A 115343-nucleotide genomic window follows, 5' to 3' on the forward strand; every position below is an offset into this window, starting at 1 on the left:
TCTCCAAACTAGGATGGATAGCACCTATATGACCGATCACTCGATCATTTCTCAATATTTCAGCACATTGCCCTGGATGAAGAGCAGAATGCGTCGCTACTCTAAAGCTAAATTCTGATGCGGAAACTGTCAAGCCGATAATTGCTTCTAAATCGCCTTTAAGGTCGAAAAAATCAACAGTTTTCGATTCCATAGCCCAATGTTCGTCATTTTGGAGGCCAGTTATGACGCAACCGAGCATAGCTTGCTGTCTTACACCTGATTCTGCATTAATATCAGGAACAAAGCGCAGGCCAGTTTCAAAAAGTCTCACACGACCCTGTTGACGACTTTGGTTGTAGCCAACCGCAGTCAATAATCCTGTGAACATCGACAAACGCATGGCCGACATTTCGCTAGAAATCGGGTTCGGTAATACCATGGCTTGCTCACCTGGATGAACCAGATTTTGCAGCTTAGGATCGACGAAACTGTAAGTCACGGCTTCTTGGAAACCTCGGGCCACTAACAGCGAACGTACGCGCTTGAGGCTTAAGTCGGTTTCTTTATGGTCTGACATCCGCAGTGACGCCACAGGCGCAATATTTGGAATGTTGTTGTAACCGTAGATACGGGCGACTTCTTCGATTAAGTCTTCTTCAATCGCCATATCGAAGCGGTAAGTGGCGGTGGTGACCTGCCAGCTACCCTCACCTACAACGACGCCAAAACCTAAACGTTCGAGGATTTCAACCACGTCGCTATCGGGAACATGGTGGCCCAGAGTTTTATCTAACTTACTGCGACGCAATAGAATTTGCGCAGGCTTTGGTAAATCAGCGTCAGACTTGGCTTCAACCACAGGGCCCGCTTCACCGCCGCAAATATCCAACACTAAGCGAGTCGCACGGTCCATAACCTTATGCTGCATCTCAGGGTCAACACCACGCTCGAAACGGTGTGATGAATCAGTATGCAGACCTAAACGGCGTGATTTACCCATAATCGCTAACGGTGCGAAGAAGGCACATTCCAGCAGAATGTCTTGCGTGGTGTCACTCACACCCGAATATTCGCCACCAAATACGCCAGCAAGCGCTAATGGGCGAGCATCGTCGGCAATCACTAAAGTGTCGCTTGGAATGGTCACTTCGCTGCCATCGAGCAGAGTGATTTTCTCTTCGCCATTGCCTAAACGCACTTGGATATCGCCAGTTAATTTAGCTAAATCGAAGGCGTGCATCGGTTGACCAAATTCAACTAACACAAAGTTAGTGATATCCACGATGGAATCGATTGAGCGGATACCGCTACGACGCAATTTTTCCTGCATCCACAGAGGTGTTGCCGCTTTCACGTTCACATTCTTCACCACACGGCCTAAGTAGCGTGGGCAAGCTGCGGTTTCTTTGACGTTAATAGCCACTTTGGCATCAGTGGTTGGCGTCACGGCTTGCCACTGTGGCTCGGTTACCGCTTGACGGTTTAACACGCCAACTTCACGGGCCAAACCTACCATACCTAAGCAATCGGCACGGTTAGCAGTTAAATCGACTTCAATCACGGCATCATCAAGCTGGAGATACTCACGTAAATCCGTGCCTAATGGGGCATCTAATGGCAGTTCAATGATGCCATCACTGTCGATGTCGATGCCAAGCTCGCTGTACGAACACAGCATGCCTTCAGAGGGCATACCACGCAGCTTAGCCTTCTTAATTTTAAAATCGCCTGGCAGTACCGCGCCAACCATTGCTACGGCAACCTTTAAGCCTTGGCGGCAGTTTGGTGCGCCACAAACGATATCGATAAGCTCACCACTGCCGACACTGACTTTGGTCACGCGCAGTTTGTCTGCATCAGGGTGCTGGCCACACTCGACCACTTCACCAATCAAGACACCATTAAACTCGGCAGCCACGGCATCAACGCCATCAACTTCGAGTCCAGCCATAGTGATCTGGTGGGATAATGCTTCACGGCTAACGGCAGGATTGACCCACTCACGAAGCCAAGATTCGCTAAATTTCATGCTATACAGCTCCGTTATTTAAATTGCTTCAGGAAACGCAGGTCGTTTTCGAAAAACGAACGTAGATCGTTTACGCCGTAACGCAGCATTGTTAAACGCTCAACGCCCATACCAAAAGCAAAACCAGAGTATTTTTCTGGATCAATGCCCACGCTACGGAGCACATTTGGGTGCACCATACCGCAGCCTAACACTTCTAACCATTTGCCATTTTTACCCATCACGTCCACTTCAGCAGAAGGCTCAGTAAAGGGGAAATAAGAAGGACGGAAACGCACCTGCAAATCTTCCTCGAAGAAGTTACGCAGGAAGTCATGCAACACGCCTTTCAATTCGGCAAAGTTAACGTGCTCATCTACCAGCAAACCTTCCACTTGATGGAACATTGGTGTGTGAGTTTGGTCGTAGTCGTTACGATACACACGGCCCGGAGAAATAATTCGCAATGGCGGCTTTTCAGTTTCCATCGTACGGATCTGCACGCCCGAGGTTTGGGTTCGCAGCATCAGCTTAGGATTAAAGTAAAACGTATCGTGATCCGCACGCGCTGGGTGGTGCTCAGAGATATTCAAGGCGTCGAAGTTATGGAAGTCATCTTCGATTTCTGGCCCCTGCTTTACCGAAAACCCTAATTCCCCAAAAAAGGTTTCGATACGCTCAATAGTGCGCGTCACTGGGTGCAAACCACCGATTTCGATAGTGCGTCCAGGTAACGTCACATCAATCTTTTCGGCAATTAATTTGGCTTCCAGCTCAGCACTTTTCAGGCCGTCGATGCGCTCAGTTAATTTCTGCTGAATGGCCTGTTTCGCATCATTGACCGCCTGACCAAAAGCGGGTTTTTCTTCAGGACTTAAACTACCCATCATTTTCATCATGTCGGTGATCTTACCTTTCTTACCCAGGTAATCGACACGGATATCATCCAGTGCTTTTAGATCACTGGCCTGGTCAATAATGACTAAGGCTTGTGCTACGATCTCAGTTAACTGCTGCATTTTCTCTTCCACTGCATAGTCGCGCTTGATAAACAAGTGCTATGGGCGCCAAACTTTCAGGCTATTTCGGTGCTCAGGTTATCGGGCGTTAATGCCAGACGCATTGCTAGCCATAACGAAATAAAAGGATAGAAATTCTACGCGAGCGGGCGGCATATTACTAGGGTCTATTCGGGGTTTTTATCATGCAAATTCATGTGTTACCCCCAAAAATCACCTGTAGCTGGACACTTAAAAAAGTAATTGATGCATTTTTCAGCAATCACAGCTTCATATATTCCCCACTAGCGACGCATGTAACTAAACTGTAAACTTATGTTTGTACCTTGCCAAAATTGCAGCAAAAGAAACAAAAGTGCCGCAATTGGACAACAATAATACAAGCAACTGCTTACTAAACAAAAAAGCATAAAGTCTATGGCAAACCGACCGATATCCCTTTGGTCACAGCCCAATTTATCGAGGCGCTAATGAAAGAAGTAAAATTTCGTTGGATAGATCAATATCTTATCCACATGACCTTAAAAACAAAATTTGCAATACTCGCCCTAGTCCCCATGTTTATGATTGTGGGATTAGCGGTATTTTTAAATACTCAGTTTCGGGATACCCTGCTCGAAAGCCATTTGCATGGCATCCAAGACACCTCAGAGAAAATCAATCAACTTGCGGCGCATGTTTCTAGCAAGCTACCCGAGCAAGAAAGGCAAAATTTACCTAATCTGTTGAGCCAAGGCATCGAGAATGTTCAGATTGTCACGCTTTCTGAAGCCGATAGCCGCGCACAAACCCTTGCACGCAGTGGGGGCGGTATTGATACCAGCAGTTCACCTAATCGGGCGGTTAGCTCGGTTAATGATCAAAATATGCTGACCATCATTCCCGTCGACGATCGTCAACTGAACGCCCTTTTAGCCGATGACAATCTCTTAGTCTACAGCCTAATGGCAGTGCTGTTATTCGTGCTCTTCCTGTTTAGCTACTACATCTCCACCTTTGTGGGCGGTGCGCTCTACACCACAGTGATGGCACTTAAACGCGCAGCCTCGGGAGATTTGACTGGCCGATTAAACTTCTTCGAAGTGAAAGATGAATTCAGCATCTTAGCCATTAGCATCGACACTCTAGTCGAGCGTCAACACAACTTGGTGAAGCAAATTGCTGAATCCACCAGTAAAATCCGCGAAGTGGTTTCATCTTTTAGAAGCACGGCACAGCAAGGACAAGCCCTTGCGGTCAATCAACGTCAGCACCTCGATTCCTTAGCCACGGCGATGGAAGAAATGACCGCTGCGGTTAAAGAAGTGGCGCGCAACGCCGAGCAATCCTCCGCCGAAACCCAAGAGGCGAATCAGCAGGTCAATGCGGGCTCTAAGGATATTGAAACCACGGTAAGCGCAATTGATGTACTGTCGGATGAGATTTCTGCCGCCTCAGATGCGGTCAATATCCTCAACGAAAACGCCAGTAAAATCGATGAAGTGGTGTCGACCATTAATGCCATTTCGCAACAAACTAACCTACTCGCGTTAAACGCCGCGATTGAAGCGGCGCGCGCCGGCGAACAAGGCCGTGGCTTTGCGGTGGTGGCCGATGAGGTGAGAACCCTTGCCGGCCGCACCCAGGCGGCAACGGTTGAAATTAAGTCGATGATCGAATCGCTGCAACAGGGTACCCGCAATTTGACTCAAGTGATGTCGCGCACCGTAAGCCAAGCGAGTGAGGGCAAACAACATGTGCTGCAAACGGGTAAAGATCTCGAATCCATTGCCCACCACAGCAGCCGCGTGTTCGAAATGAGTGTGTTGATTGCCACGTCTGCGGAAGAACAATCGGCCGTGGCTAACGAAATCGCCACCAATCTGATGGAAATTCGCAACCAATCCCACGATGTCGAGCAATCGGCGAACCAATCTGTGTCGGGTTGTGATGAATTACAAGCCACCGCAGGCCAACTTGATCAACTGATGGTTGGGCTAAAAGTCTAATTCTTAAAAAGTCTCAGTCTAGCTGAAGTGGAAGGGATAGTTTTTATCCCTTCTTAATCATAAGTTGTGCACGTTTAATGTCGTCATAATGCTCAAATTGAGGATTGATCCTCGGGCCAAGATAAATCACCACTTCCCTGGCGCCAGCACCCAAAGCAAGTTCACGCAAAACCCTATCTTCAATATCAGTTAAACCACCTTCGGTCTTTTCCAATTGATGCAATATTACTCTAGGTGCCGCTCTAAATCCTGAGGAGTGAAGTTGAGAAATGCCGTATTGAAGCAGTTTTTCAGCCAGAGCAAAACTTGCGACAAACATTCGAGGGTGTGAAAACGGATTAACAATGCGAATTCCCTCACAGTCCAATGTGTTAGCATCATGGCCGATAGCTTTGATCATCGTTTTGTTGTGCTCAGTAACAAGTGCGAGCAAGGGTTCATACTCGATACTGGCCTTATCGCCAAAAGCCTTTATCATAATCTTAGCTTCACTTAACTCAATTAATAAGTCTTTAGAAATTAACCCCTTTAGCCAAGTAAACACATCTATTCTCCCGAAAAAGATATTTCCAGATAAAGCTTGTCTGCCCCAACGATTATTTTTCTATCAAGGTATTTGCCTTAAAAAGGCTAGCGCTTGCTCTAAATCGCGGGTACGCGCCATCGGCGGTAGCGAGTTTAAAAATGCCTGCCCATAGGGACGATTCACAATCCGATTATCACAGAGAATCAATACGCCGCTGTCCTTTTCGTCACGGATCAAACGTCCAACCCCTTGTTTGAGCGCAATAATCGCCTGAGGTAATGATACTTGGGTAAAAGGATCGCCGCCCTGACGGCTGATATTGTCGGCGCGGGCACGGTAAAGCGGCTCATCGGGGGACACAAAGGGCAGCTTATCGATAATCACGCAACTTAATAACTTGCCGCGCACGTCCACCCCTTCCCAAAAACTGCTCGTCCCTAGCAATACCGCATTCCCCAGTTGGCGAAACTTGGTCAGCAGGCTCTGCTTGCCCGCCTGCCCTTGCACCAAGAGTGGATATTGAGTTCGTGTGCGCAATGCCAGCGCGGTTTGCTCGAGCATTTTATGGCTAGTAAACAGAATAAAGGTTCGCCCCTGCGCCGCCTCAATCGCTTTGACACATACATCGACTAACTGCTTAAGCGCTTGCTGTTGATTCGCCACATTTCCCAGTTGCCTCGGCACACAAAATAACGCCTGACGCGGATAATCGAAGGGACTGTCTAAAATATGCGCCTTAGCATCGCTTATCCCAAGCTCCTGTGCAAAATGCCCTAGGCTGCGGTTCACTTGCAAGGTCGCCGAGGTAAAAATCCAGCTAGTATTGGCGACAAATAGCTGCTGGCACTCGCGGGCAATATTGATGGGTGACATTCGCAGCATGACAAAGCGGCTACCAAACTCAACGCTGTACGCCGCCTGCGGGTTATCACAATTGAAAAATTGATTCAGTTTATGATTAAGCTCAGTCAGCTTTACCGCAATATCATCCAATAATTCACTGCGCCCCACGTGTACAAGTAACAGCTTTTGCAGTGCGGTTAATTCAGCCAATAAATCCCAAGAGGCTAAGGCGATGGATTTATTACTAAGCTGCATCCGCCAGTCCGACTCGCCGCTCGAAAATAACGCATTATGCCAATCACTTAACTTGGTTAAACAGCGCTGACAAAATTGAGCAATCTGCCCCGTATCGCTGAGCTCGGTTTGATAAATCTGCAATAACTTTTGCAGATAATCATCGATGGTGCGACTCGACGATTGCTGCCCAAAGTAACTGACGCAGATGTCTGGCAACAAATGCGCCTCATCGAAGATCACGACATCGGGATCGGGCAACAGCTCGGCAAAGCCCGTATCCTTTAACACGCTGTCAGCAAAGAATAAGTGATGATTCACCACGATGATTTTTGCGTCCATGGCGCGGCTGCGGGCCTTACGGGTAAAACAGGCATCATAAAATTCGCAGCGCTGCCCAAGACAGGTCTCTTTGGTACTGACCACTAAGGGAAGCGCGGGAGAGTTTTCAGCAACTGAGGTTAAGCCACCGATATCGCCATCTTTACTCATACCCGCCCATTGATTGATTTTGAGTAAATCATCCAATAAGCGCGCCTCAATATGGCTGGCCTCCTGCATCTGCCTATGGAGTCGATGCTGGCATAAATAGTTATTGCGGCCTTTTAATAAGGCAAGCTTGGGCGCAATCCCAAGCATAGATGTCAATGCGGGTAAATCCTTTAGAAACAATTGCTCCTGCAAGTTTTTACTGCCCGTGCTCACGATTACTTGCTTGCCACTTAAGATCGCCGGAATTAGATACGCGAAGGTTTTACCGACCCCAGTTCCCGCTTCAATCAGTGCATTGCCCTTACTCGCAATCGCTTCACTGATGATTTGTGCCATTTCAACCTGACTCTGACGCGCACTAAACCCTTGAATATGCTTGGCAAGTACCCCATCGCTGGCAAAAGCGCGCAGCACTTCACTCGCCAATCGGCTCATTGGACGTTGAGCGTCGCTCGACTGCAGATTGGATTGCTGAAGTTTGGCTTGCCGCATCGCTGGGCGTCGGGAATGATTCAAGGGCGTGCGAGGTCCTTTAATAGGGTTAACATAATACGGTTCTAAGATGGCGGACTGTGGCTTAAGTCGTAAACAATTATTAAGGAGCCTGACTCCGTAAGGCCGCAGTGTAATTAAGCCCGCCTAATAATACCAATAGTTTCAGTCCTGCGCCGAATTCAACATGAACATAGTTCTATGCGAGAATATTGCGAAGTTTGGCGGCCAGTCGAAACCCCGCTTAAAAAATTGGTGCTCCTTGCCACGGAGGAACGTTTATAACGCGACAGGATGATTCGATGAAATACCTTTCTGTTTTTTTACTATTGTTGGCTTTTAACCCCGCCTCATGGGCAGGTTGTGATGAAGTGACTTCGCAATGCCTCGTTATTAATGGGCAGGAAGAACGCTCGGAATCCTGTGATATCGCGATTTGCTCCAATATGAGCGAATACCTAGTTGATGTCTCGCTCGAAAATGGAGGAACCATTTTTATGAAACAGGATAATCAATCGCAGCTGATTCGTGTTAATGGCAACCCAGGTATCTTCATAAGGCCGTCACCCGAAAAGAATGACCAAACCTGTTATGCTATGGCAGATAAAAGCATAACTTACTGCTTGCCTGATGCAGTGCTGTAATCAATATTGATAACCGTATATTTTAGACAGCAAAACGGACTGCAGATAGCTCACTATCAAGGTAAGCGTGGAGCATAGGGGTTAACCATGCAAACGACATTATCTTTGTCACAATATGTGAAAAAGCGAAATGGTGTGCCACTGGGTGCCAATCACTCGATGAGAAATATGCTATCCCGCGCCCTTGGCGCTAAGTCATTCCCCATTTTTTGGCATTATTGGAATCCGATTTGGGGTTATTATTTATCACGTAATGTCATGCGTCCAACCAGTCAGTTTCTGCCCATGTGGCTCGCCGTACTCGTCACCTTTTTGGTCAGCGGTGCGCTACATGATCTCGCCGTCGCTCTGGTTAAATGGCAAGCCATGTTCTTTTTTACCCCCTGGTTTGGCATCATGGGAATTATCGTGATTGCCTCAAATAAATATGGCCTTTCCTACGGCGCATTACCTTGGATTATGCGGGCCTTGATTAATTTACTGTTTATTTTCTCATCATTTGCGTTAACCGAATTCATGCTGGGTCTATTGAATCCTTAACCCTAATTAACTCGTCCAAATGATGTAAATGATCCTCGCTCAAAAGGATATTTCATGCGATTAACATTAACCTTGGAAACCCTATTATCTCAACTTGGTTCTTTTTCGTGGCACTTGGATGTGTATAAAGCACTAGATCAACCATTAAGTCCTACAATGTCGGTGTTAATCATTGACGATGAACTTGAAGAAGAGCGCGACCAACAGGATGAGCCTCTCTTTCCACAAACCCAAGGCTATCAATACGTTTTGAGCATTGCCGATTTACAAAGTATCAAGGCTAACTTAGTGCAACAGCGACCAAATGCCAGCTTGTATGACTTAATTCATGCTGTCAGTTATTACTATCAAAACGATGCTTATATAAATGTAGAGTGTTAACCGCTTTAGTTGAGATTTTTTAAGATATATTAAACCCAATTGTTAAAAGATAAAAAAGAATCAGATATGGATAAAAAAGCAAAAAGGATTTTATTCTCCACCTATTGGAAGAATGGTTGGATTGACGCCAAAAATAGAAGTCTCTCCGAGTCCGACTTTAACTACGCCAAATCGAAAGGATTAATGTTTGATCCTTTAACTATCTCCCACGATGAATGCATCCTTGCCATCACAGCGCTAGTTAAAGGCATATCGCAAGCACAAGTAACAAAAGGATTTTTAAGCAGTCTAACCTCTCGGCGATTGGATTGGCGCTCATCCCTTGCATCCTATGCGATCGCCCAAAAAATTCCATCACACCACTATACACCCGTCATTTCAGGCACTTCCTACACGGATGGCAAACCAACGGCACACTCCTATACCTGTGGCATTTGCCGAGACAGTCAATATGGCATCCGAGGAAGTGAATCCTATAACGAGATGGATATTAACGTATTCAATTTCGAGCGCATTAAATGGGGCGGCGTGCGCCATGGGGATATTTTGTATACCTATTTTGATTTAAGCCAATTTATCAATGCAGATATTCCAGAGCCGACGACAGATGATATTACCTGTTTTAGGGAGATATTAACGATTATCGAAACATCTGAGCCGAGCGATTATCCCAGCGCATTGGAGAAAAGATTAGCGAGTGTAATAAAATCGAGTAAAGCTGAGCGACAAATATTGATTGAAATATTAGCCAGTCTGGGAATATTAAAACCCCGTTGTTTCGATAGACAACGTCAAGGCAAAAATGACTGGGTATTTGCCGAATATTGGCGTGGTGAAGATAAATATTGCCAACAGATAGTTGAACATCTGTTTGGAGAATATTTAGCACAATAAAAAGGATGTCACAGCGCTAATTCGGTATTAGCGCTGTGACTGACACTCATCCGCAATCGCCAGTCTAGAGGATGCTGCTAGATAAAATCTGCCATCCTTGCCGCTATTCTAGCTGCCGAACGGTTCTAAACGTAGAGTCAGCTTTCTGCCCATTCCTAGCAAACCTCAAGTAGTCCCCTCTTGCAATCGGTTGATTTACCTTCAGCGACCATCAAGATGAAACATTTTCATAAAGCGCATAAATATTCTTATTTAGTTAAATTAGCTGTTGCAAACGGCACAGAAAGCGGTTAGCTTAAAAAAACGTTCGATGGATAAGTATCCATCAGCACCGAATTCAACAGAATACAGAGTATAGAGAGTCATATGAGCCCATTACTGAACGCTATCCACCATCATCACCACCATATGCGGTAGCCTTCGGACGCTCACTGCCGGAGGACTGTATCCTTCTGGCGGACTGATTCAAAGATGATCACTAACCCCTGGAAGGAATTCCGGGGGTTTTTGCTTTTAGGCTTTTTAACTTACAGCTTAACCCGTGTTTAGTATGTAATTTCAATATGTTAGCTAGATAAACGCCAGCCAAACATAGAAACCAGTTAAACCATGCGACAAAAGAATATCATTTTGAATTTGTTAACTTTGAGCGAGACAAGACTATGACTGAATCAAACCGTTTACGCATCGCCATCCAAAAATCTGGCCGTTTATCCACCGACTCACAGCAATTACTCAAGAGCTGCGGCGTTAAGTTTTCCATTAATGAACAACGTCTTATCGCGCACGCAGACAACATGCCTATCGATTTACTCAGAGTGCGTGACGATGATATTCCAGGGCTAGTGATGGATGGCGTGGTCGATTTAGGCATTATTGGTGAGAACGTGCTCGAAGAAGAGCAGATTGAGCGTCAAACCTTAAATAAACCCGCCGAGTTTGTGAAATTACGCCAACTGGATTTCGGTGCCTGTCGCCTGTCGTTAGCTGTGCCAACCGAATTTAGCTATGCCGATGCCTCATCCTTGGAAGGCTTGCGAATTGCCACCTCCTACCCCAACCTATTGCGCCGTTTTATGCAACAAAAAGGCATAAGTTATCGCGACTGTATGTTAAAAGGCTCGGTTGAAGTCGCGCCGCGTGCCGGGCTTGCCGATGGCATTTGTGACTTAGTCTCCACCGGCGCCACCCTTGAGGCCAACGGTTTATACGAGACCGAAGTCATCTACCGATCTATGGCCTGTGTTATTCAATCGACCCAAACTCAAACGCCGAGCAAACAAGCCTTAATCGACAGAATTTTATCCCGCGTAAACGGCGTGATCCGCGCCCGTGAAAGTAAATATATTTTGCTGCACGCCCCCACTGAAACCTTAGATCAAATTGTCGCCCTGCTGCCCGGCGCCGAAAACCCGACTGTGCTGCCATTAAACGACGATACTAATCGAGTGGCCATCCACGCCGTCAGTACTGAAGATTTATTCTGGGACACCATGGAGCAGCTCACCGCGCTAGGTGCCAGCTCTATCCTCGTAATGCCAATTGAAAAAATGATGGGGTGATCTATGGATATTTTGACTTGGGCAGCATTATCCACCGATGAACAAAAAGCCGCGCTCCAACGCTCACCTTTAATTGGTGACAGCGGCTTAGAACAAAGTGTTCGGGCGATTGTTGATGCCGTGGCTAGCCGTGGCGATGCGGCGCTGAAAGAGTTTAATCAAAAGTTTGATGGCTTTAATAGTGCCAATATCGACAGCCTGCGTTTAAGTGAAAGCGAGATTAGCGCCGCCAGCGCACGAGTCTCGGCAGAACTTAAAGCCGCCATTGCCCAAGCGATGGCCAATATTGATGTGTTCCACAGCGCGCAGCAATTTCGCCCCATAGAGATTGAAACCCAAGCGGGTGTTCGCTGCGAGCTTCGTAGCGAACCGATTGAAAAAGTGGGTTTATATATTCCCGGCGGCAGCGCGCCCCTCATTTCGACCGTGATGATGTTGGCCCTGCCAGCAAAAATTGCCGGCTGCGAAAAACGCGTATTGGTGAGTCCGCCGCCGATTAACGATGCGATTGTGTATGCGGCAAACGCCTGTGGGATCACCGAAATTTATCAAGTGGGCGGTGCGCAAGCCATTGCCGCACTCGCTTTTGGTACTGAAACGATTCCTAGCGTCGATAAGATTTTTGGCCCAGGCAACCGTTATGTCACCGAGGCCAAACGCTTAGTATCCCAAGATGGTCGCTGCACTGTGTCTATCGATATGCCAGCGGGACCCTCCGAGGTGTTGGTGATAGCAGATAGCGATGCCAATAGCGCATTTATTGCTGCGGATTTACTCTCGCAAGCGGAGCATGGCCCAGATTCGCAGGTCATTTTAGTCACGGATTCTGAGCCACTAGCACAAGCAGTCAATCAAGCGCTCGAGTCACAACTGGCCGCCCTGCCGCGCCAAGAGATTGCCGCGACCGCCCTAAAAGGCAGCCGAACCATTTTGGTAAAAGATATGCGAGAAGCGGCGCTCGTGTCGAATCGCTATGGGCCCGAACACTTAATTATTCAAACCCGTTTCCCACGGGACGTACTAAAGCATATTCGCGCCGCAGGCTCAGTGTTTTTAGGGGCCTATACACCTGAATCGGTTGGGGATTATGCCAGTGGGACTAACCATGTATTGCCAACTTACGGTTATAGCCGCGCGGTATCTAGCCTCTCCTTGGCAGACTTTAGCCGCCGCTTTACGGTGCAAGAACTCAGTGCCAAGGGCCTACTCGGACTCGGGCAAGCGGTAATGACCCTTGCCAGCAATGAATTACTCGATGCCCATAAAAATGCGGTCGCGATACGCTTAGCCAGTCTTAAGGACTGATGGAAATAAGTAACGCAATCAACAGTACGCTTAATTAAAGCCGTAGCCAGACTTAGGATGAATAGGATGAGCCAAGTGCCAACTAGCCAAGCACCAACGAGCAATGTGCCTGTGACAAATATTCCGAGCGCCAATTGCGCCAGCAATACTCTCGATAACAATACTCTCGAAAACATAAACATCGAGCCAACAACCCTTGCCGCACGTCTTGCTCGGCCCGAACTGCTCGAGTTAACGCCTTACCAAAGTGCTCGCAGGCTGGGTGGTCGTGGGGATATTTGGATCAACGCTAACGAATCGCCCTTCAATAATGTGGCCGTTGCCGAACTCGATTTATCTAAGTTAAATCGTTACCCCGAGTGCCAACCGCCCGCGTTAATCAATGCCTACAGCCAATATAGCGGTGTTGCTGAGAGTAAAATTGTCGCCAGTCGCGGCGCCGATGAGGCCATCGAACTGCTGATCCGTGCCTTTTGTGTTCCAGGCATCGACTCAATTGCGACCTTTGGGCCCACTTACGGCATGTACGCCATTAGCGCGCAAACCTTTAATGTGGGCGTTAAGGCATTAAGCTTAACGGCGGAGTACTGTCTCCCAAGTGACTTTGCGACGGCCGCGCGCGGCGCTAAGTTAGTGTTTATCTGTAATCCCAATAACCCAACTGGCACAGTGATTGACAAGGCGCGCATAGAGCAAGCCATACAAGCCCTACCCGACGCCATTGTTGTTGTCGATGAGGCTTATATCGAGTTTTGCCCCGAATATAGCGTCGCCGATTTACTCGAGTCTTACCCAAACCTCGTGGTGCTACGCACCCTTTCAAAGGCCTTTGCCTTAGCGGGCGCGCGCTGCGGCTTTTTGCTCGCCAATGAAGAGATTATCGAAATCATCATGCGGGTGATTGCGCCCTATCCCGTGCCACTGCCCGTGAGTGAAGTGGCCGTGCAAGCGCTATCCGCTGCTGGGATTGCGCGGATGAAAACCCAAGTCAAAGAACTCAATGCTCAGGGCGAGCGACTCGCGGCGGCGCTGAATTTGTACTGCGAACAATGGGGCGGCGCCGTGCTAACACCCAATGGTAACTATGTGCTCGCCGAATTTGACGACGTGGCAAAAGTGGCAAAGCTGCTTATCGACAATGGCATTGTCGCGCGGGCCTATAAGGACCCAAGGCTGGCTAAAGCCATTCGTTTTAGCTTTAGCTCTCAGGCTGACACAGACCGCTTAGTGTCGCTCTTTGAATCGCAAAAGCTGTGAGCATTTAGCGCAAGTATCAACGCAGCATTGGCCTAATAGACTGATTTTATAAAGATAACAAACTGAATTGAAAGGTAGCAGCATGAACCCAGTATTTACCCCAAATGTCGCCCAGAAAATACTTTTTATCGACCGAGATGGCACCTTGATTGAAGAGCCCATCACCGACAAACAGGTCGATAGCCTCGCCAAACTGGTATTCGAGCCCCAAGTGATCCCCGCCTTACTGCGCCTGCAAAAAGCTGGGTTTAGGTTGGTGATGGTCAGCAATCAAGATGGACTCGGTACCCCTTCCTTCCCGCAGGAAGATTTCGATGCGCCGCACAATATGATGATGCAAATCCTGTCTAGCCAAGGGGTTAAGTTTGAAGATGTACTCATCTGCCCGCACTTTAACGATGAAAACTGCAGCTGCCGCAAACCTAAACTTGGGCTGGTAAAAGACTTTTTGACCCAAGGCACCATCGATTTTACTCAGTCTGCCGTGATTGGTGACAGACACACAGATGTGGAACTGGGCAATGCCATGGGGATTAAAAGCTTTCAATATCAGCGTGGCAGCCTAGGCTGGGACACGATTGCCGATGCCTTACTCAACAAGGGCCGCACCGCGACTGTGGTACGCACCACCAAGGAAACCGATATTCGCGTGACTGTCGATCTCGACAATGCCAGCAAAGGCGCCATCAACACAGGCATTGGTTTCTTCGACCATATGCTGGATCAAATCGCCACCCACGGAAACTTCAAAATGGAGGTGAATGTCGATGGCGATCTCGAGATAGACGATCACCACAGCGTTGAAGACACGGCATTGGCGATTGGGGACGCACTGCGCCAAGCACTTGGCGATAAACGCGGTATTGCCCGTTTTGGTTTTAGTTTGCCTATGGATGAGGCCAAGGGCGAATGCTTACTCGATCTCTCCGGCAGGCCTTTTATCAAATTCGCCGCCCAATTTGAACGGGAAAAAGTCGGTGAAATGGCCACCGAAATGGTGCCGCACTTTTTCCGATCTTTTGCCGATGGCCTACGCTGCACCCTGCATGTAGCCGCCGAGGGAGACAACGATCACCACAAGGTCGAAGCGCTATTTAAAGTACTGGGCCGCGCGCTGCGTCAGGCAGTCAAAGTTGAAGGTGATGTGTTGCCATCGAGTAAAGGCGTGCTCTAACACCGTGATAAATCTGAGTTAGGTGCTTAATGACCTGATGCAGATTGATTAGCGAATAATACAAAGCCTGATGATTTTAACGAGGGGCAGTTTCGGGATGCGGCGACAAACCGCTTCCCCACTGACCCATCAATAGGAAAACCCAATGTCAGCAAACATAGATGAATTTGATGTTGTCATCATAGACACAGGTTGCGCCAACTTAAGCTCGGTCCGTTTCGCCTTTGAGCGCCTCGGCGCTAAGGTGTTAGTCACCGATGACAAAGCCAGCATTAAAGCCGCTAAACGTGTGGTACTGCCAGGTGTCGGCAGCGCTGGCGCCGCGATGGCTTCATTATCTGAAAAAGCCTTAGTCGAATTAATTCAAGGGTTAACTCAACCCGTGCTGGGTGTCTGTTTAGGGATGCAAATGCTCACGCTGCTCTCTAAAGAACGCGGCGGCCAAGCGCTGGATTGCCAATGCTTAGGCATTATTCCAACTGAGATCGACGAGCTAGACCGTCAAATACTTAAGGCCGAAGATTTACCTCTGCCGCACATGGGCTGGAACCAACTGACCTTTAGCAATCCGTCCCAGGTTCACCCGCTGTTTGCCGGTGTTCCAGCTGGCAGTTACGTGTATTTTGTGCACAGCTACCGCGCACCATTAAGCGACTACACCTTGGCGCAATGCCGTTATGGTGAGGACTTTAGCGCCGCCATAGGTAAAGACAACTTTATGGGCGTGCAATTTCACCCCGAGAAGAGCGCCGCAGTGGGCGCACAAATCCTAGGTAACTTTTTAAAAATGCAGTAAATGCAATCGCTTATTAGCTTTTGACTGAGCTAATTTTGGCTAAGCCAGCTTTTTTCAGCCACAACATGCAGCAATAAAGCGCGGCAGCAAATGCGCCAAAAGAATTAAGGACAACAGATGATCATTCCAGCAATTGATTTAATTGATGGCAAGGTAGTTAGGCTCTACCAAGGGGATTATGGGCAGCAGACCACCTTCGATTTAAGCCCGCTGGCCCAGTTGCAATCCTACCAAGACCAAGGGGCAAACTGGTTGCATATCGTGGATTTAACCGGCGCGAAAGATCCTACAAAACGCCAAACGGCTTTGATTGCTAAGCTGACTGCGGGGCTTAACGCCAATATTCAAGTGGGCGGCGGGATCCGCACTGAAGAACAAGTCGCCGAGTTATTATCCCTTGGGGTTAAACGCGTGGTGATAGGCTCGCTCGCCGTCAAAGAGCCCGAGTTAGTCAAGGGCTGGTTTAACAAGTTTGGCAGCGAGGCTATTTGCCTCGCACTGGATGTCAATATCAATCAGAGCGGCGAGAAAATCGTTGCGGTTTCTGGCTGGCAAAGCGGTGGCGGTAAGAGTCTAGAATCTATCGTTGAAGACTTTAGCCAAGTTGGGCTTAAACATGCGCTGGTGACTGACATCAGTCGCGATGGCACCCTCACAGGCGCCAATACCGAACTCTATCAAGAGCTATCCAGCCGCTATCCCGACATCGCTTGGCAAGCCTCGGGCGGCATTGCCACCCTTGAAGATGTTGCCGCCGTCAGAGACAGTGGCGCCGCGGGCATCATTATCGGTAAAGCTTTACTAATCAATCAGTTTAATGTGGCGGAGGCAATCCAATGCTGGCCAAACGAATAGTCCCCTGTTTAGATGTGAAAGATGGCTGCGTGGTTAAGGGCGTACAGTTTCGCAACCATGAAATTGTTGGCGACATAGTGCCACTCGCGGCGCGTTACGCCGCAGAGGGCGCCGACGAACTGGTGTTTTACGATATCACTGCCAGTGCCCACGACCGAGTGGTCGATAAGTCTTGGGTGAGCCGAGTGGCGGAGCAAATCGATATCCCCTTCTGCGTTGCCGGCGGCATTAGAACCATCGGCCAAGCCCGCGAGTTACTGGCCTTTGGCGCGGATAAGATTTCGGTCAACTCACCCGCTCTCAGCGATCCGAGTTTAATTTCACGCCTGCAGGATGAATTTGGCCGCCAATGCATAGTGATCGGCATAGACTCTTTTTATGATGCGGCAAGCGACAGTTATAAGGTAAAGCAATTTACCGGCGATGAAGCCGCCACCAAAGAAACCGCCTGGTACACTCAGGATTGGGTCGAAGAAGTACAAAAACGCGGCTGCGGCGAAATCGTGCTCAACGTGATGAACCAAGATGGCGTGCGTGGTGGCTATGATATCAAACAGTTAAGCCTCGTACGCCAGCTGTGCGACGTGCCCTTAATCGCCTCGGGCGGCGCTGGCACTATGGCGCATTTTCGCGATGTGTTTATCGAGGCTAAGGTGGATGCAGCGCTGGCGGCCAGCGTGTTCCATAAAGCCATTATCAATATCGGCGAGTTAAAACAGTATTTAGCGGCCGAAGGCATCGCCATTCGCCAGTAACTCAACATCAGTAGCGATTGATAGAAATAATAAGGTATGCAGATATGACAACTGGAACCACTTCAAGCTGTTGCCAAGGCCCTGCAAGCGCAGAACTGGTTAATAGCCTCGACTGGGAAAAACAACAGGGGCTTATCCCAGCGGTTATCCAAAATCACCTATCGGGCAAAGTGTTAATGCTTGGATTTATGGATAAAGCCGCGCTGCAGCACACACTGGCAACCGGTGATGTGACGTTTTTTAGCCGCTCTAAGCAACGTTTATGGACCAAGGGCGAAACCTCGGGCCATACCCTAAAATTGGTTGCCATCGATAAAGACTGCGATAACGACAGCCTGCTGGTGCAGGTGTTGCCAAATGGCCCAACCTGCCATAAAGGCACCGAAAGCTGCTGGCTCGATGGCAATGCGCACCCGTTTTTAAACAATCTAGCCGAGCTTATCGCCTCGCGTAAGGGGCAAAACCCTGAGTCGAGCTACACCGCCTCTTTATTTGCCCGAGGCACCAAACGCATCGCCCAAAAAGTCGGTGAAGAAGGATTAGAAACCGCCTTGGCCGCAGCGACTCACGATAAAGAGGAGCTGATTAACGAGGCATCGGATCTGGTGTATCACTTGTTAGTCTTGCTTGAGGATCAATCACTAAGCTTAAGTGATATTAACGCCAACTTGCTTGCCCGCCATCAAAAAGCGCAGCAAAAGTAGTCCGCTTTCAAACCTCGAAGCACCACTCTGCCGCATTCCTTTTGGTCTGCGGCAGAGTACTCTTGATTTTGCATTCAGTTACGGCCTATTCACTTGCCGTAACCAACAAAAGTTCAGCCTCCATAATCCACCTTGCTACTCTTAACCTCTGCTAAAAACGGCACGACGTCACACAAATTGTACACTTGGCCCCTGACAAAAAATCTGCAAAATACTGTTGTAATGGTTGACAAGTACACCTTAACTGCCTATCGTAGCCTGCGTCCTCGAACCCGCACGAGGCATTGACGCAACTTATTAACATTTAAGACAAATTTAAAAACAGGCGAATTGCCTTCGTTATGTGATGTGACCAAGCCATTAGATGTGTTCAAGTCACTCGATGTTATTAAGTGCCGAATTAACCCCAAGCAAAGGCGAGTTTTATGCGTATTACCACAGCTTATTATCCCTATCTGTAGCCGCAATGGCATAGATAGGCACACTCGCCTGACCTTCCATTGTGGCCATATCCCCAACGATCCGCAGATTGCGCCACGATCACAATACAGGTACACCACGTACCCTTTAGTTCCCAGTATCACGCGCCACTCTGCACAGCTCCTCAATAAAGCACTCAACTGAGACAGTTGAGCCATTAATAAAGACGTTTGAGCGTAAAGTTATGACACAAAATAAATTTTTCGGCAGTTTGCTACTGATTGCAGGCACCACCATTGGCGCGGGTATGCTCGCACTCCCTATCGCCTCGGCAGGACTCGGTTTTGGTGTATCGAGCATCATTATGTTGCTCCTCTGGGCGCTGATGGCCTACACCGCCCTGCTGATGGTTGAAATCCATCAATTTGCCCCGAGCGATGCGAGCCTGAACCAATTAGCCCGCACGCTTTTGGGCGCTAAGGGCCAAGTGATTGCCAGTGTTGCCCTGATGTTTTTACTCTACGCCCTGTGCGCCGCCTATATCGCGGGTGGCGGCGAGCAAGTCAATCAAAAGCTCAATGCATGGTTAGGGTTAGATCTGCCACCGCAGGCGGGCGCCATCTTCTTTACCCTGTTAGTCGGCACCATAGTCGGTTTAGGCACCCATTGTGTCGATTTGATCAATCGCGTGCTCTTTAGTTTGAAAATCATTGCGTTAATCCTAATGCTGGCCCTATTACTGCCGCAGGTCGAAGGCACACATTTACTCGAGTTGCCACTAGAGCAAGGGCTTATCGTGTCAGCCATTCCAGTGATTTTTACCTCCTTTGGTTTTCATGGCTCGATTCCGTCCGTGGTGCGCTACTTAGGCGTTGAGGTAAAAAGCCTGCGTAAAATCATGCTGCTCGGCTCGGCGTTACCGCTACTGATTTACCTGCTGTGGCAACTGGGCAGCCAAGGCGTGCTCAGCCAAAGCCAACTGATGACGAATCAGAGTCTTTCAGGCTTTATCAATCAATTAGCCAGTGTACTGCATAGCCAATACTTAAGTTCTGCCATCAGTGTATTTGCCGATCTGGCGCTGGCCACCTCCTTTTTAGGGGTCAGCCTCGGTCTGTTTGACTTTATGGCGGCTAACTTAAGGCAACAGGATAATGCCGCGGGTCGCAGTGTTACCGCCGCCATAACCTTCGTGCCTCCTCTGGGGTTTGCCCTCTTTTACCCGCAGGGATTTATTACCGCCCTCGGTTATGCGGCAATCGCCCTCGTGATCCTCGCGATTTTTTTACCCGTGGCCATGGTGTGGGTACAAAGACAAACGCGCGATAAAGCGAACTTGCCACAGGGTTACCGCGTCGCAGGGGGGAAGCTCGGTTTACTGTTAGCGATGCTCTGCGGAGTGGCCGTGATTGGCGCTCAGCTCTTGGGATAAGCTGTACGGATAAACAATCGGGATAAACGCTATTTTGGCTAAAGCCATATAAGTGCATGTAAAATCAAGATGAATAATGACAGGCACTCAGTCTTGCTTCGCGCAAGATTGCCAAGTTCTTTATTAGTCAGCCAGCGGCTTGAGTGTTAAACTGCCGCTAATCCCGCTTGCCGCTCAGCATCGGCAGCCCCAAATCGCCTCACGCTCCCACGGGGAACAATAGCAAGGCGCTGATGATAAGGATGACATTCGAACCCCATGGTTAACACGCCGACATCGCCAGAACAGGAGACTGCCGAGCACGCGCATCAGGCGATGCCTCAAGAAGCGACGGCGGCCGCAGCGCCAGATTCGGCGCACCGCCGCGGTTCTACACTCAAAAAGCGCTTAAAACAAAGCCTGATTGCCACCACTGGGGCGGGCCTGTTAGCTGGCGCGGCGCTAACCATTTGGATAGTCAACAGTCAAACCGAAGCCCTGATCCTTCGCGTCGCGAATTATGCCTTAAGCGGCATGGACGGTGAGCTTAGCGATATTCGTTTAGGCCCCATGGGTTTAGAACATTGGCACATTCACTCTGCGAGCCTGCGTGTACATGACTCGCATTTAGTGATCAATAACCTGGATATTCAGCTTGAACTCAACTGGCCCAAAAGCCTTGAAGAACTGAAGCAACTTGTCCAAGTTGAGAGTTTAACTCAAAAAATCAAGCGCATTAGCACGGGCGAGATAGACGTTGAACTCGGCGCATCGCTGCTGGAGCGAAGCCCCACCATCGCCGATGAACAAACGCCAGCGTTGGCGTTAAATATCAAATCCTTACCTTTAATTGATATAGGTAAAACCACACTCAGATTAGCGCCGCAGGCAGAGCTTCCGGCCTATCAGCTGGTGATGGATAAACTCAGCCTCAATCATCAAGCTGAATTAACCACAGCCTTTAGCAGCACTGAGGGTGAGCCATTAGCCCAGCTTGCCGCGACGCTTGGCAACGAACAATGGCGCTTGAAGAGCGAACTGAATATCGCGCCGCTACTGGAAAACCTGCATCAAATTGGTCTGCGCCAAACCCAAGGGAGCATCCTCAACCAATTAACCCAGTGGGATCAACAGTGGCAACAACTTGGGATAGGATTAAGTGGGCAACTCAGTTCTGAGAGCACGATGACACTCGCCAGCGGCGAAATCACAAGCCGACACCGCATTCAGCAGCCCAGCATCAACTTAAGCCATTTTGCCGACTTAACGCTCGCGCCCCAGCCAGCTTTGGGGTTTGAGCTTAGTGGATCACTTGCTTCACTTAATCTCACCCTCGAGCCCTTTGGTCTTGCGCTCACCCCCAATGCGGCACAGCACGCGCAGCTATTCGCCGCACTTAATCAGTCACTGCAATTGAGCGATGAAAACTCTCAAGCGCTCCTTACCCTGCTGTCGGGGCTTAAAAGCACCGAGGCGCCCGTGGGCCTTGCCTTTTCGATGACAACGCCACTGCATTATACGCTGACATCTCAAGCGAGCAGCCATGACCCCATAGCGCTGCCCACATTCGAGTTAAGCACCTTAGGCAGTAAGCTTGATACACGCATTCACTTACAAGATATCCAGTTAACGCCCACGCCAGATGCTTGGAAGGTCGCGAGCCGCTGGCAACTGGCGCTTACGCAAACGACCCCGCTGTCGCTGCGGGAACTCTGGCATGCAGCACCACAGGATTTCAGTTGGAACGCGGGAATACTTCAAACGGCGGGACATGTCAGCGTTGCTCAGTCGGCTCAAGGGCTGAATTGGCAAGTGAGCACAGCGCCAGTGACGAGTGACTCGAATGTCTCAAGCGATACCTTACAATTTGCACTTGAAGATCTACAGCTACAGCAAACTGCGCAAGCCGCAGAGCATCAAACTAAACAGACGCAGTTAAGCCTTGGTAATATTCAGCTCAACGCTAAGGCTCCCATGACCGCGAGTGCTACCCCGTTAGCGACTCAGGATACGACTGGCGCGCAATCAACCGAGTTTGCCTTCAATCTACCGCCGCTCTCTCTCGCCCTGTCGCAGCTGCGCGTGAGCCAAGCGGTAGAGAATCTTGCGGGCACCGCCGCGAGCGCAATGCAGAGCAGTCGCAACGATATTAGCCTCAAGACGTTCTCCCTTGAGACATCAAAGGCGATGACCCTCGATTACTCCTCGTTGCAATCCATTGAAAATGCTATTCAATCGAGTCAGTTGAGTAATCAAGTGAACTGGCAAGCGCAGCAACTCTTGATTGAAAAGCAGCTCAGCGCCAAAGGCCGCACACGTAAACAGACTGTGCTTAAACTGGATAATTTGGCACTCGCGCAGACGTTAAACTGGCAAAACCAACGTCTTCACGGCCATGAACAGTGGCAAGTCGGCACAGTTGAGCTGCAAAGCGACCATCAATTACAGTTCGCCGCGCCTCACAAATCACTGCTGTTAACCGGCCAATGGGTTGTCGATACCAGCATGACAGAAGCACTATCTTTGCTTAATCAAACCCAGCCCTTGCCCGCTGAGTTAAATGTGACTGGCCATAACCAATTACAAGCACAATTTAAGCTGACACATGAGCCAGAGCAGACCCAATTTGCCATGCAAATTACCCAGTCGATGACAGAGCTGGAAGGTTTTTATCAAGACACGACCTTTGAAGGCGGGAAATTACAGGCCCAATGCGAGTTCACTTGGGGGCAATCCTATAAGGCGCCGCAAGCACCAGGCTATTTCAGCAGTTTAAGCCGACTAAACTGCCCGAATACCGTGATGACTTTTAATTTGTTCGATCCCGGCTTTCCCTTGACCGATATCGAAGTGGAGGCCGATATTGCCCTCACCAAGGATGCCGAAAAGCTTCCCGACAATTGGCTGCAACAACTCACGGGCTTGAGTGATACCGACGTGTCGATGACTGCTAAGGGCAAAGTATTGAGCGGCCAGTTCTTACTGCCTGATTTTAATTTAAAATTACAGGACAAATCCCACGCCTATCTATTATTGCAGGGCATGAGCCTTGAGGAAGTGCTGCGCATTCAGCCGCAAATTGGTATCTATGCCGATGGTATTTTCGATGGTGTATTACCCGTGGATTTGGTCGATGGCAAAGTCTCGATCAGCGGTGGCCAGTTGGCGGCCCGTGCGCCCGGTGGCCTTATTGCGATTTCGGGCAATCCGGCGGTCGATCAAATGCGTCAATCACAACCTTATCTCGACTTTGTATTTTCGGCACTAGAACATTTAGAATACAGCCAGTTATCCAGTAGTTTCGATATGGATCAAACCGGTGATGCCAAGCTCTTAGTGGAAGTCAAAGGCCGCAGCCAAGGGATTGAACGCCCCATCCACTTGAATTACTCTCATGAAGAGAACATGCTGCAATTATTCAGGAGTCTTCAGATTGGTAACGATCTGCAGGACAGAATCGAAAAATCCGTGAAGTAACAAGGAAACCTCAGTGAAGATCATTCAATTACAGCAAGTGAGTTTAGGTGCATTGCTGCTACTGGCGGCATTGCAAGGCTGTGCGCCAACGGTAAAGATTGAGCCGCCTGATAAACCGATTGTGATTAATCTCAATGTGAAAATTGAACACGAGATAAAAATCAAAGTGGATAAGGAGCTAGATCAGCTTCTATCAGATGATAAGTTGTTCTAATCACTAAGAATTGAGGAATATACAATGAAATCAATGCCACTCAAAACCCTGCTACAAAAGCCAACATTACTCCTGTTGCTCGGCCTGAGTTTATTCAGCTTAAATGCCTTTGCAATGTCACTACAGGAAGCCAAATCCCAAGGTTACTTAGGTGAGCAGCTCAATGGCTATCTGGGTCTAGTGCAAAATAATAGCGAGGCCAAAGCCGTGATGGACGATGTGAATAACAAACGCCGCGCCCATTACGAAACCATCGCTAAAAAGAACAATATCTCCGCCGCCGATGTCGCTAAACTTGCCGGCGAAAAAGCCATCGCCGCCACAGATAAAGGCAACTATGTGCAAAACGCCCAAGGAAAATGGGTTAAAAAGTAGAGAGTTAGCACTGACAAAAACGCCTGCAATTGCAGGCGTTTTTGTCTCTATCATTGATCACGGAATGAAAAACGTACCTGTTTTATGCTGAGGCTGTACGCCCATATCACATCCGTTGCAGCATTAAGCATTGTTAGCTATCAGAACAGCCAGCGAGCACAATCTTTGATGCCTGAAATAAGGTTTGCTCAATCCAATCCCGAAAGAATGAAATACGTGAGTAATGCTCAATCACGCCATACTTGCCCTCTTCCCAATTCGTTGACTCGGCATTTTGCCATGAGCTGACACCGATAAGACAAACTGAATCGGCCGATGCGAGATACGCGGGGCCGCCCGAATCTCCTGGGCCACTAATCCCCTCCAATGGTAAGGCATTCGCGTCACGGTCAAATGCAAATTGCAGCCATTGCTCCTGCACACCGACCACGGCGTTGTGTGCCGCGCGTAATTGTTTGTCGGCCCCCGCAACGCCCACCAGCCCATTTCCATAATCGCCACGTCCGACGAAGGTTGCGATTTTGCCCGTTTCGGTTGAGGCATGATTCAATTTAGCGAGTGTTGCATCCTCAATGGGAGAAGCCAATTGAACCAAGGCAATATCGTAGGGAAAGTGCCTTTCTTTCCAAAGGGGATGTTTTATCACGTCTTTAATCGGGTAAAAATGCGTTTTAAATTGCACCTTATTGCCGACCATTAGCTCATTAGCCACGTGCGCCGCCGTCACAATCCATTGCTTATCGATAAGGCTGCCAGTACCAAGCACGATTTCATCGCCTTTATAAAATCCTAAAAAGCTGACCGTCGAATTATCGCTTTGCGCCGCCGCTTGATATTTCGCGTCATCCACATCATGCCTGATAATCATGGCATTGGCGGTACTCGTTATCGCCAGTAACAGTACGAACATCCATTTCATATTGAACTCCTATCCTTGCGTATATTTATTCGCCAATATTGCGTGATGAGAATATCGAGAATGAATCATCATTAATGTCGAGAACTTAACAGCTTTTTATCATTTGAGATATAGCCGCTGCATTCACATCATTCAGCCGTGATTGATCAACATGACATGTTGAATGACATCGCAATTTATCCGTAGAAAACAAAAGCGCAGCGAACTTGTGTTCACCGCGCTTTTTAATATTTACCCCTAGGCTTTAACTCTAAGGTTTAATGCTGAAAGGGGTTAACGATTTGCAGCCTTATTTAAAATACAAGCTATGGAATTTAAGGTGCTCTTCAATAAAACTCGCAATAAAGTAATAGCTATGGTCGTACCCCGCCTGCATACGTAAATCTAACGGGTAGCCTTTTGCTTTGGCGATATCACTGAGCGTTTGTGGCATCAGTTGCGCCTCTAAAAAGCTGTCGGCATCACCTTGGTCGACTAATACAGGCACTTCGTTAATCGCCAGTTTTAGCAACTCACAGGCATCGTATTGGCGCCAGTGCTCGCGATTTTCCCCTAAATACTCGGTAAAGGCTTTAATCCCCCAAGGTGCATTGCTTGGATTACTGATAGGACTAAAGGCCGAGATTGAACTGTATCTGTGAGGATTGGTTAACCCTATCACTAACGCGCCGTGCCCGCCCATGGAGTGGCCAGAAATAGCGCGCTGCCCGGTTACGGGGAAATTCGCTTCAATCAGCGCTGGCAGCTCATGCACTATATAGTCGTACATTTTATAGTGGCGATTCCAAGGCGCTCTGGTCGCGTTTAAATAAAACCCCGCGCCAAGACCTAAGTCATAGGCTTTATCCGGCGCATCGGCAACATCATCGCCACGGGGACTCGTATCGGGGGCGACGATAGCCATTCCCAACTGAGCCGCAATACGCTGCGCGCCCGCCTTCTGCATAAAGTTTTCGTCGGTACAGGTGAGACCCGATAGCCAATACAACACTGGCACAGGTTTGTTGGCCGCCTCGGGTGGCAGGTAAATCGCAAAGCGCATCTCGCAATTCAGCGCCTGAGATTGATGGCGATACTGTTTGTGCCAACCACCAAAACTCTTGTTACAGCTGATATTTTCTATGGTCATTTCAATCCCTTTCCTGTTCACTTTCAGCGTTTAGCTTGCCGTTCAAGACTCTATCACAAGCTTAAAACGCATAAGCAGCAGATAAGCCGTTAGCGGTTATCTGCTGCTGTGATGGCAAACTGAGCGCTTATTTATCGAAATGGATCACGCTACGAATGCTCTTGCCTTCATGCATCAAGTCGAAGGCTTCGTTAACTTGCTCAAGTCCCATAGTGTGGGTGATAAAGTCATCGAGCTTAAACTCACCTGCTAGGTATTGTTCAACGATTTTAGGTAATTGCGAGCGTCCTTTCACGCCACCGAAGGCAGAACCGCGCCATACTCGGCCCGTCACCAGTTGGAACGGACGGGTGGAGATCTCCTGCCCTGCGCCTGCAACACCAATGATCACTGACTCGCCCCAGCCCTTGTGACAACACTCGAGCGCGCTGCGCATCACATTGACATTGCCGATACATTCGAAGGAGTAATCCACGCCGCCATCGGTCATCTCGACAATCACCTCTTGAATAGGTTTGTCGAAATGTTTCGGATTAATACAATCGGTTGCACCTAATTTACGGGCAAGTTCGAATTTAGATTCGTTAATATCGATGGCAATAATCCGGCTAGCTTTAGCCATGGTCGCACCAATAATGGCCGAAAGACCGATACCACCTAGGCCGAAAATCGCCACGGTCGCGCCTTCTTCCACCTTAGCAGTGTTCATTACGGCGCCCATACCTGTTGTCACACCACAACCTAGCAGACAGATCTCTTCTAATGGCGCAGTTTTATTAACCTTAGCCAATGAAATTTCAGGCAATACAGTGTATTCAGAGAAGGTAGAACAGCCCATGTAATGGAAAATGGGTTGGCCATCTTTATAGAAACGCGTGGTGCCATCTGGCATCAAACCTTTGCCTTGGGTAGCGCGGATCTTCTGGCACAGGTTTGTTTTACCCGATAAACAGAATTTACATTCGCCACACTCAGGCGTGTAGAGAGGGATCACATGGTCGCCCACCTGCACGCTGGTCACGCCTTCGCCCACTTGCTCAACAATACCACCGCCCTCATGGCCGAGGATCGCTGGGAATACGCCTTCTGGATCGTCACCACTTAAGGTAAACGCATCGGTATGGCACACCCCAGTCGCCACGATGCGAACTAATACTTCGCCGGCTTTAGGTAACATCACATCGACTTCTTCAATCTTGAGCGGCTGTCCCGGCCCCCAGGCCACGGCGGCCTTTGACTTGATAAACTGTGGTTTTTCGTTCGACATGCTTGTCTTTCCTTCTTTTAATCAATGGGCTTATCGATTTACGGCTTATCCTAGCCCTACTCGCTTGTAAGCATAGATTGAGGCGGATGGATAAGCTTAAAAATAGTGTGCGGTAATGCAGTCACTAGATTGTATTTATTTCCTGAGGATTGATAATCTAGCATTTTGGCAATTCATTTTTACTGAGAAGCAACAATGTACCTTTGGGATGGCATATCAGAATTTGTAGCAGTGGCCGAGGCCGAGAACTTTACCTTGGCTGCACAGCGCCTCAATGTGTCCACCGCCCACGTGAGTCGGCAAATCGGCGCGCTGGAAAATCGCCTCGGCACTAAGCTGTTTTACCGTACGACTCGCAAGGTATCGCTTACCGAAGAAGGCACGATTTATTATCGTCATTGCCGCCAATTGCAAACAGGCCTCGAGGAGGCCGAGCGGGCAATTACCGATCTAAAAGGCTCACCCCAAGGATTGGTAAAACTCACCGCGCCCGTGGCCTACGGCGAAAAATTTATCATGCCGTTACTCAATGATTTTATGGTGCAATATCCCAGCGTGGAATTTAATGTCGACTTGACCAACAGAACCTTAGATTTGATTGAAGGCGGTTACGATTTAGCCATTCGCCTTGGCAAACTCGCCGACTCCAGTCTGATGGCTAAACCCTTGAGTAGCCGCACCCATTATGTGGCCGCCTCGCCCAGTTACGTTGAAAAATACGGTGAGCCCCATACGCTTTCGGAGTTAAATCAACATAATTGCCTGATCGGGAATCACAATTACTGGCGCTTTATTGAAAATGGCCGTGAGCGCAATATTAAGGTACGTGGCAACCTTATCTGCAACAGCGGCTACGCCCTGCGAGATGCAGCATTAAAGGGCATAGGAATAGTGCAACTCCCTGATTATTATATTGAAGAAGATATACATGCAGGCCGACTCATCTCCTTCCTCGACGCGCACCGCGAAGCTAAAGAAGGCATTTGGGCGCTCTATCCGCAGAATCGTCACCTGAGCGCCAAAGTAAGGGTATTAGTGGATTATCTGGCGGAGAAACTGGCGATGGAGAATGCGTAGTAACGAGTCCATCGCGGCGACCCAGAGTAAAAATCACCCAATATTGCGACCAATAACGCGCTTGAGCTTGACGGATTACTCGCTATTTAGCGCCAGTTTTCCCTCAAGGTGTAATACAGCATCCCAAGCGCAAGGGCCTGATTACCAAACCATTCATTCAATGGGATCCGGATATGACGCATGGCAGCGAAGAGATCGAACTCTCGCATTTGACCATCGATCGCCTGCCCCATAATCTCGGCCATGATATGGGAAGTCGCCACGCCATGGCCCGAATATCCCTGACAATAGAAGATATTCGGCGCTATCTTGCCCAGCTGGGGAATACGGTTAATCACTATCCCCGCCATGCCAGCCCAGGCAAATTCAATGTCAACGCCTTTTAACTGGGGGAAAGTGCGTTCAATCGCCGGACGCAGCTCGGCGGCAACGTTTTTAGGATCGCGGCCGCTGTAATTGGTGCCGCCCCCAAACATCAAACGGTTATCGGCGGTTAAGCGGTAATAATCCAGCACGAAACGGCAATCATACACGGCTAAATCCTGCGGATTGAGTTGCTTAGCCAGCTCTGGCGGTAATTGAGCCGTCGCACAATTACCAAGTGAGGCAGGAAATAACATGCCACGCAGCTGAGGCCGGCCCAATTTGTGATAGGCATTACCGGCGATAAGCACACTGTTTGCCTTCACCCTGCCCTTTGGCGTGACCACAGTAGCAAGCTCTCCTTGCTGAATATCCAGCACCTGCGAATGTTCAAAAATCTTAGCGCCCAATGAAGCCGCCGCTCGCGCCTCACCAAGACATAAATTCACCGAATGCAGATGCATATTCCGCTGATTGACCAGCCCACCGTGGTACAAGGGCGAAGCTAAATAGGCGGGCATCTCCTGCGCTGGCACTAAGGTCATCAATTCCCCCATGCCACGGCGATTAGCTTCATCAAACATTTGCTGTAACTCGACCATATGTGCGGGGCGATACGCCGTTTGGATATGGCCAAATTTTAAGTCACAATCAATCCCATACTTCGCCACTCTGTTTTTGATAATATCGTGGCCGCGCCAACGAAGGTTCCACACATAATCTTCGGCCTCCTGACCAAGCTGACGCCGCAATTGTTTTGTCATGGCGGCATCGCCGGACAAACTCCCCGTCACTTGGCCGCCATTTCGCCCTGTCGCGCCCCAAGCAATCTTATTGGCCTCAAGTAGCACCACTTGGTAACCCTTTTCAGACAATTCCACCGCCGTTGCCACACCGGTAAATCCACCGCCGATAATGGCCACATCGACCCGAATTTCGCCTTCAAGTTCAGGATAATCAGACTCTTGCTTGATGGTGGCATTGTAATAAGACGCGCAGCGTTTAGCAGACATAGGGATCCTTTGAACAGATTCAAGCTGTTTTTGTTTTATATTTTTTACATTTGTTCAGAATTTTTGAGTATATCTAAGCTAATATCGTGGTCAACAGAAGATTGTAGAGCCGAATAAAACTCAACCCGTGCGGCCATCCCAAATCGTGCTTATCAATAGAATTTACCGCCGCATTGGCTTAAGCTACAAGCCATTACGACCGCGATGGCAGGCTAACACCGCGTTTTTGCAAGGCAAGCACTTTGCCAGCCCCCGAAAGGATAAATTTAGGACATACCATGTTTCAGGATCCTCAAACACCGCCTAGCTTACAGCCCTTTTCTCAAGCCTGTGAAAATAACAAAGCGCCAATACTCGCCGTGCTACAAACCGCCTTTGCCAGCGCCAAACAGGTGCTGGAAATTGGCAGCGGCACAGGACAACATGCAGTTTATTTTGCAGAAAATCTGCCCCAGCTTTTCTGGCAAACCAGCGATCAAACCGATTATCTTGAGGGCATTAGCGCAAGATGTCGCCAACAAGGGCATCAAAAAGGTATCAACAACCTCGGCTTGCCCTTCGCACTCGATGTCACCCAACCTTGGCCCATTAATGACACCCGCATCGACGCCGTCTTCAGCGCCAATACCTTGCATATTATGAGTCAAACCATGGTTGAAGCCTTTTTTGCTGGTTTGAGCCAATATTTGCCACAACTCAATACCCTCTGTATTTACGGCCCTTTTAACTACCAAGGCCAGTTTACCAGCGACAGTAATCGTCAATTCGATCAGTATTTAAAACAAAGAGATAGTGAGAGTGGTATTCGGGACATAGAATGGATTATTCAGCTCGCCCAAGCGCAAGCCATCACATTGGTTGCTGATACCGCCATGCCCGCCAATAATCGGCTGCTGCATTTTTCAAAACAGGAAAAATAATATTGCCGTGGTGTTATGTAACGTAATGCCAGAACCTTGAAAGACTTCATCGCCAGCATAACTCAGCAGATGCGAACCTATAATTCGCATCACTTAGAATGGAAAACTGATTTACATAAAGTTAAGTTTCGAGAATGTCAAAGTTTGGTGTGTTATTAAACCTGAAAATACTATTAGGCCGAATCACCATTCTTTTAATTGTTGAAGTGACTTTATTCGATCTCGCTGAAAAAGCATCGCTTCAAATACATCACCGAATTGATCTGTATTAACACCTAAGCCTGGCAGCGCAAAACTTGCCTGCGTAAAAAATACATTTTTGTTTTCGCTCCAAGCAATCTCCCACCAATCAAGAATCCTATCCTTAGATTGCTGCATTCTCAATTTTGTCGGAAGACGATCACTTTTATTAGCATTAATGGAGTGCTTAGTCGGAAGTAGATTCCAAAGATCGTTATTAGGCCATCGCGCAAATGGAAACGCATGGTCAATCGCAAATTCACTATGATCCAACAGATCACCACTCCAACAACAGTTCAGATCCGCAACTTGTTGCAGTTCTTGTACTCTGTCTCTGATCTGCTGCGTATTACGCTGAGCATCTTCCCACTTCAGCGCAGCATAAAAATCGACCTGACTATAAGCATGCTGTTTATTAAGTTCATACCCAGCCATAACTGAACACCACTCGTTGATCAGTGCTGGTTCAATCCAAATACTGTACTGGGTTAACGAATCCCAAATTCGTTTGGGTACTTTAAAAATACCAAATGACTTCAGATAATTAAAATCTATTGATAGATAGCTTTTCGGGGATCTATTCGGCAGTATTTCAACTTCAAATACAGCCTTATCAGTACCTGGCAAGGTAATATATTTTGCCGGCATATTTTTGATAGTGGAGCTAATATCTTTTAGTGTGTGATGCACCGCATCTATTAATGAAGTCTCGACAAACGCAGCACCTAAATAAAAATCGTTGTTAGCAAAGCTAGCCAAACTCCCCCAGCCATTCGGTTTTATAAATCCAAGCCCTTTATTGACATTGCTGCTTTGCTGCATCGGTTTAGGGCCATCCACTAGCGGTTTATATAACTTGAGCCAGTATAACGCCACGAGTCCTAATGGTAGTAAAACAGAGTCTTCATGTTGTTCGATGACAGCTCCAGCATGCCCTTCAGCAATTCGTAATAATGCCCTCAGTAAAGCCAACTTATAGGTGGATGACTTACTATCATTTACCACGATATTTCTGATCAGTGGAAATGCGCCAGTGCCGTCATCAGGTAAGGTACATATAACTGTTTCCCAAACAACTTCGGATCTTCCAAGCTGATCAGCTTGAGATGCTCTACCTATCTCAAATTGTAAGCCGAATTGGCTTGCTAATTCAGCCACTTCTGACGAACTCACATCAAACATCAGCCTGTCATCAGGACTAACTCCATGTCGTAACGAGATCACCATCTTCCCATTAGGTTTGAGCAATGAACTCAATTTACGAAAAGCACGTTGGCGGTGAGATGGCGGGATATGCATCCAAACCGCACTTAATAAAATAAGATCGAATTTGGTGTGTAATGCAAAGACAGAGGAAAGCTCAGGCAAAGAGTCATTGAGCCAAAAAACGTCTAAATCCATAGAGCGCTGTTTTGCTATTTCTAATAGTGCTTTGGCAGGTTCAACGGCTACAACACTGTAACCACGTTGCGCGAGATAACGAGCATCACGTCCAGAACCAGCTCCAACATCGAGTATCATTCCCTCTTTAGGAAGATATCCAAGCCATTCCTTATGAACAGCTTCGAAAGACAAGCTGTCGTATTGAGATGCAAACTGTTCAGCACTTTTTGAGTAAAACTCTATTGTCTTATTGTTCACAGCATTTGAAAATCCACTGAGCGAATACACCCTATGCTAACTCAATTTAAATCAATGAATCAATTAGTTAACAATATTCTTGAATTCGTTCAGCGTCACACTGTTGGCTGTTTTGTTAAAACGAACCACATGAATGGCTAGCATGCCAACTTGAGTGTGAAACATCACGATGCTCAAGAAGCACTATGGCAAGTGGATACCGAAAGACTCGCAACGCATAGCAAGTCGCATACCTGAAATGATGGGTTTAATGCGGGCATAAACGGACAGGGAAACGCAGATTTTGCCCAGAAACAACAAAGGGAACCAGTAAGATACTGATTCCCTTTGCTTAAATGTGGCGGTGAGAGAGGGAGTCGAACCCTCGATACGTTTCCGTATACACACTTTCCAGGCGTGCTCCTTCGGCCACTCGGACATCTCACCAGATTGTTGTGATTCGTTTTACGTGTTAATCAGCCACGCCGCACAACGTTATAAGCTTTACTCGTAAGCTTTCGTCGTTAACGGAGCGGTACTGTACGCAAAAGCCTGTGGGTGGTCAAGTAAAAAAGAGTTGATTTCAGGCGGTTGCGCAATTGCTAAACAAACCACCTGATAAATTGAGATTTATGTCCGACTTTCGCCGTTAATTGACGTTGAACTTATTCACTTCCTTGGACATTAACGCCGCATCGTAGGTCAGTGCCTTGGTCAATTCCCGTAATTCATCCGAAATCCTCTGGGTATTGAGATAAATTTCACTGATCTTCAATGCATTGCGATTCACATCCTCAGACACGGCAGACTGCTCATGGGTTGCCGTGGCAATTTGCTCATTCATGCGGTCGATAATATCCACTTGCTCGACGATGCGTTTAAGCTCAATCCCCGCCTGCTCGGCTTCGTGCACGCTGTTATTGGCCTGTGCGAGTCCGCGTTCCATGGCTTTAACGGCAATGCTGGCGCCCGATTTCAGTCTATCCGTCATGTTCTTAATATCCGAGGTCGAGGTTTGTGAGCGCTGGGCGAGACTTCTCACTTCATCGGCCACGACGGCAAAGCCCCGTCCCATCTCGCCAGCCCTTGCGGCTTCAATCGCCGCATTAAGTGCGAGTAGATTCGTTTGTTCTGCAATGCCGCTTATCACATCGAGTACCACCACAATACCGTGGATTTCACGGTCGAGTTCATTAATGGCTTTAGAGGCGCCATCAATATCATCGGCTAGTGCCTTAATCGCGGCGCTGGTACGACCCACTTCGATATTACCCGCTTTCGCCTCATGGTTCGCCGCGGTGGAGGCTTCCGATACATTAACGGCGTTACTGGCGATTTCTGCCACTGTCGCACTCATCTCTGTCATTGCCGAGGCCACTTGTTCGGCTTCACTGTGCCCTGCCATCACATCTTGCTCCATTGCGTGGGTGCACACATCCATTTGCTCTACCGCTTGCTGTAACTTACTGGCACTGGCTCGGACTTGCAGGATCACACTCTCGAAATCATTCATCATGTCGTTGAATGCAATGGCTAATTCCCCAAATTCATCCGAGCTGTTTTGGGTTAAACGCACGCTGAGATCATAATGTTTTCGAGCCTTTGTCACCGTCGAATACACATGGTGCACACTGTCGTGTAGATAACGGATAACCGACAGACTCAGCAGCAGCACTAACACTAACACCACGGTTAATGTCACGAGCACGAAGAACATATGCTCGTTGGCTGTATAGAGTCGGTCTGTGGTGGTCTTAACCAGATCGGTAGAAACCTCTTGTTCAAAATCCCGTAAACGGTCGATACGCGCCGTGGATTTCGCAAACCAATCCTCTGGGTTTTGTTGCTGAATTTTTTGATTATCTTGGTCGATTGCTATTTGTCTCAGCGCCTCAACTTCTTTAACTTCGTTACCATTTTGCAGCTGACGAATACCCTCGACTAGATTGGGCGTGGCAAGCGCCAAGAAACGCTCCAGATAAGTATTTTGCTCTGAGACTAAGGTAATAAACTTGGCATACACCTTAGGTTTGAAGCCTGTTTGACCGAAGGTTGAACTTAAGACCGCACGCTCAATCCCCGCCCGTTCCTTCATTTGTAGATAGGCACTGAATGCCGCGGCCTTAATTGCAATTTCTTGGTTGGCGCCCGCCTTTGCCGTTTCATCGACGATGGCCAATAACTGTTTATTGAGATCGGTGTAATAGGCCACTTCATCGGCCACACTGATGGATAAGCTGTCGATTTGCGAACGGATCCCAGAAAGGCGACCAAGCTGCGTGTTGATCTCCCGTAGTTTAGGCGCAAACACTTCGGGTAACGCATTGTTTGAAATGAAATCTTGGAATTGTTTTAACTGGCTATCCGTCAGTTGTCTTTGACTTGGGATTTTGCCTGCAAAGGCTTTACCCGCTGAGCCAATAAAGCCTGCGCTCATGCCACGCTCTTTTTGTAGCTCATGCACCAGATTACTGTTGGTGACCGCCAATTCACTCAATTGGACGATAAGCTTAAGCTCTTGGCGATACTCATATTTTTCAATGAGAAACAAAGCACCATATAAAAAACATGCAAATAAGGGCGGCAATACAACCATGAGTAATTTTTGTTTCAAGCTGAGGTTGCCAATCCATTGCCATTTCATAGTGATTTCCTTATTAAAGCGAGGTTAAGAGATAAGACAAAATAGGTATAGCATAGGATTTACGCGAGAACGACCATTTTTACCTAATTTAGCTATTACTAAACACCTAAAAAACAGATGCTTGCATAAGCTTTTTCCGGCGATAACATTTTCTACGGTTAACACACTACGCAAAAAATTGAGATTAAAAAGTCGCAGCTAAAAATGCGCCACCAAAACAAGGGAGGGCATACTCCTCCCCCGATAAGGTCAATTAGCTAAAGAGTTGTGGGAACAGCCCTTTAATACCTGCGGCAATCACCTCAATCCCGATCGACAGCATTAATAGCCCCATCAAACGGGTAATAACGTTAATGCCTGTTTTACCAAGAATTTTGTAAATGATTGACGCCATTCTGAACAGGGCAAAACTCACCAAGCCAAAAATGATCACTGTGATAAACATCGCCACAAAATTGGAGAAGGAATTATGCTCTGCGGCAAACACGATGACCGAGCTAATCGCACCGGGGCCTGCCATTAACGGCAAGGCTAACGGCACCACCGCCACGGACTCCATCGCCGAAGATTCGCGGTCTTCCTCTTGGTTGCGTTTTACTTCACCCAATTTACCCTGCAGCATCGACATCGCAATAATCGCGATCAAGGTGCCGCCTGCAATCCTAAAGGCCGAGAGTGAAATGCTGAACATATTCAAAATATGTTGTCCCGCCACTATGGTCACTAGCAGGATCACCACCACCGCAAAGTTAGCCACTTTACCCGTATGGTTACGCTCGGCTTCGGTTTGATGACTGGTTAAGCTCACAAACACTGGCAACAAACCAATGGGGTTGATAATGGCAACGAGGCCAAGAAAAAATTTAACGTAAAGTGTTAACTCCAAGTTGCTATCCTTATTGAGCGTGTCACGCCAATTTCATCAAACTAACCGTAAGGGCAAGTATAGTAGCTTAACCGCAGATGACTGAAAAATGAGATTTTTGAGGTTAAATCACAAGTTTGAGTAATAACTGCTGGCAATCCTCGGCGGATTTTAAGCCAAAGAGGGTAAAACAGATCATAGTTACTGTATTTTTATTACATAAAAGCGCCAAACTGATTGGACGATCACACTTTCACTGCGGCTTTAGGTGTAATTTTTTACCATAAAGAAGATTTAGCGAATCGCGTATTCCCTAAATCTTTTTAGGAGTCTTAATCATGACAGTAACTAATGCTCAAGAACTGGATCTCATGGTCGAGCGCGTCGCCAAAGCACAAGGCGAATATGCCAGTTTTAGCCAAGCACAAGTCGATGCGATTTTCCGCGCCGCCGCACTGGCCGCCGCCGATGCGCGCATATCGCTTGCGAAAATGGCCGCCGCCGAAACCCGAATGGGAGTGATAGAAGACAAAGTGATTAAAAACCACTTTGCCTCCGAGTACATTTACAACAAGTACAAAGATGAAAAGACCTGCGGAATTTTATCCGAGGACCCCACCTTCGGTACTATTACTATCGCCGAGCCCGTGGGCATTATCTGTGGGATTGTCCCCACCACCAATCCCACCTCTACCGCCATCTTCAAAGCATTAATCAGTCTTAAAACCCGCAATGCGATTATTTTCTCCCCTCACCCAAGGGCGAAAGTCTCGACCACCACAGCGGCGAAATTGGTGCTAGATGCTGCTATTGCCGCCGGTGCGCCCAAGGACATTATCGGTTGGATTGATGAGCCCAGTGTGGCACTTTCCAATCAATTGATGACCCATGCTAAAGTGAACCTTATCCTCGCCACAGGTGGCCCTGGCATGGTGAAAGCCGCGTACTCCTCCGGCAAACCCGCGATTGGTGTGGGCGCCGGTAACACACCGATTGTTATTGATGAAACCGCCGACATAAAACGTGCGGTCAGTTCGATTCTGATGTCTAAAACCTTCGATAACGGCGTTGTCTGTGCCTCAGAGCAAGCGGTGATCGTGGTCGATAGCATCTACGAACAAGTCAAAGAGCGCTTCGCGACCCATGGCGGTTACCTCTTAAATGCCGCGCAAACCGCAGCAATGCAACAAGTCATCCTTAAAAATGGCGGCTTAAATGCCGATATCGTCGGCCAAAGCGCCGCAACCATAGCGCAAATGGCGGGCATTGATGTCCCCCATACTACTAAGGTATTAATTGGAGAAGTCACCGATATCACAGAGGCCGAAGCCTTTGCCCACGAAAAACTCTCCCCATTACTTGGCATGTACCGCGCCGCCGATTTCAATGACGCCGTCGATAAAGCAGAAGCCTTAGTTGCCTTAGGCGGTATTGGCCATACATCAGGCTTATATACCGACCAAGACACTCAAACCGAGCGGGTGAAAACCTTTGGTTTTCGAATGAAAACCGCACGAATTCTAATCAACACTCCAGCATCACAAGGCGGCATTGGCGATCTGTATAACTTTAAACTCGCTCCCTCGCTCACCTTAGGCTGCGGCTCTTGGGGCGGAAACTCGATTTCGGAAAACGTCGGCCCAAGTCATTTAATCAATAAAAAAACCGTCGCTAAGAGGGCTGAAAACATGCTGTGGCACAAGCTTCCTTCGTCTATCTACTTTCGCCGCGGCAGTTTACCTATTGCGCTTGAAGAATTGAGCGAAAAAAAACGCGCCCTCGTAGTGACAGACAGATTCCTGTTTAACCAAGGTTATTGCGACGAAACCTTAAAGATTTTAAAAGCACAGGGCCTTGAAACCGAAGTCTTTTACGAGGTGGAAGCCGATCCCACACTGGCCACAGTACGCCAAGGTGCCAAAGTCGCCAATAGCTTTAAGCCCGATGTGATTATTGCCTTAGGCGGTGGCTCGCCCATGGATGCGGCCAAGATTATTTGGGTGATGTACGAGCATCCCGATGTCGACTTTGCCGATTTAGCGCTGCGTTTTATGGATATCCGTAAACGTATCTATAAATTCCCTAAAATGGGCGTCAAAGCCACTATGGTGGCAATCCCCACCACATCAGGCACAGGCTCTGAGGTCACACCTTTTGCCGTAGTAACCGATGAACAAACCGGTAAAAAATACCCCATCGCCGACTATCAACTCACCCCAAACATGGCGATTGTTGACCCGAATCTGGTGATGGATATGCCGAAATCCTTAACCGCTTTCGGTGGAATCGATGCGATCACCCACGCGCTCGAAGCCTATGTCAGCGTGATGGCCAATGAGTACAGCGATGGTCAAGCCCTGCAAGCACTCGATCTACTGTGCAAATATTTACCCGATGCTTATCAGCTTGGCGCCGCATCCCCCATCGCCCGTGAAAAAGTGCACAATGGTGCGACCATAGCCGGTATCGCCTTTGCCAACGCCTTCCTTGGGATCTGTCACTCCATGGCCCATAAATTGGGCGCCGAGTTTCACTTAGCCCATGGACTCGCCAATGCGCTACTCATCAGTAACGTGATCCGCTTTAATGCGACCGACTTACCCACTAAGCAAGCCGCATTCAGCCAATACGACAGACCAAAAGCCCTGTGTCGTTACGCGGCGATTGCCGATCATTTAGCCTTAGGTGGAAGTTCAGATGCGGAAAAAGTCGAGAAATTGCTGGAAAAAATCGAGCAACTCAAGAAGACGCTGGGCATTCCAGCATCTATCCAAGAAGCGGGAGTTAACGAAGCCGACTTCCTCGCCAAACTAGACGAGCTCGCCGAGGATGCCTTCGATGACCAATGTACTGGCGCCAACCCTCGCTATCCTTTGATCAGTGAGTTAAAACAACTACTGCTCGACAGCTACTATGGCCGCCCCTTCACCGAGCAATAGCGCATTAAATAGCCACTGAAATTGACTGGGCTTTGTTTCCTTAGCGATATAGGTAAACAAAGCCCATTATTCACTAAAGTATCGACAAAGAAATTTGAAGATATATTCAACTGGTCGACTTATCTTAAGTTTTACCAATCGAATGAATCACCTGCCCCCAAGCTAATTGCCTATCCTTAAGCCCAATAGTTTATTAACAGCATTTCTAAGATAAATAGAGAGTGAACCTAGAGCGCTTATGGCTATATTTACCCCTATCTCTTGCGTTCAAAACGTCGGGACGACAAGTATTACTAAAGCCTACGATTTGGATTAACGAGGAAGTATAACGCTGTTGATATTCTAAATTGACCTTTCAGTAAATCATGTCGATTTATAGGGTAAATGAATAGTGTCAGATAAGCGGAAAACCGTGCGGAAATAATGAAAAAGACCAAGCTATGTTGCCAATAGCTCGAAATAAATAATGACGGCCAAGACTTGGCTAGACCGTCATTTAGGCTGCGACAACATGGCGCTGTACCCTTAATGGGTGCAAGCGATTGTGCATCACCTTAATGGTTTCAAATTGCGTCATGGTTTTAGCGCCTGATAACACACATTCTGGCGATAATAACATCACCAACGCGGATTGTAGGGTGTTTTCGATGACTAAGACTAATGCACGTTGTTTTTGGCATTTAAGCTCAAAGACTTTGCCTACATCGCTAAATACGCACACATCGCTGCAATCAAAAAACCATGATTTTGGCATTTGCGGTGTCAGCATAAAATGCGCGGCTGTCGCATTTAGGGCGATTTGCACTATGGCAGCATCGGTAAGGGATAAGGTTTTCGGCAACTTGTCGAGCAAGCTCATATAGAATTTGGCGTGCGCAATATTAAATTCCATGCTTGATAAGGCATCAGGAATTAATGATTTTGCTTTATAAGCCGTCAGAAATTCTATCTCGGAACCTAACGAAACGCCTAATACACCGTACGAATCGTTATATTTCCAGTGCCAATCCTTTTGTGGCAATAATAACATAACGTTTACCTACTATTTGAACACTGGCACATCATAGTAGATATTTTATTCAATATCAAAATAAAAATATAAAAATACAGATTAGTTAACAATTACTTAGTAGATCTATTTAAGGATCTTAACTGCGATCTATTGATCGTTTTAGATCGCAGTTAAGATAAATGATCGTAATTTAGATCCCTATTGAGATCTAAAGATCATTATTTTAAGCGGTAAGCTTCAACAATTTCTTTAATTAACTTTGGACCTTGGTAAATAAAACCTGAGTAAATCTGTACCATAGTCGCGCCCGCATCAAATTTAGCTAACGCATCTTCAGCACTGTTAATTCCACCCACACCAATGATCGGGATCTGACCATTTAAACAGGTGGCTAATTGTTTGATCACTTTAGTTGAAAGCTCAGTCAATGGTTTACCACTTAATCCACCACTTTCATTGGCATTCGCAAGGCCGCTAACACCGTCACGGGTTAACGTTGTGTTAGTCGCAATCGCGCCATCAAACTTGTTTTTAATCAAGGATTGAGCAATATTTTCGATTTCTTCCGTGGTTAAATCAGGCGCAATTTTAAGGGCTATTGGCACATATTTTTTATGTTTCTCGGCCAACTCAAGTTGCTTAGTTTTTAATGCGCTTAATAATTCGTCTAATAGATCGCCATATTGCAGCGATCGTAATCCGGGTGTATTCGGTGATGAAATATTCACCGCAATATAGGCTGCATAGGGATAGACTTTGTCCATGCAGATCAAATAATCGTCTTTACCCTGCTCTACTGGGGTGTCTTTATTTTTACCAATATTGACCCCAACCATGATATCGGTTTTCTTTGCGATCAAATTTTTGACCAGATTATCGACACCTTTGTTATTAAAGCCCATCCGATTGATGATCGCCTTTGCGGGTTTTAATCTAAATAAACGGGGTAAATCATTACCGGGTTGTGGTCTTGGGGTCACTGTACCCACTTCCACATGACCAAATCCCATCGCATGAAAGGCATCTATCGATTCGCCATCTTTATCCATACCTGCGGCAAGACCGACAGGGTTTGGAAAAGTCAGTCCCATAAAGCTGACGGGCGCTGGCGCAATATTCTGGGCATAAAACGCATTCAATGGACTATTACCTGTCATTTTCAGGCTGCCAATGGCTAAATTATGCGCTCGCTCAGGATCCATCTGAAACATGACTTTCTGTGCGATTTTATAAAACATGTACTTTCCTCGACCTAAAAAAAGCCCCGGCGATCGCCAGGGCTTCTGATTGTTATAAAAGTTTACTTTTGGCCTTCACAATGAAGGATCAGAAGGTTCAGTTCACGAAGGGCGACAGAGAACTTAGCAAACTCATGACTTTGCGATGTTTTGAAGTCAGCTAGCATATGGAACCATCTTTCCAGCAGGGCTTGATTAGTATCAATCCACTGGGAAATAACGCTCTGAGCGTCACAGGTTGCAGTGCACGTTCTTAAGACCACTGACGTCAACGCACGTTGTTGCCAATCTAACTCTTCCCTAAAGGCTGCACGAGCAAGCGCTTGCCAATGGTTGGCCACTGGCTGTGCACTGATCTGTTCAAGGAACCAGTGTAGCTCAACACGAGCACCGAGTTTGAAATAAGTCTCAGCAACAAGTGCCACAGTCTTCTCTTCTGCCTGCGCAATTTGCGCGATATCGAGAGTAGAGAAAAGAGTGCTCATATTTGCAACGGTAGTCGCAACATCCTGAGGAACATTCTCTTTCACAAGAGCGTTGATCTCAGCTTGAATACCTGCGGCTTCATCTTCTGCTAAGTAGGCATGAACATTGGCTTTCAGTTGTTCAAACACAGGTTTGAAGAAGGCAACAGTTTGCTCAATGCTCCAGCTACGATTGCGATGACGTAGGAACCAGCGGCATGCACGACGCATATTGCGGCGTAACTGGTGCAACATTTCGCCCTGGACCACAGCAGGTACAATACCGTTTAAGTCAGTGATCGATTTAGTTAGTTCAGCTAAACCAAATACTTCGCGAGCCATAGTGTAGCAAATCGCGGCATCGGCAACTGAGGCTCCAGTCTCATCTTGCATACGTTGAACGAAGTTCAGCCCCATATCATTAACCAATTCGTTGGCCAATGACGTCGCAATAATTTCACCACGTAGTGGATGCGTTACCATTCTGTGGCTGTACAGTTCCTGAAGTTTTTTCGGGAAGTAGGCAATGAGCAACTGACTCAATAGCGTGTCTTCGGTAATTTCAGGTGTTAACAATTGTTCTTTCAGTACCATCTTAGCGTAAGCCACTAGCACTGATAGCTCAGGACGCGTTAATGCACGACCATTGGCTAGACGTTCGGCCAGCTCTTCTTCCGATGGTAAGAATTCCAAGGCGCGGTCTAGCTTGCCTTCTTTTTCCAGATATTGGATAAAGCGAATTTGTTCTTTTAACTGCTCAGCACCACGAACTTGAGTTACCGAAATAGTACGTGTTTGATCTTTACAATCCTGCAGTACGATTTGTCCAACTTCTTCGGTCATCTCTTCCAGTAAACGGTTACGTTGCTTGAGTGTCAGTTCACCCTCAGCGACTAACGCGTTTAATAGGATCTTGATGTTAACTTCGTTGTCAGAACAGTCCACACCACCCACGTTATCCACGAAGTCAGTGTTGATACGGCCGCCGTTCGCAGCATACTCGATACGACCTAATTGGGTACAACCTAAGTTACCACCCTCACCCACGATTTTGGCGCGTAGTTCACGACCATTAACGCGCAGAGCATCGTTCGCGCGGTCGCCCACTTCAGCATTCGTTTCGCGTGATGACTTAACATAAGTACCGATACCACCGTTCCAAATCAGATCCACTGGCATTTTCAGCAGCTCTTTCATCAGTTCAGTTGGTGTCATCGAGGTCTTTTCCGTTTCCAGCATTTGCTTCATTTCAGCAGACAATGGAATTGACTTAGATGAACGTAGGAAGATACCGCCACCTTTAGAGATCAGCTTGCTATTGTAGTCTTCCCAGCTTGAACGTGGCAGCGCGAACAAACGGGCACGCTCTTCATAACTGGCCGCAGCATCTGGATTGGGATCGATAAAGATATGCATATGGTTGAATGCAGCAACAAGTTTTGTGTGCTTAGACAACAACATACCGTTACCGAATACGTCACCCGCCATGTCACCAATACCTAAACAGGTAAAGTCGGTAGTTTGACAATCGATACCCACTTCGCGGAAGTGACGCTTAACCGATTCCCAACCACCTCTGGCCGTGATACCCATTTTCTTATGGTCATAACCGTTACTACCGCCTGAGGCGAAGGCATCACCTAACCAGAAGCCATATTCGAGTGAAATCGCGTTCGCGATATCCGAGAAGGTTGCGGTGCCTTTGTCAGCCGCGACCACTAAATACGGATCGTCTTCATCGTGACGGACTACATCCACTGGGTGAACGATTTCGCCGTTAACGATGTTATCTGTGATATCGAGCAGCGCACGGATAAAGATGCGGTAACATTCTTGACCTTCGGTGAAGAAGGCTTCGCGGCCACCTTCAGTAGGCAGTTGTTTACAAACGAAACCACCTTTCGCACCCACAGGTACGATTACGGTGTTCTTCACTTGTTGTGCTTTTACTAAGCCAAGCACTTCAGTACGGAAGTCTTCACGACGATCAGACCAGCGCAGACCACCACGAGCCACTTTACCGCCGCGTAAATGCACACCTTCAACCCGTGGCGAATAAACGAAAATCTCGAATTTCGGCAGTGGACGCGGCATTTCAGGGATCATTGAAGGCATAAACTTGAAGGAGATATAGCTCTTCGGTTCACCCTTAGCATCTAGTTGATAGAAGTTTGTCCGCAGCGTCGCATTAATCAGATCGAGGTAACGACGGATAATGCGATCATCATCTAAGCTCGATACTTCGTCTAAACGTAGGTTGATCTGCTCCATAAACTTACCCAATGTACGGGTCTTCAGTTTAGGATTGAACTTACGGATAAACATTTTTACCAACAAATCAGCGATTTGTGGATAACGGCCGAAGGTTTCTTCGATGTAGGCTTGGCTGAATGTCGCATCTATTTGACGCATATATTTAGCGTAAGCGCGCAGTACAGAGACTTCACGGCCCGTTAAGCCTGACGCCAGAATGATACGGTTAAAACCGTCATCTTCTAATTTCTTTTGCCACACTTGAGACAGTGCAGTTTGGAATCTGTCTTGGCTGTCAGCGATGTTGTCGGTATTGGCGACTTTAACTGTCATTAAGAAGTCTAAGATCCAGAAGGTAGAACCGTCTGAGGTCGTCACTTCATAAGGGCGCTCGTTGATCACGCGCAGACCAAAGTTTTCGAGCATTGGCAGTACGTCAGAAAGATGGATTGGTTCATCTTTATGGAACAGTTTTAAACGTACTTTATTGTCGTTCAGTGCAGTTTCCTGCGGTTGATAGAACAACATGCCTAACTTGTGTTCGTCATCCAGCGCTTCAAGTTGTTGCATATCCACAACAGCCGAGCTTGGTAATACGTCTTCTTTATAGCTTTGTTCGAAGGCGTTAGCGTAACGCTTCATCAGATGAGTACCGGCTTCTTCACCTAAGGCGTTGTTTAGCGCAGTATTTAACTTATCTTCCCAAGAACGTGCCGCTTCAATTAAATTGTTTTCAATGGCAGCCACATCTACATCCATATTATTGTTATCAACTTTGACAATGTAGTGAGTACGGGCCAGGGTTGACTCGGAGAAATACGTCGTAAACTCTACATCTTCTTTGCTGTTGAAATGCTGAGCCAAAATACGCTGGGTATCTTGGCGAAGTTTAGTGTTGTAACGATCTTTTGAAACGTACACTAAACAGGATAAGAAACGACCGAAACCATCTTTGCGAACAAAGAGTTTCAGTTTGTCTCTGTCTTGCATCTCGAGCACACCGTGCGCCGTGTGTGCTAAATCATCCACATTGGCTTGGATTAGCTCATCGCGCGGCAGATTCTCGAGAATGTTCAGCAGGGCTTTATAGTCGTGAGAACGTGGCGTTAAACCTGAACGGTCTAATACGCGCTGGACTTTTTCGTTCAGCAGCGGGATCTCACGTGGGCTGCGGTTATACACATTTGAGGCGTACAAACCGATGAATCTATCTTCACCGACTACATTGCCTTTTTTGTCGAAGCGTTTGATACCGATATAGTCCACATAGGCAGGACGGTGAACACGGCTCTTGGCGCTGCTCTTGGTCAGGATCAGTAAACTGTCGTCTAAGGCTTCTTTACGGGCACTGTCAGAGAAGCTTGATAATAACAAACCTTGCTCTGGCTGAGTCTTATGGTGCTTATTCATTAAACCCAAACTAGAGGCCATATTTGGCACTAGCTCGACGTCGCCTTCAACGCGTTTTAAATCGTATTGACGGTAACCCAGTAAGGTAAAGTGATGATTATTAAGATAAGTTAAGAAGTTAATCGCTTCTTCTAACTCTTGCTTCTCACCGGGGAATGGACGCTTAGGTAAATCTTTAATGGTCTCACTCAGCTTAGCTGACATCGCGCTCCAGTCGTTGACTGATGCAGCCACATCACCCAGCACAGATTGGATTTCGCGCTCAAGGGCTTTGATATCCACACTGCTGCTTTGACGGTCGATTTCAATCAGGAAAACGGCAACGTGTTCAGTGCTGTCAGGGCTTTGATTCAGGTAAGTGACTTTAGTTACATCCTGGGCTGAACGCTCAATCGCCAGCGGAGTGTGTAACATCATGTGAGCCGTAATACCCATACGATTCAATGCCATACCAACTGAATCTACCAGGAATGGCATGTCAGGTTGGATAACTTCAATGATCGAATGAGTTGATTGCCAGCCGTGTTTTGACTGACTTGGATTGAATACTCTGAGGTGAGTCTCCCCTTTCGGGGTTTTGTTTAGTGCATTCCATAAACTGAGAACCGCACCATACAGGTCGCTGTCGTTACGCGCATTGAGGTCGTCTTTCGACATGTGGGCATAAAGGCAGGTCGCGAACTGTTCAACTTGCTTGGCTTGTGAATTAGGGACTTTAGCGTGAATTAAACTGACTACATTTTCAAGTAGTACTGAAGGCATTGCATCTTTCAAGGCCATGTTGCTGTTTCCTTAAGCGTCTATGGCAGCGCTTTTTTTCATTATTTGGATGCTTCGGCTTAACGATCTCAGAAAATTAGTGTGATCCAGATCGTCGCGCGAAGTTTATTACTAAATCCTCTGTATTTCGAGGAAAATTTTAGTGGTACATCCTCTGTAAATCCAGCCAGAGCGTAAAGATGTGATAACAGGTGAGCAAAAAATCAAAAAAACAGCGTTTATATTCAAAGACAATGGGGAGTCAAAAACTCCCCATTGTTTGTAACTACTTAGCCTGCCGCCAGAATACCGCTGCCAGTGCTGGCAGGATAATTATGGCGCCCAACATATTTACCACAAACATGAAGGTGAGCAGGATCCCCATGTCCATTTGGAACTTAAGCGCCGAGAAAAACCAAGTGCTCACCCCAATCGCCAACGTCAGGCCAGTGAAAATCACCGCACTGCCCCGCTCGACTAACGCTTCATAGTAGGCTTGTTGTACTGGCATCCCATTCGACAACTTAGATGACATGGTCGACAGGATATAAATACCGTAGTCAACACCGATACCCACACCAAGGGCGATAACGGGTAAAGTACTGACTGCTAAGCCAATATTGAGTTGAGTCATCAGCGCCTGCGCCAGCGTCGAGACCACATAGAGCGGGATAATCACCGCGACTGTCGCTTTTAATGACTTAAAGCTGATAAGACAAAGCACAAATACCGCGCCATACACATAAATCATCATAGGTAATTGGGCTTCCGCCACCGCTTCGTTGGTCGCCGCCATTACCCCGACAGGGCCAGACGCTAGCTTAAATTGCAGCTTGTCATTGTCCATTTTGGCCGCGACCGCTTTCACCTTAGCGACAACCGTTTCAATAGTTTCTGCCTTATGATCCTGCATAAATAGATACACAGGCATCACAGAACAATCACCATTTAACAAGCCCGATGTCGTTGGGATCTGACCAATCGCCTGTACTAAACTGGCGGTCGTACGGGGCAGTACTTCCCATCTTGGGTTGCCTTCGTTAAAGCCCGCATTCACTTTTTTCGCCACCGAGGCCAAGCTAACTGTCGATTCAACACCCGGGGTATTACGCACTAACCATTCAAACTCATCAATTTGCGTCAGCATATCGTGGTAAGTACAGGCCTCTGGGCTCGCTTCCACAATTACAGTCATCACGTCGGTGGTGATAGAAAAGTGATCGGTAATAAAGAAGGTGTCCAAGTTGTAGCGTGAATCTTGGTGTAAAGCTGGCGCGCCGCCCTGCAGATCGCCAATTTTCATCTGATTCGCCTGTTGCAGACCGGCAAAATACAAGGCAATTGTCGCCGCAATTACTACCACCGCGTATTTCGGCGTGGCAAATTTGGCAAGGTAGCGCCAAATCGCCTCGGCTCGCACTTCATCCGAGGTCGGCGCGCCCTGAGGTGCGACCTTAAGTTCAGTGAAAGAAATCACTAAAGGCAGAAGGATAAGGTTAGTGAAAATAATCACGCCCACACCGAGGGATGCCGAAATGGCCAGCTCACGTATGATACCGATATCAATGGATAACAATGTGATAAAACCAACCGTATCAGAGAGCAGCGCCACCCCACCAGGCACCAATAAACTGCGAAACGCAGAAGCCGAGGCCGCCTTGGTGGTTTGTCCGTCCATCACGCGGCGTCTGACCGCGTTGATCATCTGCACCCCGTGACTCACCCCGATAGCAAAGACGAGGAATGGCACCAGAATTGACATAGGATCTAAGCCAAAACCGATGACCGTCAGTAAACCCAGCTGCCAGATCACCGCCGTTAAGCTACAGACTAATGGCAATAAGGTCAGGATAAGTGACTTGGAAAATAGATAGACCATCACGGCCGTGATCAAAATGGCAATCACGAAGAACAGCAATACGCCTTTGGCGCCATCGGCCACATCACCCGCCATCTTAGCAAAACCGATAATATGGATTTTCACCTTATCGGTTTCATATTTGCCGCGAAGTTCCTTCTCTAGCTGAGCGGCAAAGGCGATGGTATCTAAGGGCTTACCCGTTTGTGGATCAAAGTCCATCAATTGAGCCGATACCATAGCGGCACTATAATCGTTGGCGATCAAGCGCCCCACAATGCCTGCTTTTTCAATGTTATCGCGAACCGTATTCAAACCCGCTTCGGTGGTCGTGAAATCGGCGGGGATCACAGGGCCGCCCGCAAAACCATCTTCCACGACTTCGGTAAAACGGGTCGAAGGTGAAAATAAGGATTTCACCTGTGAGCGGTCAACACCGGGAATAAAAAACAGCTGATCGTGAACGTTTTTAAGGGTGTCGAAAAAGTTAGGGTTAAAAATATTGCCGCTGGTATCTTCCACCGCCACCATAATACTATTCGCGCCACCAAAATCTTTTTGATGTTTGAGGTAGGTTTGCATATAGCTATGATTAAGCGGAATATTTTTAATGAATGCCGCATCCATTTTTAATTGGCTAGCTTGGTATCCCAAAAAAACCGTCAGCAAAATAAAAATGCTCACCACCCAAGCACGGTTGCGGAATAAAAATGACTCAAATCCGTTGACCAGTTTTTCTAACATCTTATCGGCCCTGTTATTGTTGTTTTATAATTTATGGCTTCAGTGTGAGTAGCCCTTGGCTACCCGATAACCACACATTCCCTTGGTTATCTTTGGCAATCGAAACTAAGTTTTCCCCCTGGCGGCGAGTGACAATACTCGCACTATCATCCTGATTAAGCTGGATAACAACGCCAGCATTCCCCACAAGGTACAAGCTAGTGTCTGAGCTCACCAAGGCGCCATTGATGGATGACTGCACGGGCATTTCAATCTCATCCCATTGGCCAAGGCTCACATCTGCTTTAAACACGTGCCCCCTAAGTCCCATTACGTAGACCGCATCCTGCAATTGAATGGCATTGAACATAGAGCCATCGTAATCAAACCCCGTACGGGTAAAGGTTTGGCCCTTATCGGCCGACACCGCGACAAGCCCAAGCTCTCCGACTAATAACAAACGACCATCATTGAGCACGATCATCCGGTTGAAATGCGGCAGTAACGAGGCGCGCTCGGTCAGATAAGCGGCTTGGTCGCTATTCTTTAACTCAGCCAAATAGGACACGTCTTCTTCGGCCAGCAACTCTTCGTGAAATTCTTCCGCCCAGGTCTTGCCGCCATCATGGGTTCGATAAAACAGTCCGTAAGCGCCAATGGCCATGCCGTCCTGCTCATTGAGAAACAGCACATCGAGGAAGGGTTTTTCAATTTCGCTCGACTGCATTTGTAACGACCATGTCTGGCCGCCATCTTGAGTGTGCAAAATAGTGGCATCGTGCCCCACTGCCCACCCGAGTTTTTCATTTAAAAAGAACACTTTTGTCAGCTGCGCCGAGGTTGGTGTAGGCACTTGTTGCCAGGTGTCATTCAGCACGAGCACATGGCCACGCTCACCCACGGCGACTAAATGCTGCCCAGCATGGGCAATATCTAACACTAAAGAAGATGCCGCTAAGGGCTGAATTTGCGGGAAAGTCTCAGACACCGCAGAAAATGAAGGGGAAGAAAATAAACAACCAATACTGATTGCAGCGGCGCATTGAAGGATGCGAAACGACATACAAACTTCCTTAACTAATGAGGGGCGCTTAGCGCCCCTTTATACCGTGGCTGATTAACGGATACCTTCGCGACGCAGCGCGTCTGGGGTGAAGTTCGCTTCACTCAACTTGGCATCGAAGTTATACATTCCACTCTGGTTGTCTAAGCCCATGGCCAAATAACGACGGGACTGCAGATCGTGGAACACTTCTAAGGTATCCCACTGTGTGGGGACTTCGTAGTAGTTCAAGCCGTGGGCAACCGCCACACGGTAGAGTTCATCACGGTTGTCATACAGATCGGCAATCGATACTTGCCATGAGTCTTCGTCAAGATACATCACACGCGTTTTGTAGATGTGGCGCATACCGTCTTTCAAGGTCGCCTTCACTTCCCATACGCGGTGTTTTTCCCAACGGACAAACTCAGGATTGATATGGCCGGGTTTTAAAATTTGGTCATATTTCAGCTTATCTGAGTGCAATTTGTAGTCGTTGTAAGGAATATAGATTTCCTTCTTGCCCACAAGCTCCCAGTTATAACGCACGGGTGAACCGTTAAACATATCGAAATCGTCTGTGGTGCGCAGACCATCGGATACGGTACCCGGTGTATCAAAGGCAACGTTTGGTGCTTTACGTACGCGGCGCTGACCTGTGTTATAGGTCCATGCTTGGCGTGGCAGCGCCTCTTGGTCCATGGTTTCTTTCACTAACAGCGCAGTACCAGCCAAACGAGCAGGCTGAGTCACCACTTGTTTAAAGTAGAACAGCGTGTTGCTGGCCTTTAACTGATCAAGGGTGATTTCAGGGCGAGAATATTCGAAGCGAATTTCCTCAGCGGTTTCCACTAAGGTGTAGCTGCCATCGGCCGTAGGTGCCGCTTGGCTACGTGAGGTTTCCACATCCACACCCCGAAAGCGCAGGATATGGTTCCAAATAGCTTCTAAGCCATTGGCAGGGATTGGGAATGGAATACCAATCGATGCGCCCGCAATACCATTACCCTGTGCAACTAATTCAGCGCGAGTGGCGTTGGCTTTTGTCGCATCATAGACAAATTGTGGCACTGATGCGCTGCGGCGCGTTTTGTACACATTCATCTTGTAAGTGTCTGGGTAAAGCTCAAACAGTTTCATTTGACCCGGGGTCAAAAAATCCTTGTATTGGGCTTTATTCGCATTGGTAATAGTGAATTCAATTTTATCCTCAGGGAAAGGATCGGGGTGATGCATTCCCTTGGTATATCCAGCAACTGGCTTAGTAATACCACCATCCCAAGCGGGAATAGAGCCATCGGCATTGCCGGCTTTTTCTGCGCCTAATGGCGTTAATTCGTTACCTAATTTAGCGGCCTCGGCTTCAGATACCTTTGCCATCGCTACAGGTGCTACAAGGGCCATCATCACGGCACTTGCCAATATCGACAGTTTCTTCATTGTTATAGTCCTTTAGATCGAATACTTGATATTGAAAGAAATATAATCACGATCTGACATCGCGTTGGTTGTTCCTACACCGCCAAAGAAGTTGTTGTAGGATAAGTCTGCGCCCCAACGGTTTTGGTACTCAAAGTTCAGACCCAAAGCGACTGACTTACGTCCTTCGGTAAAGAGGAACATAGGATCAGGCGTTATACCGTCTACATCGTGTGAGAAAATCAACCGAGGAGACATGTTCACGCCCGCAAACAAGTTGTTAAAGTCCGCTTTAGCCACCAGACGGTATCCCCAAGCAAAATCCGTTGGGAATGGGTTGGTTTCTGGACCATTATGGAGCGCTTGGATGATGCCTGGCATATCGGGATTACCGCCCGAACGTGCGGTACCTGGGCCATTAAGACGCAGTTCATCAAAACCTGGCATATCGTGGATCCATACCCCACCGACTTCAGCCAACATCGTCAGGTTATCCAATCCCAAGGTAGGACCGAATAAGTGAGTAAAGGTGACTTGCGCTTGAGTGGTATCGAGGCGAATAAAACCGTCAACGGTTTCGCCAGGTTGTACGCCATCAATCTGTGAAATGCCGTCGAAATCGGGACGAATGCCCGCGTTGGCTAACTGTTGTGGCATACCCGCAAACAGCAGTTCTACGTCATCGATTTGCAGCGGTTCGTCTTGGCGGTGAGCGATTTCAGCACCGACTGAGGTATCGCCCAATGAGGTGTTAAAGCTGAAGCCATAGAGTTTAATGTCTTCAGGGTAAACAATTTGCGCCTTAGAGAAGCTCTTTAAGCTGAGCAGCAATTCGCGGTTAATATCTCCCGCGTTTTGACCCAGTACCGCAAGATCTGACAACAGAGCGCCTGTGCTAAAGTCGGCAGCAGTACCGCTGATCAGCGGACGACGGCTGTGGTAGTTCATAAAGTAGAAACCAAACTCGGTATCGCCTAACTCAGGGGCGTAATAACCTAGCTTGATACCATATTGGCCACCGTTGCTTGGTGCTTGCTCATCTTGCACTAACGTCACTTTAGTTGGATAAGCCAGTGCCATCGCTACCAATTGCTGTGTAGGAATAGTTTGACCACTGGCGATCATCCCAGCCAGTTTCTGATATTCCTGCGTTAAGAAATCTAAATTGATGTCTGGGTTAGCGTTAAAGCCTAACTGCGCGTTCTGGTTATAACCACCGTAACCAGCGAAATCGTTAGTCGCAAAAATCGAACCAGGGGTTGGGATCCAAACGGGTTCCCAATCATATTGATAGAATCCTTCTACCGATAGGTTTTCGGTGATCCCCAATGAGGCCCACACCATACCCTGAGGACGGAAGGCTTCTTTGAGTTCCGCGCCTGGCGCGTTCAGGATGTTCAAATCGACCGGGTTGATTTCACCAATACCGTGGGCGATCAGCGTACTTTCACCCCAAGAAACCACTTGGTTACCGACACGGATAGAAAGCGGGTTAGCACCATCGTTTAAATCAAAATTCGCGTAGACGAAGGCATCCAGCAGACGGATGTCCTTACATTGCACTTCAGACGCTTTACTGTCGCGGCAAGGATCGTATTCTTTCCCGGTTAACGGGTCATTGTAGTCGTAGTTACCATCGTTTAGCTTACGATCGTAGAAATACATGCCACGAACGAATAGACCATAGTTCTCATATTTAAGGGATAACTCGTGTAATCCTTTAACGATTTCGGATGTAGTATCACCTTGAGAATAAAGTAAATTACTCAAATCGTTGTTGCTAGAATAAGAACCTGGTTGTGCCCAAATCTCAGCAGATGTGTATTTGGTATTGCCAAATGCAGTGTAGTTTGACCAATCAAACTGTGGCTGGTTTACCTTACCAATTTGTCCATCCCAATCGCGCTCCCCTACACGCCAACTGGCACCAGCAGTCCAAGTCGAGTCAAAAGTCCCTTGTATCTCCCCCCAATCGAACGCAACCGCATTAACATTCGACACCATCAATAAACTCAATGCCGACGCCACCCCCAAAGCAAGCGCCGACTTGTTAAAACTTTTTTTAACAATTTTCATTTTAGCTCTCCGTACCCTGCTGGATTCTTTGTTCTTGGAATTACAACCAACATCTTGTTAGCTCACAGGTAACATCATTGTTACAGCAATTAATCCCCATGAGCAAGGCACAGTTAGAGAAAATTTTCTAAAGAATTAAGCACGTAGACACATTTATGTCATCTACTACAGGGATGGGATTTAAATTAGAAAAGCAGAAGATTGAAAAGCGTGGGAAGAACCATGCAAAAAACTTTATATTTCATTAACATAATCACAAAGAAAATATCATATTTCCGTGATTGTAATTAGTCGACCGTTTAAAGTAATTACTCTAAGTAAAAATCAACAATTTATTAGGCTAACTGCTCTAGCGACACAAATTGCCCTTTATCATCGAGCACCAGTTTGAACTGTCCATGAATACCGTTATCGGTTAAAAAACGCCTAAAATGTCGGCCATTAATCCACAGGATCCGCCCCTGACGCTCACGCACTTCAACCTTATCGGCAATGCCTTGATAGTAAGGTAAAAACTCTCGATAACTTAGATTTAGCTTAAAATACAATTCCATATTAAAACTCAAATAATCGGCATAAAACTGGTAGTGGCTATTTACGACGGGCCAATTACAGCTGTTGGACCAACAAACAGCATGTCGTAGAAACAGAGCTATTGCCTTGAATTATCGGCCTCACAGGGGCAATGTAACACGCTAATACCCTCATCAAAAGGCCATCATATTCAATAGTATAAAGCGTCATACCTTAGATTTAACTTAACTCGTTAAATAGTATAACTAGGGCGCCTAGCCTTCAATTTAGCCCTAACTGCTCATTACTGCTTGGAAGAATGAGGGCAGCATAATGCTGCCCTCTTCATAGCTACTGTGCTAATGCCTTAGATACTTTCTCGAATAAATCTTTCGACAGTTCAGGCAGCGCCAACAATCGCGTTAAACAAGCCTTGATCTTGACTTGGCGCGCCTCATCAAACTTACTAAATTGGATGAGTGGCGTCACCATACGCGCCGCAACCTGCGGGTTGAGTTTATTTAAGCTGATAAGACATTCAGTTAAAAACTCGTAACCTTTGCCATCGGCGCGGTGGAATTGATAAATATTTCCGGCAGCAAAGCTGCCAATCAGTGAACGCACGCGGTTAGGATTGCTCATGCTAAAGCTCGCGTGTTGTTGTAATTGACGCAAACTATCAATCACCCCTTCCACATCATGGGTCGCCTGCAGCATGAACCATTTGTCCATCACCAGCGGCGTATCGCGCCAGCGGGCTTCAAACATTGCCATCAAATGTTCGCGGCAAGGTAACGAGCCAACATTCGCTGCACTTAATGCGCCAAGTGAGTCGGTCATATTGGCAGCCTTATCAAACTGCTCAACCACAAAGCTTTCGGCCTCGCTACTGACTCGGCTCAACCAGTTAAGACATTGGTTTTTCAGCGCTCGCGCTTTTGTGCAATCACGGTTTACCAATGAGCGATACAGCGCCGTTAATTCATCTTCACAATAGGCGGCAAGCTCTGTGAGCACAAATTCACGGGCTAGGGCTAAGGCATCTAAATCGACCGTGTCGGTTTGCTCAATCAAAGCAGAGGCCGATGGTATGGCTAACATTTCCGCCATCAGCGCCTGATCTAACTGCTCATCGAGTAAGGCGCCTTTAAAGCTGTCCTTCACTCGCTCATCTAAAGTCATGGTGTGATGTTGCTGCAAATGCGCCACATTTTGCCAAATCGCTTGGCTCACGAGCGCCACCGACGCTTCCCAACGCGCCACTTCACTCGAGGCAAAGCGCATCAAATGAACAAGCTGATCGATTTCAAAGGGATAATGCAATTTAACCGGTGCAGAGAAATCCTGTAGTAAAGATGCCACGGGTTTATGGCGCATACCTTCAAATGTAAATACTTGCTCTGCTTTAGTAAAATCAAGCACTTGATTTACTAGTGACTGCCCTTTTTCATCTAACAGCTCTAAGCTAAAGGGAATATGCAAAGGTGAAGCACAACCAGCTAACGTTTGTTTGAGGGTTAACTGGTAAGTCCCAGCCTCAGCGTCAAAACTGTCGCTTGCGGTGACAATTGGCGTACCCGCTTGGCTATACCAGAGACGGAATTGCGTTAAATCGATACCACTGGCATCTTCCATCGCCGCGACAAAATCATCGCAAGTCACGGCTTGGCCATCGTGACGTTTGAAGTATAACTTCATCCCCGCTTGGAAATGGGCTTCACCCAGCAGGGTGTGCATCATGCGAATAACTTCAGCGCCCTTGTTATATACAGTAACAGTATAAAAATTATTCATCTCAATCACAGACTCGGGGCGGATCGGATGCGCCATTGGGCCTGAGTCTTCAGCAAACTGCTGGTTTTTGATGACTTTAATCGCGTGAATTCGGTTCACAGCACGAGAGCCTAAATCCGAACTAAACTCCTGATCGCGAAACACTGTCAAGCCTTCCTTAAGGCTTAATTGGAACCAGTCACGGCAAGTCACGCGGTTACCCGTCCAGTTATGGAAGTACTCATGGCCGACCACAGATTCAATGCCGTGGTAATCCTCGTCGGTTGCGGTCAAGGTATCTGCTAACACATACTTGGTGTTGAAGATGTTTAAGCCTTTGTTTTCCATCGCCCCCATATTGAAAAAGTCGACCGCGACTATCATGTAGATATCTAAGTCGTACTCTAAGTCAAAACGAGATTCATCCCAGGCCATAGACTTTTTCAGGGACGCCATTGCATGGTGCGCTTTGTGTAAATTACCTTTATCGACAAACACCTGCAGTACCACTTTGCGATGACTGCGGGTGATAAACTCATCCTGCAACAGATCGAAATCGCCAGCGACTAAGGCAAACAGATAGGCAGGTTTTGGGAAGGGATCTTGCCAGCGCACGTAATGACGGCCATCATCGAGCTCGCCTTTCTCAATCAAGTTACCGTTGCTAAGCAAGAACGGAAACGCCAGCTTATCGGCTTCGATTCGCACTGTGTATTTGGCTAACACATCGGGGCGATCGAGAAAATACGTGATGCGTCTAAAGCCTTCGGCTTCGCACTGAGTACAGTAGGCGCCGTCGGACATATAGAGCCCTTCGAGGCTTGAGTTAGCCTCAGGATCGAGTTGGGTGATGATGGTCAACTCAAATTCATTCAGCGATGTCTCGATGGACAACTGCCCTTCACTCGCGTGATACGTCGCCGCTTGTCCATTAATGGCCACACTCACTAAGGTCAAACTTTCACCATCGAGCACTAAGGGATTGGTGTGAGATGAAGTGCGTTTGACTTTGCTAACGGCTTTAACCAGGGTGTTTTTACCATCGAGATTAAAATCTAAATCAATGGTTTCGATCGTGAACTGGGGAGCTTGATAATCTTTAAGGTATTTTGCTTGTGCTTGTGTCATGTCGTTCCCTTTAACACTGTTCTAAATAAGAAAAACGCGCCATAAGCGCGTTTTAAGATACGGTAAACAGGCGCAATAACCGCCTATTTAGTGCCAGCGTTAGCCAGCTTTTTTGCATCCGCCATATCTAAGGTGATATAGGCCGTTTCGTCTAAGAAGGCATCTGGTGCTTCAATGTCGTCTTTGTCTTTAATGTCTTCCATCGATTTAACCGCGGCTAAACCATGGGCAACACGACGCTCGTTGGTTCTATCGAGTACTTTCTTCTCATCGGCTTCACGCGAGGCAATGCGCTCACTTTCAACTAAGGAGACAGTTTTCTCTTTATGATGCTTTTTAAAGTCGGCAATATCTTGATTGATATAGTTAAACTCGACATTGTTCTGAATACGGGCAAGGTGCTTTTTATCTAAACTCGCCACCAACTCAGGGGTGATGTCGTTTAGGGTGCCGTATTGCGCCATTGGCACTTTGTCCCAAGGTAAAGCATTCTTCTCTTCCGCTTCACCGTATTCACCCGGCTCTAACGCACTTGGGTAAGCAATGTTCGGGGTTACGCCTTTGAGCTGAGTGCTACCACCGTTGATACGGTAGAACTTCTGGATCGTGTACTGCACGTGGCCAATCGGCTTCTCATACATATCGTAGATTCGACCAAGGCTCTTATGCTGCTGCACAGTGCCTTTACCAAAGCTTGACTCACCGACAATCAGCGCACGGTCGTAATCTTGCAACGCGGCGGCAAAAATTTCCGAAGCTGATGCACTGTAACGGTCAACCATAATGGTTAACGGGCCAGCGTAGGTCGTCTTGCCATCGTTATCACGGTGGGCAGACACTCGACCATCGGCGTCCCGCACTTGCACCACAGGGCCCATATCGATAAAGAGTCCCGTCAGTAACACGGCTTCGGTCAACGCACCGCCGCCATTACCACGTAAGTCGATGACGACGCCTTCAACCTTGGCTTCGTTTAACTTCACTAATTCTTTTTCAACGTCCTGGGATAAATTCATATAGAAACCAGGAATTTGAATCACACCCACTTTACGGTTGGCGTATTCACCGTCTTTTGGCTCGATGATCTTTGAGGTCGCGGCACGGTCTTCTAAACGAATTTTGTCGCGCACTAAGGTCAGATTAAACGGCTTAGCGTTAGAGCCGCCCTTCTTAGGTAAAATCTGTAATACGACTTTACTGCCCTTAGGCCCTTTGATCAGATCGACCACATCGTCTAATCGCCAGCCGATCACATCAACAATCTCACCGCCTTCTTGGCCGACACCGACGATCTTATCTTCAGGCGACAGTTTTTCACTGCTGGCCGCAGGACCGCCTGCAATCAAGCTCTTGATGACAGTGTAATCGTCTTCAAGCTGTAACTGCGCACCAATCCCCTCGAGGCTTAAGTTCATTTCCATTTGGAAACGTTCCGCATTACGGGGCGATAAATAGCTAGTATGTGGCTCGATGCTACGGGAGAAGGCATTCATCACCGCTTGGAACACATCTTCGCTATTGGTCTGGGTCAGACGCTTGATGGCGTTGTTGTAGCGTTTTTGCAGAATATCAACGATTTCAGGCCATTTCTTGCCAGTGAGTTTCATATTCAGCGCATCGTATTTAACACGTTGACGCCATAACTCGTTGATCTCGGCTTGATCTTTTGGCCAAGCAACATCTTCTCTATCGTATTCGTAGGCATCACCCGGAACGGTAAAGTCCATCTCTTTGTCGAGCAGAGAGAGTGCGTATACAAAACCTTCGTAGCGACGTTTCTGAACCAAATCAAACATCTTATAAGCAGGCTCGAGTTCACCCGAGCTCAGCATATCGTCAAACTGATTAACGTAAGGTTTGAAGCTGTCGACATCGGCTTGCGTCAGCACATTACGACGGTAGTCGAGTTGCTGCAGGTAGCGGTCAAAAATCTGAGCAGAAAACGCATCATCTAATGCAAATCTATGATAGTGGGAACGAGTGTATAAATCCGTCACTCGCTTACTCGCCACTTTATGCTGCGCTTCCTGCTTGAGAGTGGGTAACTCGCTGATTTGAATCGTAGGGGGGACAGCCCAAGCCGAGAATCCGACAAAAACAGTGGCAATGGATGTAGCCAAAGTGAGTTTTCGCATCAACAAGTTACTCCGTTTGATTAAATGATTACAGCAGGATATGTTCCGCTTTCACTTTTACCGTTAAGCCGCTATCTAGCTGAACATGAATGTCCTCTTTGTTAATGTCGGTGATCACGCCGGCTACTGGCGTCATCCCTAACTTAACATTAACACGTTGCTTCTTCGCTAAATCGGTCAATTGCGCTTGAACTAAGTTAACAGCAGGCTCTGCCTTAGGTGCAGCTTTTGCTGGGCGCTCAGTCTTGCGTGCTGGCACGGCAACTTTCTTAGGGGCTTTCTTCGCAGGCGCTTTACCCGCAGGCGCGGCTTTTGGTGCTTGAGCTGCACGCTTAGCTTTTGCTTTATCTTGGCTTTCTTTCAACATCGCTTGAGCATGATCGATATGCTCTTGCTCTAACTCACCGCATGGCTGACCATCAAGATCCACACGCTGTGCACCGGCTTTTACCGATTTCAGGTAGCGCCAGCTGCTGGTGTAGCGTCTTAAGGCAACTCGCAGTTGAGTTTTACTGACTTTAGAATCATCAGCCAACCTTTCAGCCAAATCTTGAAACAATCCGATTTTTAATGGCTTAGTTTCACCTTCAGCAATAAAGCACAAAGGAAATGTTTCATACAAATACGCCAAAATTGCGTTGGTGTCGGTCAACTTATCTGTTGATTCCATCATTACTTCCACAGTTAAAAAGGGACATCGAATCCGAGGTGATAAAAATCAGCTTCTTACGAGTCGTTTATCTTGGTTAAGCTCACATATGAGCCAAAGTACAAATTAGCATTCTCGCCGAGTTAACTAAAGTTAAAAAATATAAGTTAACAATTTTTCACGGCTGAACCTATCAGGCTTATTTCGGCTGTGCTCAAAATAAGCCTTATCAGTGCATGCGCTATTATAAGGCGCACGCCACCGATTGCGACTATGAATTATGCGTTATTGTACGCAAATTAAGCAAATAGGCAGTTTTCGAAGCTTTTTACCAATAATTCCAAGCCCTTTTGGTCTGCTTCATCGAAGCGGTCAAAAATAGGACTATCGATATCCAGCACGGCCACAACCTTACCATCGGCGCGGACTGGGATAACAATTTCAGAATTACTGGCTGAATCGCAGGCGATATGACCATCAAATTGATGCACATCGGCGACGCGCTGCGTCTGATTGGTTTGCGCGGCGGTGCCGCACACGCCCTTACCCATTGGAATACGGGTACAGGCCACTTTACCTTGGAAAGGACCCAACACCAGCTGTTCGCCACGCATCACGTAAAAACCCACCCAGTTCAATTCGGTTAGGTTATCGTTTAGCAAAGCAGAAAAGTTAGCCATGGCAGCCACTAAATCATCCTCGCCCTCGAGTAAGGCCAGCGCTTGACGATTCAGTGACTCATAAAATTGCGGTTTCATAGACTTCCTAAAAAATTATTCGGCAGCATCGTCCTTCTTAGGCGCTTTTTTCGCTGCATTTTGTTTTGATGGCGTACTATTAACTTGAACCACGCCTTTAAGCAAGTTTGTCAGCTCATCTTTATTGTTAGCAAAATAGAATGCGAGCTGTTCGCTCACGGTTTCATCAATTCCGAGCTGCGCTTTTTGAATAAATGGAATGAGGTTATCGGCGATGTCGAGCATCTTATCGTAGGCGTCAGCCTCCTTTTTCGATGTAAATGTCATCTTCTCCACCCCTTCTCTTACCACGACAAACTGTGTAATAACTGCCATGACTGCCCTCGCACTGTTTTTATATACAGTAATCAGGATGACATAAAGTGAACTAGTGATGCAAGTATTCTGATTATTCTGGTATTATGAGTACGCTTTTCGTTGTCGAGATGGGTCAAGCAATGTGCTATCTCACCCTGTAATATGGTTTTATTGCGGATTATTTGCTCTCTCAATGGCTTTGGGGCTAATTTAATATTTTTATATGCATGAAAATACAGCAGAAAACTCTGTAATCCTCTGTCGTTCCTGCGACTTAGCCGTTCGAAAGCGCGCCTTACCTACGGGTGTTAGGGCGTTATGCCCGCGCTGCAGCACCGCACTTTATGACACACCATACTGCTCGGTAAACGGCATGTTAGCGCTGTGTATTACCGCGCTGGTGTTCTATTTCCCCGCCAATTTTTTCCCAGTACTCGAAATCCACTTTTTGGGTAGCATTCGCACCACTACAGTGTTTCAGGGCGCCTTTGCGGTGTTCGACCAAGGTTATTGGGTCGTGGGATTAGCCGTGCTCGCCGCCGCCGTGATTGGCCCGGGATTGTTGATCCTGTCGATTCTTAGTCAGATTTTGATCGTCAAATGGGGACTTGGCAGTCCATTTTGGCGTCGCAGCCTCAAACAGTTGTTAAAGCTGCAAGGGCTACTATCCCAGCTCACCATGCTGGAGATTTATGTGATTAGCTTTTTGGTGTCATCATTTCAGTTATCTGATTTTTCGGATATTTACTTCGGTATGGGCACCTTCTGCTTCACCATGCTTTTTTTAGTCACCCTGTTCTTGCAGCGTGAATACGATATTGAGCATATGTGGAGTCTTCTCATGCAGGAGCGACACTAAGATGCAGCAACAGGGAAAAGACTTAGGCCTGTGCCTGTGCCGAGTGTGCAGGCAGCTCAATAGCAGTGACAATAGCCACTGCAGCCGCTGCGAAGCCGAGCTCCATGTCCGTGATCACAGCAGCTTACAAAAAAGTTGGGCGCTGCTGATCACCGCCGCCATTTTGTTGGTTCCTGCCAACCTCTACCCTATTACAATGCTCACCAATCAGGGGCAAGTGCGCCACGATACGATTTTTTCGGGGATTATCCATTTAGTGCATTCGGATATGTTGCCCATCGCTATTATTGTATTTATTGCCAGTATTTTAGTGCCTTGGGTGAAAATTATCGGTTTGGCCACTTACCTCTGTGCCATCAGTTTTAATCTGCCGATTTCGAAAAAGAAACTCATGGTGGGATTTCATGTGATTGAGTGGATTGGCCGCTGGTCAATGCTCGATTTGTTTGTGATCTCCTTAACGGTTGCCCTCGTCAATATGGGGCAATTACTCGATGCAAAGCCTGCACCTGCGGCCACGGCGTTTGCATTGGTGATTTTACTGACTCAACTTGCCGCAAAAGTTTTAGACACTCGTTTACTCTGGGATCGATTGGAACCTCAAGATGACACAAATTGAATCGCCAAAAGTTGTGAAGAAAAAACTCTTTTCGCCGATTTGGCTGCTCCCGATAGTGGCGCTCGCACTCGGCGCATGGCTGGGCATTAAGAGCATCAAAGAATCGGGCATTGAAATTCAGATCCACTTCCCCAGTGCCACGGGGATCGATGTGGGCAAAACCTTAGTCAAATACCAAGGTCTTACTGTCGGTAAGGTAAAAGACATTGGTATCGATGAGGATCTTAAGGGCGTAAACGTCAAAGTCATGATGGACTATCGCGCTAAGCCTTTCTTAAATAAAGAAACCCTCTTTTGGTTAGTCACCCCAAAAGCGAGCATCACGGGTGTTGAAGGCTTAGATGCGCTGTTTTCGGGTAACTATATCGCGATTCAACCCGGTAAAGGCAATGCCGCCACCTTCTTTGAGGCTGAGCGTCAACCACCACCGATGCAGGTGGGCTCAGAAGGGGTAATGATTGAACTGACGGCCGATAAACTCGGCTCGTTAGACGTGGGTTCACCAGTGTTCTTTCGTCAGATCCCTGTCGGCAGCGTGGTCAGCTATCGTTTAGACGGCAACGCCAGAGTCATTATCAGCGCCTTTATCCAAGAGCAATATGCGCGTTTAGTGAAGAAAAACTCTCACTTTTGGAACGTTTCCGGCGTGAAAGTCGACGCCAGTTTAGCGGGCATAAAAGTCAACACTGAGAGCTTAGCTTCCATTCTGGCGGGCGGCGTGAGTTTCAGCTCCGATGATAAGGCACCTGCGGCACAAAATGGTGACAGTTTTGCCCTCTATGATTCCGAAACCAGCGCCCTTGGTGGAATTGAAGTGAGCCTGACCATGAACGATGGCAACGCGATTGATAAAGGCACTCGCATTGTGTATCGCGGCATCACCATTGGTACTCTGCAGAGCAAACAACTCACCGCAACCGGCGTGACTGCGGTGGCAAAATTTGAGCCTGAATACGCCAACCTATTAACCAGTGACGGACTGTTTTGGCTTGAAGGCGCCGATATTTCGCTCTCTGGGATCAAAAACCCCGAGCGTTTACTCACGGGAAGCGTGATTAACTTTTTACCCGGCACCAATGCCAATACGGCGCTGCCAAGCAGTTTTGCCCTGCAAGAAACGGCGCCGGATCTATTGAAGGCCAAGAAACGTCAGCTCACTATCACCTCAACTGAAAACATGGGCCTCACCGCAGGTGCTGAAGTGCGTTACAAGCAGCTGCCTATCGGTCAGGTGCTTGCGGTGAAATTAACCAAAGATCTGTCGGCCGTCGAATATCAACTCGAGCTGCAGCCTGAGTTTGCCAGCTTAGTTCGCAGTGATAGCTATTTTATCCCCGAGTCGGCGCTGAGTATCGATGCCTCACTCGATGGAGTGTCGGTGAAAACCCGCGATATGGCGACCCTCACCAAAGGGGCTGTAAGTCTTATCCCAGGAAGCAGCGACACACCGCTTGCGGCAAATACTCGCCTGTCACTCTTTAGCTCAATGGATGGAGCAAAACAGTTTTTTGCTCGGCAGCAACGTCTGTACTTTACCCTGACCAGCGTGGATGGCGCCGATGTCAGCCAAGGCTCACCGATTTACTATAAAAAAATGCAAATCGGCAGTGTGGAGTCGGTCAATTGGCAGAGTAAAACCGAAGACTTTGCGATTAAAATCGCTATCGATAAACAGTTCCAACCCCTAGTGCAAAAACCTAAAGTGTTTTGGCGTAATAGTGCCGTGGATGTCAGCGCCAGTCTTGCGGGTATTGATGTCGCCGTCGCGCCACTTCAGGGTGCGTTAAAGGGCAGCATCAGCTTAGGTTTGTTGGATAGTTCAACGAGTGAGCCTAATGCAACACTTAAACTATACGAAAGCAAACAGCTCGCCTTAGCGCAGGCTCAAGCCATCAAACTCACCTTACCCGCTTCGGCGAAATTGGCTGCCAAGGCCGCCATTCGTTATCAAGGTCATCAAGTGGGTGAAGTGACGCAAGTTAAGCTCAATGCCGACTTAGCCACTCTCACGGCCACCGCCTATCTTTATGGCGACTATGCCGAGCACTTCAGCCGCAGTGATACTGAGTACCATATTGTTGATGCGCAAATCTCCTTAGCGGGGATCAAAGCGCCAGAAACCTTAATCACTGGGCCTTATATTGGTGTGTTACCGGGTAAGAGCAACCAAAAGGCGAGTCAATTCCAGGCCAAATTGGTTGAGAGCAGCTATGCCAACGTGGCCGAAGATGCGCTTAAGTTTACCTTAGAAGATAGCAACCTTGGCTCGATGAAAGTCGGCACGCCAATCTTCTTCCGTGGCATTAAAGTCGGCCAAATCGATGGTTACAGCCTGTCGTCTCAAGGCAACAGTGTGCTAATGCAAGCACATATTGAGCCGCAGTACAGTCACTTAGTGAATCAGAGCAGCCTGTTCTGGGACGCTTCGGGCATTAAAGTCGATGTGGGGATTTTCTCTGGTGCGCAAATTGAAGCCGGCTCGCTCGAAACCCTATTAGCGGGCGGCATTAATGTCGCTACTAAGGAAACGACGCAAGCAGCTAATCGCTTAAGCCAAGGTGCTGTGATTAAGTTGCAACACAAGGCCCAGAGCGAATGGCAAGAATGGGCTCCAGCCCAGTAACTAAAGCCCTGAAGCGAGGCACTGCTACGCCGATGCTCTTTACCAGCAAGATAACAAGGTAAAAGCACTCGGTATCATTTAATAATCAGGCGCATTAGAGCGGATCTAATGCGCCTGATTTTTACCTGCTAAAAGCGACTGTTTGCATCGCTATCAATCACCCTTTCGCCATCTCATCCTTAGCCATAGAACCAATAACAGACCGCAATCGCGGCGCAGATCCCTGCAAAGTCGGCTGTTAAACCACAGGCGAGCGCATGACGCCCGTGACGGATCCCAACAGAGCCAAAGTAAACTGCCAGCACATAGAAAGTTGTTTCAGTACTCCCTTGGAAAATCGCCGCCAAGCGCCCCGCAAAGGAGTCCACACCATGGTGCGCCATGGTTTCGAGCATCATAGCCCGCGCGCCCGAACCGCTAAAAGGCTTCATTAATGCGGTTGGCATTGCATCAACAAAACGGGTATCAAACCTCAAAAGACTCACGCCACTGGCAATTAGTTGCAGCAGGTAATCCAAGGCGCCCGATGCCCTGAGTAGGCCAATCGCCAGCAGCATGGCTAACAGATACGGGATCAGTTGAATCGATTGGTTAAACCCCGCCTTGGCGCCTTCGATAAACTCATCATAAATCGCCACTTTTCGCACGCCCGCCACCAGCACAAAACTGAAGACTAACAGTAACAATACCCCGTTGCCTAAGGCGGTTGACACTGTGCCAATCGCATCTGCGGTTAAGGTCATCAAATAAAAACCACTGGCGACTAATGCCGACAGCAGCACTGCGCCATATCCGAGCACCACGGCATTGAACAGTGAAAGCCGCTGCACAACAGCGACGATCAGAAGCCCCGCTAAGGTTGAGGCTGATGTGGCGAGCAGAATCGGTAAAAATATGTCCGCAGGTGCGGCGGCGCCCTGCTGGGCACGGTACAAAAACACTGTGACAGGAACTAAGGTCACCGAGGAGGTATTAAGCACTAAAAATAGAATTTGCGCATTGGTCGCGACGGTTTTGACCGGATTAAGACTCTGCAAATCCTGCATTGCCTTAAGCCCCAATGGCGTTGCTGCATTATCTAGCCCAAACACGTTGGCCGTTAAGTTCATCGTCATACTGCCAAATGCGGGGTGCCCCTTGGGCACTTCGGGCATCAAGCGGCGCAGCAGCGGCTCAAACACAAAGGCAATCGCCCCAACAACGCCAGCCTTTTCACCAATTCGCATTAATCCCATCCACAGGGACAAAACGCCCACTAAGCCTAGGGCGATTTCAGCAGCGAGTTTAGCGCTAGCAAACATGGCCTCTACCGCGTTGGCAAGCACCTCGATATGCCCATTGAAAAGCTGTACCGCCATCGCCAGCAGCGATGTGAGGAAAAACACTAACCACACCCGATTTAGCACTCTGCCGCTTCCTTATTTTTATCCATGCTTTTTCTTTATGTTGCTGTGATAACCGGTTATTGATGGCAAAAGCCAAGGGAGAAAATCCCAGCCCAGTAAGGGATTATGATATACTTGCCGCAGTTGATACACAGCCTAATCCCGTTATGGTTCAATTAAATCAAAATTTTATCAATACTATTGCCCAAGAACTGCCCGCCCATCTCTCAATGGATGATTTTATCGCGGCCTGTTCGAGACCACTACGCCGCTCGATTCGCGTCAACACCTTAAAGATCAGCAGTGAAGACTTTAAGCAGTTAATGCAGCCCAAAGGATGGACCTTTGAACCCATTCCCTGGTGTGAGGATGGTTTCTGGATAAGCTACGATGAAGAAGAGCAGCTCGGCAACGCCCTAGAGCATATTCAGGGATTGTTCTATATCCAAGAAGCCAGCTCCATGTTGCCCCCCACAGCGCTATTTACCCCAAATGCGGATTGGCAATGTGTATTAGATTTAGCTTCGGCGCCCGGCTCTAAAACCACGCAAATGGCAGCGTTAATGAATAATCAAGGCTTATTAGTCGCCAATGAATATTCCGCTAGCCGCGTCAAAGTGCTCCATGCCAATGTGCTGCGCATGGGCGCCAGTCACTGTGCCCTGACCCACTTCGATGGACGGGTATTTGGCGAGTATCTGTATGAAAGTTTTGATGCGGTATTGATTGACGCCCCCTGCGGTGGTGAAGGCACAGTCCGTAAAGATGCGGACGCGTTAAAATCTTGGTCCCTCGATGAGGTGCTCGAAATTAGCGAAACCCAAAAAGCGTTAATCGAATCCGCCTTTTTGGCGTTAAAACCGGGTGGCAGTTTGGTGTATTCCACTTGCACCCTTAATCGGCACGAAAACCAAGGCGTGTGCGAATATTTACAGCAAACCTATGGCGATGCGGTGCAATTTGAATCCTTAAGCCAACTGTTTGATGGCGCCGAAAAAGCCACTACGCCAGAAGGCTTTTTGCACGTTTGGCCGCAAATTTACGACAGTGAAGGCTTTTTTGTAGCTAAATTGACTAAAACCCGCTCGGTGCCGCGCCTGCAACCTGAGCCTAAATTGCAAAAGAATTTCCCCTTTACGGAGGCGAGTGCCAAACAAGCCAAAGCCATTCAAGCCTATTTTGCCGATGATCTGGGTATCGAACTGCCCGATGATCTCATTATGGTGCGCGACGATGAGTTTTGGCTCTTTCCCCATGAATTTAGAGATTTTATCGGCAAAATGCGCTTTCAGCGGATTGGGGTTAAGCTTGCCGACCACAGTAAACATGGCTTTAAAGTCCGTCATGAAGCCATTATTGCGCTTGCGGGAAAATCACTTACTGCGGCGAAAAACGGCGCTAAAGTTGTCGACGTTAGCGATGAGCAAGCGAAAGAGTATTTGATGGGACGAGATATTCCCCTCGATATGGCTGGCAAGGCTCAAGGTGAAGTGATTGTCTGTTATGGCGGCGCGCCCTTAGGCATGGCTAAACATTTAGGCAATAAATTAAAAAACAGCCTGCCCAGAGACTTAGTAAAAGATAAAGTGTTATTGCTACCACCGCAGGCATAATGGTTATAAATCGACCATTTTTTAGCGAGAAATAACCTAAAAAAGGGGATAGAGAAAGTGTCACTCACACTAAACTCAACTACACTGAGTCTATTGTAAAGCGCACTGCATGGCGCTTTCATCTGTAGCGCACGGCTCTTCAACGAGCCATTCCCCTAGGCCCAAACAGTTGGAATCGTTTTGGGCCTTTTTTTATGGGCTTACGCCTAATCGAGTTCAGCTTTTATTTATGGAGCAAACTTCACCGACTAGCACTTTACTCACAACGCGTAAGTTAAGGCTTAGTCTTTGCGGACTCAAGCAAATGCTACACGTCTTATCGGCCGATTAAACGGGCCGCATCTTTAAACAAATTAAAGAAGTTCTCACTGGTGTACTCGGCAAGCTCTTCGTAACGTTCTGCGCGCAGCTCTGCCACAAACTCGGCCACATCACGCACATAGGCAGGTTGATTCTCCTGTCCACGGTGTGGAATAGGCGCAAGATAAGGCGAATCGGTTTCCACCAATAAACGATCTTTAGGCACTTTGCGGATCACGGTTCTTAACTCACCAGCATTTTTAAAGGTCACAATGCCTGAAACGGAAATATAAAAACCTAAGTCAATCGCCGCCTTGGCCATTTCCCAGTTTTCCGTAAAGCAATGCAACACGCCACCGACTTTGTCCGCCTGCCCCGCTTTAAGCATGTTAATGGTGTCTTCACGGGCATCACGTGTATGCACAATCAGCGGCTTATTGACTTCAACCGCCAAGGCAATTTGTTGCTCAAAACATTGTTGTTGCAGGGCTTTAGTTTCATCGGCATAAAAATAATCTAAGCCAGTTTCACCAATAGCCACCACTTTCGGATCCATCGCGAAACGGCGAATTTGCTCAACATCGAGGCCGTCTTTCACATCCAGCGGATGCACGCCCGAAGACAAAAACACTTGCTCGAAAGCAGCAACCTTGTCACGCATCGACTCGAATCCCTGCTGGCGCACATTGACACAGAGCATATAGTCGACACCGCGCGCCTTAGCGTTAGCGAGAATGAGTTCTAAGGTTTGTTGATCGGGCGCCGCTTTCAGGCGATCGAGATGGCAATGTGAATCGATAAGCACAGCAATTTCCACACAGAGAAACAAAAAAGGAGCACAAGGATACTCAGCGATGGGATCGAGGTCAAATTCCGCTAAGGCATCACTCAGCACTAAATACTCAGTGTAGGCCCTAGCGAAGCACAATAGAAATTACATAGTGCAAGTTAAGTCGCCCGAAGCGAGCTCTCGGGATAACAATTTTTCGATATGGTGTTTATGGCTGTCGGGATCAGAAACGATTTTAATCCCAATCCCCACAGGACGGCCACCCGATGCGCCCAGCGGATTAATCCACACAACCACGCCACGGAACTCGTTGGAGGTGGTCGCGCCGGGTAAACGATAGGCGATGGTTAACGTCTCACCGAGGTAATGGGTTTCCCCGGTGGCGACAAACAGCCCTGCCGGCTTAATGAACGGCATATAGGCTCGATAAAGCTGATGTAAGGTATCAAAATTAACGACAAGATCGACCATGGTACGTTACTTATTTGTTATTTTTCTATATTCTAAAACATAACTTTGACACAAGCCCAAATAATTGACACTTGGCATGGCACTTAAGCTATGACACATTCCCATGACTTTCGCCGCCAAGTTCCCTATTTGCGCCTGAACATACGCATCTTGGTTGCCATTCTTCAATAAAATTTGTCTCAGAAGTAAGTATAAAACCTTAAGAGCATCAATAATTTGCTGTTCACTTATTATTAACAAGCTAGCACACAGATGGCCTGACGACAAACTTTGCGCCCAATCTTTGCGAAAACCTAATAAGGTTTGATAACGACTAGGGTGCGTGCCATCTGACTGCAAACTCTCTGCCAACTTTAATGGGCCGCCGACCACACTCAAGCACCAAGTCACATCCTCTTGGATCTGGCATTGCTGAATTAACCAGTTTTTGATCAACATTTTAGACGGCGTCACAAAGGGAAGCCGCTGACAACGGCTGCTGATCGTGGCCATTAAACGTGCGGGTGTGTCGGAATGTAATAGTAGTAAGGTGTCTTTACCCGGCTCTTCGAGTGTCTTAAGTAGCGCATTAGCAGATGCTGAGTTTAAGCGCTCGCTATGGTGGATAATGGCTACACGGCGGCCACTTTGCTGGGCGGTCGCACTTAAGCGGCTACAAAGCTCACGAATTTGATCGACTTTGATTTGATGACCATCGGCCTCGATTTGATAAAAATCGGGATGATTACCCGCATCAAATAACTGGCAGGACTTACAAAAACCGCATCCTCCCGTATGAGTGGGTTGTGAACACATGGCAGCGCGCGCCATGAACACACTCAAGAGTTCCCCACCATAGGCGGAATCGATACCCACTAACTGCGCATGGGGGACTTTTTGGGTTTGTAGCTGGGTTAAAAACGCCTGTCTTGGCACATCGAGCCAAGGCAGGCTTAACACATCAAATCCACTGTGCTCTACCATGCCATCGCCTGTAACACGGCCAGAATATCTTTATGCACTTCGGCCATCGTTTGGCTGGCATCAATCACTACGATACACTCATCTTCACTGGCAAGTTTGAGGTAAGTTGCGCGTGCCCGCTCAAAAAAATCAATGGCTTGTTGCTCAATTCTATCAAGTTCACCCCGCTTTGCCGCACGTTGCAGCCCAAGTTTAGGGTCAAGGTCAAGATAGAGTGTTAAATCGGGTTTAAACCCTTTTAGTGTTGCGTTACTTACGGCCTCCACTAAAGGCATTAAGCCGCGTCCACCGCCTTGATATGCAAGGGATGATAGATTGTGCCTATCTCCAAGTACCCAGTTTCCTTGGGCTAAAGCAGGTTTGATCACATTAGCAACCAGTTGCGCTCTGGCGGCATAGATAAGTAAACATTCGGACTCGTCACATAAGGGATCGCTTGGGTCGGCAATTTTCACTAAATCACGAATGCGCTCGGCCAGCGGCGTCCCGCCCGGCTCGCGGGTGCATACGGGTGCGAGCCCTGTGTGTTTTTCAATAAAATCACGAATAAGGGCAATCGCACTCGATTTGCCAGCGCCTTCCAGTCCTTCAACTACGATGAATTTGGCGGATGCTTGGGTCATTTTTTCTTTCTCTGATAAATATCCACGGCGCGGTTATGCTCTTCCAAGGTGGTTGAAAACACATGGGTGCCGTCGTTACGCGACACAAAATACAAATAACTGACCTTGGCAGGTTTAGACACCGCCTGCAATGAGGCCTTGCTCGGAGCCGCAATCGGCGTGGGTGGTAAACCGAAAATTCGGTAGGTATTAAACGGCGTATCTTCGACTAAATCCTTACGAGTGATATTGCCTTTAAATCTATCTCCCATACCGTAAATCACCGTGGGATCGGTTTGCAACTTCATCCCAAGATTCAGTCTATTGATAAAGACGCCAGCGATTTGATCGCGCTCAAAAGCTTGGCCGGTTTCCTTTTCAACAATCGAAGCCAAGATCAGCATCTGATAACGCGATTTTAGTGGTAAACCAGGCACTCGCTCCGCCCACGCTTTGGCGAGCTCCTGCTCCATCATTTTGTAACTTTGGGTAAGCAATTCCCTGGCATCACTGTCTGCGGTGTAGTGATAAGTATCAGGGAAAAACTTGCCTTCCGGTAACGCCGAATCATCCCCCTGATCCATCAATACGGCACTGAAAACCTCTGGGGTTAATTGTAAATGGGGCGCGTTTGCGAGTTGTTGTTCCCACTCCGCAATGGTTTTGCCTTCAACGAGGGTCACGCTAAAGATTTTCACCTTACCATTGACTAAGTCATTGAGTAGATCGGCAAGCGTCTGCGAAGGGGTCATCTCATAAAGACCAGTGCGGATCTTAGCCAGCTCAGGGCGTAATTTGAGCAGCCATTTGAGTTTCCATTTATCTTGGATCACGCCATCGGTTTCTAGCTGCTGTGCCAACTGGTGCACACTCGTACCACGGGCAATGGTTAATTCTTTGGCTTCGGTTAAGACTAGAGGCGTTTGACTGTAATCAATAATCGTACGGTAACCCCAATAACCAACTAAGCAAGCTAAGGTCAGCAAGGCCAATAAGGTAGAGCTTGCGATCAGAATGAGTTTTTTCATAGTGAGAGTGAAAGTGTTTGTCTAAGATCTTCGGTCAAAGGAGAAGGCTTGAAGCTGTGCGAATCGATCGCGAGTACATCTACTACGCCTAAGACACTGTTAGTGATAAATGCCGAGTCAAACTCCACTAAACGCTCGGCGCCAAACGGCAAACAATCGATATTCATCTGCCGTGCAAGTAAGGCTAACATAACTTGCTCGCGCATCACACCAGCAACGCCACAGCGTTCCAACGATGGGGTAATCACTTGATTGCCTTTGAAAAAAAAGATATTTGCCATAGAGGACTCAATCACCTTACCTATACAATCGAGTACAAGCCAATCATCATACCCCTGCGGTAAAGGGGCTGATTTAATCAGCACTTGCTCAAGGCGATTAAGGTGTTTTATCCCCGCCAATAAGGGTTGATGCCCCAATTGTACGGCAGAGGTTTTAAGACGAATACCCTGGTGCTGCCACGCAGCATAATGGACAGGAATGGGATGAACAGAAACGACTTCCGTGACATTAGCCTGCTCAGGAGGCGCATAGCCTCGGCCCCCAACCCCACGTGTAACCATCAATTTAATACAGTGCTGTGGATACTGCGCGGCGAGTGTATCGAGCTGCTCGGCAAGGGCTGAACTCATTTGCCAGTCAAACCCAAGCCTTGCTGCACCAGCCTCTAAACGTGCTTGGTGCTGCTGAAAAAATAAAATGCCACGCTTACTACTTCGCATCGTGGCAAAGAGGCCATCACCATAGGCAAGCCCCCTATCCGTTGGGGCAATGCTTGCGTGTAATACCCCATTAACCCAAATCAAGGGTATTAGTCCTGGCTGATACGGCTGGCAACCGCATCCTGCTGATCTTTATACTTGGCATTTTTGCGCTTGTTGTACGGACGCGCAACTGGGCCACTTAAACGTTCAAAGTTTAACGCACCAATTGTCATCCGTGGGCGCAGTGCTAAGGGCAACTTACCACTGTTATAAAACTCGAGCACAATTTTACCCTGCCAGCCCGGATCAATACGATGCGCGGTCACGTGTACCATCAAGCCTAAACGCGCCAGAGAGGAGCGGCCATCGAGCCAACCGACAATATCAGCAGGCAGCGTCACGCTCTCATAGGTCACGGCTAAGGCCAGCTCTCCAGGATGCAGGAAGAAGGCTTCGCCGTCGGGAATTTCGATGATTTCACTCATCACCCGATCCAGTGCAGCCTGGACTTCGCCACTTGGACCACTGAGATCGATAAAAGGCGCGGTATGATCTTTAAAGACGCGAAATTGCCCCCCTAATCGCACATCGACACTCACACCAGAAATCGCATCGTTGCTTGGGCGAGGTTCAATCACAATCGAGCCGTTATCAAGGGCCTGTTCAATTTCGATATCGGTTAAGCGCATCTTGCCTTTTACTCCCTGAGTTTTAGTCGTTATTTTGCCAGTAGATGTTGAATACGAGTCTTCAAAATATCGGTCGCGATACGGTTTTTACCGCCGCGAGGCACGATAATATCAGCGTATTGTTTTGAAGGTTCAATAAATTGCAGGAACATAGGACGCACTGTCTTCTTGTACTGTGAAATCACCGATTCCATCGTACGGCCACGCTCGGCCACGTCGCGGGTTAAACGGCGCAGGAAGCAAATGTCCAGCGGCGTATCCATAAACACGCTGGCATCCATCAATTCACGCAATTTAGGGTCTGTTAACAGCAGAATGCCTTCTAAAATGATCACTTTTTTCGGTGTCATTTTCACGGTTTCGGCCATACGCGTATGTTCGGTATAGCTATAGCAAGGAATATCAACAGCTTCGCCAGACTTGAGCAACTGCAAGTGCGTGCATAGCAGCTGATGGTCTAACGCCTTGGGATGGTCGTAGTTTGTTAACACACGCTCATCCATGGATAAATGACTCTGATCGCGGTAGTACGCGTCTTCGTTAATTACCCCAATCTGATCTGTGCCTAAATCGCGGCGAAGTTCGTCAAAAATCGTCTTGGCAATTAAACTCTTGCCCGATGCTGACGCGCCAGCAATTGCAATAATGACACACTGCTGAGAATTCATACCCTTAAACCTTACTCGTCATCTGATACGCTAATAGAAACTGTTTTTTGGCTCTGTTTGAGCGCCAATTCGGCGCCTACTTTACGGGCAATTTCCCGATAAAGGGCCGCCACTTCACTGTCAGGCTCGGCCACAACCGTCGGCGCACCCACATCCATGGCTTCACGGATATTGATATGCAACGGTAAGGCGCCTAACAGTGGAACTTGATAACGCTCGGCCATTTTACTGCCACCGTGCGTACCAAATGGGTGTTCTTTATGACCACACTCGGGACATAAATGGAAACTCATATTCTCAACAATCCCAAGGACGGGAATGTTCACCTTCTGGAACATGGTGATGCCTTTCTTGGCATCGGCCAGCGCGATGTCCTGAGGGGTGGTCACAATCACAGCGCCACTTACTGGCACTTTTTGTGACAAGGTCAATTGAATATCACCAGTCCCCGGCGGCATGTCGACCACCAGATAATCGAGTTCAGGCCACTGGGTTTCATTGAGCAGCTGCGCAAGCGCGCCCGCCGCCATAGGACCACGCCATACTGCGGCTTCATCACCACTTAACATAAAGCCAATCGACTGAGCTGCAATACCGTGGGCACTGGCGGCGCTCATGTGTTTACCATCGAGGGAAACGGGTCTGAAGTTAGGGATCCCGAGCATTAATGGGACGGAAGGACCATAAATATCGGCATCTAAAATACCGACCTGGGCACCTTCTGCCGCAAGAGCTAAGGCAAGGTTAACCGCCGTGGTCGATTTACCCACACCGCCTTTGCCAGACGCGACGGCAATCACTTGCTTCACATTGGCAATCGGTGCAATAGAGGCTATCGCCGAATACACTTTTGGTTGGAAATCGATTTCACACTCAACTTCGTCGATGGCATCCAGCACCGCGAGTTTGTTGGTGATGGCCATGACAGTATCACGATATTGCGTCATGCAAGGGTATGGATAGACTAAACCAAGCTGCAAACGCTTACCTTCAATCGCCAATTTATTCACGCATCCTGCGCTCACTAACCCCTTAGCTAAATACGGGTCGATATATGCATCGAGAATGGCCAGAACGGGCCCGAGAAGATCGTCACTTAAACGATAATCAGTTTGAGTTGAAGACAAAAGAATTACCCCCACCAATAAATTTGCCCAAGTGTACCAGATAATGACAAAAACATTAGCGCAGATTTAACCCAATCGACTCAGGTTTTGATGAAAATCATCCTGTAATCGGTTAGTATCTCTACCATTATTTTTGGCCCACCACGATATTTGAGACAAGATGGCAACTTCACAACGTAAAATTCTCGTGACCAGCGCACTTCCCTACGCGAACGGACCGATTCATTTAGGTCACATGCTGGAATACATCCAGACGGATATCTGGTCGCGTTATCAAAAGCTTCGTGGACATGAGTGCCACTATATTTGTGCCGATGACGCCCACGGCACACCGATTATGCTCAAGGCGCAGCAATTAGGCATGGCGCCTGAAGAAATGATCGCGCAAGTCAACAAAGAGCATCAGCAGGATTTCGCCGATTTTAATATCGCCTTCGATAATTATCACAGCACCCACAGTGAAGAAAACCGCGTGCTGGCGAGCGATATTTACTTAAAGCTACGTGCTAACGGCTATATCAAGAGCAAGAGCATTTCGCAATTATTTGACCCTGAAAAGTCGATGTTCCTGCCAGACCGCTTCGTAAAAGGCACCTGTCCTAAGTGTAAATCACCGGATCAATACGGCGACAACTGTGATGCCTGCGGCGCAACTTACAGCCCAACTGAGCTGATTAATCCTAAGTCGGCCGTCTCTGGCGCGACACCTGTAATGAAGGACACCGAGCACTTCTTCTTCGACTTACCCGCTTTCGAAGACATGCTCAAAGAGTGGACTCGCTCGGGTGCGCTGCAAACCGAAATGGCCAACAAACTCGATGAATGGTTCGAACAGGGTCTGCAGCAATGGGACATCACCCGCGATGCGCCTTACTTTGGTTTTGAGATCCCAGATGCTCCGGGCAAATACTTCTACGTATGGTTAGATGCGCCTATCGGCTACATGGGCTCATTCAAAAACCTCTGTGACAAACGCCCAGAGCTGAGTTTTGACGAATTTTGGGCAAAGGATTCTAAGGCCGAGGTTTACCACTTTATCGGTAAAGACATCGTTTACTTCCACAGCCTGTTCTGGCCCGCCATGCTCCATGGCTCGGGCTACCGTCAACCTAACAGCGTCTACGCCCACGGTTATGTGACAGTGAACGGCGCTAAAATGTCTAAATCTAAGGGCACCTTTATTAAGGCGCGCACCTATTTAGACCACTTAGATCCTGAATACTTACGCTACTACTACGCCGCCAAGCTGAGCAGCCGTATCGACGATCTCGACCTGAATTTAGAAGACTTCGTTCAGCGCGTAAACTCAGACTTAGTGGGTAAGCTGGTGAATCTCGCGTCTCGCACTGCAGGCTTTATCACTAAGCGTTTCGATGGCAAGTTGGCCAAGATTGCCGACACTACGCTCACCGATGCGTTTTTAGCTAAGCAAGAGCAAATCGCCGAGTTTTATGAAACCCGCGAATACGGTAAAGCGATGCGCGAAATCATGGCGCTAGCCGATATCGCCAACGGTTTTGTCGCCGATGCGGCGCCTTGGCAGTTAGTGAAGCAAGACGATCAACAGGAAGCCGCGCACCAAGTGTGCTCGAACGCCCTGAACCTGTTCCGTATTCTGGTCACTTACTTAAAACCTGTGTTGCCACGTTTAGCGCTGGATGTTGAAGCCTTCTTCCAACAGACCTTAACTTGGTATAGCTTAGGCCAAGATATGGCGGGACACGAAATTGCACCATTCAAAGCCATGATGCAACGTGTTGAATTAGACAAGGTTAACGCTATGGTGGCCGACTCTAAAGAAAACCTGCAAGCCACGAGCGAGCCTGAAGCGCCTAAGGGCCCATTGGCGAGCGATCCGATTAGCGACACCATTAACTATGAAGATTTCGCTAAAATCGATCTGCGTATTGCGCGTATCGTTAAAGCCGAGCATGTAGCCGAAGCCGACAAACTGTTAAAACTGCAATTGGATATCGGCGGCGAAACCCGTCAGGTATTTGCAGGCATTAAATCGGCCTACTCGCCAGAAGATCTCGAAGGCAAGTTGACTGTGATGGTTGCCAACCTTGCGCCACGTAAGATGCGTTTTGGCATGTCAGAAGGCATGGTACTGGCAGCAGGCCCAGGTGGTAGCGATTTGTGGATTTTAGAACCCCATGAAGGCGCACAGCCTGGTATGCGTGTGAAGTAAACACGAGTCAAGCTACTGCTAAACCGACATAAGGCCGCATTAAATGCGGCCTTATTTGTTGGAAAAAAACATCCCTTTACGCTTTTTCTGGGAGCCTAGCCGAATGCGCTCTCGACAAGCGTCTCACGGTGGGACACTATCGCGCCTGTGACTAAGCGTTAATCGCGAGGCCGCATCACTAAGCTGTCATGGCTGAGCTGTAATCGTTGTTGTAATAGCTGTTGTAATAGCGAAGCCGCACTGTGCCGCGGCAACGCACTATGGAATTTTCAAGGAGAAGTTATGGGCAATATCATTGAGCAGTTGTTGTTTTCTGCTTCAATAACCGGTCCCATCTGTTTAATGTTAGCCTTAGGCGTCATGCTTAAACGCACCCAAGTGATTGATGAGCACTTTATTGATATCGCCTCTAAGCTGGTTTTTAATGTCACCCTGCCCGCGCTGTTGTTTCTCAGCATCATTAGCTCGCATCACGATCTTGCCGACAGTGCGCCGTTAATCGGTTATGGCTTATTAGCCAACTTACTGTTTTTTATTCTCTCGACCTACGTGACGAAACGATTTTTCCCCGAGCCGAAGGATCAAGGCGTCATCATTCAAGGGGGATTTAGAGCCAATACCGCCATTATCGGCTTAGCCTATGTCTCTAATGCCTACGGCGAATCAGGCGTTGCCTTAGCGGCCGTTTATGTGGCGTCCATGACGCTGCTCTACAATATTCAAGCCGTAATTTGTTTAAGCCCACGGGGAGAGGAATCGAGCCGCCGCGCCTTTGCAGTGATCATTAAAACCATCACTAAAAACCCGCTGATCATTGCCATTATGCTCGGCATGCTGTTTTACCTGCTGGCGATCCCAGTACCGAAAATGGTCCTCGATGCCGGACAATACTTTGCCAATATGACGCTGCCCTTAGCACTACTGTGCACTGGCGGCTCACTGGATATTGGCTCGCTCAGGCATGAAAAGTATTCCACTTGGTTCTCGACCGCCTTAAAACTGATCTTTGCGCCACTCTTCATCACCCTAGGAGCCTTGATACTTGGCTATCGCGGTGTGGAACTGGCCTTAGTGTTTTTGATGAGCGCCGCGCCCACGGCGGCCGCAAGTTATGTGATGGCGCGGGCTATGGGGGGAAATGCCACCCTAGCCGCCAATATTATCGCCCTCACCACAGTTTGCTCATTGCTCACCTGCACCTTGGGCATTTTTATTCTATCGACCCTAGGGCTGATTTAAACTGAGGCTTATTTAAACTTAAGCTGATTTAAAATTAGGGGTAATTTACATAAAACAAAGGCGAGCATAGCTCGCCTTTCATTTACTCTATGTCGATAAGGCAACGCCATTAGACTGGGTTAGCGATATCCACAAAATGGTGCACTAAATTAAATTCGCGGGCGAGATGACGTCCCAGCGCCTCAATGCCAAAACGCTCGGTCGCATGGTGACCCGCAGCATAATAGTGGATACCCTGCTCCACCGCACTGTGGAATGTCCGCTCGGACACTTCGCCACTGATAAACGCATCGACCCCAAGGCTTGCGGCAATATCAATATAATCCTGAGCGCCACCGGTACACCAAGCTAAGTGCTGGATTTCATCCGAACTTTCACCAATATGCAGTGGCGTTCTACCGAGCACCTCACCTAAGGTCGCGGCAAATTCACTGGCACTCACGGGTAAATCCAGTTTGCCACGCCATACGAGCCCCTGCGCAACATCCTCAACCGCTTCAGCATCGAGGATCCCAAGTTTGCGGCCGAGCGTAGCATTGTTGCCCAGCATAGGATGAGCATCTAAGGGCAAGTGATAGCCAAACAGGTTGATATCATGGGCGAGTAAAGCTTTGATCCGGCGCTGCTTCATGCCAGTGATCACATCTGGTTCACTCTTCCAGAAAAAGCCATGGTGAACCAAAATCGCATCGGCTTTGAGACGAATCGCTTCATCGATTAACGCTTGGCACGCCGTCACACCTGTCACTATGGTGCGGATATCTGCTTTACCTTCAACCTGTAACCCATTCGGGGCATAATCTTTAAAGGCCGATACGCGCAAGAAATCGGCTAAATATTGGGTTAGTTCTGTCCGTGTCATTCCATCACCGTTTACATTTTTGCATTGATTATAGGCAGTTACGCTTAAGCTCGTACTTTATCACATGGCTAAATCAACACGAACCCCACCTTGCAGGTACACCACACGTACCCTATCCCCCGCATTGAACACCATGCCAGGATCATAATCTTGGATCACCATGACTTGCGTGCCGTCTTCCTGAGTGATCATCAGCTCCACGAGCTTGAGCGATTGCACCGTTGTGCCACTGCCATAACGATTGCCAACCCCTGCACCAATTAAGGCGCCTAATACTGTCGCGATATCTTGGCCTGAGCCACCACCAAATTGATGACCAATCACCCCGCCCGCTAAGGCGCCACCAAAGGTTTTCCAACCTTGATTTCTGTCTTCAATTAATTGAGTTTCGGTGATATTGCGTACCGAGTTGATATCGCCATAGAGAACTTTTTCGACCGGCACTGCTTGATTACGATCGTAGCCTGCTTGCACGGGAGAAATCACTAAAGCACAAATAAACATAAAGCTCGCTAGTGTAGGTTTCCACATATCCGAATTTCCGCTAACTTAATATAAGGGTCTATTACTGAATCATACGCAATTGTGAACTCACTGTCTTTTCTGAATCACGAATTTGAAGCTTTTCCTTCGCCCGAACTCGCCCTAACCGATCCAAACGGCTTATTGGCGATAGGCGGTGATCTTCGCCCTGAACGTTTATTGACCGCCTATTATCACGGCATTTTTCCTTGGTTTAACGCCGACGATCCCATCTTATGGTGGTCACCCGACCCCCGCGCCATTTTTATTCCTGGCCAAGTGAATATCAGCACCAGTTTACGCAAATATTTAAAAAAACAGCCCTGGCGATTCACCATCAACCATGCCTTTACCGATGTGATGGCGGGCTGCGCTCAACCTCGGCGTAAACAAGCCGGCACTTGGATAACCCATGAAATTCAAATGGCTTACCGCGAGTTACACCATAATGGCCATGCCCATTCCGTCGAAGTCTGGCACGGCGAGCGTTTAATTGGCGGCCTTTATGGCCTTGCTATCGGTCAAGTCTTTTGTGGCGAATCCATGTTCCACCGCGAAACCAACGCGTCAAAGGCGGCCATGGCAGTGCTACAACAACATCTCATCACAATGAATTTTAAATTGATTGACGCACAGGTGATGAATTCCCACCTTGAGAGCTTAGGTGCCAAGCCGGTCAAACGCGCTGATTTTATTCAACTATTAACTCAGTTTAGGGATAAACCCGTCAACCCAGCGGCTTGGATACCGAGTGAGGTCACTCTTGAACTCTAACGCGAGTAACACGCCCATCGCCATTGGGATCAGCCAAATCTTCCCCTGCAGTTATCTTGATGGACAGCAGGAACAACTGTTGGTGATCCAAGAGGAAACCCTCGACCCCATTTTATTTGATCGCCTATTAGCCATAGGTTTTCGCCGCAGTGGCAGCGCCATTTATAAACCACGCTGTCCTCGTTGCAGTGCCTGTCAGCCGATTCGGCTGCCGATTAATGAATTCATGCCTTCTAAACGGCAAAAACGCACTTTAGCCCATAACCGCGATTTAACTTGGCGTATTACCTCTGAACATACCGAGGCCCAATATGCCCTGTATGAAAAATACATTCGTGAGCGCCACTTCGATGGCCCCATGTTTCCCCCGAGTAAATCGCAGTATGAGCAGTTCTTATTTTGCCATTGGCTACCGCCAACCTTTATCGAAGTCTATGATGGAAATCGACTTTTAGCGGTGGCAGTGACAGATACGCTCCCCAATAGTTTGTCGGCTATTTACAGTTATTTTGACCCCGATGAAGAACGTCGCTCCCTTGGTTCACTGCTCATTTTACTCCAGTGCCGCTTAGCAAAATTACAGGATAAAGAATTTCTTTATCTCGGGTATCAAATTGATGCAAATCGAAAAATGTCCTACAAGCGCTTATACCGCCCTTATCAGATTTTAACCCCCCAAGGCTGGGAGTATTCCCAAGTTTGCTAGGCACTTCCCCTTTACAGCAAGGTGAATTTGCGGCATGATACGCCCGTTTTTTATATTCGAAGGCTAATGGGATAACTAATTAATGGCGAAAGAAGACAACATTGAAATGCAAGGCACTATCCTTGAAACCTTGCCAAACACAATGTTCCGCGTAGAGCTTGAAAATGGTCATGTGGTGATAGCCCACATTTCTGGCAAAATGCGCAAAAACTACATCCGCATTCTGACTGGTGACAAAGTTACCGTTCAGTTGACTCCTTATGATCTGACCAAAGGTCGTATTGTCTTCCGCGCACGCTAATAGTACCCCTTAGTTGAAAAACCCGGCGAGGCCGGGTTTTTTTGTTGGCGAAAGATCAGAAAAATGGCTGCAATTGCAGCCATTTTTATTGGGTTTCACAGCATTTACGCTTTGCTGGTACTCTTCTCATGCCGTTCGGTGTGAATGACGATTTCCCCTTCCTTCGCATCGACATGGGCAATACCGCCATGCTCAAGCTCACCGAAGAGGATCTCATCCGCTAACGGACGTTTAATCAGCTCAGTCACCACACGGGCCATTGGCCGCGCGCCCATGCTTTTATCATAGCCTTTCTCGGCGAGTAAGGTTCTAGCTTCATCGCTGACTTCCAGCACCACATGTTTCGCATCCAGTTGTGCCTGCAATTCCACCAAGAATTTATCCACCACTTTGGCAATGATGGTCATGTCTAAATGGTTGAACCAAATGATGGAATCTAAGCGGTTACGGAACTCTGGTGAAAAGACCCGATTGATTTCCGACAGGGCATCTTGGGTATGATCCTGCTGAGTAAAGCCAATAGACTTACGGATCGTTTCCTGAACCCCTGCGTTTGTCGTCATCACTAAGGTGACATGCCTAAAGTCCGCCTTGCGACCGTTGTTATCGGTTAAGGTGCCGTGATCCATGACTTGCAGCAATAGGTTATACACATCGGGGTGAGCCTTCTCAATTTCATCGAGTAACACCACGCAATGGGGATTCTTAATCACAGCATCGGTCAGTAAACCACCTTGGTCGTAGCCCACATAACCTGGAGGCGCACCAATTAAGCGAGAAACCGTATGGCTTTCCATGTACTCAGACATATCAAAGCGCACCAGTTTCATGCCAAGGCAACTGGCTAACTGATTGGTGACTTCTGTCTTACCAACCCCAGTTGGGCCCGCAAATAAGAAACTGCCCACAGGCTTTTTATCCGTACCTAACCCACTGCGAGATAAACGAATCGCCGAGCTTAAGGACTCAATCGCCTTGTCTTGACCAAAGACCACCATCTTGAGATTGCGCTCAAGATTACGCAGTAAGTCTTTGTCGGTGGCAGAGACAGACTTTTCTGGGATCCGAGCAATCTTAGCCACTATGGTTTCAATCTCGGCCTGACCGATGGTTTTCTTACGTTTGCTCTGTGGCAACATGGCCATTCGCGCACCCGCCTCATCGATCACATCGATGGCTTTATCGGGTAAATGCCGGTCATTAATGTGTTTTGCCGACAGCTCAGCCGCGCTATTAATCGCCGCTTGGGTATAACGCACTCCATGGTACTCTTCGTACTTAGCCTTAAGCCCCATGAGAATTTTTGTGGTTTCGGCCACTGAAGGCTCATTGATATCGACCTTCTGGAAACGACGCGCCAGTGCACGGTCCTTCTCAAAAATGCTTTGATATTCTTGGAAGGTGGTCGAGCCCATGCAACGCAAATTACCGCTCGATAATAATGGCTTAAGTAGGTTCGACGCATCCATCACCCCACCCGATGCGGCGCCCGCACCAATGATGGTGTGAATTTCATCGATAAATAAAATGGCGTGTTTATCGGCGCTGAGTTCCTTAAGCAGACTCTTGAAACGTTTTTCAAAATCGCCACGGTATTTAGTGCCAGCAAGCAAGGAGCCTAAGTCGAGGGAATAAACCGTCGCCAGCGACATCACCTCGGGCACTTGATTATTGACGATGCGATAGGCTAAGCCTTCAGCAATCGCAGTTTTACCCACGCCAGCCTCACCCACTAAGAGCGGATTATTTTTACGGCGACGGCACAGGGTTTGAATTGCCCGTTCAATTTCTTGATCGCGGCCGATGAGTGGGTCGATAATCCCTTGTTTTGCAAGCTGGTTTAGATTGCTCGCAAACTGCGACAACATGCTACGCTCTTCACCCGCTTCGGTTTGATCTTCGATACGTTCGTGATCTTGATGGGCGTCGCTGTCCTCATTTTTTGAAAAACCATGGGAAATATAGTTCACCACATCTAAACGACTGATGTCGCTGCGACGCAGCAAATACACAGCTTGGGATTCCTGCTCACTAAAAATGGCCACCAGCACATTCGCACCGGTGACTTCATTGCGGCCCGAAGACTGCACATGGAAAACGGCGCGTTGCAGCACCCGCTGAAACCCAAGCGTCGGCTGGGTTTCTTTATCATCATCCATATCCGCAATGATTGGGGTGGTTTGTTGGATAAAGCTTGCTACTTCATCTCTGAGTTTATCTAAATTCGCTCCACAGGCGATTAGCGCTTCTTGAGCCGCAGGGTTGTCTATCAGAGCCAATAACAGATGTTCAACTGTCATGTACTCGTGACGTGCCTCTCTGGCTTGCTGAAACGCCAGATTTAAGGTGACTTCCAGATCTTTGTTCAGCATAAGCACCCCCAAAATTAACAACTGACAACAGAGTAAGCGCTGTTAAGCCTTCTCTAACGAACACAGTAACGGATGTTGGTTTTGTCTTGCAAATTGATTTACTTGTATCACCTTAGTTTCTGCAATGCCGTAGGGGAAAATCCCGCAGATACCCTTTCCCTGGTGATGAATAGTCAACATGATATCTGTGGCTTCCTGCTCATTCTTGCGAAAGAAGATTTGCAGCACTTCGATCACAAAATCCATTGGAGTGTAATCGTCATTATTGAGGATCACCTTATACATCGAAGGTGGCATTAACTCAGATTCCACACGCTCTTCAACGTGTTCTATGTTTCCTGTCTTACCCATTTTTTAATACTAGCCTCTCGTGTTGGCCTCTTCCAATTGCTATCTTCAAATTAATTAGTTGTTACCTCTTTGTTAATTTTAGCTTGACTTCCGCTTTTACTCCTTACATTCTGTAGCTCAGACGGTGAAACAATCCCGTCTATACAGGTTTTACTATCTTACTGGTAAGTAGACAACAGAAGGAAGTGGAAGTATGGCAAGCGGAACTGTTAAATGGTTCAACAACGCCAAAGGATTCGGGTTTATTTGCCCTGATCAAGGTGGCGAGGACGTTTTTGCACACTATTCTACCATTGAAATGGAAGGCTATAGAACTCTAAAAGCAGGCCAACCAGTTCAATTCGAAGTAGAACAGGGTCCAAAAGGAATGCACGCTTCAGCCATTTCACCAACAAAATAACGTTTGGTGAGGCCAATGATCTAAAAGGCAGGGATTTATCCCTGCCTTTTTATTGGGCGATTGTTAGCATTCTCGAAGATTAAGTGTCATAAAAAAGGCCTGCAATGCAGGCCTTTCAGTATGAATGCTAAGTTAACGATAAATCGTTAAGCAATTAATAGCTTGTTTAGTGTCTCGCTTGGGCGCATGGCTTTTTCAGCTTTTGCGGCGTCTAAACGATAGTAACCGCCTAAATCCACTGGTGCACCTTGCGCGTTGTTTAGCTCAGCAACAATCACTTGCTCATTTGCGCTTAAAGCGTGCGCTAATGGAATAAAGTGAGCTTGTAACTGCTCGTCTTTGGTTTGAGCGGCTAACGCTTGTGCCCAGTACATCGCCAGATAGAAATGGCTACCACGGTTATCCAACTCACCAACGCGTCTTGATGGCGACTTGTTGCTATCTAAGAACTGACCGATGGCTTGATCTAAAGTATCCGCCAGTACTTGTGCCTTAGGATTACCCACAGTTTGGCTTAAGTGCTCTAAAGAAGCCGCTAAAGCCAGGAATTCACCCAGAGAGTCCCAACGTAAGTGACCTTCTTTTTCAACCTGTTGTACGTGTTTAGGCGCACTACCGCCCGCACCCGTTTCGAACAGGCCGCCACCATTCATTAATGGCACGATAGACAGCATCTTAGCACTGGTACCCAATTCGAGGATTGGGAACAAGTCAGTCAGGTAGTCACGCAGTACGTTACCGGTAACAGAAATAGTATCTTTACCTTCTTTAATACGTACTAATGAGAAACGTGTTGCTTCTTCTGGTGACATGATGCTGATTTCTAAACCGTTAGTATCATGCTCAGGCAGATATTGCTTCACTTTAGCAATCAGCTGCGCATCGTGGGCACGATTCGCATCTAACCAGAATACCGCAGGAGTATTGCTTAAGCGTGCACGGCGTACAGCTAATTTCACCCAGTCGCGAATTGGCGCATCTTTAACTTGGCACATTCTCCAAATATCGCCCGCTTCAACGTTGTGGCTCATTAACACTTTGCCACTGGCATCGATCACGTTAACTACGCCATCCGCTGGGATTTCGAAGGTTTTATCGTGGCTACCGTATTCTTCGGCTTTTTGCGCCATCAGACCAACGTTTGGCACGCTACCCATAGTGCTTGGATCGAAGGCACCGTGTTCTTTACAGAAAGCGATAGTTTCTTGATACACACCCGCGTAGCAACGGTCTGGGATCAGCGCTTTAGTGTCGTGCAACTTGCCATCAGGGCCCCACATTTGGCCTGATGAACGAATAGCAGCAGGCATAGAAGCATCGATAATGATGTCGCTTGGTACGTGTAAGTTGGTGATGCCTTTATCAGAATCTACCATCGCCAGCGCTGGACGCTCAGCATAAACGGCGGCGATATCCGCTTCAATTTGTGCACGGACATCGGCTGGTAAACCAGCGATTTTGGCGTATACATCGCCAAAGCCGTTGTTCACATCAACGCCTAGCTCAGCAAATAATGACGCATGTTTATCAAACACAGGTTTGAAGAACACTTTCACTGCGTGGCCGAACATGATGGGATCAGACACTTTCATCATGGTGGCTTTAAGGTGCAGTGATAACAACACGTTTTCGGCCTTGGCATTGGCGATTTCACGCTCAAAGAAGCTCACTAAGGCTTTTTTGCTCATCACTGACGCGTCGATGATCTCACCAGCGAGCAGTTTCAGGCCAGATTTCAATACCACTTCTTGACCGTCTTTTTGCGACAGTACGATGTTAACTGTGTCTGCGTTAGCCAGAGTCACTGACTGCTCGCTACCGTAGAAGTCACCTTCGCTCATATGAGCAACATGTGATTGAGACTCTTTGGTCCACTTACCCATTGAGTGTGGGTTTTTCTTCGCGAAGTTTTTCACTGACAGCGGCGCGCGGCGATCAGAGTTACCTTCACGCAGCACTGGGTTTACCGCACTGCCTTTGATCTTGTCGTAACGGGCTTTGATAGACTTTTCTTCGTCAGTCTTTGGCTCGTCAGGATAATTTGGAATGTCGTAACCTTTCAGTTGCAGCTCTAAAATACAAGCTTTTAACTGCGGGATTGAGGCACTGATGTTCGGCAGTTTGATGATGTTAGCTTCTGGTTGGTTCGCTAATTCACCCAGCTCAGCTAAGTGATCGCCAATCTTTTGCGCGTCAGTCAGTTTTTCAGGGAAATTAGCAATCACACGGCCCGATAAAGAAATATCACGGGTTTCAACCGCAACACCCGCCGCATCGGTAAAGGTTTTGATGATAGGTAACAGAGAAAGCGTTGCTAGCGCTGGTGCTTCATCGGTTTCGGTATAAATAATTGTTGGTGAGTTATCTTTCATGTTACATCCTACATTATTGTAAAATTTAATATTTTTATAATAATTTTATATCATGACGAACAAACATTGGCACGGCGGAATTCTCTATCGAGGCAATCGTGAACGCCTCTGCTACCTCAAAACCCGCGGCAACATCCTCTTTGCGTTCGCCAACGTGGGTAAATCGACTCATTAATACCTAACAAACATTTAGGCGTAGATCACATTTTCAGGCCGACATCATAGAGCATTCGCAGTAATATTCAAATTCCACTAACGGCGAATGCCAAGTACACTGTGTACAGATTATTGATACACGTCCTCAAACTTTTAAGTTCGGTCGTCAGCTTACAGCGACTATTAGCCACAGCATGAACAAAAACAGCACCGCATCCAGCCCACGCGCCAGCGGCAAACGCCCCACTACGGGGCGCGCCAATCCGGCGGATAACCGCAATAGCGCCAAGAAACCTCGTACCTTCGCCAAAAATGCCAAGCCAAGTTTACAGCAAGGCGCAAACGCCAAGCTAAACAGCGCTGAGCGTAGCGGCGCCAAGCCTCGCCCGCAGCAGCGCACTTCGGCTACGCGCTCAAAACCCCAAGGCGAGCCGATGATCGTCTTATTTAATAAGCCGTTTGATGTCCTATGCCAATTTACCGATGAGCAAGGCCGTAAAACCTTAAAAGATTACATCCCTATTCCGGGTGTGTATGCCGCAGGGCGATTGGATCGCGACAGTGAAGGCTTGTTACTCCTCACCAACGACGGTCAACTTCAGGCCAAACTGACTGAACCGAAAAAGAAAACCTTTAAAACCTATTGGGTGCAAGTCGAGGGAGAACCTACGGAAGCAGATTTAGCGAAACTGCGCCAAGGTGTTGAATTAAAAGATGGTATGACACTCCCTGCGAAGGTCAGCATCATGGCGACGCCGAATGTTTGGCCGCGTAATCCGCCTATCCGTGAGCGAAAAAACATCTCTACCACTTGGCTGGAAATTCAAATCCACGAAGGACGCAATCGCCAAGTTCGGCGGATGACGGCCCATATTGGTTTTCCGACCTTAAGACTCATTCGTTATAAAATAGGCCAATGGAGTCTAGATGATTTAGCCACGGGCGAGCATAAATGCATCCAAGTGGCTAAAATGGCTGAATAATTTAGCGCCGTGAGAGCAATAAACAGGATGTCACTGTGCCCAACCAACAGATAAAAAGGTGATTAGCGTGGCAGAAAAACTCAGATACAAACCCAATGTAACTGTTGCCTGTATTATCCACGCGCCTACCGCAGATAAGTATCTGTTAGTGGAAGAGTGGATCGATGGCGAGCAGCGCTTTAACCAGCCCGCCGGACATTTAGAAGCGAATGAGAGTCTGATCCAAGCCTGTAAACGCGAAGTGCTCGAAGAAACGGGGCTGGATCTCGAACCCCAAGGCTTAGTGGGGATTTATCAGTTTAGTGCCAGTGAAGCCCTCGCTTTTGTGCGCTTTACCTTTTTCGTACAAGTCGATGCACTGCTCCCCCCTCAGCCACAGGATGCGGATATCGATGCCGCCCATTGGCTGAGCTTTGAGCAAATCGAAGCCAAAATGGAGCAGCTTCGTAGCCCATTGGTGCTCGATTGCCTTAGGGATTACCGCCATCAGCAGCAACAGGGGCAAACCTACTCCCTCGAATTACTCAATAGTCAGCGTCTAACGGGATGTCAAAGATAGCCCCAAGCGACAAGGCGTGATAGAATACGCCCCCGCGTAAATTCGCGATTCAACACGGCATTTAAGCGCTGTTTTAGCAAACACTCGCTCGATGAATCGCCCGCTTGTCTGCCATCAAACACAGTCTAAGCGAAGACGCAGATTTTAACGTGAGAGTGGCCCACCAAGGTGAGTCATTCTCACGGCTAACCAATACATATACTCAATGGTTTTTAGGATCTATGACATCAATCGAACCCACTCATACAGGAAAAAAAGTCATTGTCGGCATGTCCGGCGGTGTTGATTCATCTGTTTCAGCCTATTTGCTTATGCAGCAAGGCTATCAGGTTGAAGGCCTTTTCATGAAGAACTGGGAAGAAGATGACAACGACGAGTATTGCGCGGCCGCCGAAGATTTAAAGGATGCTCAAGCCGTTTGCGACAAGCTTGGGATCAAACTGCACACGGTCAACTTTGCCGCCGAATATTGGGACAATGTGTTCGAGTACTTCCTCGCCGAATACAAGGCGGGTCGTACCCCTAACCCCGATATCATGTGCAACAAAGAAATCAAATTTAAAGCCTTTTTAGACTTTGCCGACGATATCCTCGACGCCGACTACATCGCCATGGGTCACTATGTGCGCCGCCGCGATAATGCCGATGGCACCACGCAAATGCTGCGCGGAGTCGATAACAACAAGGATCAGAGCTACTTCCTGTATACCTTAAGCCATGAACAAGTGGCGCGTAGCCTGTTCCCCGTTGGTGAACTCGAAAAGCATGAAGTGCGTGAAATCGCTAAAAAAATGGGCTTAATTACCCATGATAAGAAAGACAGCACCGGCATTTGCTTTATCGGTGAACGTAAATTCACTGAATTCTTAGGCAATTACTTACCGGCGCAACCGGGCAATATCGAAACCGCCGAAGGCGAAGTGATTGGTAAGCACCAAGGCTTGATGTACCACACCTTAGGCCAACGTAAGGGTCTGGGTATTGGCGGCATGAAAAACAGCAATGACGATCCTTGGTACGTGGTGGATAAAGATTTAAAACGTAATGTCTTAGTGGTTGGCCAAGGTGGGCATCACCCACGTTTGATGTCAAACGGCATGTTCGTCAATCAATTGCATTGGGTCGACCGCAAAGGCCCCGCCGAAGGCAGCCAGATTGTGGTGAAAACCCGCTACCGCCAGCAGGATATCCCCTGCACCCTCACCTATCTTGATGACAATACCCTCAAGGTGGTGTTTGACGAGCCTGTTGCCGCCGTGACGCCTGGCCAATCAGCGGTATTCTACGATGGCGAAGTGTGCCTAGGTGGCGGGATTATCGATCAACTGATCCGAGGATAAGCCGTGAACGAGCAGCTCCATAATCGCACGATGGCCTTTGCAGGAATACTGCAGGCCATTGCGCAAGTTCAGCATTTAGCCCGTCATGGTGAGAGTGACACTGATGAGCTGGCGACCAGTTTAAACACCATTTTAGTGACCAACCCTGAAAGCGTCGCCGATGTCTATCAAGACAAGGCCGCGCTGCACAAAGGTTATAAGTTGGTGTTAAACCAACTGGGCGACAGCAGTCAAAAAGATGTGGAAATCACCCGCTATCTGGTCGGTATTTTGGCGCTTGAACGTAAATTAACCCGTTCTAACAGCGGCTTAGCCATGCTTGCCGAACGTATTAATCAAGTGAATCGCCAGCTACATCATTTTGCGATCACCGACGAGCAAGTCATTGCCAATCTGGCCAGTATTTATAGCGACATTATCAGTAATCTTGGACCTAAGATTCAGATCTCAGGTAATCCGCTGTGCCTGCAACGTCCAATAGTACAACACAAAATTCGCGCCCTGCTGCTCGCAGCCATGCGCAGCGCAGTGTTATGGCGACAACTGGGCGGTAAACGTCGACACTTAGTCTTCGCCCGTAAAGCCATCATAGACACAGCCAAGAAAAGTCTTACCCTATAATAAAATAAGTTTTCATCAAGGAGCTTCACATGGATCTTTCCGCACTAACTGCTATCTCTCCGGTAGACGGCCGTTACGGTAGTAAAACAGCGTCATTGCGAGGGATTTTCAGCGAGTTCGGTCTTACTAAGTACCGTGTTCAAGTTGAAATCAACTGGTTAAAATTACTCGCCGATTGCCCAGAAATCACCGAAGTGCCGCCACTGAGCGAGTCTGCTATCGCGGTGTTAGATGCAATTAAAGACAATTTCAGCGAGCAAGATGCGCTACGCGTGAAAGCCATTGAAAGCACCACCAACCACGACGTAAAAGCGGTTGAATACTTCATCAAAGAAAAAATCGCAGACAACGCCGAACTCGCCGCTGTGGGTGAATTTGTTCACTTCGCCTGTACCTCTGAAGACATCAACAACCTAAGCCACGGCTTAATGTTGACCGAAGCCCGTGAGCAAGTGGTTCTGCCATACTGCAATGAACTGCTCAGCGCCATCAAAAAACTGGCCGTTGAATACCGCTCAGTGCCATTGATGTCACGCACCCACGGTCAACCCGCTTCGCCTTCAACTTTAGGTAAAGAAATGGCCAACGTTGCGGTACGTTTAGAGCGCCAAATCAAGCAAATCGCAGCTGTTGAAGTCATGGGTAAAATTAACGGCGCCGTAGGTAACTACAACGCTCACTTATCTGCTTACCCAGAAGTGAACTGGCATGCATTGTCAGAGCGTTTTGTTACCAGCTTAGGCCTACACTGGAACGCTTACACCACACAAATCGAGCCACACGATTACATCGCCGAACTGTTTGATGCTATCGCGCGTTTCAACACTATCTTGATTGACTTCGACCGTGACGTTTGGGGTTACATTGCCCTTGGTCACTTCAAGCAACGTACCGTTGCGGGTGAAATTGGTTCATCAACCATGCCACACAAAGTCAACCCAATCGACTTTGAAAACTCTGAAGGTAACCTTGGAATTGCTAACGCACTGATGCAACATTTAGCGTCTAAGCTGCCAGTATCAAGATGGCAACGTGACCTGACCGACTCAACCGTACTGCGTAACTTGGGCGTGGGTATTGCCCACTCGCTGATCGCCTACCAAGCCACCTTAAAAGGCATCAGCAAGTTACAAGTGAACGAAGAGCATTTACGTGCCGAACTCGACCAAAACTGGGAAGTCCTAGCCGAGCCAGTACAAACCGTTATGCGTCGCTATGGTATTGAAAAGCCTTACGAGAAGTTAAAAGAACTGACTCGTGGTAAGCGTATCGATGCCCAGCAATTAGCAGTATTCATCGACGGTTTAGCCCTGCCTGAAGACGTGAAAGCAGAGCTGAAGAAGATGACGCCAGCCAACTACATTGGCCGTGCTGAAGCTTTCGTCGACGAGCTTAACTAATATTTTTTAGCTCAGCGAAGTTTGCTAAGTCGCAATAGCAAACATGCGCGAGCTGATATTGTTTATCAGCCATAAATAAGGATTAAGGCGGTTACATTCGATGTAGTCGCCTTTTTTGACACTATGTATACACTCAATCTCGATATCGCCCAGTTCCTCAAGGAACACTGGCAACAAAAACCTGTAGTCATCAAGGGTGCCTTCCCTGACTTTGAAGATCCGATCAGCGCAGATGAGCTTGCAGGCCTTGCCTGTGAAGAAGAAATCACCTCGCGCATTGTGGTCACTCAAAAAGACAACTGGGAAGTGATCCAAGGCCCGTTCGAGGATTACGATAATTACGGTGAAACCCACTGGCAATTACTGGTGCAAGCCGTAAACCATTGGTATCCGGACTCTCAGCCATTAGTGGAAGCGTTTCGTTTTCTGCCCGACTGGCGATTCGATGATTTGATGGTGTCATTCGCAACGCCAAGTGGCGGTGTCGGTCCACACGTTGATAACTACGATGTGTTTATCATCCAAGGTGAAGGCGAGCGTCGTTGGACTGTGGGTGCTAATACGCCGCAACAACGCCGTGGCGGTAACCCGAACTCGCCACTGGTGGAAGACTTCGAGCCTATCATCGACGTGGTATTAGAAAAAGGCGATATGCTGTATATTCCGCCAGGATTCCCACACTGCGGCGAAACCTTAACGCTAGCATTGAGCTATTCAATTGGTTACCGCGCGCCGAGCCAACAAGAACTCGCCAGTGAAGTTGCCGATTACCTGCTCGACAATAACTTAGGTCAGCAGCGTTTTACCTCTGCAACTGAGCCTGCGAATCCTGGCGTGATCAGTCAAGATCATCAACTCGGGATCATGTCACTGTTAAGTCAGCTCGCCCAAGATCCAACAAGCTACCAAGTAGTGCTGGGTAAACTGTTGAGTCAAAACCGTTTTGAACTGGATATTTGTGAGGGTGAAGAAGCCTATAACGCCGACGATCTGCAGGATGCCTTCGAGCAAGGCGCTGGCGTTAATCGCATCGGCGGCTTAAAAGTGCTGCGTTTAGAGAACGACACTCAATCTCGCTTATTCATCAATGGCGAAATTTATGAGCTACCCAATACACCAGAAGCCGTGTTAACTCAATTAAGCGACCATGTTAGCTTTGATAGCGACAGCGCCATGGCACTGTGTGAATATGCCGAAGTGCAAGCGCTACTGCTCCAGCTTATCAATCAAGGCTTATATTATTTAAGTGATGATGAAGCTTAAGCCTTAGCGCACTACTGCGTTAGGTCGACAGATTAGCGTCACCTAAAACAATAAAGGCACTCTACTGAGTGCCTTTAATTTTTTACCATTACACAAGATTAAGCATTGGTATTCCAAAGCTTTTCGTCATTGTGCATCCGATACAGGCTCTCAGCACGTGAGACTAATAATTGCGCAAATTTTGCCTGCGTCGCATCGCGTTGAACCGCGCCTGAACGGATTAAATTTTCGGCCTGCATCTGCCACATCATAGAGAAATGACGAATCGCATCACGCGCCGTTTTCGCGACTTTGACATCGACGAAATCCGACGGTAAATCGCCAGACATCACCCAATAGGTTTTGGCCGAAGGACGCTTAGATTCCATTTTCCAAATCGCTAAATAAGGCGCCAGATAACGGCTCTCGTCGGCTAACACTTTACTTGGGATCACCCCTTTTTCCGCTAAAAAACGGTTCGCCTTTTGGAATTGAGTTCTGACCCACTCTTGGCGCATTTTCTCCATTTCTTCTGGAGAGATTGTTGGTTGAGCCTGGTCGACAGCTTGTTCAGTCATACTTCCGTCCTATCTTATTGTTATTACGCGGCTTTCATTCTTGGGACAGCACGCGAATCGTTCTAATGTCTGAGATTATCCCAGTAAAAACTGGTTTCACACTAAAAACCTTACGTTTACGTAAAGTGGAAAGCTAGATTGCCACAAATAATCTATTTATTCGGTCATTATGCATGGTTGAGAGTATCGCTAAATGCTATGGTTCTGCAATAAATATAACGAGCTGTCGATGGGAAGTGATTCCATCGACGTTTTATTGTGTATAGCGGAGAACTTCACGTGGCTGTATTTAATCATGTATCCTTTGATGAGCATGAACAGGTCGTATTCTGTCATGATAAAGAGAGTGGCTTAAAAGCCATCGTTGCCATCCATAACACCAATTTAGGTCCTGCTGTGGGTGGTTGCCGGATGTGGAACTACCAATCCGACGATGAAGCCCTGACAGACGTATTACGCCTCTCCCGCGGTATGACGTACAAAAACGCCCTTGCTGGTTTAACCATGGGCGGTGGTAAGTCAGTGATTATTGCCGATCCTAAGCGCCCTGATCGCGAAGCCCTCTTCCGTGCGTTTGGCCGTTTTATCAATAGCCTAGGTGGACGTTACTATTCAGCCGAAGACGTAGGTACCACAACAGCGGATATCATGATCGCTCATCAAGAAACCCCATACATGGCGGGTCTTGAAGGCAAGAGCGGCGATCCATCGCCCTTTACAGCATTAGGCACCTATTTAGGCATCAAAGCTGCCGTTAAACACAAACTGGGTTTAGACAGCTTAAAAGGCCTTAAGATTGCCGTTCAAGGTGTGGGCCATGTAGGTTACTACCTGTGTAAACACCTGCATGAAGAAGGTGCTGAGCTTATCGTCACCGATATTCACCAAGCTTCACTCGACAAAGTGGCTACCGACTTTGGTGCTATCGTCGTTGCCCCACAGGATATCTATGCCCAAGACGTTGATGTCTATGCGCCATGTGCATTAGGTGCCACCCTAAACGATGTCACTCTGCCACAGCTTAAAGCTAAGATTGTTGCCGGTTGTGCCAACAACCAATTAGCCGAAGTCCGCCATGGCGAGCAGCTAAAAGAAATGGGCATTCTGTATGCTCCAGACTATGTGATTAACGCTGGCGGTATCATCAACGTCTCATTTGAAAAAGACTATGACGCGGCAAAATCAGAAGCTAAGGTCAGAGAAATCTACAACACTCTGCTGAAGATTTTCACTAAAGCCGATGCTGAAAACCGTACTACTGCTGCGGTTGCTGACGAAATGGCCCGTGCCATTTATCAAGCAGCAAAAGCATAATCATGCTGTAGGCGGACAACAGCGCGTTGTCCGCCTCTACCACTTCCCTCACTTCGCTTATCCAGCTAAAAAATAAATTCCTCTCAATACCAATCAGATACCAAAACGCCACGTAAAATTCACTTTTCTGTAGTGGAAAAGCCTATGTGCCTCTGCTTGAATTAATCACTCGTCTGTCAGTGAAGGGATTGCATATGGTCAGTTTTAAGTACGAGTTAAATCAGGACTCGGTTGAGCTACAGGCCAGTGATTGGTTTGGAATTGAACGGGTGTTCGTGAATGGGCAAATGGTGTCGCGCAAGTTTAACTTTGGCCCTAACAGTATACATAAAGTGCAGCTCAATGATGGCCATCAATGCAGTTTCAAGTTGTTTATCGACCCTCAAACCGATGAGTTGACTTGCCGAATTTATAAACACAATCAACTTATTACCAGTTTAAAACAAGGCAAAAATAATTTGCTGCAATGCCAGCGACTGTTGCAACAGGGATTATTGCTCGGCTCAAGTCTAGTGCTACTCATGCTCCTCCTGCCATTGTAATTGCCAAATAAAAACCGCCACTAGCGTGGCTAGTCGCGGTTTTACTGGCTCACAAAAGCGTGTTACTTCAACATATACACCCGCATCATGGTTTGTTTCGCTTCGCTACTACCATCACTCATCTGCACACGTAAGTGAACAAAATTACCAGCTGTGGAATCGTTCGGGATTGTGGCAACCCACTCACCGTTAACCCATTTCACTTCTGCGGTTTTCCAAGCGCTTTCGGCAAACTTTGCCGATACAGGGCAATAAATCGAGACAGAAATCGCCGCAAGCGAGCATTCCTGACCATAACCGTATTGCAGCGTGACATCGGATAAATCCACCTGCGCCGCACCATCCATCACCGCAGAGAGTTTCACATCGACAGGTACGCCTGCAGCCAAGGTATTATCTATCGCCACTGGAATGTCGAGCTTAGGAGTGAGCACCGCTTGGCGGCCCTGTTTACTCGAGTCTGTGCTGAATTGATAAATCCCTTGATAGAAGGAGCCGAGATTGTCCTTCACCGGTGAGCTATTGCCCACACCACGGGCGTAGGAGCGTACTTCTAACTCCACTTGCGCATTGGTATCGGGGAGCGTAAACACCCCACTGTCTAAGTAAGTGCTCTGGCCATTCACTTTGAGTCCGTAGAGCGACTGTGAATTATACCCGCCCGTGCCATCATGCCCTGCAGCATCGCCAAACCGCACTATGCTTAAGTCGATAGTGTTAGTATCACGATTGGCAATGGCGCCACCATTGGTGAGCAAACTCCCCGCCTTGGGGCCTTTTAGCCAAGAGGTGGTCTCAACCGTGCCTTCGGTCATCATTCTTGGACCATCAAAATAGCCGCCGTCCGTCGATAACTGAATACCGGGCATCACAATGTTAGTCCACATGTTTTTGCTGGTTGCCGTGTAGTACTCGTCGCGCACCACAGGCGTCATCACCATTTGTGAGCTACCGGTTGAGTAAAACTCTCCGGTGCTGTTGGTCATCGCCATCATATCGGTCCAAATGGGGCGCTGATCATTTTGCGAATGATAGCTGGCACGAATGCGCTGCATTTTTTGCTCTTGCAACACCACTTGCCCACCATTGATACGCCCGTCGGTGATATGGTTAATGGAGTAGGCATAAGGCGTTCGCTCCGCAGCCGTACCTGACCAACTGACGATATTGTTACCCGCTTCAATCTGAGCTAACAGGGCTTCACCCTGCTCCGAACTGATCCCAACAGCGGGGATACGTGGCGTGCCAGAAATCGTCCCCTTATAACGACCATGTTGACCAGGACGATAGAAGATAACCCCAATCGCCCCGTTTTTAAGGGCATTCGCCACCATGTAAGATGTCAGATAATTAGGGTTGCCAATCAACGCAATACGGCCCGTTAAGTCAAACTGAGTCCAGTCGGTGCTGTAACCCGCGTCGCCAACGGGCACGACTTCTGCACTGCCTTTACCATCAAAGGATAAGGCTAAGCCCTGCTTGTTATAATCGAGCACTTCGCCATTTTGCATGGTGAGCACGGTTTCGGGAGCAAAGGCGCGGGTGGTGACAAACGAGCGGAACCTATCATCATGTCCCTGCGACCAAGTGTAGATGTCTTTCACATAATCAGGCGCTAACTCCATCGCGGCTAATTTCGCCACTTTGTTATCATCCAGCGCATAGGTAAAGCCAAACGCATAGCCTTGGGGTGCCAAAGGTTTGCTCGCCTTGAACTCGAGTTTTTCGGCATTGCGGGCGTCGAACTCAATCAGGGTATCTTGGCTCACTTTACGATCCAGCACCGCCATTTGGGTGGCCGACTCCACTAACCCAGAGGTTGTTGAGTCATTATCGTAGGTCATGATGTTAGCAACGATAGTGTAATTGCCCTCAGGAACAGAGAGGCTTGCCTGACCATTTCTGAGCGTAACGGCTTGTCCCCAATCATCTTCTTCGTTCATCAAGTAGACTTTCGAGGGAGAAGAAGCGGCTTTGCCACGCATATCGGTGACACTGAAGCTCAAATTGACTTGCGGCGGTTGGATCCAAAATGAAATCGGCACTGTGACGCGCTCATTCGATTTGCCTGTAGTGGTGCCTTCAATACGCCCAGTGATAGTGCCATAGGCGCCACTGCGCAGTGCCACACTCGAGTCAATCCACACTGGGATTTCAGCACTTCCATTGGCTGGCACGTTAATGCTGTTGACGCTAAGCCCCGCTAGGGTTGCTGGCATGCGCGTCTTACCGTCCTCACCTATCAAGCTCATTTTCAGCTTAAGGCTGATATCCTTGTCGGATAAATTGCGTAGACTAATGGTTTTTTCTGTCACGCCAATATCCTGATCATAGGCAAAGGAGCCGAGCTCCATATTCGGCGGCGCGATAATGCTTTGTCCTACAGCGCGATTAACATCCATAGGACCTGCGCCTTGTTCTAGCACATGGGCATCGGTCGGAACCACAGAGGAAGTCAGCACTTCTTTCACTTGGCGGGGTGTCAGTTCGGGTCTAGCTTGCATCACAATGGCCGCGCCGCCAGACACATGGGGCGCCGACATGGATGTTCCCGACAGGGCGCGATAAGCCGTCGCCCCAAATCCTCCCGAGGCCGCAGAGACGACATCCACACCTTGGGATGCGATATCGGGTTTCGCAGAATGGCCATCAGGTGAAGGGCCACGGGATGAGAAAGATGCGGTGTGATTATCGCGGTCAACGGCTCCCACGGTTAACGCACTCGGGGCACATCCTGGGATCCCCACGGTCTCACGGGTAAAACTATTGCCCGCAGAAACCACGAACAACGCCTTATCACTCAAAGCTTCAACCATGTCGACAAGTGGTCCTGTACAACTGGTGCCACTGCCGCCTAATGACATACTAACCACATCGGCGCCTTGAGCCACGGCCCATTGCATGCCACTCAAGATCCCACTTGTCGAGCCTGAACCTGAGTTTGTCAGTACCTTGCCCACCAGCAATTTGGCACCAGGCGCCATACCCGCCCAGCGACCATTAGATTCCACACCCGTCCCCGCGATAGTGGCTGCAGTGTGTGTACCATGGCCGTTAAGATCATCGACGCCATTGCTGGAATAAGTAAAGTCTTTGCTCTGCACAACTTGGCCCGCCAAGTCGCCATGCTGCACATCGTAGCCAGTATCAAGCACGGCCACGGTGACACCTTGGCCATTAAATGCCTTGGCTAAATTGCCATACGCACCGGTTAATGGCACGGTTGGGGTCAGGTTTGACAGCGCATTTATCCCGCTAGTCGTATCCTTATGGGCATGCACAACCGCATCTTCCATACCGACTTCACCGCATCATCGGTACTTAAGGTTTCCCATACTTTGGCGGCTTGTTGTTTGCTGATCCCAAAAGCAGCGCTGTCGATAAGTTCAATCTCATCGGTTAAGGTAGCCCCTTCAATGGGATTAGGTACAGCAGAACCAGCTAGGGTGCCATCACGGTATTCGATAATAACCGGCAATTTATCGGTGGAGGCATCATCATAACCCGCCGCATGGAGCTTAGAGATGTTAAACAGCTCGATGTCGACAGTATGGGACTCTACCCATTTTTGCGCCTTTGGAGTGATAAGATATTGACCATTCTGATTTTGGAAGAGGCTGGTTATCACCTCTGCACCGTTTTCGCCGAGCAGGCGAATCCCGCCGAGTGAGCCATCGGCCCGCGCAACGGCCGTGACCACCTCGCCGGTGATCAAGGTAAATTGTATGGTGCCAGATTGCGCTTCCATCAGCGCCACATTATCTTCAGCCAAGGTTGAATAACTGAGGGTAAAACCCATTGCCATCAGGCAAGTCGCTGCAATACGACTGCGCTTAAAAAGTTGTTTCATTTCATATTCCCTGAAAAATCACCTTATGATTGCTCAAATAAATTTAAGCAACGTTTGTTATCTTGGAATGCTTGCTTCCAACACAACAAGATGACGTTCCATGAAACATTCTTGCAACAATCCTCGGGTAGCAATTTGTACTGCCAAGCTAAAATAGCAATGCCCAGAGTATGGCTTGTGGCCATTACGCTGGGGAAAGATAGAGTGTGAAAATTGTAGGAAAGACGAAATGCAGCTTAAACGCAATGTCGAATGCTTGAAGCTTGAAATCACAAGGCTGTGATTGAAGGTAAACGATTTATCTTATTGAGTAAGCGCATAAACTGCTGGCGCTCCTCTTCAGTCAGATTGGACAGGTATTTTTCATTGACTCGCTCAGCCTCACGGATCAAATCCTGCTCCAGCGCCTTAGCCTCATCGGTGAGGAAAATCTGGAATGCACGGCGGTTATCGAGCTCTTGGTGACGGGTGATCAATCCCTGAACCTGCAACTGATCGAGCAAACGGGTCATGGTATAGTTGGCCACATCGCAACGCTTAGACAGCTCGGTCTGAGAGATCCCCTCCTCCTGCCAAAGCGCAAACAACACTGGCCACAACTTAATGTCGAGCTGATAGCGTTTCAGCTGTATATCGAGCTCATTTTGCAGCTCAATATTCAAGTGGGAAACAAGATAGCCTAAGCTTTCATAGCGGTTCAAACAGCACCTCCGAAAACACCATTTAGCCCCAACAACACTGACCCAAACCCGAGAAGGATCGGCCGAGGTCAGTTTTAATACTATCACTTAACCTGTAATAAACTAGTCAGCTTGCCCAAGTAATTGCAATCAAAATCTTTACGCATCCGCCTCTTCGTCGTCGGGTAAATTGAATTCATTCACAAAATTATAGTAACAAGCACGGCTCAATTTTCCCCATAGGCCGCGCTCTAGCGGCAGATAAATCCCAAAGTCGGTGAGCTTTAGATGATTGAGTGTCGCCAGAGAATGCTCGGTACCAATACTGCTGCGCAGCGTTAAACCCGATGCGGTCTCATCCTTCACATAATCGACAATCAACAGTGGCGCATCATCCACCTCGACTCGCACCTTCTCAACTGGCGTGATCAGAAAATGTTCGCCATCGATGCCATGTAAAATACTGGCAAATAACTTAGCAAACTTAGTCGGTAATGGGCTGTCCTGATATATCCAGTCACCGGAGAGTTGGATACGAAATAACGCGACTTCACTACACAGCGCCGTTGGCTGTGTGACGACATCCGGCGCTGGCTTGCTGGTGAATTCCTGTAGCGTGTCGATAACATTGTCCGTGTGTTTTTCCATAGCGTCCCCTCAATAAAAAAACCAGCCTGACGACTGGTTTAGTGTGGCATTGCCGTAGGGATTATCCAATCCCTAATACAAAATTGCGTTACGCCTTAACGAGCTCAAATAAAGCCTCTAATGGATGCTTTGGCTTGTAACCAGCGAAACGTTTCACTTGGCTGCGACAAGAGTAGCCCGAGACTAGCACCTGCGACGCGTCTATCTTGCTTAAAGTGTCTTTCCACGACATATCAAACAAGGCCTTAGAACGTTCAAGATTCTCAGCCTCATGGCCGTAAGTACCCGCCATGCCGCAACAGCCCAGATTCACCGCGGTTAATTTAGCGCCAAAGTGAGTGAAGATTTTGCTCCACTCATTGGCGGTATTAGGCTTAGCCGTGGACTCAGTACAATGGCTAAACCAGGTAAATTGTTTATCTTGCATGGCCTTAGTCGGAATATCCTGCAGAATGCTAAGCAGCCATTCGTTAGCCAGTTTCACCTCAAACGCGCCGCGATTCGCCCCTAAGATTTCTTTATATTCATCGCGATAACAGAGCACTAAGGCGGGATCGATTCCCACCATAGGCATGCCTAACTTATGCACTTGGTTTAAGAAATCCGCGCTCGACTGCGCCGTTTTGGCAAATTTATCCAAGAACCCCTTAATATGGGTCGGTTTACCATTGGGTTTAAAGGGTAATAGAACAGGCTTTAATCCCAACGTTTCAATCAATTGGATAAAGCGATATACCAAGCCAGCATCGTAGAAACTGTTAAACGGATCTTGCACCACTAACACAAATTTTGCGCGCTCATCGGCGGGGATGGCCTGCAATGCCGCTAGATCATAACCACGGCTCGCATGACCATCGAGTCGTTGTTTTAATGTCGGCACCGACAGCGCCGGCGCATCCACATAGCCGATGGCTTTTTTGATCACCCATTGGCTGAGCGGGTTCTGCGAGGCGAAATTGGTCAGCCTTGGCGCCGCCGCCATAATGGGCAGACTGTCTTCGATGCCCGCCACCAGATAATCTTTAGCCGGACGCAGATAACGTTGATAGTAAATATTAAAGAACTGCGCCCTAAATTTAGGCACATCCACTTTCACCGGACATTGGCTCGAGCAAGCTTTACAGGCCAAACATCCCTTCAGCGATTCCATCACTTCGTGGGAATAATCGTAATCGCGCTTCGCATTGATGGTATTTTGCATGCGCTGCAAAATACCTAAGGGTTTAGCTCTGGCCAGCGCATTGACATCGACGCCTTCGGATTCGAGTAAACGCAGCCACTCACGCATCAAGCCCGCGCGACCTTTAGGCGACTGAACTCTGTCCCCCGTCACTTTAAATGACGGACACATAGGTGAGAAACTGCTGTAGTTAAAGCACAGGCCATTACCGTTACAGCTCATCACATCGGGATAGGCATCGCGCACTTCGACCGGAATTTGCCGGTCAAACTTGCCGCGCTTGGTACTGTCCACATCAAAACACAGGCCACCCGCTTGCTTGGGCGCCACTAATTTGCCTGGGTTGAGTCGATTATCAGGGTCAAATAGGCCTTTAATGTCTTGCAGCACACCATAAAGCTCGTCACCAAATACCGATGGACCATATTCGCCGCGCACGCCCTTTCCGTGCTCGCCCCACATCAGACCGCCATATTTGAGTGTCAGTGCCGCGACTTGATCGGAAATCACCCTCAGCAGTTTTTCATCTTCCACATCGCACATATCCAGCGCGGGCCTAACGTGTAACACGCCCGCATCCACATGACCAAACATGCCGTATTGCAAATTGTGACTATCGAGTAGTGCGCGAAACTCCATAATATAATCGGCAAGCATTTCGGGCGGCACTGCCGTATCTTCGGCAAACGCAATGGGTTTACGACGTCCCTTGGTAGCACCGAGCAGGCCCACGGCTTTTTTACGCATGCCGTAGATTTTCTCAATGCTGGCCTTATCTTGAGTGACTTGATAACCAACCACACCACACTCACCACGGCTGATTTGCTCGGTCAGCACGGCTTCGAGTGCTGCAAGCTTTTCGCTCACCTCACCGGCATCACCTGCAAACTCAACCATATTGAGGCCATCGATCACTTTGCCCGGCACTTCTTGAATAAGGTCTGAAACCGAATGCCAAACAATGTCCTCACGGGCAAGGTTAAGCACTTTTGAGTCCACGGTTTCGACCACAGTGGCACGCGCCGCCACTAAGGATGGCGCATGGCGCAATGCAGACTGAAAGGAGTCGTACTTAATGTTCACCATCGCCCGCTCACTCGGCAGTGGCGTAATGTTGAGTTTCGCTTCGGTTATCACCGCCAACGTGCCTTCAGAGCCCGTTAAAATGCGCGAGAGATCGAACTGGGTTAAACCGTTGTTCCAGACATTCTTTAAGTCATATCCGGTTAAAAAACGATTGAGCTTAGGAAATTGTTGTTCGATCAGCGCACGCTTCTCGCGGCACACTTCGGCAATCGCCGAAATCAGTTTTTGCCCGAGCGGATTATCGCTCACGTTATCGGGGTTACATAACAGACCCGCATCGAGGGGACGAGTGTCGAATACGCTGCCATCAATCAATACGCTGCGCAGCGCCAGCACGTGATCAGAGGTTTTACCGTAAACTAAGGATCCCGCTCCAGAGGCATCGGTATTAATCATGCCGCCGATAGTGGCACGGTTAGAGGTTGAGAGGTCGGGACTGAAAAAATAACCGTGGGGACGTAGCGCATCGTTTAGCGCATCTTTGACCACACCCGCCTCGACGCGTACCCAGCCCTGCTCGGGGTTCACTTCTAATACGCGATTCATGTAGCGAGACACATCGAGGATCAAGCCATGGGTCAGCGATTGGCCGTTGGTGCCCGTACCGCCGCCTCTAGCACTAAAAGTCACACCCGCATATTCTGCTTTTGCAGCCAGCGACAAGGCAATCTGAATATCTTTTTGATGCTTGGGATAAAGCACCGCCTGCGGCAAAAATTGGTACACGGAGTTATCCGTGGCCTGCACGAGGCGCGCGCTGTAGCGCTTATCGATATCACCGGCGTAGCCACTTTGCGCTAAGGCATCAAGATAGGCCAAATAGACTGGTTCTAACGTTTGTTGGTGTGATAACAGAGGTAACATGAGCGGCTTCAGTCAATTATTGTTATGCGGCCCATTATAAACAAAAAAAAGCCGCTAAAAAGCGGCTTTTTTAACACCTTTATAAAATTACAATCTAGATCAAGCGTGCGCTTCGGCTAAATACAACCAAGTATCAATCACGGTATCTGGGTTTAACGATACAGTATCGATGCCTTGCTCAACTAACCAAGCGGCGAAATCAGCGTGATCTGAAGGTCCTTGACCACAGATACCGATGTAAGCGCCCTTAGCCTTAGCCGCTTTAATGGCCATAGACAGTAGGATCTTAACGGCTTCGTTACGCTCATCGAACAGGTGGCTGATGATGCCTGAGTCACGGTCAAGACCGAGTGATAGCTGAGTTAAGTCGTTTGAGCCGATAGAGAAACCATCGAAGTGCTCAAGGAATTGGTCCGCTAACAGCGCGTTTGAAGGTACTTCACACATCATGATGACGCGCAGACCATCTTTACCACGCTCTAAGCCCTGCTCTTTCAGCAGTTCAATCACTTGCTCGGCTTCTTTCACGGTACGGACGAATGGGATCATCACTTCAACGTTTTTCAGACCCATTTCGTTACGCACACGCTTAATCGCTTCACATTCTAACGCGAAACAATCGCGGAATGATTCAGAGATATAACGGCTCGCACCACGGAAGCCCAACATTGGGTTTTCTTCCTCTGGCTCGTAACGGTCACCACCGACTAAGTTAGCGTATTCGTTAGACTTGAAGTCTGACATACGCACGATCACTTTCTTCGGATAGAAAGCTGAACCGATTGAGGCGATACCTTCGACTAAGCGGGCAATGTAGAACTCAACTGGAGAGTCGTAACCTGCGATCATCTCGTTGATTTCTTCTTGCAGCGCAGCGTCTTGTTGGTTGAACTCAAGCAGCGCTTTCGGGTGAATACCGATCATGCGGTTGATGATGAATTCTAAACGCGCTAGACCCACACCTTCGTTTGGTAAACGAGCGAAGTCAAAGGCGCGATCTGGGTTACCCACGTTCATCATGATTTTCATCGGTAATGGAGGCAGTGCGTCAACGCGGTTAGACACCACTTCGAACTCTTGCTTACCTTCGTAGATGTATCCAGTGTCACCTTCGGCGCAAGAAACAGTCACTAACTGACCATTTTTGATACGGTCGGTCACATCGCCACAACCTACTACCGCAGGTACACCTAATTCACGGGCAATAATCGCCGCGTGACAGGTACGGCCGCCACGGTTAGTCACGATGGCGCTGGCGCGCTTCATGATAGGTTCCCAATCTGGGTCAGTCATGTCGGTCACTAACACATCGCCAGGTTGGATTTGATCCATGTCAGCGATTGAAGTTAATACCTTAGCCACACCAGAACCGACTTTATGACCGATAGCACGACCTTCAGAGATCACCGCGCCACGGCTCTTTAAGTGGTAACGTTCAATTAATTGTACGTCTTCACGGCTACGAACCGTTTCTGGACGCGCTTGAACGATATAGAGTTTGCCATCGTTACCGTCTTTTGCCCACTCGATGTCCATTGGACGACCGTAGTGTTTTTCGATAACCATAGCTTGTTTAGCCAATTCCATCACTTCGGCGTCGTTGATAGAGAATTGACGACGTTTTTCAGCAGCAACGTCTTCAATTTTCACTTGTTTGCCGTGAGAAGCATCATCGGAATAAACCATCTGGATGAGCTTGCTACCGATATTACGGCGAACAACGGCTTTATGGCCTTGAGTAAGGATGGGTTTGTGAACATAGAATTCGTCAGGGTTTACCGCACCTTGAACAACCATTTCACCCAGACCGAAAGATGAAGTGATAAACACCACATCGTTGTTGCCTGATTCAGTGTCCATGGTGAACATCACACCTGATGCCGCTTTGTCTGAACGAACCATGCGTTGTACGCCGGCAGACAGGGCAACGCCGTGGTGCTCATAACCTTGGTGAACACGGTATGAAATTGCACGGTCGTTAAAGAGTGACGCGAACACGTGCTTAATCGCCACGAGTACAGAGTCAAATCCTTTCACGTTTAAGAAGGTTTCTTGCTGACCAGCAAAAGAAGCATCAGGCATGTCTTCTGCGGTAGCAGAAGAACGCACCGCGAATGATGCATCGCTCGTTTCAGCGGCAAGTTTGTCGTAAGCTTCACGAATCGCTTGCTCTAGAGCTGGTTGGAACGGGGTATCGATAACCCATTGTCTGATCTGTGCACCTACTTGTGCCAGTGCATTGACATCATCTACATCCAATGTTGCTAGGATGTCATAAATTTTCTGGTTTACTCCACTTTGTTCAAGGAACTCATTGAACGCATAAGAAGTAGTCGCAAATCCGCCAGGTACTTGAACACCGGCATTAGCTAGATTGCTGATCATCTCGCCAAGAGAAGCATTTTTACCGCCAACCAAGTTGACGTCACCCATGCCTAATTCCTGATACCAGAGTACGTATTGCTGCACAGTTCTATCTCCGCAAGTTTATTTCAGTGGCCCCTTCACACGAGGGCAGCGGCATTTTACACTCCCGCCGAAGCAGCGTAAATCTATAATTTTATTTGTAATTTTATTACTACAAGAGGTCAGTATGGCACCAAAGGTATTTTACATCTCCGACGGGACAGCGATCACAGCTGAGGTTTTTGGGCATGCAGTACTCTCGCAATTTCCATTAGAATTTGAGTCACTTACAATTCCATTTGTTGAAACATTGGCAAAAGCTGAGAACGTTAAACGACAAATTAATGATTGTTTTATTACAACAGGTGAAAGGCCGTTAGTGTTCCATTCGATCGTAAAACCTGAAATTCGGGACATTATTTATTCGAGTGAAGGGCTCGATTACGATTTTTTAAATACCTTCGTTGCACCACTTGAACAACATTTAGGCGTTAGCGCCTCTCCGGTGTTACATCGCACCCACGGAAAAGCCAATCACGGCTACGAAGCCCGTATCGATGCCATCAATTTTGCGATGGACAATGACGATGGCCAAACCATGAAACATATGGATCAGGCCGATTTAATCCTGCTTGGCGTGTCTCGCTGCGGTAAAACCCCGTCCAGCCTCTATTTATCGATGCAGTTTGGTATTAAAGCGGCCAACTATCCGTTCACCGAAGACGATATGGATAACCTCAAATTGCCCGAAGCATTAAAACGCAATAAGAAGAAGTTGTTCGGCTTAACCATCGATCCTGTGCGTTTACATGAAATCCGCCAAAGCCGCATGGAAAACAGCCGCTACTCGTCCTTAAAGCAGTGTCGTTTAGAGGTCAAAGAAGTCGAGATGATGTTCAAACGTGAACGTATTCCTTATATCGACACCACCAACCACTCTGTCGAAGAAATCGCCACTAAGATTTTGGACGTGACAGGCTTAGAACGTCATATGTTCTAATCTTGATGATTTCGAACGAGGCAATCGAGTCTCTCGATTTAGGCTAAATAGGTCTAACTTAAATCAAATTCATTGCACAGTTGCCGACAATTAACACAATTGGCACTGTGCAATGCTGTTCGATTCGTTATAATCCGAGGCAATCTGGCGAAAAGCGCCGCACGCAAGCTCGGTATTTTGAATGACCATTAAAACAGACGAATTACGCACTTCCTTATTAGCTAAAGTCATCTCACCTGCACAACTGGCATCTGAGTACCCGTTAACCCAAGATGCAGCCGATTATCTCGTACAACAACGTCGTGAAGTCGAAGCCATTATTATGGGCGAAGATCAACGCCTATTAGTGATCATTGGCCCCTGCTCTATCCATGATACTCAAGCCGCCCTCGACTACGCTCGCCGTTTAGCGGTATTGCATCAAGAGTTAAAGGACGATCTCTGCATTTTAATGCGTGTGTATTTTGAAAAACCACGCACTATCGTCGGTTGGAAGGGGTTAATCTCCGATCCTGATTTAGATGGCAGCTTCGAGCCAAATAAGGGATTACGTATTGCCCGCGAATTATTGCAGCAAATTACTGAGCTGAAGTTACCGATTGCCACCGAATTTTTAGACATGGTGAATGGTCAATATATTGCCGACTTAATCACCTGGGGCGCTATCGGTGCTCGCACCACCGAAAGCCAAGTTCACCGCGAAATGGCCTCGGCACTCTCCTGCCCCGTTGGCTTTAAAAACGGTACCGATGGCAATATTAATATCGCCGTCGATGCGGTGCGCGCAGCAAAAGTGCCACATATCTTCTATTCACCGGATAAAGACGGCGCCATGTCAGTCTATCGCACCCATGGTAACCCTTACGGCCACATTATTTTACGTGGCGGTAAAAAGCCGAATTACTTTGAACAAGATATTGAAGAAGCAAGATTAAAACTTGAGTCTGTGAATGTGACGCCGCGTATGGTGGTCGATTTTAGCCACGGCAACAGTGAAAAGAACCACCTAAAGCAGCTAGTTGTTGCCGACAATATCATGGCGCAAATGCGCACGGGCAGCACGGCCATTGCTGGGGTGATGGCCGAAAGTTTCTTACAGGAAGGCAATCAAAAAGTGGTTGAGGGTCAACCTCTGTGTTACGGCCAAAGCATCACAGATGCTTGCCTGCATTGGGATGACTCGGAGAAATTACTGCGCGATCTGGCTAAGGCCTCTCGCGATAGACGTGAGTTTCTCGGTAAATAAGTCGATTACCCACGGCAAAAGGCTTCCACTGGAAGCCTTTTTTCTTTTCGTTTTACCTTAACACCTAACGATATAGGTGTTTTCTACCATTCAAATTGAAAACTCACTATAATTGCGCCTCTTTAAAAATGCATAACCTCAGGTTGCCGTATGCCAAACTCGCTCGACTCTAGCCGCCCAGCCTTTTCTGACGCCATCGAACAGCGGATCAATCAATCCGAAGCGCGGGTGATCAAGGCTGTATTTCCGTCTATCACCAATCACCACAACACCTTATTCGGTGGCGAAGCATTAGCTTGGATGGATGAAACCGCCTTTATTGCGGCGACTCGCTTTTGCCGTAAAACCTTAGTGACCGTCAGCTCCGACAGAATCGACTTTAAAAAACCGATCCCAGCGGGCACCTTAGCCGAACTCATCGCCCGCGTGATCCATGTGGGTAATACCTCGTTAAAGGTGGAAGTGAATATTTTCGTCGAAGACATGTATCAAGATCACCGCGAACATGCGATCCGCGGTGTATTCACCTTTGTTGCGGTTGACGAACAACGCCATCCGACTCAGGTGTGGACCGCTGAATAAGATTTAGCCAGTCAAAATAACGTACTCTCGCCCTTAAACACGCCCGTTTGAGGGCGTGTTTTTGTTTGAATAATCCGCCCACCTTTGATAGACAAAAGTATAACAACCAGAAACATATAAAAATTTTGTCAATCTTACTGCATAAAGCAATAGGATCCTCGATTACTTTTCTGTTACATTGGGTTTAATCTTCACGTGCCACGAACATAACCAACAAAGCCATGAAGCTAGAAAACTTAAATATTATTATTGCCGATGACCATCCATTGTTTCGAAATGCACTACGTCAAGCCCTCAGTAGCGCCTTTGAACACACCCAATGGTATGAGGCCGACAGTGCCGATGCCTTGCAGTCAGTACTAGATTCGCAGAATGTGAGCTATGATTTGGTTTTGCTGGATCTGCAAATGCCTGGCTCCCACGGCTATTCGACGCTTATTCACCTGCGCTCCCACTACCCTGAACTGCCTGTGGTGGTGATTTCGGCCCATGAGGATATCAATACCATTAGCCGTGCTATCCATTATGGCGGCAGTGGGTTCATCCCGAAGTCAGCGTCGATGGAAACCTTAAAAGAAGCGCTCACTGCCGTATTATTTGGGGATATCTGGTTACCCGCTGGTGCTGAAATCATCCCGATTGAAGATGATGATACGGATAAGATGGCCAACAAACTCTCCGACTTGACGCCGCAGCAATACAAAGTGTTGCAGATGTTCGCCGAGGGCTTACTCAATAAGCAAATCGCCTATGACTTAGGTGTGTCTGAAGCCACCATCAAAGCCCACGCTACCGCGATTTTTAGAAAGCTGGGTGTGCGTAATCGTACTCAAGCCGTTATTGCCTTAGGCCAGCTTGAAATGGATAAAGTGGATTTGACCTAATTCGGCCGTGACTGCTGTCAATTTCGCATAAAAAATGCCGCATTCATTGCGGCATTTTTTATTGACTCTAACAACCGCGAATCAACGCATTGGCAAGTTTTTATCGGCAAACATTTCATCAATCAATTGCTGATCGCGTAATGCCACCGCCTTTTCAACGACATCGCGAGTCAAATGCGGTGCAAAGTGTTGAATAAAATCATACATATAACTACGTAAGAAACTGCCTTTTCTAAAACCAATCTTAGTCGTGCTGTGGGCAAATAAATGGCCCGCATCGATAGCCACTAAGTCTTTATCGATATTAGGGTCAATCGCCATCGAGGCTATCACCCCGACTCCTAAGCCTAAACGAACATAGGTTTTCAGCACATCGGCGCTGGTCGCACTAAAGACCACCCGCGGCTCGAGGTTTGCGCGGTTAAAGGCTTTTTCAATTTCCGAGGCACGGTCAAAACCAAACACATAAGTGACTAATGGGAAACGGGCTAAATCTTCAATACTGATATGGGTACGGGTCGCCAAGGGATGATCTTTGGGAACCACAACCGAGCGATTCCAATGGTAACAAGGCAACATGATTAAGTCGGAATACAAGTGCATCGCTTCGGTGGCAATCGCAAAGTCAGCATCGCCACGCGCCGCTTGTTCGCTGATCTGCGATGGCGTGCCTTGGTGCATGTGCAAGTTAACTTTAGGATAACGGTCGATAAATTGGCGAATAATATGGGGCAACGCATACCGCGCCTGCGTATCCGTGGTCGCGATATTCAATTCACCCTGATCAGGCTTAGTATATTCCTCGGAGACTTTTTTAATGCTTTCGACTTTGCCTAAGATGTCATTGGCAATATTTATCACCTGTTGTCCGGCGGGTGTCACGTGGGTCAAATGTTTACCGCTGCGACCGAAGATTTGAATGCCTAATTCATCTTCCAACATGCGAACTTGCTTACTGATCCCAGGTTGCGATGTATATAAATTTTCCGCGGTGGCCGATACGTTAAGGTTGTGTTTGACGACCTCAGCAATATACCTGAGCTGTTGCAGTTTCATCTTATGTCCTTGTCTCAAACAGGCTGAATTGGATTGGCGAAAATGGCACAACTCAGTATCAGCTATAATCGATCGTTATAGTATATAGTAAAAATTAAAGCAAATAGGAATATAGAGCACAAGTCTTAAGTTTCATACGACAGAAATGATAACCTAGGCTAAGATAACTATGCTAGTTTATTGATTTATTGTAGCATTAGCCCAATTAGATAAATAATGGAACAGCTATGACATTCACCTTGGTTCTGATCCTCATCGGTGCACTTTTACTGCTTGTTATCGGAATTAACGTTATACAACAACAAAAAGAACGTGCTGAGGCTGAACGTCGCATAGAATTTGCCCGTCAACGCGCAATTATTGATGAAACTGAAACCGTATTATCGAACACAGGGATGATCCCTTGCAGTACACACATCATTTTAGTGCTCTATCGTCGCGTGCAAGAAGCGTTAGAAATCGCCACCACTTTAAGTGCGAGTCAACAGCAATCGGATTTTCAACGTCGTCTTACCGATCTCAAGTCACAAATCGAGACATTGCAATCTAACACGCCACAGATGCCCCCTATTGAGAATTTTAGATTGCCGGATAATGACAAGCAGATCTTAGTGTTAGTACAAACACTCAAGAAACTGAAAGCCATTTTACGTGCAGAGCACAACAAGGGCCGAGTCGACCCCAATGTTTTTGCTCAGGAAGAGAATCGTATCGATAGTTTACAGCTACGGATTAATGTTGATTCCATGCTGTCCCGTGCCCGTGCCGCGAGCTTTATGAAGCAATATGGTTCGTCTAAGCAAATGGTCACAAAAGCTTTAGCAACCCTACATGCCATTAAAGCGCAAACGCCGAATGACCCTTTTATTGCCCGCAAGGTCGATGAAGCCAAAATGTTGCTAGATGAGATTATGGGCGCACAAAAATTGTCAGCCCCAAGTGCGCCTAGACCTAAAAATGAAGAAGATGACATCGATATGCTGTTTCAACCCAAGAAGAAATGGTGATATCGCATTGCTCAATTAAGAACGTTTTCCATAAAAAAGCCAAGTCTGTGACTTGGCTTTTTTATGCGTGGTATTTTTATTCACAATATCTCGCTTATCGATCAACCACCTCATTACTGCAATCGGCGGTTGTAAGAACCCTAGATAACAAAATGGGCTCACCTAAGTGAACCCATTTATAACCACGAAGAAAAGGATCCTAAACCCTATTCAGATAAGGTTACTTCTTAGCTTTCTTCGCCGTCGATTCAGTCACCCATTTACCATTCACATAATGGGCCGACCATCCGGTTGCTTTACCGTCAACTTCGGTCGCCACATATTGCTCTTTGGTCTTACGGCTAAACTTAACCGCCGCTTTATTCCCCTCATCATCGGCGATAGGAGCATCGGCAAGGTACTGATATTTTGGCCACAATAGCTCGCGATATTTCACTAACTCTTCAACCAGTGGCGCACGGGTTTCCCGAGATTTAGGGAAAGTGCTGGCGGCTAAGAAAATCCCCGCCGCACCATCACGCAGCACAAAATGCGCATCAGACTTGCTGCATTTCAGCTCTGGCAGATAAATAGGATCTTCTTTTGGAGGCGCAGCTTCGCCGTTTTTCAGTAACTTACGAGTATTCTTACATTCCTCGTTAGTACAACCAAAATACTTACCAAAACGGCCGTTTTTCAGCTCCATATCATGGCCACAGCGGTCACATTCAATTAATGGACCTTCATAACCTTTGATCTTAAATTGTCCTTCTTCGACTTCATAACCCTCACAGATGGGGTTATTACCACAAACATGCAGCTTACGCTTTTCGTCGATAAGGTAGCTGTCCATCGCCGTACCACAAATGCCGCAGCGATGCTTGGCGCGTAGTGCATCGGTTTCGGCATCTTCACTGTCGCTAATCGCTTCAATGCCTGGCGTTAAATTCATGGTGGTTTTGCAGCGCTCTTTCGGTGGCAACTCGTAACCCGAACAACCGAGGAATACCCCTGTTGTGCCGGTACGGATCCCCATAGGGCGACCGCAAGTCGGACACTTAATATTGGTCATCACCATTTGATTGAGGCGCATACCGCCCTCTTCTGGTGATAATTCCGCCTTCTCTAGTTGTTTAGTGAAGTCGGCATAGAAACCATCGAGAACCTTTTTCCAATCCAGCTCACCACTGGCAACATCGTCGAGTGTCTGTTCCATGCTGGCGGTAAAATCGTAGCTCATCAGCTCAGCAAAACTACCGACTAAACGCTCACTGACAATCTCGCCCATTTTCTCTGCGTAGAAACGGCGGTTTTCAACTTTGACATAACCCCGCTCTTGAATCGTCGAAATAATAGTGGCATAGGTTGAAGGACGACCGATACCACGCTTCTCTAATTCTTTTACCAATGACGCTTCGCTGTATCTGGCAGGCGGCTTAGTAAAGTGTTGCTTAGGCTCTAATTCGACCAGAGACAACAGATCACCTTCGTTCACCGATGGCAAGGTATTGTCTTCTTCATTTTTCTTTTTCAATGCGGTTTGAACACGAGTCCAACCGTCAAAGCGCAGGATACGTCCCGTCGCTTTCAGTTCATAGTCACCCGCCTTGACCGTGAGTTTGGTCGCATCGTATTGGGCAGGAGTCATCTGACAAGAGACAAACTGACGCCAAATCAGCTCGTAGAGACGCTGTGCATCACGTTCCATATCAGTTAAGGCAGCCGCTTCGACCTTCACGTTTGATGGACGAATCGCTTCGTGCGCCTCTTGTGCGCCTTCCTTAGAGCCGTAGCGGATCGGTTCGGCAGGTAAATACTTGGCGCCATATTCCTTGCCGATCATCTCACGCACACTGTCTAACGCTTCTTGGCTTAAGTTTGTCGAATCGGTACGCATATAAGTGATGTGACCCGCTTCGTACAAGCGCTGTGCCATCATCATGGTTTTCTTCACCCCAAAGCCTAAGCGAGTACTGGCCGCTTGTTGCAGGGTGGAAGTAATAAAAGGAGCCGAAGGTTTACTCTGGGTCGCTTTATCTTCACGAGCGATCACTTTAAAGCTAGCAGAAGATAAGGCTTGAACGGCGGCTAACGCTTGCTGCTCGTTTGTTGGCTCGAAGGCTGAATCTAAGTACTTAACCACTTCCATGCGCAGCGCTTCGCTCGCAGGCGTATTCAGCTGTGCATGCACATCCCAAAACTCTTCAGGTACGAAAGCTTTGATTTCACTTTCACGTTCCACCACGAGACGCACAGCCACGGATTGCACCCGTCCAGCGGATAAGCCGCGGGCAACCTTTTTCCACAACAGTGGAGACACCATAAAGCCGACGACACGGTCTAAAAAGCGTCGTGCCTGCTGGGCATTCACCATATTGGTGTCGAGGGAAGAAGGTTTACTAAAGGCTTCTTGAATCGCTGATTTGGTGATCTCGTTAAACACAACGCGTTGATACCGTGAAGGATCGCCACCAATCACCTCTTGTAAATGCCAGGCGATGGCTTCCCCTTCACGGTCTAAGTCCGTTGCGAGATAGATTTGGTCAGCAGAATCGGCTAAGGCTTGCAGCTCTTTAACGACTTTCTCTTTACCCGGTAGGATTTGATATTTAGCCGCCCAGCCCTTTTCAGGGTTAACGCCCATACGCGACACCAGCGCTTGGTGGTCTTTCACCTTTTTATATCTCGCCTTTTCTTCTGGCGACATCTTCTTCACTTCGGCGGCGGATTTCACTTTTTCATTGCCGTCAGACGAAGA

91 protein-coding genes and 1 tRNA gene (2 of these 92 only partly in view) are annotated in these 115343 nt (G+C 47.9%); 43 read left to right on the forward strand and 49 right to left on the reverse strand.

Features of this window, described 5'->3' with window-relative positions:
- Positions 1 to 2011 carry the 5' portion of a phenylalanine--tRNA ligase subunit beta gene (gene pheT, locus ACUZ8J_RS11625; protein ID WP_446693904.1) on the reverse strand. Its footprint begins 377 nt before the window's first position, so 2011 of the gene's 2388 nt are visible here — the first part of the coding sequence; its start codon is at positions 2009 to 2011; its stop codon lies beyond the left edge, outside the window.
- Between the two features lie 14 nt (positions 2012 to 2025).
- A complete protein-coding gene (pheS, locus tag ACUZ8J_RS11630; RefSeq protein WP_446693905.1) occupies positions 2026 to 3009 on the reverse strand; it encodes a phenylalanine--tRNA ligase subunit alpha in 984 nt (327 codons plus the stop codon).
- A 470-nt stretch (positions 3010 to 3479) separates the two neighbouring features.
- On the opposite strand from pheS, the gene ACUZ8J_RS11635 reads away from it, so the two are divergent.
- Entirely contained in the window at positions 3480 to 4997 is a 1518-nt protein-coding gene (locus tag ACUZ8J_RS11635) for a methyl-accepting chemotaxis protein (protein ID WP_446693906.1), read from the forward strand.
- Between the two features lie 43 nt (positions 4998 to 5040).
- On the opposite strand, the gene ACUZ8J_RS11640 is transcribed toward ACUZ8J_RS11635, so the two are convergent.
- Positions 5041 to 5541: a rod shape-determining protein gene (locus ACUZ8J_RS11640; protein WP_446693907.1), complete on the reverse strand. Its 501-nt coding sequence runs from the start codon at positions 5539 to 5541 to the stop codon at positions 5041 to 5043.
- Positions 5542 to 5604: 63 nt separating this feature from the next.
- On the reverse strand, positions 5605 to 7584 hold the full coding sequence (locus ACUZ8J_RS11645; protein WP_446694933.1) for an ATP-dependent DNA helicase: 1980 nt from the start codon (positions 7582 to 7584) through the stop codon (positions 5605 to 5607).
- A gap of 302 nt (positions 7585 to 7886) precedes the next feature.
- Between ACUZ8J_RS11645 and ACUZ8J_RS11650 the strand changes: the two genes are divergently transcribed.
- From ACUZ8J_RS11650 to ACUZ8J_RS11725, 16 genes are all read left to right on the forward strand, one after another.
- On the forward strand, positions 7887 to 8228 hold the full coding sequence (locus ACUZ8J_RS11650; RefSeq protein ID WP_446693908.1) for a hypothetical protein: 342 nt from the start codon (positions 7887 to 7889) through the stop codon (positions 8226 to 8228).
- An 87-nt stretch (positions 8229 to 8315) separates the two neighbouring features.
- The gene (locus tag ACUZ8J_RS11655) at positions 8316 to 8768 is read left to right on the forward strand and encodes an acyltransferase (protein ID WP_446693909.1); all 453 of its coding nucleotides are present in this window, start codon (positions 8316 to 8318) and stop codon (positions 8766 to 8768) included.
- A gap of 54 nt (positions 8769 to 8822) precedes the next feature.
- Positions 8823 to 9149: a DUF7716 domain-containing protein gene (locus ACUZ8J_RS11660; protein ID WP_446693910.1), complete on the forward strand. Its 327-nt coding sequence runs from the start codon at positions 8823 to 8825 to the stop codon at positions 9147 to 9149.
- A gap of 66 nt (positions 9150 to 9215) precedes the next feature.
- Entirely contained in the window at positions 9216 to 10043 is an 828-nt protein-coding gene (locus ACUZ8J_RS11665) for a hypothetical protein (RefSeq protein WP_446693911.1), read from the forward strand.
- A 662-nt stretch (positions 10044 to 10705) separates the two neighbouring features.
- Complete coding sequence (gene hisG / locus ACUZ8J_RS11670) at positions 10706 to 11605, forward strand: ATP phosphoribosyltransferase (RefSeq protein ID WP_086903682.1); 900 nt, start codon at positions 10706 to 10708, stop codon at positions 11603 to 11605.
- A gap of 3 nt (positions 11606 to 11608) precedes the next feature.
- On the forward strand, positions 11609 to 12910 hold the full coding sequence (gene hisD / locus ACUZ8J_RS11675; protein ID WP_446693912.1) for a histidinol dehydrogenase: 1302 nt from the start codon (positions 11609 to 11611) through the stop codon (positions 12908 to 12910).
- Between the two features lie 66 nt (positions 12911 to 12976).
- Positions 12977 to 14167, forward strand: a complete 1191-nt coding sequence (hisC, locus tag ACUZ8J_RS11680; protein ID WP_446693913.1) for a histidinol-phosphate transaminase — start codon at positions 12977 to 12979, stop codon at positions 14165 to 14167.
- 82 nt (positions 14168 to 14249) lie between these two features.
- A complete protein-coding gene (gene hisB, locus ACUZ8J_RS11685) occupies positions 14250 to 15341 on the forward strand; it encodes a bifunctional histidinol-phosphatase/imidazoleglycerol-phosphate dehydratase HisB (protein WP_446693914.1) in 1092 nt (363 codons plus the stop codon).
- A 145-nt stretch (positions 15342 to 15486) separates the two neighbouring features.
- Positions 15487 to 16137: an imidazole glycerol phosphate synthase subunit HisH gene (gene hisH, locus ACUZ8J_RS11690; RefSeq protein WP_446693915.1), complete on the forward strand. Its 651-nt coding sequence runs from the start codon at positions 15487 to 15489 to the stop codon at positions 16135 to 16137.
- Between the two features lie 117 nt (positions 16138 to 16254).
- Positions 16255 to 16992: a 1-(5-phosphoribosyl)-5-[(5-phosphoribosylamino)methylideneamino]imidazole-4-carboxamide isomerase gene (gene hisA, locus ACUZ8J_RS11695; protein WP_446693916.1), complete on the forward strand. Its 738-nt coding sequence runs from the start codon at positions 16255 to 16257 to the stop codon at positions 16990 to 16992.
- Positions 16974 to 17747 carry an imidazole glycerol phosphate synthase subunit HisF gene (gene hisF / locus ACUZ8J_RS11700; RefSeq protein ID WP_126513040.1) on the forward strand — a complete coding sequence of 258 codons (774 nt, stop codon included), beginning with the start codon at positions 16974 to 16976 and terminating at the stop codon, positions 17745 to 17747. The genes hisA and hisF overlap by 19 nt, the downstream gene beginning before the upstream one ends.
- A 44-nt stretch (positions 17748 to 17791) precedes the next feature.
- Positions 17792 to 18451: a bifunctional phosphoribosyl-AMP cyclohydrolase/phosphoribosyl-ATP diphosphatase HisIE gene (gene hisIE, locus ACUZ8J_RS11705; protein ID WP_023267317.1), complete on the forward strand. Its 660-nt coding sequence runs from the start codon at positions 17792 to 17794 to the stop codon at positions 18449 to 18451.
- A 664-nt stretch (positions 18452 to 19115) separates the two neighbouring features.
- Positions 19116 to 20303 (forward strand): aromatic amino acid transport family protein, encoded by a 1188-nt coding sequence (locus ACUZ8J_RS11710; protein WP_446693917.1) that lies wholly within the window; start codon positions 19116 to 19118, stop codon positions 20301 to 20303.
- 258 nt (positions 20304 to 20561) lie between these two features.
- On the forward strand, positions 20562 to 23759 hold the full coding sequence (locus ACUZ8J_RS11715; protein ID WP_446693918.1) for a YdbH domain-containing protein: 3198 nt from the start codon (positions 20562 to 20564) through the stop codon (positions 23757 to 23759).
- 13 nt (positions 23760 to 23772) lie between these two features.
- Positions 23773 to 23973, forward strand: a complete 201-nt coding sequence (locus ACUZ8J_RS11720) for a YnbE family lipoprotein (RefSeq protein WP_011622561.1) — start codon at positions 23773 to 23775, stop codon at positions 23971 to 23973.
- A gap of 24 nt (positions 23974 to 23997) precedes the next feature.
- Positions 23998 to 24348 carry a YdbL family protein gene (locus ACUZ8J_RS11725; protein ID WP_011626323.1) on the forward strand — a complete coding sequence of 117 codons (351 nt, stop codon included), beginning with the start codon at positions 23998 to 24000 and terminating at the stop codon, positions 24346 to 24348.
- 133 nt (positions 24349 to 24481) lie between these two features.
- On the opposite strand, the gene ACUZ8J_RS11730 is transcribed toward ACUZ8J_RS11725, so the two are convergent.
- From ACUZ8J_RS11730 to ACUZ8J_RS11740, 3 genes are all read right to left on the reverse strand, one after another.
- Complete coding sequence (locus tag ACUZ8J_RS11730; RefSeq protein ID WP_446693919.1) at positions 24482 to 25267, reverse strand: S1 family peptidase; 786 nt, start codon at positions 25265 to 25267, stop codon at positions 24482 to 24484.
- Positions 25268 to 25556: 289 nt separating this feature from the next.
- Positions 25557 to 26396 carry an S-formylglutathione hydrolase gene (fghA, locus tag ACUZ8J_RS11735; RefSeq protein WP_011622558.1) on the reverse strand — a complete coding sequence of 280 codons (840 nt, stop codon included), beginning with the start codon at positions 26394 to 26396 and terminating at the stop codon, positions 25557 to 25559.
- Positions 26397 to 26523: 127 nt separating this feature from the next.
- On the reverse strand, positions 26524 to 27663 hold the full coding sequence (locus ACUZ8J_RS11740) for an S-(hydroxymethyl)glutathione dehydrogenase/class III alcohol dehydrogenase (protein ID WP_011622557.1): 1140 nt from the start codon (positions 27661 to 27663) through the stop codon (positions 26524 to 26526).
- A gap of 195 nt (positions 27664 to 27858) precedes the next feature.
- On the opposite strand from ACUZ8J_RS11740, the gene ACUZ8J_RS11745 reads away from it, so the two are divergent.
- Complete coding sequence (locus ACUZ8J_RS11745; RefSeq protein ID WP_126513035.1) at positions 27859 to 28740, forward strand: LysR substrate-binding domain-containing protein; 882 nt, start codon at positions 27859 to 27861, stop codon at positions 28738 to 28740.
- A gap of 86 nt (positions 28741 to 28826) precedes the next feature.
- Here the strand turns inward: ACUZ8J_RS11745 and ACUZ8J_RS11750 are convergent, their stop codons facing one another.
- Positions 28827 to 30116, reverse strand: coding sequence for an NAD(P)/FAD-dependent oxidoreductase (locus tag ACUZ8J_RS11750; protein ID WP_446693920.1), 1290 nt, complete (start codon positions 30114 to 30116; stop codon positions 28827 to 28829).
- Positions 30117 to 30394: 278 nt separating this feature from the next.
- Between ACUZ8J_RS11750 and ACUZ8J_RS11755 the strand changes: the two genes are divergently transcribed.
- Positions 30395 to 31036 (forward strand): DUF938 domain-containing protein, encoded by a 642-nt coding sequence (locus ACUZ8J_RS11755; protein ID WP_446693921.1) that lies wholly within the window; start codon positions 30395 to 30397, stop codon positions 31034 to 31036.
- A 183-nt stretch (positions 31037 to 31219) separates the two neighbouring features.
- Here ACUZ8J_RS11755 and ACUZ8J_RS11760 read toward each other — a convergent pair whose 3' ends face one another.
- From ACUZ8J_RS11760 to ACUZ8J_RS11775, 4 genes are all read right to left on the reverse strand, one after another.
- Complete coding sequence (locus ACUZ8J_RS11760) at positions 31220 to 32917, reverse strand: methyltransferase domain-containing protein (RefSeq protein ID WP_446693922.1); 1698 nt, start codon at positions 32915 to 32917, stop codon at positions 31220 to 31222.
- A gap of 338 nt (positions 32918 to 33255) precedes the next feature.
- A tRNA-Ser gene (locus tag ACUZ8J_RS11765) sits at positions 33256 to 33343 on the reverse strand.
- Positions 33344 to 33545: 202 nt separating this feature from the next.
- Positions 33546 to 35540 (reverse strand): methyl-accepting chemotaxis protein, encoded by a 1995-nt coding sequence (locus ACUZ8J_RS11770; RefSeq protein ID WP_446693923.1) that lies wholly within the window; start codon positions 35538 to 35540, stop codon positions 33546 to 33548.
- Positions 35541 to 35793: 253 nt separating this feature from the next.
- Positions 35794 to 36426: a YchE family NAAT transporter gene (locus tag ACUZ8J_RS11775; RefSeq protein WP_011622460.1), complete on the reverse strand. Its 633-nt coding sequence runs from the start codon at positions 36424 to 36426 to the stop codon at positions 35794 to 35796.
- 317 nt (positions 36427 to 36743) lie between these two features.
- Here ACUZ8J_RS11775 and adhE point away from each other — a divergent pair, with 317 nt between their 5' ends.
- Complete coding sequence (gene adhE, locus ACUZ8J_RS11780) at positions 36744 to 39344, forward strand: bifunctional acetaldehyde-CoA/alcohol dehydrogenase (RefSeq protein WP_446693924.1); 2601 nt, start codon at positions 36744 to 36746, stop codon at positions 39342 to 39344.
- 496 nt (positions 39345 to 39840) lie between these two features.
- Here adhE and ACUZ8J_RS11785 read toward each other — a convergent pair whose 3' ends face one another.
- The 13 genes from ACUZ8J_RS11785 to ACUZ8J_RS11845 all read right to left on the reverse strand — a co-directional run bounded on the left by ACUZ8J_RS11785 (position 39841) and on the right by ACUZ8J_RS11845 (position 60869).
- Positions 39841 to 40374, reverse strand: coding sequence for a cell division protein ZapC (locus ACUZ8J_RS11785; protein WP_011622458.1), 534 nt, complete (start codon positions 40372 to 40374; stop codon positions 39841 to 39843).
- A gap of 200 nt (positions 40375 to 40574) precedes the next feature.
- Complete coding sequence (gene pyrD, locus ACUZ8J_RS11790) at positions 40575 to 41594, reverse strand: quinone-dependent dihydroorotate dehydrogenase (RefSeq protein WP_011622457.1); 1020 nt, start codon at positions 41592 to 41594, stop codon at positions 40575 to 40577.
- Between the two features lie 62 nt (positions 41595 to 41656).
- A complete protein-coding gene (locus ACUZ8J_RS11795) occupies positions 41657 to 46501 on the reverse strand; it encodes an NAD-glutamate dehydrogenase (protein WP_446693925.1) in 4845 nt (1614 codons plus the stop codon).
- Between the two features lie 265 nt (positions 46502 to 46766).
- Positions 46767 to 49082, reverse strand: a complete 2316-nt coding sequence (locus ACUZ8J_RS11800) for an efflux RND transporter permease subunit (protein ID WP_109286158.1) — start codon at positions 49080 to 49082, stop codon at positions 46767 to 46769.
- Positions 49083 to 49113: 31 nt separating this feature from the next.
- Positions 49114 to 50124 carry a WD40/YVTN/BNR-like repeat-containing protein gene (locus ACUZ8J_RS11805; protein WP_446693926.1) on the reverse strand — a complete coding sequence of 337 codons (1011 nt, stop codon included), beginning with the start codon at positions 50122 to 50124 and terminating at the stop codon, positions 49114 to 49116.
- A gap of 54 nt (positions 50125 to 50178) precedes the next feature.
- The gene (locus ACUZ8J_RS11810; protein ID WP_086904712.1) at positions 50179 to 51543 is read right to left on the reverse strand and encodes a DUF1329 domain-containing protein; all 1365 of its coding nucleotides are present in this window, start codon (positions 51541 to 51543) and stop codon (positions 50179 to 50181) included.
- 12 nt (positions 51544 to 51555) lie between these two features.
- Entirely contained in the window at positions 51556 to 53598 is a 2043-nt protein-coding gene (locus tag ACUZ8J_RS11815) for a DUF1302 domain-containing protein (protein WP_374919210.1), read from the reverse strand.
- Between the two features lie 335 nt (positions 53599 to 53933).
- Positions 53934 to 54152 carry a DUF2835 domain-containing protein gene (locus tag ACUZ8J_RS11820; protein ID WP_011622451.1) on the reverse strand — a complete coding sequence of 73 codons (219 nt, stop codon included), beginning with the start codon at positions 54150 to 54152 and terminating at the stop codon, positions 53934 to 53936.
- A 310-nt stretch (positions 54153 to 54462) separates the two neighbouring features.
- A complete protein-coding gene (pepN, locus tag ACUZ8J_RS11825; protein ID WP_446693927.1) occupies positions 54463 to 57012 on the reverse strand; it encodes an aminopeptidase N in 2550 nt (849 codons plus the stop codon).
- 83 nt (positions 57013 to 57095) lie between these two features.
- Positions 57096 to 59147, reverse strand: coding sequence for a carboxy terminal-processing peptidase (gene prc, locus ACUZ8J_RS11830; protein ID WP_446693928.1), 2052 nt, complete (start codon positions 59145 to 59147; stop codon positions 57096 to 57098).
- 28 nt (positions 59148 to 59175) lie between these two features.
- Positions 59176 to 59817 carry an RNA chaperone ProQ gene (gene proQ, locus ACUZ8J_RS11835; RefSeq protein WP_083757891.1) on the reverse strand — a complete coding sequence of 214 codons (642 nt, stop codon included), beginning with the start codon at positions 59815 to 59817 and terminating at the stop codon, positions 59176 to 59178.
- Between the two features lie 278 nt (positions 59818 to 60095).
- Positions 60096 to 60554 (reverse strand): GAF domain-containing protein, encoded by a 459-nt coding sequence (locus ACUZ8J_RS11840; protein ID WP_446693929.1) that lies wholly within the window; start codon positions 60552 to 60554, stop codon positions 60096 to 60098.
- Positions 60555 to 60569: 15 nt separating this feature from the next.
- A complete protein-coding gene (locus ACUZ8J_RS11845) occupies positions 60570 to 60869 on the reverse strand; it encodes a YebG family protein (protein WP_089067972.1) in 300 nt (99 codons plus the stop codon).
- A gap of 205 nt (positions 60870 to 61074) precedes the next feature.
- On the opposite strand from ACUZ8J_RS11845, the gene ACUZ8J_RS11850 reads away from it, so the two are divergent.
- Genes ACUZ8J_RS11850 through ACUZ8J_RS11860 form a run of 3 tightly spaced genes read left to right on the forward strand, consistent with a single transcriptional unit; the run spans position 61075 to position 64952 of the window.
- Complete coding sequence (locus tag ACUZ8J_RS11850; RefSeq protein WP_086903596.1) at positions 61075 to 61710, forward strand: paraquat-inducible protein A; 636 nt, start codon at positions 61075 to 61077, stop codon at positions 61708 to 61710.
- Position 61711: 1 nt separating this feature from the next.
- Entirely contained in the window at positions 61712 to 62329 is a 618-nt protein-coding gene (locus tag ACUZ8J_RS11855; protein WP_011622444.1) for a paraquat-inducible protein A, read from the forward strand.
- Positions 62316 to 64952: an MlaD family protein gene (locus ACUZ8J_RS11860; protein ID WP_446693930.1), complete on the forward strand. Its 2637-nt coding sequence runs from the start codon at positions 62316 to 62318 to the stop codon at positions 64950 to 64952. The genes ACUZ8J_RS11855 and ACUZ8J_RS11860 overlap by 14 nt, the downstream gene beginning before the upstream one ends.
- Positions 64953 to 65131: 179 nt before the next feature.
- Here ACUZ8J_RS11860 and ACUZ8J_RS11865 read toward each other — a convergent pair whose 3' ends face one another.
- A complete protein-coding gene (locus ACUZ8J_RS11865; RefSeq protein ID WP_446693931.1) occupies positions 65132 to 66358 on the reverse strand; it encodes a nucleoside recognition domain-containing protein in 1227 nt (408 codons plus the stop codon).
- A gap of 146 nt (positions 66359 to 66504) precedes the next feature.
- On the opposite strand from ACUZ8J_RS11865, the gene rsmF reads away from it, so the two are divergent.
- On the forward strand, positions 66505 to 67950 hold the full coding sequence (gene rsmF, locus ACUZ8J_RS11870; RefSeq protein ID WP_446694934.1) for a 16S rRNA (cytosine(1407)-C(5))-methyltransferase RsmF: 1446 nt from the start codon (positions 66505 to 66507) through the stop codon (positions 67948 to 67950).
- 316 nt (positions 67951 to 68266) lie between these two features.
- Here the strand turns inward: rsmF and ACUZ8J_RS11875 are convergent, their stop codons facing one another.
- The 9 genes from ACUZ8J_RS11875 to apbC form a co-directional block, all read right to left on the reverse strand.
- Complete coding sequence (locus ACUZ8J_RS11875) at positions 68267 to 69055, reverse strand: TatD family hydrolase (protein ID WP_041408755.1); 789 nt, start codon at positions 69053 to 69055, stop codon at positions 68267 to 68269.
- A gap of 129 nt (positions 69056 to 69184) precedes the next feature.
- Positions 69185 to 69511 (reverse strand): PilZ domain-containing protein, encoded by a 327-nt coding sequence (locus ACUZ8J_RS11880; protein WP_011622439.1) that lies wholly within the window; start codon positions 69509 to 69511, stop codon positions 69185 to 69187.
- Positions 69512 to 69517: 6 nt separating this feature from the next.
- Entirely contained in the window at positions 69518 to 70474 is a 957-nt protein-coding gene (gene holB / locus ACUZ8J_RS11885; RefSeq protein ID WP_446693932.1) for a DNA polymerase III subunit delta', read from the reverse strand.
- Positions 70468 to 71097 carry a dTMP kinase gene (tmk, locus tag ACUZ8J_RS11890; RefSeq protein ID WP_240130276.1) on the reverse strand — a complete coding sequence of 210 codons (630 nt, stop codon included), beginning with the start codon at positions 71095 to 71097 and terminating at the stop codon, positions 70468 to 70470. Before tmk ends, holB begins: the two co-directional genes overlap by 7 nt.
- Positions 71094 to 72104: an endolytic transglycosylase MltG gene (gene mltG, locus ACUZ8J_RS11895; RefSeq protein WP_240130277.1), complete on the reverse strand. Its 1011-nt coding sequence runs from the start codon at positions 72102 to 72104 to the stop codon at positions 71094 to 71096. Before mltG ends, tmk begins: the two co-directional genes overlap by 4 nt.
- Positions 72101 to 72910, reverse strand: coding sequence for an aminodeoxychorismate lyase (gene pabC, locus ACUZ8J_RS11900; protein WP_446693933.1), 810 nt, complete (start codon positions 72908 to 72910; stop codon positions 72101 to 72103). The genes mltG and pabC overlap by 4 nt, the downstream gene beginning before the upstream one ends.
- Positions 72911 to 72915: 5 nt before the next feature.
- Positions 72916 to 73497 carry a dCTP deaminase gene (gene dcd / locus ACUZ8J_RS11905; protein ID WP_446693934.1) on the reverse strand — a complete coding sequence of 194 codons (582 nt, stop codon included), beginning with the start codon at positions 73495 to 73497 and terminating at the stop codon, positions 72916 to 72918.
- Between the two features lie 29 nt (positions 73498 to 73526).
- Entirely contained in the window at positions 73527 to 74165 is a 639-nt protein-coding gene (gene udk, locus ACUZ8J_RS11910; RefSeq protein ID WP_011072566.1) for a uridine kinase, read from the reverse strand.
- A gap of 11 nt (positions 74166 to 74176) precedes the next feature.
- The gene (gene apbC, locus ACUZ8J_RS11915) at positions 74177 to 75292 is read right to left on the reverse strand and encodes an iron-sulfur cluster carrier protein ApbC (protein ID WP_011625975.1); all 1116 of its coding nucleotides are present in this window, start codon (positions 75290 to 75292) and stop codon (positions 74177 to 74179) included.
- A gap of 160 nt (positions 75293 to 75452) precedes the next feature.
- Between apbC and metG the strand changes: the two genes are divergently transcribed.
- Together metG and ACUZ8J_RS11925 are read left to right on the forward strand one after the other, a co-directional pair.
- Positions 75453 to 77483, forward strand: coding sequence for a methionine--tRNA ligase (gene metG / locus ACUZ8J_RS11920; protein ID WP_446693935.1), 2031 nt, complete (start codon positions 75453 to 75455; stop codon positions 77481 to 77483).
- A gap of 282 nt (positions 77484 to 77765) precedes the next feature.
- Positions 77766 to 78722, forward strand: a complete 957-nt coding sequence (locus tag ACUZ8J_RS11925; protein ID WP_109286174.1) for an AEC family transporter — start codon at positions 77766 to 77768, stop codon at positions 78720 to 78722.
- A 109-nt stretch (positions 78723 to 78831) separates the two neighbouring features.
- On the opposite strand, the gene ACUZ8J_RS11930 is transcribed toward ACUZ8J_RS11925, so the two are convergent.
- Together ACUZ8J_RS11930 and ACUZ8J_RS11935 are read right to left on the reverse strand one after the other, a co-directional pair.
- Positions 78832 to 79584, reverse strand: a complete 753-nt coding sequence (locus ACUZ8J_RS11930; protein WP_446693936.1) for a Nif3-like dinuclear metal center hexameric protein — start codon at positions 79582 to 79584, stop codon at positions 78832 to 78834.
- A 60-nt stretch (positions 79585 to 79644) separates the two neighbouring features.
- Entirely contained in the window at positions 79645 to 80115 is a 471-nt protein-coding gene (locus ACUZ8J_RS11935) for a glycine zipper 2TM domain-containing protein (RefSeq protein WP_069455124.1), read from the reverse strand.
- 54 nt (positions 80116 to 80169) lie between these two features.
- On the opposite strand from ACUZ8J_RS11935, the gene aat reads away from it, so the two are divergent.
- From aat to infA, 3 genes are all read left to right on the forward strand, one after another.
- Complete coding sequence (gene aat / locus ACUZ8J_RS11940) at positions 80170 to 80880, forward strand: leucyl/phenylalanyl-tRNA--protein transferase (RefSeq protein WP_086903587.1); 711 nt, start codon at positions 80170 to 80172, stop codon at positions 80878 to 80880.
- Positions 80870 to 81586 (forward strand): arginyltransferase, encoded by a 717-nt coding sequence (locus tag ACUZ8J_RS11945; protein ID WP_086903586.1) that lies wholly within the window; start codon positions 80870 to 80872, stop codon positions 81584 to 81586. Before aat ends, ACUZ8J_RS11945 begins: the two co-directional genes overlap by 11 nt.
- Positions 81587 to 81668: 82 nt before the next feature.
- Positions 81669 to 81887: a translation initiation factor IF-1 gene (infA, locus tag ACUZ8J_RS11950; protein WP_006081934.1), complete on the forward strand. Its 219-nt coding sequence runs from the start codon at positions 81669 to 81671 to the stop codon at positions 81885 to 81887.
- A 104-nt stretch (positions 81888 to 81991) separates the two neighbouring features.
- On the opposite strand, the gene clpA is transcribed toward infA, so the two are convergent.
- Positions 81992 to 84259, reverse strand: a complete 2268-nt coding sequence (gene clpA, locus ACUZ8J_RS11955; RefSeq protein WP_446693937.1) for an ATP-dependent Clp protease ATP-binding subunit ClpA — start codon at positions 84257 to 84259, stop codon at positions 81992 to 81994.
- A 42-nt stretch (positions 84260 to 84301) separates the two neighbouring features.
- The gene (gene clpS, locus ACUZ8J_RS11960) at positions 84302 to 84610 is read right to left on the reverse strand and encodes an ATP-dependent Clp protease adapter ClpS (protein ID WP_011622425.1); all 309 of its coding nucleotides are present in this window, start codon (positions 84608 to 84610) and stop codon (positions 84302 to 84304) included.
- Between the two features lie 193 nt (positions 84611 to 84803).
- On the opposite strand from clpS, the gene cspD reads away from it, so the two are divergent.
- Positions 84804 to 85010: a cold shock domain-containing protein CspD gene (gene cspD, locus ACUZ8J_RS11965; protein ID WP_011072576.1), complete on the forward strand. Its 207-nt coding sequence runs from the start codon at positions 84804 to 84806 to the stop codon at positions 85008 to 85010.
- A 146-nt stretch (positions 85011 to 85156) separates the two neighbouring features.
- On the opposite strand, the gene ACUZ8J_RS11970 is transcribed toward cspD, so the two are convergent.
- Positions 85157 to 87382, reverse strand: coding sequence for an NADP-dependent isocitrate dehydrogenase (locus ACUZ8J_RS11970; RefSeq protein WP_446693938.1), 2226 nt, complete (start codon positions 87380 to 87382; stop codon positions 85157 to 85159).
- 350 nt (positions 87383 to 87732) lie between these two features.
- On the opposite strand from ACUZ8J_RS11970, the gene ACUZ8J_RS11975 reads away from it, so the two are divergent.
- The 6 genes from ACUZ8J_RS11975 (at position 87733) to ACUZ8J_RS12000 (ending at position 93704) form a co-directional block, all read left to right on the forward strand.
- Positions 87733 to 88521, forward strand: coding sequence for an rRNA large subunit pseudouridine synthase E (locus tag ACUZ8J_RS11975; RefSeq protein WP_446693939.1), 789 nt, complete (start codon positions 87733 to 87735; stop codon positions 88519 to 88521).
- 67 nt (positions 88522 to 88588) lie between these two features.
- The gene (locus ACUZ8J_RS11980; RefSeq protein ID WP_089067986.1) at positions 88589 to 89080 is read left to right on the forward strand and encodes an NUDIX hydrolase; all 492 of its coding nucleotides are present in this window, start codon (positions 88589 to 88591) and stop codon (positions 89078 to 89080) included.
- Positions 89081 to 89301: 221 nt separating this feature from the next.
- Complete coding sequence (gene mnmA, locus ACUZ8J_RS11985) at positions 89302 to 90420, forward strand: tRNA 2-thiouridine(34) synthase MnmA (protein ID WP_055648406.1); 1119 nt, start codon at positions 89302 to 89304, stop codon at positions 90418 to 90420.
- A 3-nt stretch (positions 90421 to 90423) separates the two neighbouring features.
- Positions 90424 to 91041 (forward strand): high frequency lysogenization protein HflD, encoded by a 618-nt coding sequence (gene hflD, locus ACUZ8J_RS11990; RefSeq protein ID WP_055648405.1) that lies wholly within the window; start codon positions 90424 to 90426, stop codon positions 91039 to 91041.
- Positions 91042 to 91070: 29 nt separating this feature from the next.
- A complete protein-coding gene (purB, locus tag ACUZ8J_RS11995; RefSeq protein WP_109286182.1) occupies positions 91071 to 92441 on the forward strand; it encodes an adenylosuccinate lyase in 1371 nt (456 codons plus the stop codon).
- A gap of 123 nt (positions 92442 to 92564) precedes the next feature.
- On the forward strand, positions 92565 to 93704 hold the full coding sequence (locus ACUZ8J_RS12000) for a ribosomal protein uL16 3-hydroxylase (RefSeq protein ID WP_446693940.1): 1140 nt from the start codon (positions 92565 to 92567) through the stop codon (positions 93702 to 93704).
- 98 nt (positions 93705 to 93802) lie between these two features.
- Here the strand turns inward: ACUZ8J_RS12000 and ACUZ8J_RS12005 are convergent, their stop codons facing one another.
- On the reverse strand, positions 93803 to 94261 hold the full coding sequence (locus ACUZ8J_RS12005; RefSeq protein ID WP_023265484.1) for a DUF4826 family protein: 459 nt from the start codon (positions 94259 to 94261) through the stop codon (positions 93803 to 93805).
- 279 nt (positions 94262 to 94540) lie between these two features.
- On the opposite strand from ACUZ8J_RS12005, the gene ACUZ8J_RS12010 reads away from it, so the two are divergent.
- Positions 94541 to 95575: a Glu/Leu/Phe/Val dehydrogenase dimerization domain-containing protein gene (locus ACUZ8J_RS12010; protein ID WP_011716761.1), complete on the forward strand. Its 1035-nt coding sequence runs from the start codon at positions 94541 to 94543 to the stop codon at positions 95573 to 95575.
- Between the two features lie 194 nt (positions 95576 to 95769).
- Positions 95770 to 96117, forward strand: coding sequence for a hypothetical protein (locus ACUZ8J_RS12015; RefSeq protein ID WP_011622377.1), 348 nt, complete (start codon positions 95770 to 95772; stop codon positions 96115 to 96117).
- A 62-nt stretch (positions 96118 to 96179) separates the two neighbouring features.
- Here ACUZ8J_RS12015 and ACUZ8J_RS12020 read toward each other — a convergent pair whose 3' ends face one another.
- The 6 genes from ACUZ8J_RS12020 to ppsA form a co-directional block, all read right to left on the reverse strand.
- Entirely contained in the window at positions 96180 to 99413 is a 3234-nt protein-coding gene (locus ACUZ8J_RS12020) for a S8 family serine peptidase (RefSeq protein WP_446693941.1), read from the reverse strand.
- Positions 99365 to 99967 carry a hypothetical protein gene (locus tag ACUZ8J_RS12025; RefSeq protein ID WP_446693942.1) on the reverse strand — a complete coding sequence of 201 codons (603 nt, stop codon included), beginning with the start codon at positions 99965 to 99967 and terminating at the stop codon, positions 99365 to 99367. Before ACUZ8J_RS12025 ends, ACUZ8J_RS12020 begins: the two co-directional genes overlap by 49 nt.
- 269 nt (positions 99968 to 100236) lie before the next feature.
- Positions 100237 to 100668: a MarR family winged helix-turn-helix transcriptional regulator gene (locus ACUZ8J_RS12030; protein WP_086903580.1), complete on the reverse strand. Its 432-nt coding sequence runs from the start codon at positions 100666 to 100668 to the stop codon at positions 100237 to 100239.
- A 138-nt stretch (positions 100669 to 100806) separates the two neighbouring features.
- Entirely contained in the window at positions 100807 to 101295 is a 489-nt protein-coding gene (locus ACUZ8J_RS12035) for a DUF1285 domain-containing protein (protein WP_089067991.1), read from the reverse strand.
- 88 nt (positions 101296 to 101383) lie between these two features.
- On the reverse strand, positions 101384 to 104425 hold the full coding sequence (gene ydiJ, locus ACUZ8J_RS12040) for a D-2-hydroxyglutarate dehydrogenase YdiJ (RefSeq protein ID WP_446693943.1): 3042 nt from the start codon (positions 104423 to 104425) through the stop codon (positions 101384 to 101386).
- A 99-nt stretch (positions 104426 to 104524) separates the two neighbouring features.
- Positions 104525 to 106894, reverse strand: coding sequence for a phosphoenolpyruvate synthase (gene ppsA, locus ACUZ8J_RS12045; RefSeq protein WP_446693944.1), 2370 nt, complete (start codon positions 106892 to 106894; stop codon positions 104525 to 104527).
- 124 nt (positions 106895 to 107018) lie between these two features.
- Between ppsA and ppsR the strand changes: the two genes are divergently transcribed.
- The 4 genes from ppsR to ACUZ8J_RS12065 all read left to right on the forward strand — a co-directional run bounded on the left by ppsR (position 107019) and on the right by ACUZ8J_RS12065 (position 110543).
- Positions 107019 to 107831 (forward strand): posphoenolpyruvate synthetase regulatory kinase/phosphorylase PpsR, encoded by an 813-nt coding sequence (ppsR, locus tag ACUZ8J_RS12050; RefSeq protein ID WP_011622371.1) that lies wholly within the window; start codon positions 107019 to 107021, stop codon positions 107829 to 107831.
- A gap of 181 nt (positions 107832 to 108012) precedes the next feature.
- On the forward strand, positions 108013 to 109077 hold the full coding sequence (locus tag ACUZ8J_RS12055) for a 3-deoxy-7-phosphoheptulonate synthase (RefSeq protein ID WP_126513002.1): 1065 nt from the start codon (positions 108013 to 108015) through the stop codon (positions 109075 to 109077).
- A gap of 150 nt (positions 109078 to 109227) precedes the next feature.
- Complete coding sequence (locus tag ACUZ8J_RS12060; protein ID WP_011622369.1) at positions 109228 to 109659, forward strand: acyl-CoA thioesterase; 432 nt, start codon at positions 109228 to 109230, stop codon at positions 109657 to 109659.
- Between the two features lie 221 nt (positions 109660 to 109880).
- On the forward strand, positions 109881 to 110543 hold the full coding sequence (locus ACUZ8J_RS12065; RefSeq protein WP_086903577.1) for a response regulator transcription factor: 663 nt from the start codon (positions 109881 to 109883) through the stop codon (positions 110541 to 110543).
- Between the two features lie 81 nt (positions 110544 to 110624).
- Here ACUZ8J_RS12065 and cysB read toward each other — a convergent pair whose 3' ends face one another.
- Positions 110625 to 111599, reverse strand: coding sequence for an HTH-type transcriptional regulator CysB (gene cysB / locus ACUZ8J_RS12070; protein ID WP_011622367.1), 975 nt, complete (start codon positions 111597 to 111599; stop codon positions 110625 to 110627).
- 227 nt (positions 111600 to 111826) lie between these two features.
- Between cysB and zomB the strand changes: the two genes are divergently transcribed.
- On the forward strand, positions 111827 to 112606 hold the full coding sequence (gene zomB, locus ACUZ8J_RS12075) for a flagellar motor control protein ZomB (RefSeq protein ID WP_011716752.1): 780 nt from the start codon (positions 111827 to 111829) through the stop codon (positions 112604 to 112606).
- 220 nt (positions 112607 to 112826) lie between these two features.
- On the opposite strand, the gene topA is transcribed toward zomB, so the two are convergent.
- Positions 112827 to 115343, reverse strand: partial view of a type I DNA topoisomerase gene (gene topA / locus ACUZ8J_RS12080; RefSeq protein ID WP_446693945.1) — the 3' portion only. Its footprint extends 120 nt past the window's final position; the window shows 2517 of its 2637 coding nt (coding positions 121-2637); the start codon falls outside the window, past its right edge; the stop codon is at positions 112827 to 112829.

The sequence above is a fragment of the Shewanella sp. Koi 1 genome, from assembly GCF_052907445.1.

Excerpts from the sequence above, each read along its gene's own strand:
- pheS (WP_446693905.1), bottom strand. The coding sequence starts at position 3,009 with ATGCAGCAGTTAACTGAGATCGTAGCACAAGCCTTAGTCATTATTGAC.
- ACUZ8J_RS11635 (WP_446693906.1), top strand. The coding sequence starts at position 3,480 with ATGAAAGAAGTAAAATTTCGTTGGATAGATCAATATCTTATCCACATG.
- ACUZ8J_RS11645 (WP_446694933.1), bottom strand. The coding sequence starts at position 7,584 with ATGCGGCAAGCCAAACTTCAGCAATCCAATCTGCAGTCGAGCGACGCT.
- ACUZ8J_RS11650 (WP_446693908.1), top strand. The coding sequence starts at position 7,887 with ATGAAATACCTTTCTGTTTTTTTACTATTGTTGGCTTTTAACCCCGCC.
- ACUZ8J_RS11655 (WP_446693909.1), top strand. The coding sequence starts at position 8,316 with ATGCAAACGACATTATCTTTGTCACAATATGTGAAAAAGCGAAATGGT.
- ACUZ8J_RS11660 (WP_446693910.1), top strand. The coding sequence starts at position 8,823 with ATGCGATTAACATTAACCTTGGAAACCCTATTATCTCAACTTGGTTCT.
- ACUZ8J_RS11665 (WP_446693911.1), top strand. The coding sequence starts at position 9,216 with ATGGATAAAAAAGCAAAAAGGATTTTATTCTCCACCTATTGGAAGAAT.
- hisG (WP_086903682.1), top strand. The coding sequence starts at position 10,706 with ATGACTGAATCAAACCGTTTACGCATCGCCATCCAAAAATCTGGCCGT.
- hisD (WP_446693912.1), top strand. The coding sequence starts at position 11,609 with ATGGATATTTTGACTTGGGCAGCATTATCCACCGATGAACAAAAAGCC.
- hisC (WP_446693913.1), top strand. The coding sequence starts at position 12,977 with ATGAGCCAAGTGCCAACTAGCCAAGCACCAACGAGCAATGTGCCTGTG.
- hisB (WP_446693914.1), top strand. The coding sequence starts at position 14,250 with ATGAACCCAGTATTTACCCCAAATGTCGCCCAGAAAATACTTTTTATC.
- hisH (WP_446693915.1), top strand. The coding sequence starts at position 15,487 with ATGTCAGCAAACATAGATGAATTTGATGTTGTCATCATAGACACAGGT.
- hisA (WP_446693916.1), top strand. The coding sequence starts at position 16,255 with ATGATCATTCCAGCAATTGATTTAATTGATGGCAAGGTAGTTAGGCTC.
- hisF (WP_126513040.1), top strand. The coding sequence starts at position 16,974 with ATGCTGGCCAAACGAATAGTCCCCTGTTTAGATGTGAAAGATGGCTGC.
- hisIE (WP_023267317.1), top strand. The coding sequence starts at position 17,792 with ATGACAACTGGAACCACTTCAAGCTGTTGCCAAGGCCCTGCAAGCGCA.
- ACUZ8J_RS11710 (WP_446693917.1), top strand. The coding sequence starts at position 19,116 with ATGACACAAAATAAATTTTTCGGCAGTTTGCTACTGATTGCAGGCACC.
- ACUZ8J_RS11715 (WP_446693918.1), top strand. The coding sequence starts at position 20,562 with ATGGTTAACACGCCGACATCGCCAGAACAGGAGACTGCCGAGCACGCG.
- ACUZ8J_RS11725 (WP_011626323.1), top strand. The coding sequence starts at position 23,998 with ATGAAATCAATGCCACTCAAAACCCTGCTACAAAAGCCAACATTACTC.
- ACUZ8J_RS11730 (WP_446693919.1), bottom strand. The coding sequence starts at position 25,267 with ATGAAATGGATGTTCGTACTGTTACTGGCGATAACGAGTACCGCCAAT.
- fghA (WP_011622558.1), bottom strand. The coding sequence starts at position 26,396 with ATGACCATAGAAAATATCAGCTGTAACAAGAGTTTTGGTGGTTGGCAC.
- ACUZ8J_RS11740 (WP_011622557.1), bottom strand. The coding sequence starts at position 27,663 with ATGTCGAACGAAAAACCACAGTTTATCAAGTCAAAGGCCGCCGTGGCC.
- ACUZ8J_RS11745 (WP_126513035.1), top strand. The coding sequence starts at position 27,859 with ATGTACCTTTGGGATGGCATATCAGAATTTGTAGCAGTGGCCGAGGCC.
- ACUZ8J_RS11750 (WP_446693920.1), bottom strand. The coding sequence starts at position 30,116 with ATGTCTGCTAAACGCTGCGCGTCTTATTACAATGCCACCATCAAGCAA.
- ACUZ8J_RS11755 (WP_446693921.1), top strand. The coding sequence starts at position 30,395 with ATGTTTCAGGATCCTCAAACACCGCCTAGCTTACAGCCCTTTTCTCAA.
- ACUZ8J_RS11770 (WP_446693923.1), bottom strand. The coding sequence starts at position 35,540 with ATGAAATGGCAATGGATTGGCAACCTCAGCTTGAAACAAAAATTACTC.
- adhE (WP_446693924.1), top strand. The coding sequence starts at position 36,744 with ATGACAGTAACTAATGCTCAAGAACTGGATCTCATGGTCGAGCGCGTC.
- ACUZ8J_RS11785 (WP_011622458.1), bottom strand. The coding sequence starts at position 40,374 with ATGTTATTATTGCCACAAAAGGATTGGCACTGGAAATATAACGATTCG.
- pyrD (WP_011622457.1), bottom strand. The coding sequence starts at position 41,594 with ATGTTTTATAAAATCGCACAGAAAGTCATGTTTCAGATGGATCCTGAG.
- ACUZ8J_RS11795 (WP_446693925.1), bottom strand. The coding sequence starts at position 46,501 with ATGGCCTTGAAAGATGCAATGCCTTCAGTACTACTTGAAAATGTAGTC.
- ACUZ8J_RS11800 (WP_109286158.1), bottom strand. The coding sequence starts at position 49,082 with ATGTTAGAAAAACTGGTCAACGGATTTGAGTCATTTTTATTCCGCAAC.
- ACUZ8J_RS11805 (WP_446693926.1), bottom strand. The coding sequence starts at position 50,124 with ATGTCGTTTCGCATCCTTCAATGCGCCGCTGCAATCAGTATTGGTTGT.
- ACUZ8J_RS11810 (WP_086904712.1), bottom strand. The coding sequence starts at position 51,543 with ATGAAGAAACTGTCGATATTGGCAAGTGCCGTGATGATGGCCCTTGTA.
- ACUZ8J_RS11815 (WP_374919210.1), bottom strand. The coding sequence starts at position 53,598 with ATGAAAATTGTTAAAAAAAGTTTTAACAAGTCGGCGCTTGCTTTGGGG.
- ACUZ8J_RS11820 (WP_011622451.1), bottom strand. The coding sequence starts at position 54,152 with ATGGAATTGTATTTTAAGCTAAATCTAAGTTATCGAGAGTTTTTACCT.
- pepN (WP_446693927.1), bottom strand. The coding sequence starts at position 57,012 with ATGACACAAGCACAAGCAAAATACCTTAAAGATTATCAAGCTCCCCAG.
- prc (WP_446693928.1), bottom strand. The coding sequence starts at position 59,147 with ATGCGAAAACTCACTTTGGCTACATCCATTGCCACTGTTTTTGTCGGA.
- proQ (WP_083757891.1), bottom strand. The coding sequence starts at position 59,817 with ATGGAATCAACAGATAAGTTGACCGACACCAACGCAATTTTGGCGTAT.
- ACUZ8J_RS11840 (WP_446693929.1), bottom strand. The coding sequence starts at position 60,554 with ATGAAACCGCAATTTTATGAGTCACTGAATCGTCAAGCGCTGGCCTTA.
- ACUZ8J_RS11845 (WP_089067972.1), bottom strand. The coding sequence starts at position 60,869 with ATGGCAGTTATTACACAGTTTGTCGTGGTAAGAGAAGGGGTGGAGAAG.
- ACUZ8J_RS11850 (WP_086903596.1), top strand. The coding sequence starts at position 61,075 with ATGCATGAAAATACAGCAGAAAACTCTGTAATCCTCTGTCGTTCCTGC.
- ACUZ8J_RS11855 (WP_011622444.1), top strand. The coding sequence starts at position 61,712 with ATGCAGCAACAGGGAAAAGACTTAGGCCTGTGCCTGTGCCGAGTGTGC.
- ACUZ8J_RS11860 (WP_446693930.1), top strand. The coding sequence starts at position 62,316 with ATGACACAAATTGAATCGCCAAAAGTTGTGAAGAAAAAACTCTTTTCG.
- rsmF (WP_446694934.1), top strand. The coding sequence starts at position 66,505 with ATGGTTCAATTAAATCAAAATTTTATCAATACTATTGCCCAAGAACTG.
- ACUZ8J_RS11880 (WP_011622439.1), bottom strand. The coding sequence starts at position 69,511 with ATGGTCGATCTTGTCGTTAATTTTGATACCTTACATCAGCTTTATCGA.
- holB (WP_446693932.1), bottom strand. The coding sequence starts at position 70,474 with ATGGTAGAGCACAGTGGATTTGATGTGTTAAGCCTGCCTTGGCTCGAT.
- tmk (WP_240130276.1), bottom strand. The coding sequence starts at position 71,097 with ATGACCCAAGCATCCGCCAAATTCATCGTAGTTGAAGGACTGGAAGGC.
- mltG (WP_240130277.1), bottom strand. The coding sequence starts at position 72,104 with ATGAAAAAACTCATTCTGATCGCAAGCTCTACCTTATTGGCCTTGCTG.
- dcd (WP_446693934.1), bottom strand. The coding sequence starts at position 73,497 with ATGCGCTTAACCGATATCGAAATTGAACAGGCCCTTGATAACGGCTCG.
- udk (WP_011072566.1), bottom strand. The coding sequence starts at position 74,165 with ATGAATTCTCAGCAGTGTGTCATTATTGCAATTGCTGGCGCGTCAGCA.
- metG (WP_446693935.1), top strand. The coding sequence starts at position 75,453 with ATGGCAACTTCACAACGTAAAATTCTCGTGACCAGCGCACTTCCCTAC.
- ACUZ8J_RS11925 (WP_109286174.1), top strand. The coding sequence starts at position 77,766 with ATGGGCAATATCATTGAGCAGTTGTTGTTTTCTGCTTCAATAACCGGT.
- ACUZ8J_RS11930 (WP_446693936.1), bottom strand. The coding sequence starts at position 79,584 with ATGACACGGACAGAACTAACCCAATATTTAGCCGATTTCTTGCGCGTA.
- ACUZ8J_RS11935 (WP_069455124.1), bottom strand. The coding sequence starts at position 80,115 with ATGTGGAAACCTACACTAGCGAGCTTTATGTTTATTTGTGCTTTAGTG.
- infA (WP_006081934.1), top strand. The coding sequence starts at position 81,669 with ATGGCGAAAGAAGACAACATTGAAATGCAAGGCACTATCCTTGAAACC.
- clpA (WP_446693937.1), bottom strand. The coding sequence starts at position 84,259 with ATGCTGAACAAAGATCTGGAAGTCACCTTAAATCTGGCGTTTCAGCAA.
- clpS (WP_011622425.1), bottom strand. The coding sequence starts at position 84,610 with ATGGGTAAGACAGGAAACATAGAACACGTTGAAGAGCGTGTGGAATCT.
- cspD (WP_011072576.1), top strand. The coding sequence starts at position 84,804 with ATGGCAAGCGGAACTGTTAAATGGTTCAACAACGCCAAAGGATTCGGG.
- ACUZ8J_RS11970 (WP_446693938.1), bottom strand. The coding sequence starts at position 87,382 with ATGAAAGATAACTCACCAACAATTATTTATACCGAAACCGATGAAGCA.
- ACUZ8J_RS11975 (WP_446693939.1), top strand. The coding sequence starts at position 87,733 with ATGAACAAAAACAGCACCGCATCCAGCCCACGCGCCAGCGGCAAACGC.
- mnmA (WP_055648406.1), top strand. The coding sequence starts at position 89,302 with ATGACATCAATCGAACCCACTCATACAGGAAAAAAAGTCATTGTCGGC.
- purB (WP_109286182.1), top strand. The coding sequence starts at position 91,071 with ATGGATCTTTCCGCACTAACTGCTATCTCTCCGGTAGACGGCCGTTAC.
- ACUZ8J_RS12000 (WP_446693940.1), top strand. The coding sequence starts at position 92,565 with ATGTATACACTCAATCTCGATATCGCCCAGTTCCTCAAGGAACACTGG.
- ACUZ8J_RS12005 (WP_023265484.1), bottom strand. The coding sequence starts at position 94,261 with ATGACTGAACAAGCTGTCGACCAGGCTCAACCAACAATCTCTCCAGAA.
- ACUZ8J_RS12015 (WP_011622377.1), top strand. The coding sequence starts at position 95,770 with ATGGTCAGTTTTAAGTACGAGTTAAATCAGGACTCGGTTGAGCTACAG.
- ACUZ8J_RS12020 (WP_446693941.1), bottom strand. The coding sequence starts at position 99,413 with ATGGAAGATGCGGTTGTGCATGCCCATAAGGATACGACTAGCGGGATA.
- ACUZ8J_RS12025 (WP_446693942.1), bottom strand. The coding sequence starts at position 99,967 with ATGAAACAACTTTTTAAGCGCAGTCGTATTGCAGCGACTTGCCTGATG.
- ACUZ8J_RS12035 (WP_089067991.1), bottom strand. The coding sequence starts at position 101,295 with ATGGAAAAACACACGGACAATGTTATCGACACGCTACAGGAATTCACC.
- ydiJ (WP_446693943.1), bottom strand. The coding sequence starts at position 104,425 with ATGTTACCTCTGTTATCACACCAACAAACGTTAGAACCAGTCTATTTG.
- ppsR (WP_011622371.1), top strand. The coding sequence starts at position 107,019 with ATGGCACCAAAGGTATTTTACATCTCCGACGGGACAGCGATCACAGCT.
- ACUZ8J_RS12055 (WP_126513002.1), top strand. The coding sequence starts at position 108,013 with ATGACCATTAAAACAGACGAATTACGCACTTCCTTATTAGCTAAAGTC.
- ACUZ8J_RS12060 (WP_011622369.1), top strand. The coding sequence starts at position 109,228 with ATGCCAAACTCGCTCGACTCTAGCCGCCCAGCCTTTTCTGACGCCATC.
- ACUZ8J_RS12065 (WP_086903577.1), top strand. The coding sequence starts at position 109,881 with ATGAAGCTAGAAAACTTAAATATTATTATTGCCGATGACCATCCATTG.
- cysB (WP_011622367.1), bottom strand. The coding sequence starts at position 111,599 with ATGAAACTGCAACAGCTCAGGTATATTGCTGAGGTCGTCAAACACAAC.
- zomB (WP_011716752.1), top strand. The coding sequence starts at position 111,827 with ATGACATTCACCTTGGTTCTGATCCTCATCGGTGCACTTTTACTGCTT.